The 115,343-nt window shown below is 36.2% G+C and carries 108 protein-coding genes and 2 riboswitches; of the genes, 72 read left to right on the top strand and 36 right to left on the bottom strand.

Going from position 1 to position 115,343, the window contains the following annotated elements:
- Nucleotides 1-214: 214 nt before the first annotated feature.
- A complete protein-coding gene (locus NYE67_RS18125) occupies nt 215-844 on the bottom strand; it encodes a nitroreductase family protein (protein ID WP_340726275.1) in 630 nt (209 codons plus the stop codon).
- A gap of 196 nt (nt 845-1,040) precedes the next feature.
- On the opposite strand from NYE67_RS18125, the gene NYE67_RS18120 reads away from it, so the two are divergent.
- Complete coding sequence (locus NYE67_RS18120; RefSeq protein ID WP_340726274.1) at nt 1,041-1,598, top strand: CotY/CotZ family spore coat protein; 558 nt, start codon at nt 1,041-1,043, stop codon at nt 1,596-1,598.
- A 54-nt stretch (nt 1,599-1,652) separates the two neighbouring features.
- Here NYE67_RS18120 and NYE67_RS18115 read toward each other — a convergent pair whose 3' ends face one another.
- Both NYE67_RS18115 and NYE67_RS18110 read right to left on the bottom strand, forming a co-directional pair.
- Complete coding sequence (locus NYE67_RS18115; protein ID WP_340726273.1) at nt 1,653-2,018, bottom strand: dehydrogenase; 366 nt, start codon at nt 2,016-2,018, stop codon at nt 1,653-1,655.
- 11 nt (nt 2,019-2,029) lie between these two features.
- The gene (locus tag NYE67_RS18110) at nt 2,030-3,217 is read right to left on the bottom strand and encodes a ParM/StbA family protein (RefSeq protein ID WP_340727291.1); all 1,188 of its coding nucleotides are present in this window, start codon (nt 3,215-3,217) and stop codon (nt 2,030-2,032) included.
- A 155-nt stretch (nt 3,218-3,372) separates the two neighbouring features.
- Between NYE67_RS18110 and NYE67_RS18105 the strand changes: the two genes are divergently transcribed.
- The 4 genes from NYE67_RS18105 to NYE67_RS18090 all read left to right on the top strand — a co-directional run bounded on the left by NYE67_RS18105 (nt 3,373) and on the right by NYE67_RS18090 (nt 8,824).
- Nucleotides 3,373-4,131, top strand: a complete 759-nt coding sequence (locus tag NYE67_RS18105) for a CsxC family protein (protein WP_340726272.1) — start codon at nt 3,373-3,375, stop codon at nt 4,129-4,131.
- Between the two features lie 125 nt (nt 4,132-4,256).
- A complete protein-coding gene (locus tag NYE67_RS18100) occupies nt 4,257-5,978 on the top strand; it encodes a hypothetical protein (RefSeq protein ID WP_340726271.1) in 1,722 nt (573 codons plus the stop codon).
- Nucleotides 5,979-6,317: 339 nt separating this feature from the next.
- Nucleotides 6,318-7,103: a CsxC family protein gene (locus NYE67_RS18095; protein WP_340727290.1), complete on the top strand. Its 786-nt coding sequence runs from the start codon at nt 6,318-6,320 to the stop codon at nt 7,101-7,103.
- A 152-nt stretch (nt 7,104-7,255) separates the two neighbouring features.
- Nucleotides 7,256-8,824: an alkaline phosphatase family protein gene (locus tag NYE67_RS18090; RefSeq protein WP_340726270.1), complete on the top strand. Its 1,569-nt coding sequence runs from the start codon at nt 7,256-7,258 to the stop codon at nt 8,822-8,824.
- A 117-nt stretch (nt 8,825-8,941) separates the two neighbouring features.
- Here the strand turns inward: NYE67_RS18090 and NYE67_RS18085 are convergent, their stop codons facing one another.
- On the bottom strand, nt 8,942-9,664 hold the full coding sequence (locus NYE67_RS18085) for a DUF421 domain-containing protein (protein ID WP_340726269.1): 723 nt from the start codon (nt 9,662-9,664) through the stop codon (nt 8,942-8,944).
- A gap of 230 nt (nt 9,665-9,894) precedes the next feature.
- Between NYE67_RS18085 and NYE67_RS18080 the strand changes: the two genes are divergently transcribed.
- From NYE67_RS18080 to NYE67_RS18045, 8 genes are all read left to right on the top strand, one after another.
- Entirely contained in the window at nt 9,895-10,218 is a 324-nt protein-coding gene (locus NYE67_RS18080) for an alpha/beta-type small acid-soluble spore protein (protein WP_340730744.1), read from the top strand.
- 140 nt (nt 10,219-10,358) lie between these two features.
- Nucleotides 10,359-11,102 (top strand): SDR family NAD(P)-dependent oxidoreductase, encoded by a 744-nt coding sequence (locus NYE67_RS18075; RefSeq protein WP_340730743.1) that lies wholly within the window; start codon nt 10,359-10,361, stop codon nt 11,100-11,102.
- Nucleotides 11,103-11,251: 149 nt separating this feature from the next.
- Nucleotides 11,252-11,728, top strand: coding sequence for a VanZ family protein (locus NYE67_RS18070; protein ID WP_340730742.1), 477 nt, complete (start codon nt 11,252-11,254; stop codon nt 11,726-11,728).
- A gap of 37 nt (nt 11,729-11,765) precedes the next feature.
- Nucleotides 11,766-12,434: a response regulator transcription factor gene (locus NYE67_RS18065; protein WP_340726265.1), complete on the top strand. Its 669-nt coding sequence runs from the start codon at nt 11,766-11,768 to the stop codon at nt 12,432-12,434.
- The gene (locus NYE67_RS18060) at nt 12,431-13,444 is read left to right on the top strand and encodes a sensor histidine kinase (RefSeq protein WP_340730741.1); all 1,014 of its coding nucleotides are present in this window, start codon (nt 12,431-12,433) and stop codon (nt 13,442-13,444) included. The genes NYE67_RS18065 and NYE67_RS18060 overlap by 4 nt, the downstream gene beginning before the upstream one ends.
- Before the next feature lie 155 nt (nt 13,445-13,599).
- On the top strand, nt 13,600-14,019 hold the full coding sequence (locus NYE67_RS18055; RefSeq protein ID WP_340726263.1) for a hypothetical protein: 420 nt from the start codon (nt 13,600-13,602) through the stop codon (nt 14,017-14,019).
- Nucleotides 14,020-14,054: 35 nt separating this feature from the next.
- On the top strand, nt 14,055-14,822 hold the full coding sequence (locus NYE67_RS18050) for an ABC transporter ATP-binding protein (protein WP_340726262.1): 768 nt from the start codon (nt 14,055-14,057) through the stop codon (nt 14,820-14,822).
- Nucleotides 14,812-16,839 (top strand): FtsX-like permease family protein, encoded by a 2,028-nt coding sequence (locus NYE67_RS18045; RefSeq protein WP_340730740.1) that lies wholly within the window; start codon nt 14,812-14,814, stop codon nt 16,837-16,839. The genes NYE67_RS18050 and NYE67_RS18045 overlap by 11 nt, the downstream gene beginning before the upstream one ends.
- A gap of 155 nt (nt 16,840-16,994) precedes the next feature.
- Here the strand turns inward: NYE67_RS18045 and NYE67_RS18040 are convergent, their stop codons facing one another.
- A complete protein-coding gene (locus NYE67_RS18040; protein WP_340726260.1) occupies nt 16,995-17,255 on the bottom strand; it encodes a hypothetical protein in 261 nt (86 codons plus the stop codon).
- Between the two features lie 184 nt (nt 17,256-17,439).
- On the bottom strand, nt 17,440-19,482 hold the full coding sequence (locus NYE67_RS18035; protein ID WP_340730739.1) for a S9 family peptidase: 2,043 nt from the start codon (nt 19,480-19,482) through the stop codon (nt 17,440-17,442).
- 366 nt (nt 19,483-19,848) lie between these two features.
- Between NYE67_RS18035 and NYE67_RS18030 the strand changes: the two genes are divergently transcribed.
- The 3 genes from NYE67_RS18030 (at nt 19,849) to NYE67_RS18020 (ending at nt 24,434) form a co-directional block, all read left to right on the top strand.
- Nucleotides 19,849-21,411, top strand: coding sequence for a stalk domain-containing protein (locus NYE67_RS18030; RefSeq protein ID WP_340730738.1), 1,563 nt, complete (start codon nt 19,849-19,851; stop codon nt 21,409-21,411).
- 14 nt (nt 21,412-21,425) lie between these two features.
- Nucleotides 21,426-23,228 (top strand): FecR family protein, encoded by a 1,803-nt coding sequence (locus NYE67_RS18025; protein ID WP_340730737.1) that lies wholly within the window; start codon nt 21,426-21,428, stop codon nt 23,226-23,228.
- A 300-nt stretch (nt 23,229-23,528) separates the two neighbouring features.
- Entirely contained in the window at nt 23,529-24,434 is a 906-nt protein-coding gene (locus tag NYE67_RS18020) for an NAD(P)/FAD-dependent oxidoreductase (protein WP_340726256.1), read from the top strand.
- A gap of 64 nt (nt 24,435-24,498) precedes the next feature.
- Here NYE67_RS18020 and NYE67_RS18015 read toward each other — a convergent pair whose 3' ends face one another.
- From NYE67_RS18015 to NYE67_RS18000, 4 genes are all read right to left on the bottom strand, one after another.
- A complete protein-coding gene (locus tag NYE67_RS18015; RefSeq protein WP_191700947.1) occupies nt 24,499-25,215 on the bottom strand; it encodes a 3-ketoacyl-ACP reductase in 717 nt (238 codons plus the stop codon).
- A 321-nt stretch (nt 25,216-25,536) separates the two neighbouring features.
- On the bottom strand, nt 25,537-26,880 hold the full coding sequence (locus NYE67_RS18010) for a Ger(x)C family spore germination protein (protein WP_340730736.1): 1,344 nt from the start codon (nt 26,878-26,880) through the stop codon (nt 25,537-25,539).
- Nucleotides 26,867-27,976, bottom strand: coding sequence for a GerAB/ArcD/ProY family transporter (locus NYE67_RS18005; protein WP_340730735.1), 1,110 nt, complete (start codon nt 27,974-27,976; stop codon nt 26,867-26,869). The genes NYE67_RS18010 and NYE67_RS18005 overlap by 14 nt, the downstream gene beginning before the upstream one ends.
- A complete protein-coding gene (locus NYE67_RS18000; RefSeq protein WP_340726253.1) occupies nt 27,976-29,484 on the bottom strand; it encodes a spore germination protein in 1,509 nt (502 codons plus the stop codon). The genes NYE67_RS18005 and NYE67_RS18000 overlap by 1 nt, the downstream gene beginning before the upstream one ends.
- Nucleotides 29,485-29,666: 182 nt before the next feature.
- A riboswitch (TPP riboswitch) is annotated at nt 29,667-29,766 on the top strand.
- 143 nt (nt 29,767-29,909) lie between these two features.
- On the opposite strand from NYE67_RS18000, the gene thiM reads away from it, so the two are divergent.
- From thiM to NYE67_RS17970, 6 genes are all read left to right on the top strand, one after another.
- Nucleotides 29,910-30,752 carry a hydroxyethylthiazole kinase gene (gene thiM / locus NYE67_RS17995; protein WP_340726252.1) on the top strand — a complete coding sequence of 281 codons (843 nt, stop codon included), beginning with the start codon at nt 29,910-29,912 and terminating at the stop codon, nt 30,750-30,752.
- Nucleotides 30,749-31,048, top strand: coding sequence for an MTH1187 family thiamine-binding protein (locus tag NYE67_RS17990; protein ID WP_340730734.1), 300 nt, complete (start codon nt 30,749-30,751; stop codon nt 31,046-31,048). Before thiM ends, NYE67_RS17990 begins: the two co-directional genes overlap by 4 nt.
- 1 nt (nt 31,049) lies before the next feature.
- The gene (locus NYE67_RS17985) at nt 31,050-31,757 is read left to right on the top strand and encodes a thiamine phosphate synthase (protein WP_340726250.1); all 708 of its coding nucleotides are present in this window, start codon (nt 31,050-31,052) and stop codon (nt 31,755-31,757) included.
- A 217-nt stretch (nt 31,758-31,974) separates the two neighbouring features.
- On the top strand, nt 31,975-32,784 hold the full coding sequence (locus tag NYE67_RS17980; RefSeq protein ID WP_340726249.1) for a VanW family protein: 810 nt from the start codon (nt 31,975-31,977) through the stop codon (nt 32,782-32,784).
- Between the two features lie 232 nt (nt 32,785-33,016).
- Entirely contained in the window at nt 33,017-33,664 is a 648-nt protein-coding gene (locus tag NYE67_RS17975) for a DUF6944 family repetitive protein (protein WP_340726248.1), read from the top strand.
- 156 nt (nt 33,665-33,820) lie between these two features.
- Nucleotides 33,821-34,672: a DegV family protein gene (locus tag NYE67_RS17970; RefSeq protein WP_340726247.1), complete on the top strand. Its 852-nt coding sequence runs from the start codon at nt 33,821-33,823 to the stop codon at nt 34,670-34,672.
- A gap of 81 nt (nt 34,673-34,753) precedes the next feature.
- On the opposite strand, the gene NYE67_RS17965 is transcribed toward NYE67_RS17970, so the two are convergent.
- Nucleotides 34,754-35,506, bottom strand: coding sequence for a YqcI/YcgG family protein (locus tag NYE67_RS17965; RefSeq protein ID WP_340726246.1), 753 nt, complete (start codon nt 35,504-35,506; stop codon nt 34,754-34,756).
- Between the two features lie 179 nt (nt 35,507-35,685).
- Between NYE67_RS17965 and NYE67_RS17960 the strand changes: the two genes are divergently transcribed.
- Together NYE67_RS17960 and NYE67_RS17955 are read left to right on the top strand one after the other, a co-directional pair.
- On the top strand, nt 35,686-36,540 hold the full coding sequence (locus NYE67_RS17960; RefSeq protein ID WP_340730733.1) for a dimethylarginine dimethylaminohydrolase family protein: 855 nt from the start codon (nt 35,686-35,688) through the stop codon (nt 36,538-36,540).
- 161 nt (nt 36,541-36,701) lie between these two features.
- Nucleotides 36,702-37,286, top strand: a complete 585-nt coding sequence (locus NYE67_RS17955; protein WP_340730732.1) for an AAA family ATPase — start codon at nt 36,702-36,704, stop codon at nt 37,284-37,286.
- A 43-nt stretch (nt 37,287-37,329) separates the two neighbouring features.
- Here NYE67_RS17955 and splB read toward each other — a convergent pair whose 3' ends face one another.
- From splB to NYE67_RS17940, 3 genes are all read right to left on the bottom strand, one after another.
- Complete coding sequence (splB, locus tag NYE67_RS17950) at nt 37,330-38,358, bottom strand: spore photoproduct lyase (protein WP_340726243.1); 1,029 nt, start codon at nt 38,356-38,358, stop codon at nt 37,330-37,332.
- Between the two features lie 167 nt (nt 38,359-38,525).
- Nucleotides 38,526-39,977 carry a 4-hydroxyphenylacetate 3-monooxygenase, oxygenase component gene (gene hpaB, locus NYE67_RS17945; protein WP_340726242.1) on the bottom strand — a complete coding sequence of 484 codons (1,452 nt, stop codon included), beginning with the start codon at nt 39,975-39,977 and terminating at the stop codon, nt 38,526-38,528.
- 211 nt (nt 39,978-40,188) lie between these two features.
- Nucleotides 40,189-42,234 (bottom strand): methyl-accepting chemotaxis protein, encoded by a 2,046-nt coding sequence (locus NYE67_RS17940; RefSeq protein ID WP_340730731.1) that lies wholly within the window; start codon nt 42,232-42,234, stop codon nt 40,189-40,191.
- A gap of 598 nt (nt 42,235-42,832) precedes the next feature.
- On the opposite strand from NYE67_RS17940, the gene NYE67_RS17935 reads away from it, so the two are divergent.
- A complete protein-coding gene (locus NYE67_RS17935) occupies nt 42,833-43,687 on the top strand; it encodes a malate synthase (protein ID WP_340730730.1) in 855 nt (284 codons plus the stop codon).
- Between the two features lie 92 nt (nt 43,688-43,779).
- On the opposite strand, the gene NYE67_RS17930 is transcribed toward NYE67_RS17935, so the two are convergent.
- Nucleotides 43,780-44,220 (bottom strand): YtoQ family protein, encoded by a 441-nt coding sequence (locus NYE67_RS17930; RefSeq protein ID WP_339214206.1) that lies wholly within the window; start codon nt 44,218-44,220, stop codon nt 43,780-43,782.
- A gap of 146 nt (nt 44,221-44,366) precedes the next feature.
- On the opposite strand from NYE67_RS17930, the gene nadX reads away from it, so the two are divergent.
- The 5 genes from nadX (at nt 44,367) to NYE67_RS17905 (ending at nt 49,792) form a co-directional block, all read left to right on the top strand.
- Entirely contained in the window at nt 44,367-45,146 is a 780-nt protein-coding gene (nadX, locus tag NYE67_RS17925) for an aspartate dehydrogenase (protein WP_340726239.1), read from the top strand.
- Between the two features lie 203 nt (nt 45,147-45,349).
- Nucleotides 45,350-46,321 (top strand): tRNA dihydrouridine synthase, encoded by a 972-nt coding sequence (locus NYE67_RS17920; protein WP_340726238.1) that lies wholly within the window; start codon nt 45,350-45,352, stop codon nt 46,319-46,321.
- A gap of 156 nt (nt 46,322-46,477) precedes the next feature.
- A complete protein-coding gene (locus NYE67_RS17915; protein WP_340726237.1) occupies nt 46,478-46,831 on the top strand; it encodes a PadR family transcriptional regulator in 354 nt (117 codons plus the stop codon).
- On the top strand, nt 46,812-47,816 hold the full coding sequence (locus tag NYE67_RS17910; protein WP_340726236.1) for an HAAS signaling domain-containing protein: 1,005 nt from the start codon (nt 46,812-46,814) through the stop codon (nt 47,814-47,816). The genes NYE67_RS17915 and NYE67_RS17910 overlap by 20 nt, the downstream gene beginning before the upstream one ends.
- 305 nt (nt 47,817-48,121) lie before the next feature.
- Nucleotides 48,122-49,792, top strand: a complete 1,671-nt coding sequence (locus tag NYE67_RS17905) for an SLC13 family permease (protein ID WP_340726235.1) — start codon at nt 48,122-48,124, stop codon at nt 49,790-49,792.
- Nucleotides 49,793-49,849: 57 nt separating this feature from the next.
- Here the strand turns inward: NYE67_RS17905 and NYE67_RS17900 are convergent, their stop codons facing one another.
- Together NYE67_RS17900 and NYE67_RS17895 are read right to left on the bottom strand one after the other, a co-directional pair.
- A complete protein-coding gene (locus NYE67_RS17900; protein ID WP_340726234.1) occupies nt 49,850-50,734 on the bottom strand; it encodes a patatin-like phospholipase family protein in 885 nt (294 codons plus the stop codon).
- Between the two features lie 189 nt (nt 50,735-50,923).
- Nucleotides 50,924-51,169, bottom strand: a complete 246-nt coding sequence (locus NYE67_RS17895; protein ID WP_340726233.1) for a hypothetical protein — start codon at nt 51,167-51,169, stop codon at nt 50,924-50,926.
- A gap of 215 nt (nt 51,170-51,384) precedes the next feature.
- Here NYE67_RS17895 and NYE67_RS17890 point away from each other — a divergent pair, with 215 nt between their 5' ends.
- Both NYE67_RS17890 and NYE67_RS17885 read left to right on the top strand, forming a co-directional pair.
- Nucleotides 51,385-52,776, top strand: coding sequence for a hypothetical protein (locus NYE67_RS17890; RefSeq protein ID WP_340726232.1), 1,392 nt, complete (start codon nt 51,385-51,387; stop codon nt 52,774-52,776).
- A gap of 93 nt (nt 52,777-52,869) precedes the next feature.
- Nucleotides 52,870-54,489, top strand: coding sequence for a multicopper oxidase family protein (locus NYE67_RS17885; protein ID WP_340730729.1), 1,620 nt, complete (start codon nt 52,870-52,872; stop codon nt 54,487-54,489).
- Nucleotides 54,490-54,677: 188 nt separating this feature from the next.
- On the opposite strand, the gene NYE67_RS17880 is transcribed toward NYE67_RS17885, so the two are convergent.
- Together NYE67_RS17880 and NYE67_RS17875 are read right to left on the bottom strand one after the other, a co-directional pair.
- Entirely contained in the window at nt 54,678-55,319 is a 642-nt protein-coding gene (locus NYE67_RS17880; RefSeq protein ID WP_340726230.1) for a cupin domain-containing protein, read from the bottom strand.
- Between the two features lie 143 nt (nt 55,320-55,462).
- A complete protein-coding gene (locus NYE67_RS17875) occupies nt 55,463-55,969 on the bottom strand; it encodes a DUF3298 and DUF4163 domain-containing protein (RefSeq protein ID WP_340726229.1) in 507 nt (168 codons plus the stop codon).
- A 305-nt stretch (nt 55,970-56,274) separates the two neighbouring features.
- On the opposite strand from NYE67_RS17875, the gene NYE67_RS17870 reads away from it, so the two are divergent.
- Together NYE67_RS17870 and NYE67_RS17865 are read left to right on the top strand one after the other, a co-directional pair.
- On the top strand, nt 56,275-57,522 hold the full coding sequence (locus NYE67_RS17870; RefSeq protein WP_340727289.1) for an MFS transporter: 1,248 nt from the start codon (nt 56,275-56,277) through the stop codon (nt 57,520-57,522).
- Nucleotides 57,523-57,599: 77 nt separating this feature from the next.
- Nucleotides 57,600-57,830 carry a hypothetical protein gene (locus NYE67_RS17865; protein WP_340730931.1) on the top strand — a complete coding sequence of 77 codons (231 nt, stop codon included), beginning with the start codon at nt 57,600-57,602 and terminating at the stop codon, nt 57,828-57,830.
- A 43-nt stretch (nt 57,831-57,873) separates the two neighbouring features.
- On the opposite strand, the gene NYE67_RS17860 is transcribed toward NYE67_RS17865, so the two are convergent.
- A complete protein-coding gene (locus NYE67_RS17860; protein WP_340726228.1) occupies nt 57,874-58,101 on the bottom strand; it encodes a DUF1540 domain-containing protein in 228 nt (75 codons plus the stop codon).
- 221 nt (nt 58,102-58,322) lie between these two features.
- On the opposite strand from NYE67_RS17860, the gene NYE67_RS17855 reads away from it, so the two are divergent.
- The 4 genes from NYE67_RS17855 (at nt 58,323) to NYE67_RS17840 (ending at nt 63,435) form a co-directional block, all read left to right on the top strand.
- Nucleotides 58,323-59,810 (top strand): class I adenylate-forming enzyme family protein, encoded by a 1,488-nt coding sequence (locus tag NYE67_RS17855; RefSeq protein WP_340726227.1) that lies wholly within the window; start codon nt 58,323-58,325, stop codon nt 59,808-59,810.
- 163 nt (nt 59,811-59,973) lie between these two features.
- Nucleotides 59,974-60,471, top strand: a complete 498-nt coding sequence (locus tag NYE67_RS17850; protein WP_191700976.1) for a YehS family protein — start codon at nt 59,974-59,976, stop codon at nt 60,469-60,471.
- A gap of 210 nt (nt 60,472-60,681) precedes the next feature.
- Nucleotides 60,682-61,578, top strand: coding sequence for a radical SAM/SPASM domain-containing protein (locus NYE67_RS17845; RefSeq protein ID WP_340726226.1), 897 nt, complete (start codon nt 60,682-60,684; stop codon nt 61,576-61,578).
- Nucleotides 61,579-61,683: 105 nt separating this feature from the next.
- The gene (locus tag NYE67_RS17840; protein ID WP_340730728.1) at nt 61,684-63,435 is read left to right on the top strand and encodes a methyl-accepting chemotaxis protein; all 1,752 of its coding nucleotides are present in this window, start codon (nt 61,684-61,686) and stop codon (nt 63,433-63,435) included.
- Nucleotides 63,436-63,503: 68 nt separating this feature from the next.
- Here the strand turns inward: NYE67_RS17840 and NYE67_RS17835 are convergent, their stop codons facing one another.
- Nucleotides 63,504-64,079: a metallophosphoesterase family protein gene (locus NYE67_RS17835; RefSeq protein WP_340726224.1), complete on the bottom strand. Its 576-nt coding sequence runs from the start codon at nt 64,077-64,079 to the stop codon at nt 63,504-63,506.
- Between the two features lie 212 nt (nt 64,080-64,291).
- Here NYE67_RS17835 and NYE67_RS17830 point away from each other — a divergent pair, with 212 nt between their 5' ends.
- From NYE67_RS17830 to NYE67_RS17775, 12 genes are all read left to right on the top strand, one after another.
- Nucleotides 64,292-65,137, top strand: coding sequence for a MurR/RpiR family transcriptional regulator (locus tag NYE67_RS17830; protein ID WP_340726223.1), 846 nt, complete (start codon nt 64,292-64,294; stop codon nt 65,135-65,137).
- A 58-nt stretch (nt 65,138-65,195) separates the two neighbouring features.
- On the top strand, nt 65,196-66,599 hold the full coding sequence (locus NYE67_RS17825) for an extracellular solute-binding protein (protein WP_340726222.1): 1,404 nt from the start codon (nt 65,196-65,198) through the stop codon (nt 66,597-66,599).
- A gap of 97 nt (nt 66,600-66,696) precedes the next feature.
- On the top strand, nt 66,697-67,590 hold the full coding sequence (locus NYE67_RS17820; RefSeq protein WP_340726221.1) for a carbohydrate ABC transporter permease: 894 nt from the start codon (nt 66,697-66,699) through the stop codon (nt 67,588-67,590).
- Between the two features lie 13 nt (nt 67,591-67,603).
- On the top strand, nt 67,604-68,428 hold the full coding sequence (locus tag NYE67_RS17815) for a carbohydrate ABC transporter permease (protein WP_340726220.1): 825 nt from the start codon (nt 67,604-67,606) through the stop codon (nt 68,426-68,428).
- Between the two features lie 10 nt (nt 68,429-68,438).
- Nucleotides 68,439-69,470, top strand: a complete 1,032-nt coding sequence (locus NYE67_RS17810) for a serine hydrolase domain-containing protein (RefSeq protein ID WP_340730727.1) — start codon at nt 68,439-68,441, stop codon at nt 69,468-69,470.
- Between the two features lie 13 nt (nt 69,471-69,483).
- Nucleotides 69,484-70,458, top strand: coding sequence for an N-acetylglucosamine kinase (locus NYE67_RS17805; protein WP_340726218.1), 975 nt, complete (start codon nt 69,484-69,486; stop codon nt 70,456-70,458).
- Nucleotides 70,455-71,360, top strand: coding sequence for an N-acetylmuramic acid 6-phosphate etherase (gene murQ, locus NYE67_RS17800; RefSeq protein ID WP_340726217.1), 906 nt, complete (start codon nt 70,455-70,457; stop codon nt 71,358-71,360). The genes NYE67_RS17805 and murQ overlap by 4 nt, the downstream gene beginning before the upstream one ends.
- Nucleotides 71,361-71,520: 160 nt before the next feature.
- Nucleotides 71,521-72,663, top strand: a complete 1,143-nt coding sequence (locus NYE67_RS17795) for an acyl-CoA dehydrogenase family protein (RefSeq protein WP_340730726.1) — start codon at nt 71,521-71,523, stop codon at nt 72,661-72,663.
- 21 nt (nt 72,664-72,684) lie between these two features.
- The gene (locus NYE67_RS17790; RefSeq protein ID WP_340730725.1) at nt 72,685-73,866 is read left to right on the top strand and encodes an acetyl-CoA C-acetyltransferase; all 1,182 of its coding nucleotides are present in this window, start codon (nt 72,685-72,687) and stop codon (nt 73,864-73,866) included.
- A 442-nt stretch (nt 73,867-74,308) separates the two neighbouring features.
- Nucleotides 74,309-75,541, top strand: a complete 1,233-nt coding sequence (locus tag NYE67_RS17785; RefSeq protein ID WP_340730724.1) for a DEAD/DEAH box helicase — start codon at nt 74,309-74,311, stop codon at nt 75,539-75,541.
- Between the two features lie 6 nt (nt 75,542-75,547).
- Nucleotides 75,548-76,777 (top strand): aminopeptidase, encoded by a 1,230-nt coding sequence (locus NYE67_RS17780; RefSeq protein ID WP_340730925.1) that lies wholly within the window; start codon nt 75,548-75,550, stop codon nt 76,775-76,777.
- A gap of 21 nt (nt 76,778-76,798) precedes the next feature.
- Nucleotides 76,799-77,665 (top strand): SGNH/GDSL hydrolase family protein, encoded by an 867-nt coding sequence (locus tag NYE67_RS17775; RefSeq protein ID WP_340730723.1) that lies wholly within the window; start codon nt 76,799-76,801, stop codon nt 77,663-77,665.
- A gap of 52 nt (nt 77,666-77,717) precedes the next feature.
- On the opposite strand, the gene NYE67_RS17770 is transcribed toward NYE67_RS17775, so the two are convergent.
- Nucleotides 77,718-79,358 (bottom strand): glutathione ABC transporter substrate-binding protein, encoded by a 1,641-nt coding sequence (locus NYE67_RS17770; RefSeq protein ID WP_191700984.1) that lies wholly within the window; start codon nt 79,356-79,358, stop codon nt 77,718-77,720.
- A 436-nt stretch (nt 79,359-79,794) separates the two neighbouring features.
- Between NYE67_RS17770 and nikC the strand changes: the two genes are divergently transcribed.
- The 6 genes from nikC (at nt 79,795) to NYE67_RS17740 (ending at nt 87,990) form a co-directional block, all read left to right on the top strand.
- Nucleotides 79,795-80,655 carry a nickel transporter permease gene (gene nikC / locus NYE67_RS17765; RefSeq protein WP_340727286.1) on the top strand — a complete coding sequence of 287 codons (861 nt, stop codon included), beginning with the start codon at nt 79,795-79,797 and terminating at the stop codon, nt 80,653-80,655.
- 15 nt (nt 80,656-80,670) lie between these two features.
- Nucleotides 80,671-81,624, top strand: coding sequence for an ABC transporter permease (locus NYE67_RS17760; protein WP_191700985.1), 954 nt, complete (start codon nt 80,671-80,673; stop codon nt 81,622-81,624).
- Nucleotides 81,625-81,646: 22 nt separating this feature from the next.
- The gene (locus NYE67_RS17755) at nt 81,647-82,684 is read left to right on the top strand and encodes an ABC transporter ATP-binding protein (protein WP_339214173.1); all 1,038 of its coding nucleotides are present in this window, start codon (nt 81,647-81,649) and stop codon (nt 82,682-82,684) included.
- Entirely contained in the window at nt 82,656-83,669 is a 1,014-nt protein-coding gene (locus NYE67_RS17750; RefSeq protein ID WP_191700986.1) for an ABC transporter ATP-binding protein, read from the top strand. Before NYE67_RS17755 ends, NYE67_RS17750 begins: the two co-directional genes overlap by 29 nt.
- A gap of 101 nt (nt 83,670-83,770) precedes the next feature.
- Nucleotides 83,771-84,934 carry an exonuclease SbcCD subunit D gene (locus tag NYE67_RS17745; protein WP_340726211.1) on the top strand — a complete coding sequence of 388 codons (1,164 nt, stop codon included), beginning with the start codon at nt 83,771-83,773 and terminating at the stop codon, nt 84,932-84,934.
- Between the two features lie 2 nt (nt 84,935-84,936).
- The gene (locus tag NYE67_RS17740) at nt 84,937-87,990 is read left to right on the top strand and encodes an SMC family ATPase (RefSeq protein WP_340730722.1); all 3,054 of its coding nucleotides are present in this window, start codon (nt 84,937-84,939) and stop codon (nt 87,988-87,990) included.
- Nucleotides 87,991-88,045: 55 nt separating this feature from the next.
- Here NYE67_RS17740 and NYE67_RS17735 read toward each other — a convergent pair whose 3' ends face one another.
- Both NYE67_RS17735 and NYE67_RS17730 read right to left on the bottom strand, forming a co-directional pair.
- Entirely contained in the window at nt 88,046-88,177 is a 132-nt protein-coding gene (locus NYE67_RS17735; RefSeq protein WP_340730721.1) for a hypothetical protein, read from the bottom strand.
- A 69-nt stretch (nt 88,178-88,246) separates the two neighbouring features.
- The gene (locus NYE67_RS17730; RefSeq protein ID WP_340726208.1) at nt 88,247-88,573 is read right to left on the bottom strand and encodes a DUF4870 domain-containing protein; all 327 of its coding nucleotides are present in this window, start codon (nt 88,571-88,573) and stop codon (nt 88,247-88,249) included.
- 118 nt (nt 88,574-88,691) lie between these two features.
- Nucleotides 88,692-88,800: riboswitch (TPP riboswitch) on the top strand.
- Between the two features lie 111 nt (nt 88,801-88,911).
- Between NYE67_RS17730 and thiT the strand changes: the two genes are divergently transcribed.
- The 4 genes from thiT to NYE67_RS17710 all read left to right on the top strand — a co-directional run bounded on the left by thiT (nt 88,912) and on the right by NYE67_RS17710 (nt 92,075).
- Entirely contained in the window at nt 88,912-89,472 is a 561-nt protein-coding gene (gene thiT, locus NYE67_RS17725; protein ID WP_340726207.1) for an energy-coupled thiamine transporter ThiT, read from the top strand.
- A gap of 216 nt (nt 89,473-89,688) precedes the next feature.
- Complete coding sequence (gene map, locus NYE67_RS17720; RefSeq protein WP_340730720.1) at nt 89,689-90,441, top strand: type I methionyl aminopeptidase; 753 nt, start codon at nt 89,689-89,691, stop codon at nt 90,439-90,441.
- A gap of 172 nt (nt 90,442-90,613) precedes the next feature.
- Nucleotides 90,614-91,450, top strand: a complete 837-nt coding sequence (locus NYE67_RS17715; protein WP_340726205.1) for a polyphosphate kinase 2 family protein — start codon at nt 90,614-90,616, stop codon at nt 91,448-91,450.
- A gap of 70 nt (nt 91,451-91,520) precedes the next feature.
- Nucleotides 91,521-92,075: a GNAT family N-acetyltransferase gene (locus NYE67_RS17710; protein ID WP_340726204.1), complete on the top strand. Its 555-nt coding sequence runs from the start codon at nt 91,521-91,523 to the stop codon at nt 92,073-92,075.
- Between the two features lie 76 nt (nt 92,076-92,151).
- Here NYE67_RS17710 and NYE67_RS17705 read toward each other — a convergent pair whose 3' ends face one another.
- From NYE67_RS17705 to NYE67_RS17695, 3 genes are all read right to left on the bottom strand, one after another.
- Complete coding sequence (locus tag NYE67_RS17705; protein WP_340726203.1) at nt 92,152-92,721, bottom strand: beta-class carbonic anhydrase; 570 nt, start codon at nt 92,719-92,721, stop codon at nt 92,152-92,154.
- Nucleotides 92,722-92,882: 161 nt separating this feature from the next.
- The gene (locus NYE67_RS17700; protein WP_225231322.1) at nt 92,883-93,086 is read right to left on the bottom strand and encodes a hypothetical protein; all 204 of its coding nucleotides are present in this window, start codon (nt 93,084-93,086) and stop codon (nt 92,883-92,885) included.
- Between the two features lie 125 nt (nt 93,087-93,211).
- Complete coding sequence (locus NYE67_RS17695; RefSeq protein ID WP_340726202.1) at nt 93,212-94,447, bottom strand: aminopeptidase; 1,236 nt, start codon at nt 94,445-94,447, stop codon at nt 93,212-93,214.
- 195 nt (nt 94,448-94,642) lie between these two features.
- Here NYE67_RS17695 and motA point away from each other — a divergent pair, with 195 nt between their 5' ends.
- From motA to NYE67_RS17675, 4 genes are all read left to right on the top strand, one after another.
- Entirely contained in the window at nt 94,643-95,443 is an 801-nt protein-coding gene (motA, locus tag NYE67_RS17690) for a flagellar motor stator protein MotA (protein WP_340726201.1), read from the top strand.
- Nucleotides 95,427-96,191: a flagellar motor protein MotB gene (motB, locus tag NYE67_RS17685; protein WP_340726200.1), complete on the top strand. Its 765-nt coding sequence runs from the start codon at nt 95,427-95,429 to the stop codon at nt 96,189-96,191. Before motA ends, motB begins: the two co-directional genes overlap by 17 nt.
- 107 nt (nt 96,192-96,298) lie before the next feature.
- Entirely contained in the window at nt 96,299-97,387 is a 1,089-nt protein-coding gene (locus tag NYE67_RS17680; protein WP_340726199.1) for a PfkB family carbohydrate kinase, read from the top strand.
- A complete protein-coding gene (locus tag NYE67_RS17675) occupies nt 97,387-98,295 on the top strand; it encodes a pseudouridine-5'-phosphate glycosidase (RefSeq protein WP_340726198.1) in 909 nt (302 codons plus the stop codon). The genes NYE67_RS17680 and NYE67_RS17675 overlap by 1 nt, the downstream gene beginning before the upstream one ends.
- Nucleotides 98,296-98,375: 80 nt before the next feature.
- On the opposite strand, the gene NYE67_RS17670 is transcribed toward NYE67_RS17675, so the two are convergent.
- A complete protein-coding gene (locus NYE67_RS17670) occupies nt 98,376-98,597 on the bottom strand; it encodes a DUF1128 domain-containing protein (protein ID WP_339214149.1) in 222 nt (73 codons plus the stop codon).
- A 181-nt stretch (nt 98,598-98,778) separates the two neighbouring features.
- Here NYE67_RS17670 and NYE67_RS17665 point away from each other — a divergent pair, with 181 nt between their 5' ends.
- Nucleotides 98,779-99,108, top strand: coding sequence for a YtxH domain-containing protein (locus NYE67_RS17665; protein ID WP_191701001.1), 330 nt, complete (start codon nt 98,779-98,781; stop codon nt 99,106-99,108).
- Between the two features lie 139 nt (nt 99,109-99,247).
- Nucleotides 99,248-100,183: a YihY/virulence factor BrkB family protein gene (locus tag NYE67_RS17660; protein ID WP_339214148.1), complete on the top strand. Its 936-nt coding sequence runs from the start codon at nt 99,248-99,250 to the stop codon at nt 100,181-100,183.
- Nucleotides 100,184-100,279: 96 nt separating this feature from the next.
- On the opposite strand, the gene NYE67_RS17655 is transcribed toward NYE67_RS17660, so the two are convergent.
- A complete protein-coding gene (locus NYE67_RS17655) occupies nt 100,280-102,184 on the bottom strand; it encodes a heavy metal translocating P-type ATPase (RefSeq protein ID WP_340726197.1) in 1,905 nt (634 codons plus the stop codon).
- Nucleotides 102,185-102,398: 214 nt separating this feature from the next.
- On the opposite strand from NYE67_RS17655, the gene NYE67_RS17650 reads away from it, so the two are divergent.
- A complete protein-coding gene (locus NYE67_RS17650; RefSeq protein ID WP_191701004.1) occupies nt 102,399-103,781 on the top strand; it encodes an L-cystine transporter in 1,383 nt (460 codons plus the stop codon).
- 419 nt (nt 103,782-104,200) lie between these two features.
- Here NYE67_RS17650 and NYE67_RS17645 read toward each other — a convergent pair whose 3' ends face one another.
- Entirely contained in the window at nt 104,201-105,739 is a 1,539-nt protein-coding gene (locus NYE67_RS17645) for a fumarate hydratase (RefSeq protein ID WP_340730719.1), read from the bottom strand.
- Between the two features lie 358 nt (nt 105,740-106,097).
- A complete protein-coding gene (locus tag NYE67_RS17640) occupies nt 106,098-106,283 on the bottom strand; it encodes an SE1561 family protein (RefSeq protein ID WP_191701006.1) in 186 nt (61 codons plus the stop codon).
- Nucleotides 106,284-106,758: 475 nt separating this feature from the next.
- Here NYE67_RS17640 and NYE67_RS17635 point away from each other — a divergent pair, with 475 nt between their 5' ends.
- A complete protein-coding gene (locus NYE67_RS17635; RefSeq protein WP_340726195.1) occupies nt 106,759-107,916 on the top strand; it encodes an MFS transporter in 1,158 nt (385 codons plus the stop codon).
- 16 nt (nt 107,917-107,932) lie between these two features.
- On the opposite strand, the gene NYE67_RS17630 is transcribed toward NYE67_RS17635, so the two are convergent.
- The 4 genes from NYE67_RS17630 to NYE67_RS17615 all read right to left on the bottom strand — a co-directional run bounded on the left by NYE67_RS17630 (nt 107,933) and on the right by NYE67_RS17615 (nt 111,507).
- Nucleotides 107,933-108,169: a carboxypeptidase gene (locus NYE67_RS17630; RefSeq protein WP_340730718.1), complete on the bottom strand. Its 237-nt coding sequence runs from the start codon at nt 108,167-108,169 to the stop codon at nt 107,933-107,935.
- Between the two features lie 105 nt (nt 108,170-108,274).
- Nucleotides 108,275-109,636: a 23S rRNA (uracil(1939)-C(5))-methyltransferase RlmD gene (gene rlmD / locus NYE67_RS17625; protein ID WP_340730924.1), complete on the bottom strand. Its 1,362-nt coding sequence runs from the start codon at nt 109,634-109,636 to the stop codon at nt 108,275-108,277.
- 133 nt (nt 109,637-109,769) lie between these two features.
- Nucleotides 109,770-110,555, bottom strand: a complete 786-nt coding sequence (locus tag NYE67_RS17620; RefSeq protein WP_340726193.1) for a polysaccharide deacetylase family protein — start codon at nt 110,553-110,555, stop codon at nt 109,770-109,772.
- 52 nt (nt 110,556-110,607) lie between these two features.
- On the bottom strand, nt 110,608-111,507 hold the full coding sequence (locus tag NYE67_RS17615) for a TIGR01777 family oxidoreductase (RefSeq protein ID WP_340726192.1): 900 nt from the start codon (nt 111,505-111,507) through the stop codon (nt 110,608-110,610).
- 109 nt (nt 111,508-111,616) lie between these two features.
- On the opposite strand from NYE67_RS17615, the gene recX reads away from it, so the two are divergent.
- Genes recX through NYE67_RS17600 form a run of 3 tightly spaced genes read left to right on the top strand, consistent with a single transcriptional unit; the run spans nt 111,617 to nt 113,019 of the window.
- The gene (gene recX / locus NYE67_RS17610; protein ID WP_340726191.1) at nt 111,617-112,426 is read left to right on the top strand and encodes a recombination regulator RecX; all 810 of its coding nucleotides are present in this window, start codon (nt 111,617-111,619) and stop codon (nt 112,424-112,426) included.
- Nucleotides 112,419-112,748, top strand: coding sequence for a YfhH family protein (locus tag NYE67_RS17605; protein WP_340726190.1), 330 nt, complete (start codon nt 112,419-112,421; stop codon nt 112,746-112,748). The genes recX and NYE67_RS17605 overlap by 8 nt, the downstream gene beginning before the upstream one ends.
- 1 nt (nt 112,749) lies before the next feature.
- Nucleotides 112,750-113,019 carry a YfhJ family protein gene (locus NYE67_RS17600; RefSeq protein WP_340726189.1) on the top strand — a complete coding sequence of 90 codons (270 nt, stop codon included), beginning with the start codon at nt 112,750-112,752 and terminating at the stop codon, nt 113,017-113,019.
- A gap of 73 nt (nt 113,020-113,092) precedes the next feature.
- Here the strand turns inward: NYE67_RS17600 and NYE67_RS17595 are convergent, their stop codons facing one another.
- Nucleotides 113,093-114,082, bottom strand: coding sequence for a metal-dependent hydrolase (locus tag NYE67_RS17595; protein WP_340726188.1), 990 nt, complete (start codon nt 114,080-114,082; stop codon nt 113,093-113,095).
- Between the two features lie 151 nt (nt 114,083-114,233).
- On the opposite strand from NYE67_RS17595, the gene mutY reads away from it, so the two are divergent.
- On the top strand, nt 114,234-115,292 hold the full coding sequence (gene mutY / locus NYE67_RS17590) for an A/G-specific adenine glycosylase (RefSeq protein ID WP_340730717.1): 1,059 nt from the start codon (nt 114,234-114,236) through the stop codon (nt 115,290-115,292).
- The last annotated feature ends 51 nt before the right edge of the window (nt 115,293-115,343 follow it).

Here is a 115,343-nt window from a genome sequence, read left to right as displayed (position 1 = left end):
TTAACCAAAAACTTATGTTTGAACTCGGTCATAATTATAGAAAGAATAACTTTTAGATATCTAATTATATACGTCTCTGGACATTTCTCTGATGCCTATATGGTAGCATGTCTGTTCATTTGGATAAAGCATAATAAAAATCAAACGAAGATATGATGAATGATTTAGTGATATAGATCAATAACCTGTCATATGAAAGCTGCCTCTAATTCATTTAGCTAGAAAAATGAAGGATTTGTTCGATTGGTAATCGTGATGAATTACGAGCTGGCATAGCAGCCTTTCCGATAGCAATTAAAATCATCGGCAGCTCATTAGCAGGCAGTTCATATTTTTTAGCAAAGGCTGCTTTATCGAAGCCGCCCATTATTACTGTATCATAGCCCATATCCTTCGCTAAAAGTACTATTTGCATAGAAATTAAACCTGAATCTAAATGGGCAATATTACTGCGTTCAGCATCAGAAAAATTGCTATACGCGGCTTCAGAATTGGAAATCATTATATCGGCAATCTCACGTGGCATATAGCCCAACTCAACATTTAAATCGTTAATTTGCTTAGCGTTTTTATACATTTCAATATCGCCGATTACCGCAATAATTGCTGATGATGTTTCGATTTGCTCCTGATTAAATCCGGCAGTGCGTAATTCTTTCTTTTGCTCTGGATCATCAATAACTAGGAAGCGCCAAGGCTGTAAGTTACTCGATGATGGAGCGGATGTTGCCTGTTCTAAAATATGTTGAATTTTTTCGCGAGGAATTGTAACACCAGGCTCATATTTACGTACTGATTTACGTTCTTCCATTAATTTTTCTAAAGCTGTTTTTTGTTGTAACATATATTTCACCCTTTTTGTTAGAATTGGAATCGGATTCATTATAGTTGATTGGTCAACGATTGACAAGTCATGTGTTTGGTAGGTAATTTTGTGATAGTGTAATTTGCTCCGTTCTAATAGGCAAAGTGTTCAAGCACAATGCTTTATCATTCCATATGATAAAAAGAATAACGATAATTTATGAGGAGTGAAGAACATGTATAACCTTGAAAAAGAGAGTCATTATGATGAGGAGTATTTTCCAACTCATAAAGAAGAAGGACATTGCAAAGGTAACTGCCATAACGGAAAAAATAAAGGGGCTTGTGTCGAAGAAGTTCTTGAAGCAATTTTAAAAGCGCAAAGAAAAGTTGAGAAAGAACATGAGAAGAAGTGTTCTTCCTGTGATGAATCATTTGAAGAACTTTTAGAAGAGCCTAAAAAGTTTAATAAAAATACAATCCCATTTATTTTGTATTGTGGATGTTCGCCATTTAAAGCGGAAGGGGTAGCTGCTTGTCCGGTAGGATTGAAGGATAAGAAGTTCGTATGTATTACTAGCTTTGTTTTCAAAATTAGGGAGTTAAAAGGCAATTGCGCTGAATTGGAACTTCTAACATTTAAACCAAAAAGAGACCGATGCGGAAAGCTCCATAGCCCTTGTGATCAAATCAATCATCAGTATGTTGACGATCTAATGAAAACAGGGATTTGCATCACTGTTGATTTATCCTGCTTCTGTGCCATTTCAACATTGCCTGCTGTACGACTATAGAATCCTTTATGGTCTTATAATAGGTGAACTCCCCCTCAAGTTCACCTATATTATTTATCCTCCAAAAACCTCCAGAATATCATCAACTTCCTTTAAATCTAATTCGGTTGTTTTTGGCTGTGCACTTTTCTTTGGAATGCTTACATAGGCTTTATTTAATTGATTACCCTGCAACATTTGTTTGATTTCGGCTAATTCCATTAATATATCTTTATTTGATTCCCTTTTTTTATTTGGGTGAAAATATTCAGTAAGAGCTGATAATACTAAATGAATGAGGGTCTGATTTTCGGTATGGTATTCAATTTGATTGAAGATTTCTGTTGAAACCTCCACTGTTTCACCATTTTTAACATCAATAAAATGTGATGGAACCGTTAGTGCTGTATGATTAAAGTAATCTGTATATAATTTAGCCATTTCCATCACCTCTAACTTCTCGTGGAGAGGAGGTTTTCATTTTCTTGTTCTATTTTTATTTGCTTCATTTTTGCAAGAATCATCAAGCCTTGAACATTTAATTTTTCCATATTTTCAGGGAATGTTAATTGGATTGGTCGTCCTCTATCAGCCCAGCGAACAGCAACTTCCTGGATTTGCTTCTTTGCTAGTTTGGCTGCACCCCCGACTGCAATATATCGCGTAGCTCCTTTAATCTCGCTTGAACTGCTTCTAACACGGTCAAAGTATTCCAAGTACTTTATGGCCATGGATTTTAATTGAGGAATAATATATTTACTTATATCTTTTCTAACACCTGCGAAAGGCTCCACATACCATTCTGATTGTCCTGCAGCCAGTTTTTCTTCTAATTCCGCACGTGAATCAAATTTATATAATTCATTTTTACTTACCTTTTGAATAATATTATCGAGAAATTGATTGATGCCAAATGTTTCTCCTTCTACAGAAGCAACTGGTTTATTATTCTTAATTCCAACAAAATCAACAGAATCTCCACCTAGATCGCCAATAATAATCCCTTTCTGTGAGTCCTTCACTAGATCATCATCTTTGATTACCAGCGTTTCTTGATCTCGTGTTAATCCAAGATAAGCACAAGCACCTTCCGCACCGATAATGACATCTTCCACATACAATTTAACTGTTAATTCTTTCGGTTCTGCAATACCTGGTACCTTATGAAAAATTACTGTATGTGTTCCGATTAAGCGTTGTCTAAACTTATCTTTCATTTCCTTATATTGAGTAGTTGGCAGTGATACGGCTAGTTGATCAATGTGATAGTGTATTTCAGTTTCGTTAGGATTTGTGCAAATAGCGTGAAATGCAGCTAGACCAAATAAGAGAATATAAGTACGATCTTCGTCCACTTTTTGATTATTAAATCCGGTTAAACTTACATCGCGTTGTTTAGTGGCTGCCTTACCAATATAGTAGATTTCCCTTTTGTCGATAATGGCATGGCTCTTGAGTTCAATGATAAGATTTTCTTCAAATTTAATATCTCCTTCATCATAAGGTTTTTCATAGAACCCTTCATCATATAAAGAGATTGCATTTGGTAGCTGGTAATCCAAATAATATCCGTCATCGGATGACAAAGCTTTATACCAGCTATTCCCGCAATCAACCGCAAGAAAGTTTTTCCCGTCCATTTTCTCACTCACCTCTCTTTCAATTGTATGCAGAGCAATAGCCCATGCGTGCCTGTACTATTTAATTTCATGCTTAATATGATTTTAGGCAATAGCCCAAAGGATGGGCATTTAGCCCGCATATGATGCACTAATTGAAATTTAGGAGGGGCAAGATGTACGAAGATAAAAAAAACGATGTATGTGATTTCCCATTAAACTTAAGTGAATGTGATAATAAACCTCATAAACCCAATGTAAGTATAGGGAAAATATATACGAAAGTTCCTGTTGTATTGGCTGAACTCACTCTTCAAGTAAATTTAGATGCCTGTATTAAATTTCCTACGCATGTCTTGGAAATAAAAGATGTTAAAAAACAGATTAAATTAGTACAATGCAGATTACTTTTACCAACGAATAAATTATTCGTTAAAGGGTTTGTACGAAAAAATATTCAATACGCGAGCCCAAATTTAGAACCGGATTGTAATTTAAAAACGATTTCTTCCAGTATAAATTCGTTAACGGTGGATATTCCTTTTAGCTGTGTAACTGAAATTAAACATTATTTGAGAAAACCTGTTCAGCCTGCAGTCAACAAACGGAGTGAATTCGACTTTTTGATTTCGGATTCATTGCCAAGTGGTTTTCCGGAAAAAGATGAATTTCTATCAAGTGATCTATCTCAATTTCATCAAAACTCCACTCAATATTACAATGAATTACCATTTTGCGAGTTAGTTTCAAGTAATATTATTGAATGGGATGAGGCAATTAATCGGGCTGCCTTGCCAAAGAATGCTCCTATTGGTGAAGGTGTCTTTACTCAAGTTGAAGAAAAGATGGTCGTTGATATAACGTTAAAAGTACTTCAAAATCAGCAAATTCGGGTGTCCTCAACAACAAATGATGATTGTGATGACTATTGTTAAGCACTTACCCAGCAAGATAAATTTTTAAATTTCACTACTGTATATTTAATGGAGTAAAAGGGATTTTAGTTTTTCTAAAGGAGGGGAAAGGAGGGGATGTTTATGAGCATTCCTTCCATTAAGCGATGAATAATTTTCGAAATCCATATGTAGACCCCGACTCATTTCAAAATAAGGTTTATGATAATTATAGAAATCAAACTATCCCCCAGGACATTCAATTCTCTTTTAACTATCAGGGAGAATCCGAAGAGAAGAAAACGCAACGTAGTCGAAAAAATAAACAATCTGATAAAACAAAAAACGCCATCTATATAAATAATCAATTAGAAAACATAACGGATCCAAAACCGGTTATGTTTTCACCACCTATAGTTGACTCCATACAAAACCCTTTAAATGAAGATCCTATAGATAAGTTAATAGTTAATAATGATCAAAATAAAAAAACAGAAAATGAAAAAATGGACAAGAAAGATGTAGTTTCCGATTTATTCGAGGAATTTTCTAATATGCTTGAAGATAAGCCTTCTATACAAGAAGAATTTACAACTAATCAAGAAAATCCATTTGATAATGATACTGCACTAATTACACAGGAAAGCACATCTATGCCTGAAAATAAATTATCTGTTGATAACAATAATGCGGATACTGAAAACAGTGTTCAAACAAAAAACGAAAATTCCAGAATGCTATTTGCTGAATTTCATTCGAAGCTAGATAAACGTAACAATGATTTAATATCTGAAGAGGAGAATAATAAGTCATTCAATAATAAAGATACAATTGATGAAAAAGTGCTCCTCATGTTTTTAGAAAATGATGAGATGCAAGAAGAAGACGTGTATAGTGACAGGAATCAAGAAAATATGGATACGTTAAATGAAACTATTGATCCTATTGAAGAAAAATTCCTCACTATGCTTTCAGAAAGCGATGAATTGCAGGAAGAAAATCAGGACATCGCCATGTTTGAAGAAGATGTTAATGAATTGACTGAAACTGCCGACCTTATTGAAGATAAGTTTCTCACCATGCTTACAGAAGGCGAAGAATCACAGGGGAAAAAGAGCGATGAATTGCTTGAAAAAAAGCAAGAAAATCAAATGAATGAAGAAGATGTTAGTGTATTGACTGAAACTACTGAAACTATTGAAGATGAATATTTTACTATGCTTACAGAAAGCGATGAGCTGCAGGAAGAAAAGCAAGACAGTTTATTTCCAAGCTTGGAAGAGAAAAAATCTGATGACATAGAAGCTTTATCAAATTTTAGAGACACCGATTTTATTAATAATATTAATAAGAGGAAACCAGCAACTGTCAAGATGCAAGTATTGCTGTCTAGATTGGAAACAGAAATAGATATTGTCGAAACAGTTGAATTGTTAAGGCCAATCGAAAATATAGTGAAAGTAGAATGGTCCATACAATCGCTTGATTGTAAAGTTGTATTACCTTCAAAAACAGTCTTTCTAAAGGGTGAATTCGTCGCAGATATTGAATTTAGCAACAAAGGATTGGAAAGTAGAATACAATCAATTAAAGTCTCTATTCCGTGGTCCAAAACATCAAGTATTAACTGGTTAGTCGTCCCGGATTACCCTCATAGTAGGCAAAATGAATTTCAGTTCCAATCTCATAATGAACATACATCAAGTTTCCATTATGAATCTCACCATAAATTTTCAGAACCTATTCATAGTCATTTAAAACAAACTGATTTTGTTTGGCACCAAGAATTAAATTCAAAAGATAAGCATCTTCAAGTGAATGGTGTTGCTCAATTGTCTATTGATTTTTTGCAGGAACAATATATAGAACTAGATTGCTACTCGAAATAACATGGAGTAGCTTTTTTTATGGGGAAAAGGAGGACAGGCTTTTTCTACATAAAAATGTGTTAATTTGACACATTAAAAGCTTGGAATTTCAGTTAAGTATAATTCATTACAGACCATAAGAGCTTATTTCTAGAATCAAAATTAGAGTGAAAAAGATTGACCTTAAGTTTAATGAATTACTAAAAGTTTTCCGAAATTGAATCATCTGACTATTTGACTGGCCTACGTCCTAAAATCATCCGTTCATATGTTAGGAATGTAGAGTGAATAACTCTAACAAAATTGAAAGGGGTTTAGATAATGACAGATCAACATTATTCAAGTAATGATGGCTTTCCAATGAAGGATAGCTATCCAAAACACGGAAAAGGTCAAAGCAAAGGGGAGGATCATGGGGTCAAATCAAATCAACAAATTCCTGTAACTGATTCCGACGTAACTTTAGTTACATCTCCACTACCAACACCTACTTTTAAAGTTCCAGTAGTACTTGCAGAGCGAACTCTTCAAATTGTCGTAGAATCAGATATTTCACTTTATCCACCAGCTACGGAGATTAAAAGAGTTAAAAAACATGTATTTTTAGATCAAGTTAAATTAGTACCAGTAGAATTCGCACCAATTGGTACAACTGGCTTTTTCACAGTTACAAGAGCGAAATTATTTGTAGGAGGACATATTCGTAAAAATATTGAATATGCTTCAGCAGATTACAATGCACCACTACAAGATCGAATCGCAAATGTTCGATTCTCAGGTTTTGCAGAGTTAACAGCTGGTGATTTCATAAATCCACCTATTTTTGGTATTTCAGAAAATGCAGAATCTAATTTCGTTAATGAAAAAACTCAAATGGATGCTCGTTTGGATAAATACTTCTTCCAAAACCTTGTGAGATACAATGAGCAACCATACGGTGAGTTACTTGCTGCCAACTTCTTTGAACTTGATTTTTCACCGCACTCCACTTATCATGATGGATCTTTCCACACATTGCGTGAAAAAATTGTACTTGACCTTACTTTAAAAGTATTACAAGTTCAACAAATTAACGTGCCTGGTGGTGGCGTTGTATCAGTAGTTCCTAACCTTCTTCCTGGTATCACTCCTCCTGCAGCAGAATAAACGCTAGTATGTAAGAAGCATCCAAAGTCGTTTATACGATTTTGGGTGCTTTTTTATAGTGAAATCTATTTTACATAAAGTTTTAGATAATCTACATTGATTAACGAAATTCAAACCATACTAAACGGATAAATTGTATTGAGGGTGAGTTCATGAAACGAAAAATAGGCATTACGTTAATTATTTTTATCGTTACCTGCGCCGGTTTTTTACTAGCAGTTTCTGTATCTCCAATAAAGGAATTAGAGAATGTTTCGGTGAAATCAAGCAATAAACCCATTATGCTAATGGTCGTTGATTCATTAATGAGTAAACCATTACAAAAGGCCGTGAAAGAAGGAAAAGCACCTGCCTTCGAGTTTTTAATTAACAATGGCTATTTTAATCAGGAAATGATCAGTTCTTACCCAACAATGTCTGTCACTATCGATAGCACGTTATTAACCGGCACTTATCCGGACCAACATAAAGTCCCTGGGCTGATTTGGTATAAAGAGGATGAAAATCGAATGATTAGTTATGGAAGCGGAATTCGAGAAATATGGAGTAATGGAGTGAAAAATGTTGCTCAAGATAGTGTGATTCATCTCAATGAAAAACATTTAAGTAAAGAGGCTCAAACGATTCATGAAGAGCTTGCGAATCGAAAACTGTCATCAGCTTCGATAAATGGTCTCTTATATCGTGGAAGTTTTGAACATCAACTAAACGTCCCAAAGCTCATAGCGATGACTAATCTTTTACCAGAAGAAGTTGAAATAAATGGTCCTACGTTATTTTCACTTGGAGCGCTTTCTCAATATAATCCAGAGAATAATCGGAATAAATATGTATGGAACCGTTTGGGAGTCAATAATGAATTTACAGCTAAGGAGATAAAATACTTAATAGAACAAAAGAAGTTACCACCCTTTACACTTGCTTATTTACCAGATGCGGATGCTTCCATACACAAACATGGACCGGATGATTTAAAGGGGATAGAAAAAGCAGATCAGGCACTTCAGGAAATATTAAGTAGCTTCACGTCATGGGAGGAAGCCATTCAAAAGGTAACATGGATTGTACTGGGTGATAGTGGTCAATCTTTCGTGGGTAAAGATAAAGACAGTTCTTTAATTAATTTAAATCAATTGTTGAAGAATTATACGCTTTGGGAAGGGAAAAAGAATGATGGGCAACTTGCAATCGCAGTTAATGAACGGATGGCATACATTTATGTAAATGATCCACAGGTTCAAATATCAGAAGTTGTGAGGCATTTAAAAGGTGAAGAACGTATTGACTTTATTGCATGGAAAGATGAGCAAATAAACTATGTTGTAAAACCAGTAAGTGAAGAGGAATTAACATTTTCACCAAATGGCAAGTATGTTGATGACTATGGGCAATCGTGGCAAATTGCCGGGAATGCTTCCACCTTAAATTTGAGGCTGACTAATGAAGGGCAAATTCATTATCAAGATTACCCAGATGCTCTGGCAAGGCTTCATGGCGCGCTTCATTCACAAGAGGGACGTGTCATTATCGTCGATGCCAAGCCTACCTATGAGTTCATAGAAGAGCATAGTCACGATCATGCGGGTGGTGGTGCACATGGTTCTCTTCATAAAGTAGATTCAATCGTTCCAATGATTGTTGCAGGCACAAATGATTTTCCTCCATCCAATCGCCTTGTCGATGTGAAAAAGTGGATTCTTCAATTATTAGGTGATACTTAACAATGTTCTATTTCGATCCCTTTTAACTTTATTATTAATCCTACAAAAGAGATGAATAAAAAACGGCTTATCCATTAATAGAATAAGTCGTTTTTTATTGTATTCATCTTATGTGAATCAGTGCTTTATTGGCGGGGCTGTATTTAATTCATTTTTTAAAGAAACATGCAACTCAAGGTCACGATTTATAGAGGCGAAAAAAACAGAGCTTATATCGTTAACTCCTTGATCGGATAATTGTTGTATTAACCATGTTTCATTTACATTCACTTCTTCTAATATTTCGGAATAGATTGTTCCTTCTATAATAACTGGAAAGGCCATAGAGGATTTTGATGTTCTGATATTCATATCCTCTCTTGTCACGGAGTTTTTTTCCGGCTTTTTTAATAAACTTAAAGATCCATTCGCTTCAATAATGGCTGTTTCAACTTCATTAATATCAAATACATTTTTTTCTCTAAGCATTTGAAGGATATTATCAATAGAGTAGCGGATGTTTTTTAGATTATTATCAATAAATTTCCCGTTTTGAATAACTACGGTCGGTTCAAGCGTTAATAATCTACCTATTTTCCGATTGGAAATTTTCCATTTTGCAACAACCCTTTGAAATAGCCCGATAAATATAATTGCTACAAAAGTCGGGGCGTGTTCTATACTAGGGTCAGCAATATCAGCTCCTACTATTGCACCAAGTATAATAACGATTAAAAAATCAAATACCGGAATTTCCCCGATTGCTCGTTTTCCCATAAATAGGGTAGTAAACAACAGCAAAGGTAAAATAGTTAGTATTCTTACAAGAACAATGAGAATATCTTTCATAAATTCAAGCATCTTTACACCACTTTCCCCAAGCTCTTCATTTCAAAAAAGCTCTACTATACAATCAACTTTTCCATTTAAACTGATTAATATTACTTCTTTTTAAATTCTTTAATCCAGTTCAATACTTACGATGATTTTTACAAAGTTGCAAGTTACCAAAGTTACTCATTTATCTCATAAACTAGCTGAGGATATTATTTTAAAACCTGCTTATATTAATGGAAAAGGGAGGTGCGATAATGACCCAAATACAAAATAAACTGGAACAAATGAAACTTGAAATAGCAGCGGAGTTTGGAATTGATAACTACGATTTAATCGATAAAGGTGAACTGCCTTCTAGAGTGAACGGTAAAATTGGCGGTGAAATGACTAAAAGACTTATTGAATTAGGAAAAATGCAATTAGTTCAGATGACGCAACGAGAATTAGTACCTATAGAAATAAAAAGGGAAGATGTTATGAAAAAGCAGCTTATGCTTCCTTGGCCAGAGGAGTACCACGGAGATTTACTGCCGATCCCTGGACATTATGATTCCCCAAAGAATAACTTTTATAATTAATTGGTAAGAAAAATGGTATATGAAAAATGCTTAGATATGAACTAAGCATTTTTCTTTTTTTTGATATGGATAAAAAGAGTACATTGACAAATAATATTGTGAGACAGTAATCAAAATTTTATTATAAATTGGAGGAAAATATGGGGAAATTAGATGGTAAAGTAGCGATAATAACAGGAGCAGCACAAGGTATGGGTGCCATGCACGTTCGTAAATTTGTGGAGGAAGGTGCAAAAGTAGCAATTACTGACCTTAACTTTGACGGCGCAAAAAAACTAGCGGATGAAATAGGAGAAAATGTAATCGCCCTTAAATTAGATGTGGCAAGTGAAGAAAATTGGGTAGAAGTTGTAGCAAAAACTGAAGAAACATTCGGTCCTATAAACGTGTTAGTTAACAATGCAGGAATTGGGATTTTTAAAACATTGGAAGAACTAACTGTAAAAGATTTCGAATTAACATTTAAAGTAGATGAGCTTGGCGTATTTTTAGGAATGCAAAAAGTACTTCCTTCTATGAAACAAGCTGGCATAGGCTCTATTGTTAACATTTCATCTGTAGATGGTTTAGTAAGTGCACCTACTGCTATTGCTTATAGTGCTTCTAAACATGCAGTAACCGGTATGACGAAAGGTGCTGCTGCAGAGCTTGGCCAATATAACATTCGTGTAAACTCTGTACACCCGGGAATTATTAAAACACCTATGGCCGATCAACCAGATGTGGAAGAATATCTTAAGCAACTTGAAAAAGATATTCCTTTAAGAAGAAGAGCAGAAGTAGTAGAAGTTTCTAATTTAGTTGTATACCTTGCATCTGATGATTCCAGCTATTCGACAGGAAGTCAATTTGTAGTAGATGGTGGTATGATTTCTGATTTATAAATAAAATTTATCCGCGCAATTTCTATTACAGAAATTGTGCTTCTTTTTATGCTTTTTAAGGGAAGGAACAATATTAAGATTTTTAATAGTTTTATCTTAAGATATACAGGCTATGATAAATGAAGGAGTTTAGGAGGAATGAACAGCTTATGAAAAAAATCTTAAATATAGCATATTGGATTGTATTATTATTCTATGCGTATTTACTAATAGAAACTGTATTTTTTGCAAGGGATGCTAAAAGAAGCCTTAATTTAGTTCCTTTTGATATGATTACAGACAAAGGACTTACATTAAATGTCTGGGGGAATGTTCTTATGTTTATTCCTTTAGGTCTCTATGCTGCAAACTTTTTGAAACAATTCAACTTTTGGAAAGCACTATGGGTAGTTATTGGTGCAAGTTTTGGAATTGAAGTATTGCAATACATTTTTAAGCGCGGAGTTAGTGATATAGATGATTTGTTGTTAAATACAATGGGCGGATTAATTGGTATTGTTATTTATCTACTATTTAAAACAATGTTCAAATCGAAAGATCGGGTGCATAGTGCAATCTCAGCATTATCACTTGTGATTGGGATACCGGTATTTTTGTTAGTTGCAATTTTATTTTTGTATAACTGAAAAATGATGTATCTAAATTTACAAAGGGAGTGAACCGATGTCAAAAATTATTATTATAGAAGATACGGAAAAGATAAGAGAGGAACTTAAAACGTTCTTAGTCAGACATGGATATGAAGTAGTGGCTTTAACTAACTTCGAAAATATTCTTCAAGATACGTTAAAGGAAGAACCGAATCTAATCCTTTTAGATATAAACTTGCCTGTTACAGATGGATATTATATTTGCAGAGAAATAAGAAAGGAATCTGCTGTACCTATAATCGTAGTGACGAGTAGGGATAACGAGATGGATGAGCTAATGAGTATGAATTTAGGAGCGGATGATTTCATCACAAAACCATATAATACCCAAATCCTTCTTGCGAGAATTGAAAATATATTGAGAAGAGTTCATGGAGTTACTAATCAAGATACCATTACGTATAACGACCTGAAGTTAAACTTATTAAATGGCTCGGTTACGTATAACGACCAGACAGCAGAATTAACAAAAAATGAATTTAAAATCCTCTCCTGCTTAATTAAAAATAAAGGGAAAATTGTTTCAAGAGATGATTTAATGGATTTTATGTGGAATGCGGATATTTTTGTGGATGATAATAATCTATCCGTTAACGTTACGAGATTAAGAAAAAAACTTGAAGGATTAGGGATGAAGGAAAATATAGAAACTAGACGCGGATTAGGTTATATACTGCCATGAATTTAAAAAACTACTTAAAAGAAAGAATGCTGTTTTTACTTAATAATTTAATTCTATTTGCCATAATAGGCGGTATTATGTTACTCGTTAATAGCAACTGGAATCTAATATTACTGACTTTCTGCATTTGGTTTTTCCCTGTCCTTACTTATATGATAATCGAATTTATGAAACAGAAAGCTTTTTATAATGAGTTAACCAGCATAATGGATAATTTGGATAAAAAGTTTCTGCTTCCTGAAATTATGAATGAGCCTGAAAGCCTGGAAGGTAAGCTTTTATATGATATATTGCAACAGACAAATAAGGATATGCATGAGCATGTAAAGAGATATAGAGTCCGGGAAAATGAGTATAGAGAATATATAGAAACATGGGTACATGAGATAAAGACCCCGATTGCATCGACCCGGTTAATAATAGAAAATAATCAAAATAGCATTACCCGCAATATTAAAGAAGAATTAAAAAAGGTGGAAGAATATATAGAACAAGTTCTTTTTTATTCCAGAAGTAATAATGTCAGCAAGGATTATATCATCAAAGAGGTGTCTTTAGCTGACCTTACCAGAAAGGTGATAAAGAGGAATTCGAGAGACTTTATTAGTAAAGGTATTGCCATTGATATGGAAGCGGTAGAAGGTACGGTGTACAGTGATGCAAAGTGGCTTGAATTTATATTGAATCAACTAATCGGAAATGCCACTAAGTATATTAAGGAACGTGATGGAAAAGTAACCATCAGTACATTTAAAAATGAAAATAATATTGTACTTACCATAGAAGATAATGGTATCGGTATTATAGATAAGGATTTAAATAAAGTGTTCGAAAAGGGGTTTACAGGAGAGAATGGCCGAAAGTATGGACAGTCTACTGGGATTGGTCTTTACTTATGTAAAAAACTTTCAGAGCAGCTTGGTTTAGGACTTACCTTAACTTCTAAAACAGGTGAAGGAACAAAGGTTAGCATTGTCTTTCCAATTGGAAGTGTAAATTTACTGCATTGAATCATTTTAAAAACGGATGTCCGACTTATTAGTCAGGCATCCGTTTTTTTATTTTCAATCTTGCAAAAATGTAACTTTATTAAAAGATAAACCGATATGTAGCGCTAAGTAACCTTGTTATGATAATGACAAGAAGTGAACAGGAGGAAATTAAAATGAATAAATTGGTTATTGCAGTAGTAGCGATCATTGCTGTTTTATTGGTAGGGGCTTATAACGGGTATAATTACTATAATGGTCCAAAAATTGTAGATGGTGTTATTTCAGGAAATGTCGATGGAAAAGGTAAACCAATAGATTTTACAAACGAATTTTCAGTTGGAGATACAGTATATTTCTCTGCAGAAGTGAACCGGTTTTGGATAAAAGAAGCAAAGGTCGTATGGTATAAAGATCAAGTTAAAACATCAAATAGATTACATGTTGAAGAAAATATAGTTTTAAATGATGCAGGATATTTCACTGCTAAGCTAACGATTCCCGACGATGCCAAAGAAGGCCGTTACATGGTAACGATATTTGTAAAGGGTAGCAAAATTAGTGAAACTACCGCTGAATTTTACGTGAAAAAATAGAGTGCTTTATGAATCAGGAGCTTGGAGGGAAAGTAATGAACAGTATATTAACCGTTGATAAAATAGAAAAATATTATGGGCATAAAGGGAATGTAACAAAAGCTATCGACAATATTAGCTTTCAAGTAGATAAGGGGGAGTTTGTAGGAATTATGGGTCCGTCAGGTAGTGGTAAGACGACCCTTTTAAATTGTATTTCTACTATTGATACGATCACAACAGGCCATATTAATATCAATAATAAGGATATTACAGTTCTTAAGCGAAAAGCTTTGGAAAATTTCAGACGTGATGAGTTAGGTTTCATCTTTCAGGATTTCAACTTGCTGGATACATTGACTGCCTACGAAAATATCGCATTAGCACTTACAATACAAAATAGAGGGACTAGAGAAATTGATCGATTGATTAAAAATGTTGCTAAGAAACTTGAAATTTCTGAGCTATTAAACAACTATCCATTTCAATTGTCGGGAGGGCAAAAGCAACGAGTAGCATCGGCAAGAGCATTAGTTACAGAGCCTTCACTCATTTTGGCTGATGAACCAACAGGGGCTCTGGATTCTAAATCTGCAAGACTGCTGTTGGATACATTTGAAAAGCTTAACAAAGAATTTCAGTCTACGATTCTTATGGTTACCCACGATGCCTTTACAGCTAGTTATGCTCACCGGATTCTATTTATAAAAGATGGCCGAATCTTTAATGAACTAGTACGAGGAGAGGATACGAGAAAGGAATTCTTCAATAAGATTATTGAAGTTGTAACTTTACTTGGAGGTGATGCGGGGAATGTTTTATAAAATTGCCTTAAACAATGTAAAAAGAAGCTTAAAGGATTATTCCATCTATTTTCTAACATTAACCATTGCCGTCTGTATATTTTACAGTTTCAATTCTTTTGAAGAGCAGACTGCTATGCTTGAAATGGGCAAAAGTACTTCGGAATACATGTTAACCTTTAATAAATTAATGGCTGGAACATCTATATTTGTTTCCTTTATTCTTGGTGGATTGATTACGTATGCCAACAATTTCTTAATTAAAAAGAGAAAAAAGGAATTGGGTATATATATGACCCTGGGAATGTCCAAAGGTAAGATTTCGAGAATCTTAATTTTTGAAACTTTATTAATCGGTCTCGTATCCCTTGCTGTCGGAATTGCCCTTGGAATTATTGTCTCACAAGGCTTGTCGGTAATTACTGCCCAACTGTTGGCCGTAGAGATGAGCAAATATAAATTTATTGTTTCAATTGGAGCAGTGATTAAATCTGTTGTTTATTTTGGTATAATTTATCTTCTTGTCATGATTTTCAACCAAGTGACCATATCCAAGTACAAATTGATTGATATGCTAAATGCAGCTAAGAAAAATGAAGTAGTAAAGCTAAAGAATGCATCCGTCTCGATATTTTTCTTTTTTGTATCTTTGATTGTCCTGGGTGTTGCATATGTATTAATTCTCAAAAATGGTGTGAATTCTGAAGGGTTTTTATTGATTGCATCCCTTTTGTTGGGTGTTATTGGAACAATGTTGTTCTTTTTCAGTCTCTCTAATTTCATGATCCATATTGTACAAAAGAACAAGAAACTGTATTTGAAAGATTTGAATATCTTTATTTTAAGACAGATCAATAACAAAATTAACACGAACTTTGTCTCGATGTCTGTAATATGTCTGATGCTTTTTTTAACGATTACGCTTTTATTTACTATGTTCAGCTTTAAAAGCACCACTGATAAAATGGCGGAAGGAAATACTTCTTTTGATGCCTCATCGGTGCTCATTGCAAATCTAGAAAATCAAGAAGAAAACGTGAATGACATAGAGACATTTTTAGAAAGAATTAACTTCTCGTTTGAAGCCGATGAAAAACATACTTTTTTTAGTGAGTATAAATTGACACTTACTTTAGAAAACTTGTTATCCAATTATTTAACCCAACAGGAAGAGCTAGATTTTCAGGAGAACTTAAAGATGGGTGCTTTATCCGCTGTTAAATTATCGGATTATAATTCAATTTTACAACTTAACGGACAGAAGCCTAAGGAATTAAAGGACAATGAAGTTTTAGTTGTATCAAATTATAGTCAGATGAATCAGGCGTTGAATAAATTTATGGATAATGAAAATATCATCAACATAGAGGGCAAAGACTATAAAATTAAAAATGGTGCTCCAATTGAAGAAAATATTTTTACTACTTCATTTGATCTGTCCTTCTTTTATCTTATCGTTCCAGATGATTTTTCCGGAGAGTTAATTTTAAATAAAACAGGCTTCAATGTAATGTTTGGTAGTGATCCTAAAAAGTCAGAGGAAAAATATACAAACCTAATTAATAGTTTTTGGAATAATAGTACCGTAGATGGCACTAGTTATATAGTGCGTGGGGATACAAGAGACATGGTATATACAAGAACCCATGGTTTATCAGCTACAATTGTTTTTCTTGGTATTTATTTAGGGCTCATCTTTTTAATATCCAGTGCTGCAGTTATGGCATTGCAACAGTTATCTGATGCTAGCGACAGCTTGGAACGCTATCAATCTTTACGGAGAATTGGCGTTACAGAAAAATTAATTAACAAAGCGATTTTAATTCAAAACCTGATTTATTTTGCGATACCTTTAGGGTTAGCTATTATTCATTCCATCGTCGGAATTAGTGTGGTTAACGAAGTTTTCAAAACTTACAGCCAGAGCTTAATAGGGAGTTCTATGTTCGTCATTGTCTCTGTGCTTCTTGTAATATACGGCGGATACTTTTATGCAACGTATATTGGCTTTAAAAATATTGTGAAAAATAGAAATTAAGAATGTTGCTTGAATAAGTTATGAAGATTTGAATAAAGCGATGGTCCACCTTATCTGAAAAAGATGAGAGGGGCCTTTTTTGTAGATATGCTAAAGATAAAGACGACTAAATAATAAAAAAGCAGGGGATCTAGCCACCCTGCTCTAATTCAAAATTAAATTTCAGCTTCACTATAATAATCCGATAATTGACTGCTCAAGTGTTCCAATTGAATGATTTGTGAATGAGGAAATCCATCATATTTCGTCTTATCGGAACACATCCAGCATGAACAATGTATTTTCCCTTTTGCGAAATATCCAGTAAAGCGGGAGTGCCATCCAATTTGTTTTGCAATTTTTGTTTTACGTTGAATGACTCTGTTTCGATGATGCCGATAATAGGCTCGACTACGATTTTTTTGATGTGGTTTCATTGACCAACAACTCCTTGGGTTAAGGCTCAGCCTGTAAAAGTCCCCCAAAGACTAAAATGGACCATTACAGGCTGAGTATGTGGACAATGAAGGTATTGAAAAGATTCAAGTTAATCACCCCAGGAAAATGTATTACTTTATTATAATCAATTATAACAAATAAGATTTGCAATAGGATTCAAAGCTAAATTCCAAACTTACTCAAAATAAACGAATATCCTTCAGCAAGTTCACGTAGCTGGTTGAAACGACCAGATGCACCAAAGTGACCAGCACCCATGTTGGTTTTTAAAACAAGGGTATTGTCATCTGTTTTTAATTCACGGAGACGGGCTACCCATTTGGCCGGCTCCCAGTAACCGACGCGCGGGTCATTTAATCCTGTCGTGATATACATATGTGGGTAAGGCTTTGCTTCTACATTGTCGTATGGACTGTAAGATTTCATATAGTAATAATCATCTTCATTTTGCGGATTACCCCATTCATCCCACTCCAAAGTCGTTAATGGAATTGAATCGTCAAGCATGGTAGTGACAATATCGACAAACGGTACTTCCGGAACAATGACTTTAAAACGATCTCCTGCCATATTAGCTACAGCACCGACTAACAAACCACCAGCACTCCCGCCGCGAGCTGCAATAAGTTCAGTTGTTGTAATACCTTGATCGATTAAATAATTCGCTGCATCAATAAAGTCCGTAAAACTGTTGCGCTTCTTCTGCATTTTCCCGTCAAAATACCAAATGCGTCCAAGTTCTGAACCACCACGCACTTGCGCGGTTGCGATAATTACCCCTTTATCAAGTACAGGCAGACGATAAGCACTGAAAAATGGATCACTACTATATCCGTATGAGCCGTAAGCATTTAAAATAAGCGGTGCTGGACCGTTTTCGAGCGCAGTCTTTTTATAATGAAGAAGTATGGGAACACTTATCCCGTCAGCTGCTGTTGCCCAAACCTGTTGCTGAACGTAATGATTACGATCGTACTCGCCTGTAACGGGTGCCACTTGTAATACTTCCTTTTCCCCTGATTCGATATCAATACGAATTGTCGTTTTTGGCGTCAAAAATGATTCGTATTGAACTAAAACCTCAGAAGCTTCGTAGTCCTGGTCTGGAACTAACGAGACCGAATAGATGTCTTCCTCCCATTTTAACTGAATAAGAGAGTCACCCTCGATACGCCAAACTTGCTCTAAACCATTTTCACGACCTGTTACATAAACATGGTGTTTAAATGGATAAATATTTTCAATAAATCGCTCTTCATCGTACGGTACAACAGTTGTACGCTGGCTGAAGTTATTCAACGAACAGCGGAGTAGGGTGAAGTTCAATGCATTTTCATTCGTTAATAGTAAAAGCTCATCTTCCCAATGCTCTACATCGTATTCAATTCCTTCGCGTCGTGCCTGAAATAATTGCGGAGGCAATAAGGGGGTATCTGCATCAATAATTTGTACTTCTGATGTCGTCGTTGATTGTGAAACAATGAAAATAAAGCGTGTACTTTTTGATTTGTTAATAAATAAATTAAATGTTACGTTGGATTCTTCAAATAAAAGCACGTCAGACGTATTTTTAGTTCCTATTTCATGACGCCAAACTTGATATGGTCGCTGTAATTCGTTTAGTCTTACATAAAAAATGTATTGTCCACAGTTACTCCATTCAACGCTACTGTAGATATAGACGTTAGGGATTGTATCTTCTAACAACTTACCTGTGTGCAAATCTTTTACATATAATGTATAGCTATCTGTGCCGTCACGGTTTTCCAAATAGGCAATATAGCGATGATCTTTTGTGTAACGCTGAACAGTAATGCTTAAATAGTCATCTCCTTTAGCAAGGGCATTTTCATCGATTGTAATTTCTTCCTCGGAAAATGCTAATGCCTCCCGACTTTCAGCACGTTTACGAGCGAAAATCGGATATTGCTTTTCCTTTTCTGAACGGTAGTAATAAAAGTAAGGTCCTTTTTGAACGGGTACCTGACTTTCCGAAACCGGAATGCGTGCAATCATAGCTTCGTAAAGCTCGGTTGTTAAACCTTCCCACGGTTTCATGACCTCATCATAATACATGTTTTCCTGCTTTAAATAATCAATTACTTCTGGATTGGATTTATCCTTCATCCAATAATATTCATCATGCCGAACGTCTCCATGCAGCTCAAACGTATGAGGCATTTGCTTTGCAATTAGTTTATTCATCTATAATTCTCCCCCTTGATATAACACAATTACTTCGATAAATTTTCGAATAATCCTCTAAATAGCGCAAATTCTTTGTTTGCAGGAAGACTATAAACAGTTAAAAAGAATTTTGAGGATTTAAATACTTGATAATAATTTACTATTTCATAATGTTACATAATAAACTAAAATTTAGGTAATATTTATTTTCCTGTACATAACTTCCACGTATCGACTTCCATTAACTTCAAAAGTTTTAACTTCTTAAGAATATTCTCCAAATAACAAAATGCCAGAGAAGTAGTAATTAGAAAGGAGGCGATTATTCTCCGGGATGAATAATATTTGTTTTAAAAAAATTTAATATAAAGGAAGGATTAAAAGATGCAATTAAACCGAAGTTTATTTATTAGTTTTTTAAGTGTTGTAATATTATTTTCCTTAGCTGTACCCCGTTTTTCGGCACAAGCCTCTTTTCTATATGAATTGAGTGAGGTGAGGACCTGGTCAGGCAACGGAACAGCTGATCTTAAGAATGGAGATTTAAAAGATGCCAGATTCGATACTCCTTCGAAATTTATAAAATTGCGAAATGGCAGCATAGCAATTGCGGATACAAACAATCATGTTATTCGCCAGATAAACGATAAAAAAGTAACAACATTGGCTGGTTCTCCATTTTTGATTGATGGAGATATTGCGTTTCAAGGTAGCTTTCTTGATGGGAAAAAATTAGAAGCGGCATTTAACGAACCTGCTGGATTAGCTATTGCAAATGACGGGTCTATCTTAATTGCGGATTCAGCTAATCATTCAATTAGAAAAATAAGTAATGATGGCAAAGTAACAACAATGGCTGGTAATGGTGTATTTGGATTAGAAGACGGAAATGTAAAAAATGCACGTTTTAACACACCACTTGATATTGCTATAGATTCAAAAGGGAATATTTATGTAGCGGATGCTTTAAATCATGTGATACGTAAGATTTCAAAAGGCGGAATTGTTAGTACAGTTACTAAGCCTTCTGATCGTATTGTAGAGTACACTCAAGGATTGCCTGATTTTGGAGGGGATTTTGCTGACGGTACTATTCAGGATGCCATGTTTAATGAACCAAGTGCATTACTACTAGATCATAAAGACAATTTATATGTTGCCGATCGTGGTAATCAGCGGATACGTTATATTGATTTCAGGAAGAACACTGTAACAACTGTAGCAGGTTCAGGCGAGCTACTGACGAATGAGTATTATGTAGAGGGAGGAAATACTGATGGTCCCGCTACAAAAGCGCAATTCTCCTCACCAGAAGGGATGGCATTAATAGATGAATCAACATTACTAATTGCAGATCGAAAAAATCATACAATTAGGCAATTAAAAGATGGAGTTGTCTCAACTATTACCGGTACTGCTGAACAATTTGGAAACAAAGATGGGCTTTTACAATCGGCTTTATTTAACGAACCAGTGGATGTATTAGTGCAAGATGACGGCTCATTATTAATACTGGAGGCGGGGAATAACCAAATTCGGAAATTAGCTACTTATGATGTATTTTTATCACAAAAGTATTCAAAAAAAGCAGAAGTTTGGTTAAATGGGAAGTTGCTTGAGACAACTGTTGAATTTATTCAATCAGAACCCCTAATTCCTTTAAACACAATTGGAGAAGAATTAGATTTAGCTGTTAATTATGAAAAAAAATCCGGGAAAATTACTCTTTCAAATGAAAAGACAACATTTGTAATTTATGAAAATAAGAAGACTGCACAAAAAGAAGAATTAGGTAAGAAAGCAAGTTATCAATTAAATGTACCTGCAAAAGTAATTAATAATAAAGTTTATATTCCGGTTAGCTTTATATCAGAAAACCTAGAGCTACATGTTATTTGGGATGAATCATTAAAAAATCTCGTAATTAGAAGTTATACTTTTGATTAGAAGGAGTGATAATTTTGTATAAAGCAATAATAAGCTTTGTCGCAACTGTAATGTTTTTAACAGTCGCTTTCCTTCCAACTACAACATATGCTGCTGATACATCAAGAGGAGCGGAAATCAGCTCGTATATGGGGACAGTTGAAGTGAAAAAAGCAGGAGGAAAAAAATCAATCATCGCCTTTGAAAATATGAAATTGAATCAAGGTGATGAAATCATAACCGGTGCTGACTCCTCAGCTATTCTTCAATTCTCTAATAATGGTGAAAGCGATGATCAGTTAATATTAGAAGCCAATTCGACGATTGTGCTGTCCAAAGTATCAAATAAAGAGAGCACTGTAACGAAGGTGAAACTAAAGCGAGGCAAAGCGTGGGTAGATGTATCTTCAATTAATAATAATGAAGATGTGTTCCAACTAGAAACTCCTGAGGGAATCTTAAATGTACGGGGAACAAATTTCTTTGTCGGTATCGATTCTAATACAGGTCAGTCAGTTATAGGAATGTTTTCAGGGATAGTCAATTATAATTCCACAGAAGATAGATCCCAAGGGACAAATAATATATACCCTGCTCAAATTTATTATTTAGATCCGAAAAATGAAGAGAATGTAGGGAATATGTCTAATCAGACTTTAGAAGAGATGCTGAAAAATGCACCATCCGAAATAGTTCAAGCAATTGTGGCAAATTTAAGTAAAATAAATGAAGAAAATAAAATGTTGATAGATAAAATAAATCAGCAATCAGTGACAGGTTTAAGTCCTGACGTTTTAACAAATATAAATAGAATAGCCTTTGCATTATTAAACGAATTGTATAAAACAGGTAAGATTTCAGAAGAAGCTTATAAACTTAAATTGGAGGAAATAAGTAAGAGCAGTTCTACAGGTGGAGATATACCATCCTCATCCCTTCAAATCTCAAGTGCAGATAAAATTTTGGAATTGAACCAAAATAAACGGGAAGAAAGATTAAATGAAAGTAATAATCAATTATCAGAATTAGAAGAACTGAAAAGACAACAAGAAGAGTTAAAGAAAAAGAATGAAGAATTGAAAAAAGAGCGAGAGGCGCAAGCTTTACAAAAATATAAAGAAAGCTTATCTAAAGAAGAGCAGGAGAAATTGCTGAAACGGCAAGCTGATTTAGAGGCGGCAAGAAAAACACCGACACCAAGTCCAACACCAGATTCAACACCGACACCAAGTCCAACACCGACACCAAATCCAACACCAGATCCAGAGCCGACACCAAACCCAGATCCAACACCAGAGCCGACACCAGACCCAGAGCCGACACCAAACCCAGATCCAACACCAGAGCCAGATCCAGACCCAGATCCAACACCAGATCCAGAGCCGACACCAAATCCAGATCCAACACCAGACCCATCGCCTGACCCAAATGAGTGGTTTTATAATATTGAAAATCCACTCTATTTTAAGGTGACTGTTGATTCAGAACAATTTTATAAAGAGGATTTTATTAGTCAAGATAAAGATAATAAATTACTGTTTGAAACGACAATGGCAATTCCATTCGGTAATGGAGATCGAGTAACATTTTTTACTAATAGTGATTTATTAGAAATTAGAGGCATTATATTGGAAAGTGATTTCCCTTACGAAGCTGGGGAACCAGATTATACGATTCCAATCGAGAAAGTCGATTCAGATAATTTAACATTTATAATCACTCTAGCTGAAAAGGGGAATTCAGATCGAACTGTAGAATTGACGTTTAAAATCCTTGCTGAATTAAGAGAATATCAAAGTCCCGAAGATATTATTACCTCCTTCAAAGAAATTAAATAAGACTAGTTCCAATTATAGTGAGTATATATACTCCTAGAGGTGAATTAGTTATGAATAAAGAACGGATTCCTTAATGGGGGTTCGTTCTTTTTGTTCAAAAAAACAATTTGAAAGCCCTTTAAGTATTTTATTGATTCTCATTCTATTCTGCTTTTGTTTTATTTCAATAATTTTTAAATACCTCTGATGGATACTCTAAGGCTTTTGGTTCAAAATAAACAAGAGAGGGTATAAATGAATTTGACCTTTAATGGGAATATCCCGTTTAAAATAATAACCAGCTCAGTGGGGAGGTAAAAAATGAATGTCCTAGATTGCATCGTTATAGGCGGTGGACCTTCGGGGTTAAGTGCAAGTTTGATTTTAGGTAGAGCTAGAAGAAAAATTATGTTGTTTGATGATGATACAAATAGGAATACAATGACGCAAGAATCGCATGGATTTATTACTCGAGATGGTATAAAGCCTCAAGAGTTTAAAGAACTGGGTTTAAAAGAACTGGAGAAATATCCTTCTGTCTCGTTCGCTCATGCAACCGTTACTGAAATAATTAAGGATAAAGGTAATGAGAGATTTTTTGTCAAAGCATCCAATGGACAGGAGTATGTTACTGAAAAGATTATATTAGCTACTGGTATTCAAGAAGTATTTTCTATTCAAGGGATAAGGGAATTTTACGGGAAGAGCTTATTTAGTTGTCCGTATTGTGATGGCTGGGAGCAAAGAGATAAGCCATTGATTGTCATTGCAGAAAAAGAAAAGCATGCACTCCATCTGACTAAAGTTATATATAATTGGTCGGAGGATTTAGTTGTTTTAACGAATGGAATAACACTCTCTCCAGAAGGTACTGCAGATTTACAAAGACGCAATATCAAAATAATATCTGACCCAATAAAGAATTTAATAGGGGAAGATGGTTATTTACAGAAAATCGAGTTTGATACTGGGGAAACGATTTTAAGGTCAGGTGGATTTGTGGCACCAATTTATTATCGCACGAATCAATTCGCTGAAAAACTTGGGTGTGAGTTGGATGAAGACGGAAAAGTTAAAACAGATGGCGTTGGCAGAACAAGTGAGAAGAACATATATATTGCGGGAGAAACTGAAAGAAACAGACCTTCCTCGCTAATGATTTCAGCAGCAAAGGGTAATAAAGCTGCAGTTTCTGTAAATACGGACCTTACGATGGAACGTTTTTAAATGTTAAAAAATAAATGGCGCTATCCAAAATACATTGGATAGCGCCTTATTTTTGACGGTTCTATTATGGGTTAGTTGACCAAAGTCCAGCATGCTTTAATACAACACGTGGATGAAGCTTTAATTGTGCAACCATTAAGTCAGCTAAATCTTCTGCTTGCATAACTTTTTCTGGGTTGCCGTCTGTTAAGTTCAGCTCAACCGCCATGTCAGTTGCAACCGTACTTGGTGTTAAAGTTGTAACGCGAATATTTTTCTTACGTACTTCAAGCATTAATGACTCACTTAATCCGATTACTGCAGCCTTAGAAGCTGAGTATGCACTTGTAACCGGTGCCCCTTTTTGACCAGCTGTGGATGAGATATTGATGATATCGCCTGTATTGCGCTCAATCATTTCAGGTAATACTGCACGTGTTGTATAGTATACACCTTTTACGTTAACATCGATGATATTTGTCCATTCTTCAGGTGTTAAGTCCATGAAACCGCCGAATTTTGAAATACCAGCATTATTTACTAAAATATCGATGGCTCCAAGTTCGCTTCGAATTGACTCAACTGCTGTAGTTATAGAGTCTAAATCTGCCACATTTGCCGAAGCAATAGCTACCTTAACGTCATATTGTTTAAGTTCCTCTGCCACTTGCTGTAAATTTTCAAGTGAACGTCCGACAAGACCTACGTGAATTCCTTCTTTAGCAAAAGCGATTGCTGTTGCTTTTCCAATTCCACGCCCTGCTCCGGTGATTAATGCCACTTTTCCTGTAATTGTTTGCATTTTTTTTGCTCCTTTAAATAAGATTGATTTATTATAGCGAAATAAAGAAATCGATATCCTCAAACTGGATCGTGCTTTTTCACCAAAAATAAATCAAGTATTATTCTAAAACTAACTTTATTCTACTCATGGTTTTTCGTATTGTAAAGGATACGAGCATGCTAATTTTCTTCGTTCTTCCAAGGAGGATTTGTATGGTGGGAAAAATTGTTATATATTTTGGAAACTGTATATGGAATAAAGAATGACAGGAAGGTACAAAGCATAGTAGGTATATCAGTAAAATGTTCCATAAGACTATTCCACAAAAAAATTCCACCTTTAGTGTGATTTTATAATGTTGCCTGGCTTTTCGATAGTTGCGTTGACATCAACTTGTATATCACTCTTCATGAAATAATGCTGACCCTCTTCCCATTCCTCTTTAATGGATTTCCAAAGCGGATAATGCTTTTCATATAAATAAGTGTTTAATCCGATAACGTCTGTATATAACTGATTCTGTAAAATAGAGATGGTATGTTCCGTTATTTCTTTAATTTCTTTTTCTAAAGTATTTTTTAGCTTTTCGTAATTTTCTTCCTTCATAACATCAAGTTGGCCATACTGTTCAGCAACTCCGCTAGCAACGTCGATTTTAATATTGAATTTTAATGGCATTTTCTTATCTTTCAGGGATATTTTACTTTGGATGTTTAAGATTTCGAAGGTGACATCGTGATCATCAAGTTTTGTGTTAATCGTCCCTGTCTGATTTTTGGATTGAATAAAATTTACTCCTTTTGCTTCATCTCCAATTAAATTACCAACAACTTTATTCTTAATACCGCTGTATACCGAAACTCCATCATAATTAACTGTCGTTGAATTTACCTGACTAATAAAAGGAATAATAAAACTTCGATTCATTAACAAATAGGATTGAACATTTCCCACAGTTAAAGGTTGGGCAATATCTAAGGTCGACTTATTTTCCAAAACTTTGGATAAATATTTACTTGGTACTTTCTCGTTTTCAGGGAGAATTGATAAATAATCGCTTGATTGCTCCTCCGTAATGGCGATTTTAACGCTCCGTAACATTTCCTTTTCTCGAAGGAAAATATCCATCAGATCAGCAAATAAATACTCTTCTTTTGCAAGGGCTTCCGAAAAGAGGACAATATTTAAATGTGTCACGTTTGTCCTACTTCCAGCCTGTTTTATCATATCGCGGTTCATTTCAATAATGGTGTCTCCAGTTTGTGATAGGTTACGAAATGAAGTGGCGTTTGAATTGTTAGTGTTTTGTTGTGAGCTAAAGGTAGAAGGATTTAAAAGCTGTTGTGTTAATTTGAATTTATTATTTTCATTTTGTTCGTAATCCTCATCTTTTTCATAATTTAAAACTCTTTCATCGGTTTGTAATGAAGATTCATTTTGATTTTGTTTTATGCGTTCTTGCCCTGATGAAGGTTTATTATTTTGCTGCTGTGAGTTTTGCTTCTGTTGACCTTGTGAATCCCTAGCAGCCACACTTTCTTCTGAGGGAGCTGGTTTATTATTAGCTAGGTCTATCGCAATCCCTGTTACAAAACTACGATCTTCTACTTCAAGATTATCCCAGCAACCGGCTGTAAGTGGGAGACAGCAAATTAAAAATATTAGTTTTTTATAAGGGATCATGGGTTCTCCTACCTCTTATTAATAGCATAGTTCCTAGTAGAAATATGACGAATACCATATAAATTATCTCTAAATAAGCCATATATTTTGCAATGTTATTAATTTGAATAAAGTTTTTAGGTATCATGGCTAAAAAGAAAATGATGGGTGACAAAATAAAAATAACCGTTTGTTTGGCTAATTTAGGAATTAGCTGGTTAATGAGCATTACTGCAATATCAAATGCCATTAAGCAGGTTGTAAATACAATAATTGTCCAGATGATAAATAAAATCGAATCAAAGCGTTCGAAGAAAATTCCTGGAATCGATATTATTTTTGAAAGCTCGAATACAGGGTAATAAAGATTTTTGACCGTTGCATTCCCAAAGACGCCAACACAAATAATAAAAATAATGATATAAAAGGTAAATGGAAATAAAATGCCTAAAACAGTCATTTTAGCTGCTTTTTCAGGTTTTTTTATAAGAGAAATATAAAATATTACAATACCAAATCCTAGAAATGCGTTCAAACTGGATATTGTTCCAGACTGAAGTCCTTTAAAATCGGTTTGAAACACAGGAAGTAAATTTTCAAGCTTAATAGCCCACATCGGAGCAATAATTAATAAAATTAACCCGCCGACAACAAAAGGGAAAAAGAGAATGTTTAATTTGAAAATGGCCACCCTCGAGCCAGATACTGCATATATAACGACAAGGATAAACGCTAAACAGACAACTTCCAATGGGGTACGATCAAAAAAGTACTCCTGAGACAAGGTAGCCATTTCCCTCATTTGAAACGAAGAGATAATAATATATTGAAAAACAAAAATAAAGCATAGTATGACTGCCACTGGCTTTGATACTAAATAGGAGGCAAAAGAGAAAAAGGGTTCATTTGGGAAGGATACCGCTATTTTTGCTAAAATCCATCCTAAAAGAAGCGCGATCAACCCTCCAAATAAAATTGCTATCCAGCCATCCGATGATACAGTATGTTCGGTTATATACCGAGGCAAAAATAGAATTGTAATACTAATCGTATTCGAAGCAACAGCAAACATAATGTCTTTATCTTGAATCGATTCATTGTTTTTATAAAGTTTCATTACTTCACTGATCCTCCGTCTTTCTTTTTCCTATTCGATTTCAGGAATGGCTGAAATGAGCGTTTTGACAATACTGTAATCGGAGCCCTTACGACAATATTTTCAAGGGTCCATAAGTTGCCTGGAGAAAATGATTGTGTATATGGAATACCAATACTTTTTAAGTTGGCAAGATGAACATAAATCATAATAAACACTAAAATAATTCCGTATAGTCCTAAAATTGCGGCAGCAAATATAGTAGCGAGACGAACTATTCGCAAGCCAATCGCAAAGCTGTAATTGGGTATTGTGAATGCACAAATGGCTGTTAGAGAAATAACTATAACCATGATGGGAGTTACAATCCCCGCCATAACGGCAAGTTGACCAATAACTATACCGCCTACAATCCCAATTGTCTGACTGATTTTATAGGGGAGTCTTGTTCCAGCCTCCTGCAATACTTCATAAAAAAAGACGAGGATTAAAGCTTCAATTAAGGACGGAAATGGAATCCCTTCCCTAGCGGCAGTTATCGTAAATAATAGCTGAGCCGGAATTAATTCTGGATGGTATGAAATTAATGCAACATATAGGGCTGGTAAAAATATAGTCATGTAGAAAGAGAATAAGCGCAATAATCGTAGTAATGAACTTATTAACCAACGTTGGTTATAGTCTTCTATTGACTTTAATGAATCCCCGAAAGTGATAGGCATTAAGAGAGCAAAGGGTGACCCTTCAACAATAATGGCTATTTTACCTCTCAATATATTGAAAGCCACCCTATCCGGTCTTTCTGTATCTAAAATTTGTGGAAAGGGTGACAGAAGATTATCTTCAATCCACTGTTCAATAAATCCAGAATCCGGTGCGAAATCAATATCAATTGTTTTAACGCGACGCAAAACTTCCTGTAAAAGGTCTTCTCTTACAATCCCATCAATATAACAAATGGCAATTTTCTGGTTGGAATGTGTGCCAACTTCCATCATATCGACTCGAAGATTGGGGTCTTTGATTTCCTGGCGAATGAGCGAGAGGTTAATTTTAAAATTCTCTATAAACCCTACTCTGGACCCTCGAATAACGGATTCAGATTGCGGCTCCTCAAGGGCACGATATTCCATTCCGCTCGTTCCGATAAGTGCGGCTTCACTTACACCTTCCAGTAAGAAAACTGTATCGCCGGCTAAAAGCGTTTTAATTACCTGCTTCATTTCCTTTGATCTGTTGATCTCAGCAATGGCAATTATTTCTTCATAGACATGATCAAACAAATTCGAGTGAATATGTTTTCTGTTTAATTCAAGAATTTTTAATATATTTTTATTTAATAAATCCTCGTTTATAAGCCCTTTTATATAAATTAAAGCAAAAGGATGGTTCAACCGGCCAATTCTGCTTTTTCGGATAATAAGATCTGCAGAATTTCCAAGTATTTTTTTTATTACTGCAATATTTTCATCTAATTGGCCATCGAGATATTGGCGACTATTGTTTTTTTCATTTGAAGATTGGACCATTTTCTTAACTCCTGTTCAAATGATGTAATAAGTTTATTGTTTTATTTTTTCCAAATAATATGCAATTCATACTTTAATTCGATGTATTATTGAACCTTTATAACGTTGGTATAGAGGCACGTAAATGTATGAATTTGACATTCGACATACCTGTTGATAGTATGGAGGAACAAACAAAATAGCATATATTGCGGGGGGACTCTTTTGAGTTGAGAAGGTTAAAACCTGACTCTTTGAACCTGTCAGTTAAAACTGGCGTAGGGAAGCGATTCATTATATTTATAAGCAATAATTTGAATTGTGCTTTCCCATTTATTTAGGGAGAGCACTTTTTTGTTTTTTATGCTAAGTGAATTTCTACCTGTAAGACCCGTCTTGTGAATCTATTCGTTCATATGAAGAATGATTATAGAAAGGTGATGGAAATGGCTACTAAGCAGGAGATACAAAATGAAATTATCCAGGCTGTAGAAACAGTAAAAAAGGCGAATCCGATGGCAGGTTCCATTACAAACACTGTCACGATTAATTTCGTTGCAAATGCACAGCTTGCTGTTGGAGGTTCTGCCGCTATGGTGTATTTACCGGATGAAGCAGAATTTATGGCTAAAGCGGGGGGAGCAACCTATATAAATGTGGGTACGCTATTACCTATTTATCAAGAGACATTACCTCATGTAGCAAAGGTATTGCATGAAACAGGAAAACCATGGGTGTTGGACCCTGTCGCTGTAGGCATTGGTTCACTAAGGACAGAGCTACTACAGGAATTTAAGGCATTTAAACCGACCATTATTAGAGGAAATGCATCAGAAATTATAGCATTGGCAGGTTTATGGGCATTAGATGGAGGAGCAGAGGAATCAAGGGTACGAGGTGTGGATGCTACAGATTCTGTACACGAGGCTAAAAGAGCAGCGATTGCTCTTGCAAAGTGGACGGGTGGTGCGGTTGCTGTATCAGGAGAAACGGATTTAATAACAGACGGCTCTATTATAGCTATCTCTTATGGGGGCTCTCATTTTATGGAGAGAATTACGGGGGCAGGCTGCTCGTTAGGTGGAGTTGCCGCTGTGTATGCAACAGCAACTACTCCGTTTATTGCAGCCATTACTGCTAGTGCAGTATACAATGTAGCTGGAAAACGCGCTGAGTTAAAAGTAGATGGTCCAGGAAGTTTCCAAGCGCAGTTTTTGGATGAATTATATAAAGCAACAGCAGAAGAAATTGCAAACAACTCATTTGATTTGGAGGAGATTAATTTATGAATACATTAGTAGCAGTAGCAATTGCGCCTTTTGGTGTAGGGAATGAATTGGGACAGGAAATCGCCGAGGTTGTGAAAGTCATTCGAGATTCGGGGTTACCGAGTCGAACTACATCAATGTTTACAGAAATTGAGGGAGAATGGGATGAAGTGATGAAAGTAGTAAAAGAAGCGACTTTTATACTTGCAGAAAAAGGAATTCGAACAGAAGTGGTGTTAAAAGCTGATATCCGTCCGGGATATACGAATACGATCAATACAAAAATAGATAAAATAAATGATATTTTAGGAGGGTAATATGGGTAATATCAAAAAGCTTGATATTTCAGCCTATTTAGTTATAGGTCCTGAAAATACAAAAGGCCGTCCAGTCGCAACGATTATTAAAGAGGCAGTAAGTGCGGGCTTTACTTGCATCCAAATACGTTCCAAAGTTGCTTCTGCAAGAGAATTGATTCAATTAACACGTCAAGCAGCAGAGGTCATTGAAGAAGCTGGAAAATCCGATGAGGTTGCACTCCTAGTAAATGACCGTCTTGATGTTGTTTTAGCGGCTAGATCACAAGGGATTAAAGTAGATGGCATTCATGTAGGACAAACAGATATCCCAGTGAGCGTTTGTCGCGAATATTTAGGGGAAGACCTCATTATCGGTTTATCTGCTCGAGCTGATCAATTATTTGACTATATTAAAACAGAGGATGTCTCTCAACTTGATTATTTTGGCGTAGGACCGTTGCATGAGACCTCAACAAAACCTGATTGCGGAATTGGGGAAGACGGAAAAGTGATTACGAGAAGTATTGCTGATATTACGAAAGTTGCTGAGCTTAGTTCGATTCCCGTAGTCGTAGGCGGGGGTGTAAAACTCGCGGATATTCCTACCTTAGCAAAAACTGGTGTAGACGGTTTCTTTGTCGTTTCAGCTGTAACGGAGGCTGAAAATCCAAAGCAAGCAGCAACAAATTTAGTGAACGCCTGGAATAATTATAAGTCTGTTAATTAAAACTTTTAAATTGAAACCCCATTACCTCAAGAGTAGGTAATGGGGTTTTGCTCTTTTCCAGATATATCCTTCTGTTAGGGAGCAAGTTCTTTTTAAAAGGAATAAAAACAGTTCTGTTGAATAATTACAAAGAGAAATAAAGCGCTTCGTGTAATGAGTAAGCGTTTTAACTACATAGAATTAATAAAAATTTCTAGTTTAAAGGAGGAATAAAATATTGAGATTATCCGAACTTAATCCAATCTTCTATTATTTACGAATTGAACAGAAAAGGCTTTTTCGGTCTATCGAAAATCTAATAGAAAGAAAGCGATTTGCAACGTATAAAGAGTTGATAACTACATTCCCTTTTACATGTAAAAAACACCAATCATTGCTAAGAAGGAAATTAGGAGACAGTGATCCTAACTTACAGGAGAATAAAATAATTAATTTGAAAATTGCTACGAGTGCAATCGATGGTGTAATTATTAAGCCTGGAGAAACCTTCTCGTTTTGGCATTTAGTAGGGAAAACGACAAAAGCAAAAGGCTACATTGAAGGAATGCAGCTCTCAATGGGAGAAGTGAAGACAGGTGTTGGAGGGGGGATTTGTCAGCTTGCTAATTTACTGTATTGGATGACGCTACATACACCTCTAATTATTAAAGAAAGGCATCATCATAGTTTCGACCCATTTCCTGATTCGGGAAGAACGCTTCCATTTGGGAGTGGTGCAAGTGTTTTTTACAATTATGTAGATTTACGCATTTATAATCCGACAACTAAACCTTTTCAAATAAAAGTTTGGGTAACAGATAAACTTTTAAAAGGAGCAATTTTTGCGAATGAAGAAATGCCTTACACTTACCATATTGAGGAAAGAAACCATCAATTTTTAAAAAAAGACGGGAAAAACTATCGTCAAAATGAGATTTGGCGAAAGACAATCGACAAAGTAACGGGACAATTGATTAAAACAGAATTGCTAATGAAAAATTATTCAGAGGTAAAGTATCCTATACCCACCGATCCTGAATTGCCGTGAAATGTAATTATTATAAATGACCTGAAAATCCGAGGATGATTTCTCGGATTTTTATAATATTAATCAACGAAATAATTGGTCAATCCAGGTCCAATTATTCTATTTAAAAATACATATACTGCAATATCTAGGTTTAGTCGGTAGGAATGTACAACCTCCATATCGGCATAAAAAGTTACTATCTCGTAATTTGTTATAGCTTACCTTACTAATGAACAGTAGGTGGATAAAAATGATAAACCATAGTAATTCTAACAACCAAAACAACGCTAAAAAACAAAAGATCTCTTTGGATAAATGGGATAAATTGATGTTCCGCAACAAAAGTAGGAAGCGGAATACTTCGAAGGGCATTAGATGGAATAACAACTCCAATGAATCAAATATTACTACTATTGCAGGGAACTGGATTGAAGCTGTTGGGACAATTGTATCTGCAATCGGGAGTACGCCCTCTACTTTTTTTACTCAGCAAACACTAAATGATTTTAATATAATTGGTAATATTCTAGAAGCTGGAGGAAGCGCAATTGTTGCAGAGGCTGAAAACACCTTACTGGATAGGGTAGGTGGTCAACTATCGTCAATAGGAAACTTAGCTGTTGTGGCAGGAATATTCTCTAAGAATGAACAGTCAGGTCAACTATTAGAACAGCAAGGTAACCTGCTCCAAGTGGTTGGAGTTGGAATTACAATTAATACTGAAGGGAAATTAACTCTTTTACAAACTATAGCGAATACAGGAAATATAATTCAGCTAATTGGAAATGTAATTGAAGTCTTTGCTGATAACGATACAAGTGAAGGAGAAGTAATGAATGCAGTTGGCGCTTGGATACAGGCGGTGGGAGCTGTCATTACAGCATTGGCATCCGATTAAGCATTTAAGCAAGTACTCTATCGAGAAGAAACCTTTGAATTAGTTACTTTAATTTTCAGAACATTCACTGGATAATTCATCCTCTTAGTGTATATTTAAGTTAAATAAAAAATAAATACACATCAAAATAGGTATGTAATTTGGAAGGGGTATACAATGAAACGGATAATTTTATCGACTGAGAGTGGAGCGGATTTACCGAAAGATCTAGTTGAGAAACATCAAATTCAAGTAGTACCGATGCATGTCATTATGGAGGGGAAAGATTATTTAGATGGTCAGTTATCTGTAGAAGAAGTTTTTGATTTTCATAGTCGTACAAAAAAAATTCCTTCCACAGCAGCAACAAATATACATGAATATGAGGATTTGTTTACTAAAATTAGAACAGAATATCCTGACAGCATCATCATTCATATTGGTTATACGTCTAAAGCATCGGCATCATTTCAAAGTGCATTAATTGCAGCGGAGAATTTTGATAATCTTTTTTTAGTTGATACTTTAAATGTAACTGGTGGATTAGGTGCTATAGTTATGTATGCAGCTTCATTGCTCGAGGAGGAACCTTCCATTGACCATGTCCGTTTAATAGAGAAAATAGAATCCGTAGTTCCTAAGACAAGACTCGCTTTCCTGCCTGGAAGTTTGGATTTTCTAAAAGCGGGCGGTAGGGTAAGTAACCTAGCCTATATAGGAGGAGCTTTATTAAAAATTAAGCCATGCATCGAATTAAAGGAAGGGAAGCTTGTTTCAACAAGAAAATATCGAGGGAAAATGAATATCGTTGCCGAAAAGCTTTTACGAGACTATTTAAACGAATATGATATTGATAGAAAACAGCTATACTTGATTTATTCTATTGGGCTTGATGAAAGTATTAAAAAGCAGATGGAAGAACTCGCGAAGGAATTTGGTTTTGAACATGTAACATGGATGCAAGCTGGTGCAATGATCTCTACACATGCAGGGCCAGGAGGCTTTGGGATAGCAGGGATAGAAAAATAAAATTTAATCCGAATGGGAAAAGACATTAAAAGTTGTGCTAAAATTTTACTTTTAGCACAACTTTCTTTGTAACCGTTTTCTTTAATTGGGGCTTAGTTTTAAGGTTAGCGACTTATGTTGGAAAGGACATTTGCCTTGAATAGGTATAATATCATCACCAATAAATGATTGCTTCCACTCATTATGAGTTGGGTCACCGTAATGACCGATATCCGGATGTTTAGGTAGCTGATCCCAAACCTCTACACGTTTCCGAACCTTTTCACGAGACATGATTCCGCCTTTTTCAGTTCCTTCTAACCCTTCGAAAATTTTCCGAGGTTGAAATCCAAGAACCATTGCATTTCCTAAATGACGTGTTTTCCGCTTTTTATATGCAGGTGCATTTCCGAATACAAAAATTGGCTCTCCGGCAAAATGAAAATCCCACAAATAATGTTCAGGGTCACGAGGACTATCTACTGGCCATTCTACTTCATCTTCTTTATGCAAGTATTGTAGTATATCCCAAAATTGCTTTCGGTAATCTTCAAGAGAGCCCTCTTGCTCAAATGGTTCCACAAAGACAAACAGTCCGTGTCTTTTGTAGTTTGGTAGCTTAAATAAATCAAGGAAATGTCCGACTGCGGCAGGAAGATTGCTCCAGTCATCCTGATTAATATAGGCATAGCGAAGCTCACCTTTGAGCTCACCACTCATGCCGAAAAAACATGGAAACGTTTTATCTGTTACCGTGTTATGAAAGGTTTCGTATTCTTTATAAAGCCATTTTGGCAAGTCGGTTCTAGTTTGGAAATCTTCCTTTGTTAATAAAGTATGCCCTTTCGTAATCATACAAACCCCTCCGTTATCATTATCCAATTATTACTATATAGCCAATCATTACCCCATCCTAAAATTCTTGAAACAATGGTAACTAAATAGATTAAAAATTCAGAAATGTTTACTGAATGTAAATGAAGGAAATGAAAATAATAAGTGAGAGTTGAATCAAGAATCTGGAGGATGTCTTAATGGGTGATACAATTACAAAACGAGATCAAATAAATTGTAAAAATGAATACGGAACATTAAAAAAAGTAGTTTTATGTGAACCGCAATACATGGAGATTAGAGAAGTAATTAATAACGTCCAAAAACAATATAAGCATGAGAATATTGACCAGGAACTAGCTATTGCACAACATCGTAATTTTGAACAAACTTTAAAAACTGCGGGTGTGGAAGTGATTAAACTAAAACCTAGTAAAGATCACCCTGAGCAAGTCTTTACACGAGATATTGGCTTTACATTAGGAAATCGTTTATTTATTTCCGAAATGGCGAATCCGATTCGTCAAGGTGAAGAGAAAGTATTAGCCCACTGGATGAACAAGCATAATATTGCATATAAAAAGCTCTCAACTGATTCGATAGAAGGCGGCGATGTCATTGTCGACGGCCAACACGTCTTCATTGGAATCAGTCACCGAACGTGTAAAAGTGCAATTCAATCTTTACAGAAAGAATTGCCTGAATTTAAAATACTGCCAATTCAATTCAACCCAAAATATTTACATTTAGATTGTGTATTCAATATTCTTTCCTCAGAAGAAGCATTAATTTATCCAGATGCGTTCGACCCGAAAACTGTAGAATTTTTAGCGAATATGTACAATTTAATTGAAGTAAGTGAAAGCGAGCAGTTTACAATGGGCACAAATGTATTATCTATTGGTCAGAAGCGGGTATTAAGTTTACCAATGAATCGAGACGTTAATTATCAGATGAGACAGCATGGTTATGATGTATTGGAAGTAAATTTTTCAGAAATCATCAAGTCAGGCGGCTCATTCCGATGTTGTTCAATGCCTATTGTCCGGCTTTAAGAGGTAAATTGGCACCTCGTTTCGTAATATATGTTATTTGATCATTACTCATTCTTTATACGAACGAATCCTTGTTAAAGGGTTCGTTTTTTTCTTTTTTGCAAATAATGGTAAATTATAGTATATAAATATTTATACGTATTTAAGGAAGAGGTTTTTTAATGATCATTTGGCTAAACGGTGCCTTTGGTGCTGGAAAAACACAAACCGCATATGAATTGAAACACAGAATTCCCAACTCCATTATTTATGATCCAGAGCAAATCGGCTTTTATATAAACAAAAACATGCCGAAACATCTGACGACAGGGGACTTTCAAGTTCATGAAATTTGGAGAGAGTTTAATTTTAAAATGATAAAGTACATATCTAATCAATTTAATGGAACAATTATAATTCCAATGACAATCACTAATCCCCAATATTATGAAGAAATTATAGAGCGCTTAAAAATGGAAGGGATTGAAGTGCATCATTTTGTATTATGTGCAACAAAGGAAACACTCAAGCAAAGGCTAAAGAGCCGATTTGAAAAGAAAAATTCTTGGCCAGAGCAGCAAATCGACCGCTGTATGGAAGGATTTAAACACCCAATTTTTGATGGACTAATTGATACAAATAGCCTTGCACTTGAACAAGTGGCAGAATTGATTGCAAAAAAGCTAAATATTCGTTTGCTTAATGATAGACGGAGCAGTTTTAAAAAAAGGGTAGACCGCTTTGTAATGAGGATTATGAAGACATAATATAAAACAAAGGCAGCCGATTTTAAGACCGGCTGCTTTAGCGTTACGTGAAATACTCAAGTTTTGCATTCGGAAAGAACTTTTCCATATAACTGTATAACTGCTCTTTCATTTCATCTTCTTCGTCTTTTTGATAAATATATTTACCAATTCCATACTTACCCCATTTAACACGTCTTGTAGATTCATCCAGCTGTAATTTAGTTTTTGGATAATTTTTCTCAATAACATTTTTTGCTTTCTTAGTGAATCTGTGCTGAATAAATTCAAACGTTATATCATCACGAGCATCCTTCGGTAATTCTGCATCAAGACGCTCAAACATATGATAGTATCCTTCTTGCCATCCATCATGAAGGTAAATTGGTGCTACGATAAAACCAAGCGGATAACCAGCCCTTGCGACTTTACCGGCAGCTTCAATACGCTTTACTAGGGGAGAAGTACCAGGTTCAAAATTTTTAATGACATAGTCGGCATTTATGCTAAATCGGAATCTTGTATGCCCGTTATGTTTTGCATCAAGTAAATGATCAACATGATGAAATTTAGTCACAAACCGTAATCTGCCTAACTCTGTTTGCCCAAAATGTTCAATTGCTTTTTTTAAGGAGTGGGTTAAGTGGTCGATCCCTACAATATCAGAGGTACAAGCAGCTTCAAAACGCGTAATCTCAGGAGCGCGTTCTTCTATATAATGATCAGCGGCTTCAAATATTTCATCGACATTCACATATATTCGAATATACGGTTTACTCCCCATAGTCGTTTGCAAATAGCAGTAATGACAATGTCCCATACACCCTGTTGCAAGAGGGATGGCATATTCAGCCGATGGTTTAGACGTGTCAAACTTCAGAGTTTTACGAATGCCTACAACGAGGGTAGATTTTGCAATTCGGTATTTTTGTAAATCATTGTCTCCAGGAAGGTCTCGAATCTGATTATGTGAAGTAGTATAACGAATTTCAATACCTAACCCTTCAAATTTTTCTTTCAGCTCTTTTCCAAGAGGATAATCTAAAGCATTCGGTTCAAAATAAACAAGCTGGGGCATAAACGGTTTATTCATGATTATCCTCAGTGATGATAATCTGCATTAAGCACAATGCATCGGTAAGATTAAGCATCCTATCACCTTCTTTTCTTTTTAGGATTAGTTTGTCTAAAGGTCGACTAATTTATGAAAGGAAATATTGCAGTCCTTTTGAAAAGGGTGAAGGTAGTATTCAGATTGAGTTATGAATTTTCCTTCTGCTTAAGAAAATCAATGACTACTTCTACATATTCTTTCTTTGGATAAGTATAATATAATTCGCTCGCTGCGCGGATTGAATCGCCAAAAAAGAATCGTTCATATTGCATTTGCCTCGTACCGAATGAGCTCATTGTTAAATCCCAAGCTAAACGAAATATTTTTACACGTTCCTCTGCTGTTTTAGTAGCACCTTGAAGATATTGATCTAAATCTGCTCTTATATCAGAATGGAATGCTTTTTCGGTAGGTAACGTAATCATGCCGCTTGCACCTATGAGTTGAATTATTTCGATGTAGCGAGGGTAAAGTTTAGAAAAAATATTACCGGCAATTTTCAATGGGAAAATTGCTGGGCGTAAATAGCCCCAATCATCTTGTACTGCATTATTCTCCGATTTTTCCAAAAGGGCTTTCATCGTTTCTAACCCAACGATAATTTCTGACAGCTTTTCTTGAATATGTTGATATTCACGGACTTTAATTGTATCTACAAGAAGCTCCGCAATGCCTAGTATAAATTCTGTTTTGACAATCTGCCTTATCGTCACCTGATATTTAGCGAAGTGATGAAACGAACTTTCCATGAGGAACTTACCGGCAATTTCAAAGTTATTATAAAAAAATACTCGCTCCCACGGAACTAATACATTATCAAAAACTATAAGGGAATCGATCTCTTCGAACCGGGAGCTTAGCGGATGATCAAAGGGGGAATCCCCTCCAACAAATGTATCTCGGCAAATAAATTTAACACCTTTCGTATTGGAAGGAATGGCAAAAGCAAAAGCTTCATCTTCTGCGAATACAGCCTTACCGGCCCCAAATACTAACACTTCATCGGTCAAACCACCTTGTGTGGCCAATAATCGTGCACCCTTTATTACAAGGCCCTGTTCATTTTCTTCTACAACCTTCGCGGAAATTGGCTCATTTGTCCGTTCGAAATAACTTTGAGACCGATTTACTTGTGGTGTAATAAATGTATGCGTAAGTGATAAATCATTTTCTCTGACTAATTCAAAAAAAGCCTGAATATTTTCAGGGAAACAGTTTTCCTGTCCCTCCAATATTTTTGCTGAGGAGGCAAAGCTCATTAAAACAGAATTCAAATAGTCAGGGCTTCTTCCTAAAACACCATAAGTATGTCTAGCCCAATGTTCAATCATTTTCCTTCTTTTTAACAAATCGTCTTTTGTTTTTGGCTGTAAAAAAGAGAGCCCAAGAGGTTCACCTGATTTCGGTGAAATAAAAGTCATTTCATCTTTTATTTTAGGATCATGCTGTAGGTCATAAAGAGAAGCTTTCGTTTTAATAAGACCTTTGAAAGCGGGGTGTTCAGAAAGTAACCCTTCCACCTTTTCCCCATCAAACCAAACTTCATTATTTAACTGATTTAGTCGATTAATATAAAATTCTCCATGTATAGCACCCATGTATTCACTCCTTAAATTTCATGGAAATATAGAGCTAGGTCACTTGCTGTAAAGCAACAATTTAAAATTCTTTATATACGCAACATATGTCAATGATGTAAATGGTGTCACTATAGGACGTAAACAGCTGATATTATAAAAAATAGATGGACTAAGAAGTGCTCGCAGCTACCTCTAAGTCCATCTATTTAACGTGTATTTTTATGTGTAATTATAACTTGAATTTTGAAACAGAATCCGATAACTTTTCGACTTGTTCATTTAAATGAGTGGCATGACTTGTTACTTCGGTAGTGGCCGATGTTTGTTCTTCAATCGAACTTGCAATTTCTTGTGTTTCAGCTGTTACCTCTGTTGTCATTTCATGGACTACTAACATGGAAGATAGCACAACATTTTTTTGCTGTTGCATTGTCGATACATCTTCCATTGTTCTAGTAATGGATTCTTTCATATTTTCCAAAGTATCGGACAGCTGTTTAATTGCATTATTAACAGTATCAACAGCTACTTTTTGATTATCGCTAATTTCATTTGTTTGCTGCATTACTTGAACAAGTTGCTCTGTATCTTCCAATATACTTTTAATAATTTCCTGAATATTTGTAGTTGCTGCTTTTGAATTCTCGGCTAATTTTCTTACCTCATCAGCCACAACAGCAAACCCCTTACCGTGTTCGCCTGCTCTAGCAGCTTCAATAGATGCATTTAGTGCAAGTAAATTTGTTTGTTCTGTAATTTGAGCAATTAATTTTGTTACTTGTGAAATTGATTTTGTTTTATCATCCAGATTGCTTGCAACAACCGTTACTTCCTGGAATGCTCTTTCTAAATTTGTATATGTTTCTTCTAACTGATCAACTTTATGAATAGTTGTATTTGCTTCAATGAGCGCTTCAGCTGCATCATCTGCCACTTGTTTTGATTGTAATTCAATTGTCTCAATACCCTCTGCTAATACATGGAGAGCATTAGAACCATCTTGCATTTTTTCAGCCTGTTTACTACTACTCATAGCAATTTCTTCAATACTAGTAGAAACATTATATAATGCTTGTTCATTTTCTTGAGCGATAATTGCTAAACTATTTGATGAATTACGAATTGCATTAGTATTTTCATTTACTTGAAGGACTAAACGATGAACACCATCCAGCATTTGATTGTAATGGTTTGCCAGATCAGCAATTTCATCATTTGAATTCGTTTCAAAGCGGGAGATAAAATCACCACTTGCTGTTCTTTCAAATACTTTTTTTAAATTACTAAAAATCTGAATTAGTTTAATTGACATGAAATAAGCGAATAAACAACCAATGATTAATCCAATAATAAGTGATATCCAACCGTTAATTGTAAACTCCTTTAATTTTTCAGCAAAATTATCTTTATCTATAACAGAGACAATCTTCCAATTGTTTTTTTCTATTGTCTGTATTTCACCCGAATAATCAACACCAGCCCAATTAAATTGTTCAATTTGATTATTTGTATTTGAATCATTTAAAAGCCAGCTAAATTCCGTAGCTAATTCACGAGGATTTAATAAATCCGAAACCCCCTCAATTTTACCGGAGTTATCAGCATTAATATTTTTTCCGTCTCCATCTTCAATAAATGAAGAAACGATAAGACCATTTGGATCAACAATCATCAATTGGGAAGAGGTACCTTCTTCAATACTTTCTCGTATTGAACCAATCGTTGAGAAGTCAATATCAAAGCCGACTGCACCAACTAACTTTCCATTATTAAATATGGGAGCAATAACCGAAGTCATTAATTGATTTACGCCAGTGTCCAAATAGATATCCATCCACTGTAGGTTCGGATTACTGTTTAACTTTGCGAATGTTTGAGAGTCACGAACATCCCAATCGTATGTAATTTCCGGTGTCACGTGTAACTTGCCAGTTTTAAAGTCCATGAAATAAACCGCTAAATAATCACTATTCTGTTCTTGAAGCGTTTTTGTTATTTTGTCAATTTGGGTATAATCTTTTTCTTCATTTGTTAAGATTGCCTCTACCACCTGACTAAATTGTAGAATAGCGGATTCATAATTCAATAAGCCTAAAGATACTTGATTAACTGCATTCTTTGCATTATCAGAAGAGGTTTGATGATTTTCCTCCTCCAGAATGTTACGCACGTTCCACTGACTAAAAACTACAGTTATGCCGACTGCTAAAACGATAGCAAAAGATATATAAATCATCCACTTCGCTTTTAATGTAAGATTTTTAAAAAAATTCACTTGTTTCACGTCTTTCTTTTGACTAAATATTTACTTTTACACCGAAAAGTAGAAAGTTTATCCGAATAAAAGTATATATACGTGTAGGACTAATGTCTATAGAAATTACTGCATCGAGGGCAAAATGCATTATAATTACAATTTTCTAAATAATATTACTATTTAATGGGTATACTGTGTATGATAATTAATAAATTACTTTTTATGGCTGAAGAATTGATATTTGACGGTTGCAAATATTGTTTGAGGAAAGAAATTAGAGGTTGTCTCTTTATATAGTAATTACAGGATGAATGAAGGCTTTTAGAGCTTTGTTGTAAAAAATAAAAAGTCTTATAGAAAATAAATATTTTATTTTAACCTAACTTAAAATACGTTGTCAACAAATAAATTGTATTTTTGTTTAAGAAATGTTATAATAGACTTACAATTGTGGTATTTCGAATTCTGCTGTAAATGCAGAGAGAATTTGGAATACGTTTTTTAATAGTCTTTTTCAAAATTAAGGTAAAAATTCAAACAATTGTGTGTGGTTTATTAGAAGTTATTTAATTTAATAATAAATTTACCTGTAAAAATGTGAAGGAGGACTATAATAATGAATTTAATTAATAAGAAAGTTACCCATAAGCTGTTTGGTATGGGAAGTGTTGTTAAACATAATGATTCAAGTATTGAAATCCATTTTGAAACGGAAAAGAAAAAATTTGTTTTCCCTGATGTATTTGAAAAACACCTGAAACTTCATGATAAAGGTGATGCGAGTTCACTTGAAAAAATTATTGAAAAAAGAGAGCTAGAGCGAAGAGAGGAAGAATGGCAAAAGGAAGAAGAATTAAAACTTTTGCGAAAAAATCAAGATCTTCGCCAACAACATGAAAAACTTATGAAAAACCATAAACTTCATCCCGAATCCCAGATGGTTTTTTGGTGTGATGAAGAAGAGCAAAGTACGGCATTTACAGAGTGGAAAGTTTTCTCTGGCGTTGCTAAAAGTGGAGTTAACAAGGGGAAACCAAACAAACCAATACGATTGTTTGAAAATAGTGCAGTCTTATTAACTGCAGTAGATCCTGACTCGTCAGAAAAAGAAAGACGTATTTTAGGTGTTTACATGGTGAAGGAAGATTTTATCGGAAAGCTTAGCCAAGATGGTAATATTCCTGCCCATTCAAAGTTCAGATTAAAACTTACAGAAGAGGAAGCGAATAATATGCTCTTCTGGAATTACTATGTAAATGAAAAGTTTACTCATAAAATGACTTGGAATACAGGTAAACACCGTTACTTTAATAACCTTTGGATGGCACAAATTTTACGCGACATAGTATCGCTTAAAACTGATCCACAGGAACAAGAGCTGGCACAACAATTTTTTGATTACTTCTGCAAAATCAACAAAATATCAGCTCAAGAGTTACCAAATCCAAATGGTGCATTAAAGCGTATTTAATTTTTTGTTCCATTTTAAAAAGAGAGGTTGCAACCTGCAATCTCTCTTTTTGCGCATTCAAAACTAAATGGATGAATCCCAAATACTTTCCATCAATCAAAAATATAACGAATTACATCTATTGCTTGGTCAACAGTTTCTACGGTTACATTTGCTTTATTGGAAAGTTCCTTTAAAGGGTGAATCAATGACTCTGGTCGAATAATAATAGTTGGCTTGTTCATAGCAATAGCCGTACTTGCATCCATTGCGGTATTCCACTGTTTATACTTTTCGCCGAATAAGGCAATGACGATATCAGCTTTTTGCATTAATACTTGTGTTCTGAAATTATTAATATCCGATGCTGCATTATCTTTATGGAAGTTAGAAGGCTGCTCCCCTAAAATTTCTTCTCCAATATTATCAGAACGATCATGGTTTGTTTGTGGAGCTACGAAGCGTAGTGGGAGATTATTTTCCTTTGCCTTTTGTGCAACTTCTTCCCGCCAATTGTCATGAATCTGTCCTGCAAGATATACTGTCAGTTCCATTCCTATCCCTCCTATTATTTTCACTATAAACTAATACTACCTAAAGTAATGGAGATTTTAAAGGAAACTAATTGTAAGGATGAAGTAGGACGAAGATATGTTATGGTGGAAAGTAAGAATAATAAAAGCAAATAAGGAGATTTGAAATGAATATTGGTATAGTTGGGGCGGGTGCAATCGCTCATTTTTTATTAAATGAAATTAACCAAAAGGACCATAATGATTTACGAATTAAAAGTGTATTCGTAAAGGATAAGAGAAAGTACGAAACAGTTGCATCGCAATTCGAGGTTGAATTATTTACGGATCTCACTGATTTTCTAAGTTCGGGTATTGACGTTGTAGTAGAAGCGGCGAATATAAATGCTGTGAAAGATCTAGTACCAGACATTATAACTCAAAAAGATGTTGTGGTAATCAGCGTCGGTGCATTTGCAGATATGGAACTAGTAACCAAAGTCAGTCATCTTGCACACAAGTATAATAATGATATTCATTTACCTTCAGGAGCAATTGGGGGCTTGGACATTTTACAAAATGCACATGCCCTCGGTAAAGTTACTTATGTTTCACTCACTACTCGTAAGCCAGCAAGTTCGTTAATTACTGAGGAAATTGAGGAAGCTCAAGTCGTATTCGAAGGGAAAGCAGCAGAAGCAATCGAGCGATTTCCTAAAAATATGAATGTTTCCATTGTCCTTGCACTGGCCGGGATTGGTATGGAAAATACTAAGGTAACTTTAATTGCGGATCCACATATTGAAAAAAACATTCATCATGTTGAAATAACGGGAGAGTTTGGGGAAGCAACATTTACGATTAAAAATAATCCATTGCCGGAAAATCCAAAAACGAGCTATTTAGCTGCTATGAGTATTTTAGGAACGCTAAAGAGGTTGAATGAGAAGATTAGAATAGGTGGATAGTGTTTTAAACGTGAAATGTTGTCCTTAATCTTTAGATATATAGGCAATATTGTAGAAGGAAACGTTTGAAAAGTATAAAATAAAAAAGTGTTTTTGAGGCTTACGATAGTTTCAAAGTAACTGATGACTATTATGCTCAATTAATGAGCTTAACTTAAGGGATGAGTAAAGCAAAATCCCATTTTGAGAGGACTTGAAATAGTATGAAAGAAAATTTTTGGAACGATTTACCGAAACCGTTTTTCGTTCTTGCACCTATGGAAGACGTGACGGATACTGTTTTTCGCCATGTTGTAGCGAAAGCAGGCAGACCGGATGTATTTTTCACAGAGTTTACAAATTCGGATAGCTACTGTCATCCGGACGGAGAAAAAAGTGTAAGAGGTCGTTTACATTTTACGGAAGATGAACAGCCCCTTGTTGCACATATTTGGGGAGACAACCCCGAATTTTTCCGTCAAATGAGTATAGGTATGGCCGAAAAAGGATTTAAAGGTATAGATTTAAATATGGGATGCCCTGTACCAAACGTTGCACAAAGAGGGAAAGGAAGCGGTCTAATTCTTCGTCCCGATATCGCGGCAGAGTTGATTGAGGCAGCAAAAGCTGGTGGATTACCTGTCAGTGTTAAGACTCGTCTTGGCTATAAAGATGTTGAAGAATGGAAGGAATGGCTGACACATATTTTAAAACAGGATATCGCTAACCTATCGATTCATTTGCGTACGAGAAAAGAAATGAGTGCGGTTGATGCTCACTGGGAGCTGATTCCGGAAATAAAAAAACTAAGAGATGAAATTGCGCCACAAACATTATTGACAATCAATGGTGATATTCCAGATCGTCAAGTTGGTTTAGAACTCGCTGAAAAATACGGTATTGATGGGGTAATGATTGGGCGCGGTATTTTCAAAAATCCTTTTGCTTTTGAAAAAGAGCCGAAAGAGCATAGCCCTGAGGAATACCTTGATCTTTTAAAGCTTCAACTTGATTTACAGGATAAATATGCGGAAATGCTGCCACGTTCCATGTCAGGTTTACACCGCTTTTTCAAAATTTATGTTAAAGGCTTCCGTGGTGCAGGTGAGTTAAGAAATCAATTAATGAACACAAAGTCAACGGATGAAGTACGTGAACTGCTGAATAACTTTGAAATAAACAAAGTCGAAGAATAAGATCAAAATTAAACTCCTATGGACCTTAACCAGCCCACAGGAGTTTAATTTTGTTTAATTACCAATTTATAGTAGTGTTATTCACAATAATACTGTATGATACATAGTATATAATAATACTGTATGACATACATTATTATGGAGTGAGGTGTATTAGTGAGCAATTTATTGAATTCCTTAAAAATAGAGCTTAGAAGAGGGACTTTGACATTAGCGGTCCTTAGTCAATTAAGAACCCCACAGTATGGATATTCATTAGTTCAATCATTGGAAGGAGCCGGAATTTCCATTGATCAAAGTACTTTGTACCCTTTACTACGTAGATTGGAAAAGCAAGAACTCGTTTCAAGCAGTTGGGACACATCAGAGAGTAGACCTCGAAAATATTATGTTTTAAGTGAATTTGGTTTAGAGATCTTTTTAGAATTGAAAAAAGAGTGGATTAATAATTCTAAGGAACTGTATTCCTTATTAGGAGAGGGAGATGACGATGAAAACGAATTTAATTGAAGTTTATATTCAAGAAGTCACTAGAAGGCTGCCTGAAAAAATGCGTTCAGATATTGCACTTGAATTACGCTCAACAATTGAGGATATGCTTCCTAACCATCATACCGAGGAGGATGTTAAAGATGTGCTTAATCAGTTAGGTAATCCAGCGGTATTGGCAAACGGGTATAAGGATCAGCCGATGCATTTAATAGGTCCACGCTATTTTGATGTTTATATGTCATTATTAAAAATGATTGTACCAATAGCTGCAGTCGTTTCATTAATAACAATTATCACAAAATATTTCATTGGTTTTAGTGGTGAAGAGGCGATATTAAATAGCATTTTATCCCTTGTCGGAGAAGGTATCTGGACGTTGATTCAAGTAGGAATCCAAGTCTTTTTCTGGCTAACTATCACTTTTGCTTTATTAGAAAGATTTGATAAAGATAAGGAACAGCTGCCATTAACTTCAGGTTTAGAAAAATGGACCGCGGAAGATTTAAAAAATGTTGCATATATATCTAAGCAGAAAACGATATCGAAGTTAGAGATTTTCGGGAGTTTAATGTGGACGGCTATTTGGGTGACCCTTTACTTTTATGCTAATCAGATTATAGGAGTATATGAAGGGGATGGCGGTCGATTAGAATTTGTTATTCCAGCATTAAATCAGGATGTTTTACAACAATATGGGTTAGTCGTTCTTATTATTGCTGGTTTGGAGATTGCATTTGCTCTTTATAAGTTATTGAAGGGACAATGGACGAAAAGAATGGCTATTGGAAATACAGTACTTGAAGTAATTTCAACGATTGTTTTCATTAATATTTTAATAAAACCTAATTTTTTGAGCGAAGAATTCGTTGTTTATATAACTAATCTGTTTACGATTACGAAAGAGCAATTCAATGTGTGGCTAATAGGGGGGACAATTATTATTTTAATAATTACTGCCGCTATTAGTATTTATGATGGTTTCAAAAAAGCAAAAGTACAATAAATATTTTCAAATAGTATATTAAAAAAGAACGAATTCCCTTTTCAGAACTCGTTCTTTTTTGTTTATATAGGGTGAATTAATATTCCTTTTGCGTAGAATATTTTGCAATGTTATATAACAATGCTATTTAAAATGTAAAAATTTATATAATACGAGGTCATTTCTACAATCTTTATTATTTTTTATTTTCATATTATTTTAAATACTATTGCTTTTTTTATTTATCTAAGTAAAAATGGTAAAGGAAATAGTAATATTGAAAACAAAGTATTGTTATTTTAAAACAAAATTTAGGAGGAAATGAGATGTTTTCAACAACTTGGAATCGGTTATGGGAAATGCATGACCAAGTAAAAGATATGTTTACTTTTTTCATAAAACCAAATTCTTCTAAAATTGCTTCGGACGGAAATTACAAAAAAACAGGTAATGCAGGTTCGGGTAATGGAGGTGGAGGAGGTTATACTCCCCGCAGTTATACAACAGCGCAAATAGTAGGTCTTATATTAGGACCGTTATTGTTTATTTTAACGTTGCTGTTTTTTAATCCTGAGGGTCTTACACCAGAAGCTAAAGGAGTCTTGGCAAGTACTATTTGGATAGCAACTTGGTGGATTACTGAAGCAATCCCAATCCCCGCTACTGCATTATTACCTCTTGTATTGTTTCCTTTAACAAATAGTTTAGATATAAAGGTAACTTCATCTTCTTATGGAGATGAAACAATTTTCCTGTTTATGGGTGGATTTATAATTGCGCTTGCAATGGAAAAGTGGAACTTACATAAACGTATTGCCATCTCAATAATTTCAATGGTCGGTACAAATATGGACCGAATTGTACTTGGGTTTATGATTGCAACAGGATTTTTATCAATGTGGATTTCAAATTCCGCGACTGCAATGATGATGATTCCAATTGGACTTGCCATCATTAATCAAGTGGCAGACGGATTAAAAAATGACCCTACTGTCAATATTGATACTTCCCCTCAACGTTTTGCATTTGGTAAAGCATTGATGCTCGGGATTGCCTATTCAGCATCCCTTGGGGGAATTGCAACATTAATAGGAACGCCGCCTAATACATTGCTAGCAGGTGCAATCAATAAAATGTATGGTATTGAATTATCTTTTGCTGGATGGATGCTGTTCGGAGTACCATTTGCATGGTTTTTCATCATCTTTACATGGCTTTATCTTGTAAAAATTGCATTCCCATCTAAAATAAAAACTTTACCAGGTGGAAGAGCGGTAATTGACAAAGAAAAAAGTGATTTAGGTAAAGCATCTTTTGAAGAAAAGGCTGTCTTCGTAGTCTTTATATTGGCTGCATTTTCTTGGATTACTCGATCATTCTTCCTAAGTGATTTTATTCCCGGTCTATCTGATGGAATCATCGCAATATTTTTCGCTATCGTTTTATTCGCGATCCCTTCTGTGAATCGTAAAGGTGATCGTATAATGGATTGGCAAACAGCTGTAAAATTACCATGGGGTATTTTACTGTTATTTGGAGGCGGTCTTGCAATTGCTTCCGGGTTTGTAGGTACGGGTTTATCGGAATGGATCGGGTCACAGCTTATGGGACTTGAAGGTGTAAGTGTTATCGTGTTAATCTTCCTGGTTGCAGCACTTGTTCTTGCTTTAACTGAGATTACTTCGAATACTGCCACTGCATCTATGATGTATCCAATTATGGCATCACTTGCTGTAGCATTGGGCGTTCACCCTTATGCATTAATGATTGCAGCTGGTGTAGCGGCATCGTGTGCATTTATGCTTCCGGTAGCCACACCGCCAAATGCAGCAGTATTTGGTTCAGGATATATTAAAATTACAGATATGATGAAGGCAGGCTTTGCTCTAAATATCTTCGGTGTCATATTGATTACATTGTCCATTTACTTCTTACTCCCTATTTTGTGGGACATCGATTTAAATACAGTACCAGAAGTGTTCAAAGTAATGAAATAAATATAAAAAGGTGAAATCGCATCATTGGGTTTCACCTTTTTTACATTAAAAATGTATTTACCAAACTGGAGACCATGATTTTAAAAATTGAATAGTCCTTTCTTTTCCGATGCTAATTAATTTATTTTTTGTTTTTTCATCTAAATCAAATTGGGTCGTACTATAATCTTCAACCGGAATAAAGATAATATTTTTCTCATGTCTACGGGCGATATAACGGTTATCATGGGCATTTTGCATTGTAGTAAATAGCGCTTCAAATAATTGAATGGCATTGTTAATTTCATGTGGTGCTCTATCTTCACTTGCACTGCTTAGCTTCATCCCAAGAACCGGCCGCTTTTTGTGACCATTATCATAAATCCATAGCGGGAAATTACTCAAAACTCCTCCATCAACAATAACAGATTCACTTTTCCCGTTTTTTAAATAAACCGGTTCAAAGAAAAAAGGAAGACCGCAACTCATCCGTAATGCACGTGAAATGGGAAATGTGCTGCCATCTATATTGTAGTGATGCAGATCATCAGGTAACACAATCATCTTTCCGTTAGTTAAATCGGAAGCAACGAGTTTTAATGAATCTTTTGGTAAGTCACTAAACGTATAAATCCCTTTTGTCGCTAGTTTTTCGAGAAACCAATTTTCCAAAGCTTTTCCTTTATATAAACCGAATCTTTTATATAAGTTGAGCCACTTTAAAAACGGAAATTCTTTCGTCATTTTTGGAGGATCCAGCAACACTTTTAGATTTAGTTCATCAAAAATTTTTTCAAGTTCTTGTGCATTAAATCCTGCTGCGATAAATGTTGCTAAAATAGCACCCGCGCTCGTACCAGCTACCCTTTCAAACTTTATCCCTTTTTCTTCTAGTGCCTGAATCGCACCTACGTATGCAAATCCTTTAATACCACCACCGGAAAATACCCCGTCAACAATCATTTACTCTCCCTTTCCTGTCGAATTGATAATTATAGAACGATGCTTCAATTGATGATTTATAACACATTATATGATGATAAAACGAAAGTGGGTTTTAACAGGTAAGGAAAGTATAATTGAGTTTCAAGTTTTTATGAAAATGAAAAGGTTGTTCGAAAATCTACTTCGAACAACCTTAATTATAATGAGTTATAGCTGTTGAATAAAAATCACTTGATCATATCCGCATTCATTGCAAGTTAATAAGTGTGGACAAATTTCATTTGCTGCAGTATATGGATAGCCATCACCCATTTTAACGGTTTCTTCATCATTGTAATGTCCGTATGGATCTAAATAATCAGATACCTTTCCTTCATCATTTAATAGAATATGGCATGTTCGACAATATTTCTCCACTTCATGTAAACCATTGCATAACGGACAGACTGCCATGTGCACCCTCCTTTTTGGATCATTCCTATTTATGTAATATGGCACTTTTTAGTTCAATAATAAACATGTAGCAACTATTTATAGTTACTAACTTTTATCCATATGAAAAGAAGCTAGGCGAATGCTCAATTTATTAAAAAATATTTATTATAAATAGGCGTTCACCACCTATCTTTTCACTCCATATGCTATATAAAAAAGAAATGAGGAAGAGTATGGGAATTGAATTAACAGCTCTCCACTGGATTTATGTAGCATTTATTGCCCTTATTATCATTTTCATGGTGAAGCGGCTCGACACTTCACTAATTAGTATTTTAGGAATATTCGTTATCGCATTTGTTGCAACAGGAGACTTTATTTCTTCTATTAGTGGGGTTTTTAACAGCTTTATTTATGCGATTACAGAACTTTTATCTACTATTTTAATTATTTCTATTATCGTGGCGATGAGTCGGGTGCTTACAAAAACAGGTATTAATGAAGTAATGATCGCGCCGTTTACAAAAATTATAAAAAATCCGACACTCGGGTTTTGGACAATAGGTATATTAATGATGATCATTTCATGGTTTTTCTGGCCTTCGCCTGCTGTTGCCTTACTCGGAGCAGTACTGTTACCGGTAGCAATCCGAGCTGGACTTCCAGCACTTGGAGTGGCAATGGCAATGAACTTATTCGGGCATGGTATCGCGCTGTCTAGTGATTTCATTATTCAAGGTGCACCGAAATTAACTGCGGATGCTGCAGGGATTCCGGTAGGGGATGTAATTACGGCGAGTATACCGCTTGTTATAACAATGGGTGTCGTGACGACTGCAGTGGCGTTCTATCTTTTAAAACGGGATATGAAGCGAGGAACTATTCCATTAGTAGGAACGTATGATAACAGCACAGAACAGGAAAAACCCGATGATTTATTATCGATGACACAAAAAAAATTCTTTGCCCTTTTAATTCCAGTTGCTTTTTTACTCGATGTTGTGGCAATGTCTCTTTTTAATCTGCAAGGTGGAGATGCAACTGCTTTAGTAGGAGGGACTTCCGTATTTATCTTGCTCCTTCTTTGTGTTGTAGCTTATAGGAAGAAAGGGCTCGATCAAACGACGGACTATTTTATTAAAGGGTTTCAGTTTGGATTTAAAGTATTTGGTCCGGTAATCCCGATTGCGGCGTTTTTCTATTTAGGGGATGCAGGATTTCTTACAATTATAGGAGATCACTTACCTGAATCTTCACATGGTATTGTCAATGATTTAGGTATGGGGTTAGCGGCAATTGTCCCATTAACTACAGAAATAGCTGCTGTTACTCTGACAGGGGTAGGGGCAATTACGGGGCTAGATGGTTCAGGTTTTTCGGGGATTTCACTTGTAGGGTCAATCGGAAGTTTATTTGGTACGGCGATTGGTGAAGGAACTGCAACTTTGACGGCACTTGGACAAATTGCGGCTATTTGGGTAGGTGGCGGTACACTTGTTCCTTGGGCACTTATTCCTGCAGCCGCAATTTGTAACGTTAGCCCATTTGAGCTTGCTCGCCGAAATCTTGTACCTGTAGTAGTGGGGTTAATCGTTACGACAATTGTGGCGATGTTTATCATTTAATTTACCTGAAGTTTATGAAAACGTACCTTGGAGTAACGCCTAAATGAAGTAAAGAATAAACTATATGAAATTAGTAAAGAAGGATGGTATATTTTGAATTTTAGTGAGCAGCCTGTTAATCCAGCTGATCCAAATACAATACCTAAATTTATAGATAAATTAGTAAAACCGCCTACTGCAAGACCGAGAGCAAATAAAAATTATCCGGCAAATTCCTATTATGAAATACAAATGCTAAAGTCAAAGCATCGATTCCACAAAAACTTTCCTTTTACCGAGGTGTGGGGATATGATGGCACTGTTCCGGGGCCGACTATTGAAGCAAAAAAAGACTATACGACATACGTGAAATATTTGAATCGACTTCCGGAAAAACATTTCTTGCCGATTGACTATAGTTTGCATGGCGTAAACAACTCCGCAGAAGTACGGACCGTAGTTCATTTGCATGGAGCAAATGTTGCTTCTGCAAGTGACGGTCACCCTGAAGCATGGTATACGAAAAATTACGCTGCTACAGGTCCAGCCTTTAAACAGGAAGTACATGAATATACAAACCACCAGCCTGGTACGACATTGTGGTATCATGACCATGCAATGGGGCTTACTCGATTAAATGTCGTTGCGGGTCTTGCTGGTTTTTATTTACTTCGTGATTCATCGGAAGAACGTTTACAACTGCCAAAGGGGAATTACGAAATTCCTTTACTCATTCAAGATAAATCATTCAATGAAGATGGTTCTATTTTTTACCCTACAGAACTAGATCCACCATTTCCCCTTCCCGTTCCTGACCAGCTTCCATTGCCAAACCCGACTGTCACGTTAGGCTATGTTGGTAATACGATACTAGTTAATGGAAAGGTATGGCCAATATTAAATGTTGAGCCGAGAAAGTATCGCTTCCGCATATTGAATGGCTCAAACCGGAGAAGCTATAACTTGCGTCTCTCCAATGATGAGAAAATAAGCCAAATCGGAACAGATGGTGGGTTTTTAGCTGCCACTGTAAGTATTGATTCAGTTGAATTAACTCCAGCAGAACGGGTAGATGTCATTATAGATTTTAGCGATTTTGCCAATGAAGAGATAATTTTAATGAATGATGACGAGGAATTTGCTGATGAACATACAAATGTTATTATGAAGTTTACTGTAAACTTGCCATTAAAGGGTGAGGATACAAGTCAAATCCCGACATTATTAGAACCTGCAATGGAATTGCATGAGCACCATGCACATACGGTCCGGGATCTTCCTTTAACAAGTACGTTAGACCGTTATGGCAGACTTATGCTGTTATTGGGCGATAAAATGTATCATGATCCCGCTACTGAAAAACCATCTTTAGATAGCATTGAAGTTTGGAATTTGATTAACACTACACCAGTCCATCACCCGATTCACGTTCATCTAGTACAATTTAAAATACTTGAACGTAGACCTTTTAATGTAGATCTTTATGTAGCAGAGGGGAAATTGCAATTTACAGGCCCTCCGGAAGAACCGCATGATTATGAACGAGGCTGGAAAGATACTGTAAAAGCGGATATAGGAAAAGTAACAAAAATTATTATGCACTGGAAGGAACATACGGGGGATTATATATGGCATTGTCATTTTTTAGAGCATGAAGATCATGATATGATGCGCCCGATTCGTGTCATTAAAGATGCACATCCCGTAACACCTCCTCATAGTAACGAACATTAAAACAAAAGGATGGTATGTAGTTCATACCATCCTTTAAATATTGTTTCTAATTTTATTAGAATACTAAACTTTTTCCGCCGTCATTCTCCCAGCGATTAATATCCAATTGCTCGTCAGGACATCTCATGATATACATCATCCTTTTTAAGTATTTTCATTGCGGGAAGCTTTGTTAAAGAGTGGCGATTTCAATAGTGCCAGTTTTGATATGCATAAGGCGTTTGTTGGCTATGGAGCGCACATTGTGAGCAATGATACTGGGGATATAAATATTGAGGGGATATTTGTTGCGTCTCTTTGGAGCAATCGGAATAGGATCCAATAAAGGTATTTGGCTTCACAGGACTGATGGCTTGATTCCATTCAGTTTCATTAATGCAATATGTTTGAGATAAAATATTTGGTGGAGTTAATTTTAATAAATCAGAACCCAATATTACTTCAGGAGTCGGTGCATTAAAAATTGCTAAAAGATGCGTGTCATCAACAGTGGCTACTTCATAATGCCACCAACCTTGTGGAACATTCGCCACTTGTCCAGGTGTCAGCGGATAATGAAGAAGTTGTTTTGTGAAAGGATTTAAGATAGATACGGTAACAGCACCAGAAATACAATAAATGAGCTCTGCTGCGTTTTGATGATAATGCGGTTCAATTATATTATCGGCACTTAAATATATATCCAGTAAGGACACATTATCCAAGGTATTTAACTGTTTTACCCCTAATACGTTTATAAAATTTCGATGGTCTTTTTTAAATAATGTGCTTTTATTTATGTCAAAAGCAAATTGAGTAGATGGAGATGTGTAATCTATAGATGACGCCATTCTTTCTTCACCTCGTATATAAGTTTAAAACTGGCTTTCTAGTTATATTATGCTTATTTGCCTCTTTTGGTGTACTTAAAAAGGTGCCTAAAAAGCCATATGCCTCTCACTAGAAATGAGAGGCATACAAGTTATATTAAATTTTAATTATTAACAGCCATCCTACTTAGAGGACTTGATTCATCAATAATATCGGTTAAATCAAAAACAGAAATCGGAAACATAGGCAAGCCTACGTAATAGGGGGTAATTTCGTATAGCTGGAAATAGATTACTAGTGTTTTATCCGCTATATAAAAATCCTGGTTTGGTTGAATACCGTTAAAATCATCCAGAAGGGGAATATCCCGCTCGTGAATTTGAATATTTACAAGACTGGAAATCCGTTTGATATAGTCACTGCCAGGGATGAATAAATCTTCTAACTTACAAATCTTCTGTTTTTCTAAATCAAAGTTCAATGATTTGATATAGGTCATTCCGTGAGCAGCCTTTTGATGATACGTATAATTGGAAAGTGATAAGCTTAATATTTGTCGTTGATTATTTTTTATTTCATAAAGACCTTGCATTTCCTCCACTGTTGTCGGCATATCTCCAACTTGAACAGAAATCAACTTTTTCACTTGCTCTTTAATTGCCTCGTTCATTTTGTTTTCCCAAAAATTATTCTCAGTAAAAAATACATACGGATAATACACTACCTGGTTCTTGCCACAATCCAAACGAAGTGTACTTATAGGCAAAGGACCTACTTGTAGAATGTTTGCACTCCCTTTATGCTTTTTTTTAACCTGAAAAATCACAACCGATATATTGTTATTTATATGTAAAGGTAAATACTTTATGAAAATGTCTGCAACTAAAAAGATATTACATTAATTACAATCATAAAATGAGTCAAGAAAAGGGTTTTACGCAATTTATTAAATAAAACCATTAGGAGTAGAGGCTGCTGGATAAACAAAATAGTAAGTACAGATGGATTGTATTTGCTTCGGTATTGCTTACGTATTTGCTTATGGCAAGTCAAAGAACTGCACCAGGATTGATTACGGACCAGTTAATGAACGATTTTAATATTACCGCTACGACAATCGGATTTATTACAGGTGTACAATTTTTTGTTTATACAAGTCTACAGATTCCGATGGGGATTTTAGCGGATCGCTTTGGACCGAATTTCTTTCTTATATTGGGTGCAGTTATAACGGGTGTTGGAACGATTTTTTACAGTGTGGGAACACATGAATATGTACTGTTTCTATCACGTATTTTAACTGGACTAGGCGATGCTACGATTTGGGTAAATATGATGCTTATACTAGGGCAATGGTTTCATAAAAAAGAATTTGTTCGGTTAGTAGGCTTTGCCGGTATGACAGGTAGTTTAGGTTTTTTGTTAGCTACTGTTCCATTTTCTGCATGGATACAGCTACTTGGCTGGAGAGGGGCTTTTTTCTCGTTAGGAGCTATCGTTTGCTTATGTGGCTTGCTTCTTTATGTTGTTCTTATAAAAAATACAAAACAAACATTTATAAAACCGGTCGTTGAAAAAGAACAAATACTTCGTGAAAAAACAGGAGTAATCGTAAAAAGGGTTTTTTCAAATCGTCAGGCATGGGCTTTATTTTTCTGCCATTTTGGAGTGGTTGGCGGTTATGTTGGTTTTATTAGTTCATGGGCAGTACCTTTTGGTATGGATATGTATGGAATGACTCGTTCTGAGGCAAGTCAGCTAATTATGGTCGGTCTTGTCGGAGCAATTTTAGGCGCACCTTTAATGAGCTGGATTGCAAGCATGTTCGATACTATTAAAAAACCTTATATTACCATTCATCTAATCGTCTTATCAAGCTGGATTACTTTTTTATTATTTAAAGGATATCCATCGATTTGGTGGGTGATTATACTTTTCTTTCTAATCGGTTTTGGATACGGGGCAAGTGCATTAACGTTTGCAGCAGTTCGTCGCTCTTTCCCGCTTGAAGAATCAGGGATTGTATCGGGCTTTGCAAATACAGGCGGTTTCTTAAGCGCTGTGTTATTACCTATTTTTTTAGGGGTTATATTGGATTATGTTCAAAGTAGTTCAGGCGTATTGCAAAACGCCTATTACTATGGCTTTATTATTCCTGTTGTATTTTCTGTAATTGGTTTAGCCGGAATGTTTTTCTTTAAGGAAATGGAAGCTTCTGATTAATGTATTACTAATTGATATCCTCTCGTTTACATAAACCACATTTCCCCGCACATCCTAAAGAAGGAGGAGGTGGATTTATGCACGAGAAAAAATATACAGAAGCAGGTACCGATATAGAAGAAGTAAAGCGCTTAAATGCTGCATCCGGTCTTTCCTATAATGATACACTTGCCATACTTGCTCAGAAGAAAGATGTTCATACGGTAGACGAAGTTCCACTTAAGCCATTAAATGAAAATTTGGAAGTAGATAGTAATGCATATAAGTTAAATGAAGTACCTGGGCTAGATCGTAATAGTCCGCATTAACAATTTAAAAAGGGAAGCTGTCAATTGACAGCTTCCAAAAATCTTAGGAGTGTTTAGATGCATCCTTTTTAGAAATGAATGTTTGACAGCATGTTTCGCTTGAGCTTTTCGCTTTCTCTCTTTTATGGAGGTCAAAATCAGAAGCAAACTCGGTATTCTCATTCTTACTGGCTTTATCCATATTAATTTCTATTTTTTCAGCTCCACAAAAATTTCCCTCCGCATGGAAAAAACAGTTGGATACAGTACATTTCACCTCTAATGTTGGCATAAATATCCTCCTTATTAATTTTTTTGAAAAAGTATAAAAAGAGTATTAACTATAATATCCTTTTATATTCCTCAATATTTAATTTGTCCAATTGCACTTCTTTTATGTTCTAGTAAATAAGCTACAATTAGCCAATTCTTTTTTGTGAATGAAAAACTGTATTTAAATAGAAAAAATTGCTAAAATTAAAGAAATACATGTTTTTATGAGGAGCGATGGGGATGGCGGTTACAAAAGCATTATTTGAACAATCTCGAATAACACCGGAAGCTGAAGCTATTGTGTTTCAAGATGAATCCTGGACTTATAAAGAGCTTTATGAAAAATCATTAAAAATTGCACATTACCTTGTAAAAAAAGGCTTTGAAAAAGATGATATTGTTGCACAGTTTACGCTTAATTCCAATCTGTTTATGGCGATTTATTACGGTGTACAACTTGCAGGGCTTACGGTTATGCCTGTTAATACAAAGCTGGCTTCACCTGAAGTGGAGTATATTTTTAAACATTCAAAAGCAAAAGTACTCATTTATGATGAAAAATTACAAGGGACAATTGATTTTCCTCTGAATGGATTTGACGAAGTATTAACATTAGAAAAAATACGAGCAATTATTAACACACCTATGGAAACAGGAGAGTTACCAACATTCGATTTGGACGAGACATCTGTTGTTATGTACACATCGGGTACTACGGGAAAACCTAAAGGTGTAATGCTGAGTCACCGTAATGTATTGGAAACAGCAGAAATCTGGTCGGAGTCTATGGAAATGAATGAAAAGGATCGCATGTTTATATGCACACCTTTATTCCATTGTGCGGGTAGTCATGTTTTTGCTGTACCGACAATTTTAAAGGGTGGAACAGTTATAATTGATGAGGCATTTTCCCCTGAGAAAACTTTAAAAAAACTGGTAGAAACACAGACTACGATTTTCTTCGGTGTTCCGGCAATGTATACAATTTTATTAAATAAGCCAGAGCTTGCTGCCTATAATTTTGAGCATTTACGATTGTTCTGTTACGGAGCAGCTCCGATGCCGTATGAATTAGTGAAGCGTTTGAAGGATACATTCCCAAATGTAAAAGTACAAAACTTATACGGTCAAACCGAGAATACACCTGCAGCAAGCTCATTATTAGATGAAGCGGCACTTATTAAAATTGGATCAGTAGGTAAGCCGCTTGCACGTACACAAATTCAATTACTTGATTCGAATGGTGAAATTGTACCTATCGGTGAGGTGGGGGAAATTTGTGTGAAGGGACCCCAAGTCATGAAGGGCTACTTGTTTGCACCGGAAGAAACAGCGAACGCAATTCGAAATGGCTGGCTTCATTCAGGGGATTTAGGTCGATTTGATGAGGAAGGCTATTTATATATTGTGGATCGTAAAAAGGATATGATTATTCGCGGTGGTGAAAATATCTATCCGATTGAAGTGGAGGAAGTGCTCTATCAGATTCCAGAAATTTTAGAAGCAGCAATCGTTGGCGTTCCGCATGATGTATATGGTGAAGTACCGAAAGCATATGTCGTGATAAAGCCTGGTAAAGAATTGACTGAGCAACAAGTCCTTGAATATTGTGCTACTCAACTGGCTAAATATAAAATACCTTACGAAGTAGATTTTATAGGGGAATTACCACGGAATGCTTCTGGAAAAGTGTTAAAGCATACGTTGCGCCCGAAGCAAACGACTTAGAAGCGGTATTCTATTAAAGTGGCAGCAGGATGACTTAATTTTTAGCTTACCTACCGATTTAGCGAATGTGCGCCAGCTATTCAGGAAACGATGATCGTCCAACTAACAAACATACCTCTCTGTCTGTTATAATAATCGTTAGCAAAACATGATGGAGGCAATTATGGATAATAATGATATTTTAATCCGTGTACGTTATGCACTGGATTTGAAAAATAGAGAAATGATTGAAATATTTAAGTTAGGCGGCTTAACGATTACACCAGAAGAAATGCCGAAAATTTTAACGAAGTCTTTGGAAAAAGAGGCTGAAGTACCAGTTGATTACGATCAAATGAAGGTAAACAATAAAAATTTAGAGGCCTTTTTCAATGGTCTAATTACGTTTAAGCGCGGTCCTATGCCCAAAAAAGAAGGACAAGCAGCACCAGTACAAGAAAAGGCGGATCATGTAAACAATATGGTCTTAAAGAAACTAAAGGTAGCGTGCCAGCTTACAACCGAGGATATGCTCGATATTCTGGATGAAGGCGGCATCGCGGTTTCGAAAGGCGAACTAGGTGCAATTATGCGTAAACCAGGTCACCGAAATTATAAAGAGTGTGGGGACAACTTTGCCCGCAAGTTTTTAAAAGGTTTATCCATTCGAAATCGAGGATAAAATTATAAACTGTTTAGAAGGTGAATACTTTCTAGGCAGTTTTTCATTTGTAGAGGAAAATGGAATTATGAGATAAAACGTCAACTATCTATTTATGTTTGAAGTTTGATACAATGAAATGTATTGCTTTACTTCTGAGTGCAGACAGTCAAAAACATAAGTAAGAAGGTTAAGGCAGATATAATTAATATGAGGAATGGTGAACGAGCGTTGAAAACTTTTAAGAAAGTATATATCGAAATTACAAGTGTTTGCAATTTAGCTTGTAGCTTTTGTCCACCTACAGAGAGAGCAAAAGGGTTAATAAAGGTAGAACAATTTGCTCATATTCTTGACGAAATTAGTGGCTATACAAAATATATTTATTTGCACGTTAAAGGGGAGCCTTTATTGCATCCGCGCATTGGTCAATTACTTGATATTGCCCATGAAAAAGGCTTTAAAGTCAATATTACAACAAATGGAACTTTGATTAAAAAGAACCGCGATAAACTATTAGGTAAGCCAGCACTTAGACAAATTAATTTTTCTCTTCATAGCTTCGATGGACATGAAGGTTCTGAAAATCGAGAAAAATATTTAAGTGATATTTTGGAGTTTGTGCGAGATGTCCGAGAGCATAATGTCATTATTTCCTACCGATTATGGAATTTACAGCGCAATAATGTTTCGGAACTGGCAAACCGCAGAAACCGTGAGACACTCGAAATATTAGAAAATGAATATGGGTTAGATTTTGAGATTCAAGAGCGTGTAGAAATGGGCAAAGGTTTAAAAATAGCAAAAAATATTTATCTAAACCAAGATCATGAATTCCGCTGGCCAAGCTTGCTTGAAAAAGCGGATGAAGGAAAAGGATTCTGCCATGCCTTGCGTACACATGCAGCTATTTTAGTGGATGGCTCTGTCGTTCCTTGCTGTCTAGATGGGGAAGGTGTCATCAATTTAGGAAATGTCCATAATCAGCAATTTGGGGACATTATTAGCACTGAACGTGCACAAAATTTAGTAGATGGCTTTTCTCGTCGTGAAGCTATTGAAGAGCTATGTAAAAAATGCGGTTTCCGCCAAAAGTTTGGCATGGAGTCGGAGTTACCTGACATATAAAATACTAATTTTAAACCTTCTGACATATAAACGGATATAGTATAATTATAGTATTAAATTTACGGATTTAACAAAAAAATAGGTCGTAAGCGAGGGGATTATACTATGTTTGGTAGAAGTAAAATTGATAATTATATTTATTTTAGTCAACAATCCGATTCAGATATTAGAGCAAATGAACGACTGAAAGAGAAATTGGACTTTCTGGCACTAAGTCATGTACGCCGTAATTCAGTAACGCTATTAAAAAAAATCTATAATGAAAATCGCGATGAAATTTTGGATAATTTTTATAATAGGTTACTGGCAATACCCGAGTTTTCTAAAATAATTTTGGAGAATTCGAGTGTTGAACGGTTAAAGGTTACTTTTGATCGCCATTTTTCTAGTCTGTTTCAGGACGAACTAGATCTGGAGTACGTATTTAAACGTCGACAAATCGCTTATGTACACGCAAGAATCGGAGTTCTACCAAACTGGATGATTTCAGCCTATACATTAATTAACCAGTTGATCATCCCCTTAATTGCCAAACAATGTGGACGGGATTATCAAAAAATGCTCGATACATTGTTGGCATACGATAGTCTCGTAACATTGGACATACAAATCATAGTTGAAACTTATATCGAAATTCAAGGCGGTTCAGTTGTAAATGGTTTAGGTGAAATTATTACTTATAATACACAGCTTGACCAAATAAAAGAGCTCATTCAATTTCAGGACGTGCAGCACAATGATGTGAAATTGGTGAGTGATTTGATGTTGGAGTTGGATGCCAGTATAGAAGAAATTGCAGCTTCTGTAGGGGATATTTCTATCCATACGCAGGCATCTTTGACGGAATTGAATAGTGATTTAGCAGCTTTACAACAAGTATCTGCGATTTTGCAAAATACAGACGAAGGGCAACAGGCAGTTCGTCAAAATGTTGCTGATTTAGTTGATCGCGTAAATAGTGTTTCAAAAGTTATGTCCCTCATTCAAGGCATCGCTGATCAGACAAATCTATTGGCACTTAATGCCTCTATTGAAGCCGCACGTGCAGGAGAAGCAGGAAAAGGATTTGCTGTAGTAGCAGAGGAAGTACGTAAATTAGCAGATGATACAAAACGTTCTGTTCAATCGATTGATACTGATATTAAAGCGTTATTACATATTACGGCCAATATTGATGAATTAACGAAACGCTCCACAGATGAATTACACGTCGGTGTATCGGATGTTATTCACATTACGAAAACGTTATCGGAGTTAAACTCAACTTTGCAAACACAAGGGCTACGTTTTGAGGAAATTTCCTCTACAACACGCCATCAAGCAAAATCTGCCTCAGAAATTGCCGATCGCAACCGTAACATTACGGAAAGTACCGTTCAAAGTAAAAAAATTGCTTTTGATACAGGGGCTGCAATTTACACTTTAAGTAAAATGATTGATGAATATCGTTCGGAGACCATTTCTAAAAACCTTATTCTTGCCCAAGAAGACATTATTGAAATCGCCATTACAGATCATTTATTATGGCGCTGGAAAATTTATAATTTATTATTAGGTTTTGAAGAAATGAGTAACTTAAAATTAGATTCACCACGTGATTCTAATTTAGGTCAATGGTATTACGGTAAAGGGAAAGAACTGTTAGGTGAAGAAAAAGTCTTCCTTGAATTGGAAGAACCCTTCTTAAAAGTTTATGATATTGCTAAAAAAGCAGTAAAGGCATACACAGTTGGTGACAAACAAGCGGCTGAAATCCTTTTGGAGGAGTTAACGGTAACATCCAATATTGTAATCGGGAAACTAAATCACTTACAGCAAATTCTAATCGAAGCAAAAGCTCCTTATGTAAGATCATAATATGTATTTACGACGGGTTGTTCAAAGTTAAATTTGAACAACCCGTTTTCTTTGCATTTTACGTTGCTCTATTGTGCCTGCATAAATGTAACAGTCATCTCTTGACTGTCGTATAAGCACCATTCCTTATTTTCAACTACTGGACCGACATTAATCTGATAACGCTTATGTCTAACTGATAATGGAATATTATACGGTACGGGTTGCCTCTTTCCATTGTTGTATATAGCAGCCTCATGACTATGCCCAAAAAATAGTAGCGGCGTTTCAATATGGGGGAATGTTGGACTAAATGTATTATCCCATTCTATTTGGTGTCCATGAATTAGCGTTGCATGTTCAATTTCAAGGGCATTTTTATATTGCAGAAAACGTTGATCCCCCGTTACAAGTGCAATACGTTCTTCCTGGTTACCGATGATTGAAGGAAATGTTAACAAGCTCATAAACTTATCATCTATAATCGCCGCATCCTTTAGCTTTGCATGACGAACCATTTTAGCCTTTTTCTTGCCGATTTTACACTCAAATAAATCACCTAAGCCAATAATCTCTGCATTGGGTGCTACTTGGTGAATGTGTTTTAACACCTTTTTTGTATTTTTATAATGCGAATGTAAGTCGCTCAAAATTGCATATTTCATAAAGAATCACCACCGTATAATTAAATTTCTACAATATTATAGCAATAGTCAATTTATCGATAAAATAAAACATTTATTTCCTATTATTTTCAGAAAATTTAAATAAAATATTGACGACTAGGACATAAAGGTTTTATTATGAAGTTAAATTTCATATATTTTACATTATAGAAGAAGTTTTACAACATTTTGTTTGAGGGTAGGTCGTAAACTTGGAAAATAGTATTGAAAGAATACGTTCGGGAATGGAATTGCTGAAACCTGCTGAAAGAAATGTAGCTTTATATATTTTAAGTCACTTAGATGATGTTATTAGAATGCCGATTGCAGTGCTGGCAGAAAAGGCTAAAACAAGTGAAGCAACAATAGTGAGAATGTGCAGGGCATTAAACTTTTCCGGATTCAAAGATTTAAAACTAAGTATTGCTACAGCACCTACTTTGGAAATTTCACGCAATCACAACTTTGAATTAGAAAAAGAGTCATCGATACTCCAAATGATACAGACGATTGAAATGCATAATATCGATGCAATCCAAAGAACGCTAATGATTAATGGTGAAAGGGAATTGGAAAAAATTATTCATCAAATAAATAACGCAAGAAAGATTGTTTTTATTGGAATTGGAGCTTCAGCGATTGTTGCGCAAGATTTCGAGCATAAGCTGAAGCGGATAAATAAAAACTGTGAAACGATTTTCGATAGTCATGGGCAGCTTATTGCTGCAACACATGCAACGAACGAGGATGTTATATTCGCAATCTCGTACTCAGGTGAAACGAAGGAAATTATTAACGCCGTAACAGTTGCAAAAGAGAATCAAGCAACGATTATTACAATGACACATAACAAGCGGAACACAATACAAAGCTTTGCAGATTATGCACTTTACGTTGTTTCTAATGAAGCGGATATACGTAGCTCGGCAACCGCATCACGTATCGCCCAACTGACATTAATTGATATTTTATATACAGGAATTGCCACACTAAACTATGATAATTCGATTATTGCGTTAAATCGCACACTCGAGGTAATTAAAGGTTTTTCTCGTTAATATTTGGTGCTGACTATATTCATATAGTTAACATAATGAAAATGAAGGGGTGTAATGTATGTTTGTTATCAAAAAGAGAAAGCAGACTTGGTTTTTAGTAACATTAATGAGTTTAATGTTATTGCTCGTTGCGTGTTCGAATGACGAGGAATCAAACAGCGACACTGAAGGAAACAGCAATACTGAACAATCTACGACTCCATCTGATAGTACTTCTACAGAAAGTACAGGGGATGGTTTGTCAGGCACACTGGAAATTCAATATTTTGTCGGAGGATATGGTGATGGATGGTGGAAGCAAGTTATAGGGGATTTCCAAAAACAGCACCCGGATTTAGAAATTGTTGAACATGCAGGTCCAAATATTAATACAGAGATGAACACACGCTGGATTTCGGAAACACCACCTGATGTTGTATACATCGATGGTGCAGGAGCTAGTGAAACACAAATGATCGCTGAAGGTCAGTTAATGGATATTAGTGAATTTGCAAAAGGTATTAAACTTGAAAATGGTACAGCGCTATTAGATAGCTTTATCTCGCCGGCAGAAGAAGTAGATGGCGGGAAAATCTATAGTTTACCATTAGTATTCGATACTTGGGGAACTTGGTATGACACGAAGTGGTTTGAAGAAAACGGATGGGAAGTACCAACGGACTTTGACAGCTGGATCAGCTCTATGGAAAAAATTAAAGCCGATACAAAAATTGCACCATTTGTAACGACAGGTCAGCATACACAATACTTCCACCGTGGCGTATTGAATCCTGCTTTTGCTGCAGCAGGCGGTGAAGAGTTATTAAACGATCTAAACAATGGTGTTATAGAGGCTTGGAAAAAACCTGAAACGCTTGAAGTTTTGAAGAAGGTTGAAAAAATTGCAAAAGCGGGCGTAATCGATAGCGGTTTTGCGGCTTACAATCATACGCAATCACAAATGAACTTCTTAATGCATAAAAATGCTTATATTCCAGTAGGTTTCTGGTTGCCAAATGAAATGAAAAATGATACGCCGGACAGTTTTGAATTTGGCTTCACACCAACACCGATGAATGACCCTGGTAAGCCATTAGCACTTGTACCGGATATCCGTACAATTGCCATTGCTGAAAAATCGCAAAATCCGGAAGCTGCAAAGGCATTTTTAGAATTCATCTTTACGGAAGAATATGCGCAGGCATTTGCTGAATCAACGGGTGCGATTATGAACATGAAAGACGTTGACTTGTCTTCGAATACAAATGTTCAGGATTTCTTGAAAAATATTAATGAAATGATCAATAATCCAGGTGCTGTTCATACGTATAAACGTTACACACCAGATGCTGAACTGCAAAAAATTGCAGTTGAAATTACAAATGAAATTAAATTATTAATTATTGATATTTTACTCGGAGATATTACTGCAGAAGAATTCGTTGACAAGATGGTTAAAAAAGCAGAGGAACTAAGAAAATAAGGATCGATGCATATTTTAAATAAGTAATTACAGGAAATAAGGTTGCTAAAAACTTTTTAGCAACCTTATTTAATCAATAGAGGAAGGAGTAACGACAATGACCTTTTCTTCCAAAAGCAAATATTTGTTTTTAGCATTTTGTTTACTGCCGACTTTTCTGCTCTTTTTAATTTTTACTGTTTATCCTATGTTAGGTGGTTTGTATTATTCATTTTTTGATTGGTCCGGAACAAGTGCAAATAAAACATTTATCGGCTTAGATAATTATATTCGTCTATGGAACGACTCCATTATTAAAAAGGCGATAATAAATGACTTTTTCTTCGTATTTGTAAAAGTCATTGGGATCATGACACTTGCTCTATTTTTTGCGGTGGCATTAACACAGTTAAAAATAAAAGAAGCGCCATTTTACCGGATTGTATTTTTCTTTCCTAATATTATGTCTGTAGTAGTTATCGGGATTTTATGGCAGTTTATTTATGATCCAAACATGGGAATTGTAAACAGCTTATTAAATCAAGTCGGATTGACAGAATGGGCCCGCCCTTGGTTAGGAGATAAAACGTGGGTACTTCCTAGTATTGCTATTCCTGCAATTTGGGCAGGGATTGGATTATTTATGCTACTTATTATGGGAGGTATTTCAAATGTGCCGAAAAGTTTATATGAAGCGGCAGATATTGATGGTGCATCCGAATGGCAACAATTTTGGCATATTACGGTCCCACTCGTTTGGCCACAAATAAAAACATCCATCCTTTATATCATTATTACATCTCTTAACGGTTCGTTTGTCCTTGTGCAAGTAATGACAGGTGGTGGCCCGGGAAGCGCTTCAGAAGTAATGGGTTCATATTTATACCAGCGTGCTTTTGAAGATTTCCAATTTGGCTATGGTGCAGCGATTGGTGTTCTAATCTTGGTCGTGTCGCTCATTACCGTTCTCGTGTCTCAATTTATTTTGAAAAAAGAAAAAGTCGAATATTAACGGGGGAATTTAGATGAAAGTAGTTTCACAAATTTTAGTACGTATCCCGTTAATCCTATGGGCGTTTATTGTGATATTCCCATTAATATGGATGTTTATGGGTGCGTTTAAATCGAATGCAGAAATATTCACGTCACCTTGGTCAATACCGACTGATTTTAGTTTTACAAATTTTGAGCGTGCATGGAACGACTATAATATTGGCCGTGCATTTTTAAACAGTTTTTTTGTAACAGTGCTTGGCTCGTTTTTAACACTCATTTTATCCATCCCTACGGCTTATGCGCTAGAACGTATTCGTTCAAAATTTGGTGAAGTGCTGATTAATGTTTATTTAGCTTCAATGATGATTCCATCCGTTTTAGGTTGGATCCCTCTATTTTTCTTATTAATGAAGTTTAATTTACTAGATAATTTGTGGGCGTTATCTCTTGTTTATGCCATTTCACATGTTCCGTTTACGATCTTCATTCTCGTTGGATTCATAGGAAATATTCCTAAAGAGCTGGAAGAAGCAGCAGTCGTTGATGGTATGAGTCCATATGGAATTCTATTTAAAATTGTGACACCGCTTATAAAGTCTGGAATCATGACAGTTACAATCTTGAATGCCATTTCATATTGGAATGAATTTTTCATGGCGTTAATTTTACTGCAAACAGAAAGTAAAAATACGTTAGGTGTTGCGATGAACTTACTGAAAATAGACGCGCAATACGATAGTGCATGGGGTGTGTTATTTGCAGGTCTATGTATTGCTGTTATTCCGGTAATCATTTTCTATTCGATTTTCCAACGCCATATCGTAAAAGGTATGACAGAAGGTGCAATCAAATAGGAGGGGAATCATGTCTTTTTCACGAGTAGAAGAGTTTATTGAAACAGCAATCCATAACAAAGAACTGCCTGGTGCGGTATTGGCTATGGCAAATGCAAAAGATGTCCTTTACTGTAAAGCATTTGGTATGGCACATACGGAACCCCAAATTTCAATGACGGAACAGACGATTTTTGATTGTGCTTCATTAACAAAAGTAACAGCAACGGCAAGCTCGATTTTATTATTGCTTGAGCAGGGTTTTATTGATTTAGATGATTCCATTAGCTACTACTTTCCGGGGCTTAAATTGATGCATGAAGAAGTTAAGATTCGTCATTTATTAACACATACTAGTGGATTTCAGGCTGAAATTAAGTTTTATAAAGAAGGGATAGCTTATGCTGATGTCATTGAACGGATAGCGCAGGAAACAGGACGGAAAAAAGTTGAACAACAGGTGATTTATAGTGATGTAAACTATATTTTATTAGGAAAACTAATAGAACAGGTTACCGGAATTTCATTAGCAGAATATGCCGATAAAAATATTTTTCAGCCGCTTCGTATGCACAATACCGTATTTAATCCGTCTGTCCAGTTAAAGGGGAAAATTGCTGCTACTGAATATCGTACCTATTTAAAGAAACATCAGTGGGGTGAAGTGCATGATGAAAATGCACTGTATTTTGGCGGAGTAAGTGGGCACGCTGGGTTATTTTCAACTGCAGAAGACTTGGCAAAGTTTGCTCAATCGTTTATGGAAAGTACCCATTCAGTTTTTCACGAGCATACCAAACAATTAGCAAAGCAAAATTTCACTAATAAGCTTGAAGAACAGCGTGGATTAGGGTGGCAATTGTATTCTTCACCTTCATTTTCCGGCCAATATTTAAGAGAAGGTTTTGGGCATACAGGTTTTACGGGCACTTCGCTTTGGATATCGGATGAGAAGCAAATAGCAATTATTTTGTTAACAAATCGCGTTCATTTTGGACGTAGTTGTGAAATACAACGGTTTCGACGGATCGTGCATAACTTAGTTGCACTTGAAAATGAATAGATAAGGTGAGCATATGTCAGAAAAATTATGGATTGGTATAGATGGTGGCGGCACGAAAACAACCGCTGTAATTGGTGACGAAAGTGGACATTTACTTGCAGTTGTCAAAGGAAGTTCCGGCAATTTAACAGCGATTTCAACAGAGCAGTTGTACACACTGATAAATGAATTAATCAATCAGTTGTTAATAAAGACGGGGGCCGCATTTACAGATGTAGAAATGGTATATGCTGCAATGGCAGGAGCAGATCGACAAGCTGAACAACAGAAAATATATGATGCTTTTAAGCAATCAACAGTTCTGGAAAAGCTTAAAATCCAGAGTGATATCCATGCCGCCTTAGCAGCGGGAACTTGGGGCAGAGAAGGTACTTTACTTATTGCCGGGACCGGAGCTATTATATTCGGTTATGAGCAGCAAAAAACTTTTCGTGTTGGTGGCTGGGGCTATTTATTGGGTGACGAAGGAAGTGGCTATCATTTAGGGAAGCTTGCCATTCGTTCCGTATTAAAAGCGCATGATGACAAAGTGCCTTTGAAACCTTTTCAAGAAAAGATATTGACCCATTTTAATGTACTGTCTCCTGACCAGCTCATTACAAAAATTTATGGCAGCTCGAATCCCATAACAGCTATTTCTTCTGTGAGCATGATTGTGCTAGATGCTTTTGAAGAAGAGTTATCAAAATTTATCGTTAGTGCCGTACAAGAAGCTTTACTGGAACTTATTGAAAGTGCCTATTCACGAATTGATCGGACAAAGCCGGTTGTATTTCACGGCGGATTATTTTCGAATAATACATTTTATGAAGCGTTTACCTTACGTTTTTCATCGCGATTCCCGGATTTGATTGCTTTAAAGCCAACAATTTCGGGGACAGTAGGAGCTTACTTATTAGCATTACATGAAAGTAAAGTTGAAGTAAGTGATCCAGTTAAACAAACGATTCAACAAACATGGCGTCTATTGGAAGGTGAGATAACATGAATTACGATCAATTAACGACTGAAAAACGAAATAATGAAACAATGAATTTGGATGTAATGCCTATCTCGAACCTACTTCAAATCATGAATAAAGAAGATATGCAGGTTGTGAAAAGTGTCGAACAAGTTTTACCTACCATAGAGAAAGTAATTAAAAGAGTGGTTGAAAACATAAATAATGGAGGTCGCCTTTTTTATATCGGAGCGGGAACTAGTGGTCGTTTAGGAATGCTTGATGCATCTGAATGTCCTCCTACTTTTATGACCGATCCGGAGCTAGTACAAACGATAATGGCAGGCGGAAAGGATGCATTTTTTCAGGCAGTTGAAAATGCTGAAGATAGTTTGGAAGATGGAAGACACAGATTAAAGGAAAAAAACGTAACGCAGTTCGATTCTATTATAGGTATTACAGCAAGTGGTACGACACCATTTGTAATTGGTGCTTTAAAGTATGCGCAATCTGCTGGTGCCTACACGGTAAGTTTGACGAGCAATATTAATTCTGAAGTAAGCCGCTATGCGGAAGAAGCGATTGAAGTCGTCGTAGGGCCAGAAATATTAACAGGGTCAACACGATTAAAAGCAGCTACATCACATAAAATGATTTTAAATATGATCAGTACGGCATCGATGGTTCAATTAGGCAAAGTGTACGAAAACTTAATGGTCGATGTACATGCAAGCAATAATAAATTAATAGAGCGGGCTAAAAGAATTGTCATCGATGCAACGGACTGCAAATATAAGGAAGCAGAAGAGGTACTTGTAAAAACAAAATTTGCTGTTAAGCCGGCAATTGTCATGCTAAAAACAAATGAAAATTATGAACGAGTAAAACATGCGTTAGAACAAGTAAATGGCCATACAAGGAAAGCTATTTTACTTTTAAACAATAGTTAATATCGAGAGTTGTCATGAATAATTCTGGCAACTCTTTTTGTTTTTTACTAGAATTTCTGTATAGTGCAATAATATTTCTTATAAAACCATTGTTTCCATTTTTTGTGCCTGTTAAAATTGAAGTGTACTAATATTCAGAAAAAACAAAGGGGGCGGGGAAATGGGCATTTATACAGAAGAGCATGAGATGTTTAGAAAAGCTTTACGCAAAATGCTGGATAAAGAGGCGTATCCTTATTTTGAACAATGGGAAAAGGATCGGGATATTCCACGTGAGTTTTGGCTGAAGCTTGGGGAGAATGGCTTTTTATGTCCAATGATCAGTGAAGAGTATGGGGGGCTTGCACTGGATTTTGGCTATTCTGCTATATTAACGGAGGAACTTGAGCGTGTTGGCGCAGGGTTAGCAAGCGGGATTTCGCTTCATTCCGATATTGTGACACCTTATATTGAGGCATACGGGACAACAGCACAAAAGGAAAAATGGCTTCCTAAAAGCGTTACAGGGGAGTACATTTCAGCTATTGCTATGACGGAACCGGGTGCAGGTTCTGATCTTGCAGGCATTCAAACGACAGCGAAAAAAGATGGCGAGTTTTATATTTTAAATGGTGAAAAAACGTTTATTACAAATGGGATTCATGCAGATTATGTTGTTGTCGTTTGTAAAACAGATTCGCAGGCAAGTCCGGCATATAAAGGGGTTAGTCTGCTTATTGTAGAGAATGGTACACCTGGTTTCAAGCGTGGAAAAAAACTTGATAAAATCGGGATGCACAGTGCAGATACGGGAGAGCTAATTTTTGAAGACGTACATGTACCGGTAGAAAACTTATTAGGGGAAGAAAACCGGGGCTTCTATTATTTAATGGAAAAACTGCAGCAGGAACGATTAATTGTAGCTATTGAAACTCAAATCGAAGCTGAATGTTGTTTACAGCTAACTGTAGATTATGTAAAAGAACGTAAAGCATTCGGGAGTCGTATTGCAGATTTCCAAAACACACAATTTAAATTAGCGGAAATGGCGACGGAAATTGAGCTTGGACGTACATATGTCGATAGTTTAATCGAAAAACATATTGCTGGTAAAGATATTGTGAAGGAAGTATCCATGGCAAAGTGGTGGATTAGTGAAATGGCTAAACGCGTCGTAGCTGATTGCCTACAGTTACATGGAGGATATGGCTATATGGAAGAATATGAAATTGCGAGACGTTACCGAGATATTCCCGTAGCGGCGATTTATGCTGGTACGACGGAAATTATGAAAGGGATTATCGCAAAGCAAATATTAAAATAGATAGACTAAGGGGATGGAATAATGAAAAACGTATATATCGTAGACGGTGCACGTACAGCATTTACAGCATTCGGAGGTTCATTTGCAACAACAGATGCAGTACAGCTTGGTACAAAAACTGCAGTGGAGGCGTTAAAGCGGGCAAACGTACAGCCTGAGCAAGTCGATCATGTCATTTACGGTGGTGTAATTACAACAGGTGCCAACTCGGCATATTTAGCCCGTCATATCGGTCTTTATGCAGGTGTCCCAAAGGAAGTGCCGGCATTAACATTAAACCGTCTTTGCGGTTCGGGTATGCAATCGGTTGTATCAGCGGCTCAGATGATTCAGCTAGGTGAAGGGAATGTAGTACTTGCAGGGGGAGCAGAAAACATGTCCCAATCACCGTATTCGAATTTTGAACAACGCTTTAGCGGTTCGAAACTAGGCAACCTTGAGTTTACAGATATGCTTCAAGCAACATTAACTGACCAGTATACTGGTTCAGGGATGGGCATGACGGCAGAAAAGCTTGCTGAACAATATACAATTTCTCGCGAGGAGCAAGATGCATTCGCACTTCTTTCAAATGAACGTGCCGCAAAAGCACGCAAAGAAGGCATTTTTGCAAAAGAGATCGTGCCAGTTGCTGTAGCTACGAGAAAAGGCGAGATTTTAATAGATCAGGATGAACATATTAAAGAAGGCGGCACGTTGGAAAGCTTGGCTAAATTACGCCCGGCATTCAAAAAGGACGGGTCCGTAACTGCTGCTAACGCTTCCGGTATTAATGACGGGGCAGCAACATTAGTTGTCGCAAGTGAAGATTTTGTAAATGAACAAGGATTAAAACCGTTAGCCCGCATTGTATCATGGGGAATAGCGGGTGTTGACCCGACGATTATGGGAATCGGCCCAGCTCCGGCAATTCGTCAAGCATTGGAGCGTGCGAATTTAACAATTGAAGACATAGATTTAGTTGAAATTAATGAAGCATTTGCAGCCCAATATATCGCAGTGGAAAAGGAACTTGGACTTGACCGTGAGAAAACGAATGTAAATGGTGGTGCAATTGCACTCGGCCACCCAGTTGGTGCAAGTGGAACAAGAATCATCTTATCCGCTGCATACGAACTGCAACGACGCAATGGGAAGTATGCTGTTGCCAGTCTTTGTATCGGTGGCGGACAAGGAATTGCTTTAATTATCGAAAGAGTATAGAAACTAGGCATGCTAGGAGGAAGTTTCTGGCATGCTTTTTGTTGTGGGCATTTTTATTAGAACAACAATTTCACATATTAGAAAAAGTATGGGTGGTATTAGAATATCAAAAAATGATTTTAGAACAAGGCAAACCTTTTTTAGCACAATGAAAGGATATATTAGAAAGTCGTAACTTTATTAGAACAGATAAAAATATATTAGACGATATCAAATTATATTAGAAATCCTTGCAACTTTTTCGCCTCAACTTTCTAAAGGAAAGCATACTCAAATAGATTTTTTCATTTGCACTCTACTGCGAAAAATTCAAAACGATTTTAATTTGACACAAACCTTCCTTTTTTTGTTGTAAACTACCGAATCACACCTCGCCAAATTTTACGCATTAATTGCGGAATATGTTACACTAAAGCCAACGAATAAAAGGTGGTAAAACAATATGTCAGCAATCAGTTTATTAAACGAAGATCTTCAAAATAAATGGTCTTTTGAAACGACAATGAAAATACAGGATGAAATGATTCCAGCGATGGTTGAAGGGAAAGATATCGTAGCAGAATCCCCGACCGGCTCAGGAAAAACATTAGCCTACACATTACCAATTCTAAATAAAGTAGACGGTAAAAAGAAACAAACCCAAGCATTAATCGTAGCACCGTCACAAGAGCTTGCAATGCAAATTGTTGAAGTGATCCGTGATTGGACAGCTGGAACGGATATTACTGTTCAGCAACTAATCGGTGGTGCGAACTCGGCGCGTCAAATCGAAAAATTAAAGAAAAAGCCAACGATTGTTGTCGGGACACCAGGTCGCTTAAATGAATTGGCTCGCCAAGGGAAACTAAAGCTTAGAGAAATAGAAACAATTGTTTTGGATGAATGTGATCAGTTACTAAGTCGCGAATACCGAGTAGTTGTAAAATCATTTATTGAAAATGCCGCATTCGGTCGTCAAGTTGTTGTAGTATCTGCAACGATTACAGAAGAAATAAAGCTTGTAGCAGAACGTTTAATGTTCGAGCCAATCAGTATTGAGATTAAGCCAGAAGATATGGTGAAGTTCGGTAAAGTTGTTCACTCCTTTGTAAAAGTAGAGGAACGAGATAAAACAGAGATGCTTCGTCGACTTGCTAATATTGAAGGATTGCGCGGTTTGGCATTCGTCAATAATATTGACCAAGTACTTATGAAACAAAACAAGTTGGAATACCGCGATGCACCAATCGTAGCACTTCATTCAGATATGAAAAAAGACGAGCGTAAAAAAGCGTTGGATGCTTTCAGAAAAGGTGAAGCACGTATTTTAATTGCGACAGATATTGCAGCACGAGGTTTAGATATTTCGGGTTTAACACATGTTATTCATGTCGATGTTCCTCGTACAATTGAGCAGTATACGCATCGTTCTGGCCGTACAGGTCGTGCAGGTGCAGACGGAGAAGTATTAACATTATTATCTTATAAAGATGAAAAGACTTTCAAAAAATGGTTGCGTGATCTTTCATTAAAAGGTGTTCAAAAAGTTTGGACTCAAGGACAGCTTATGGAGGGAAATGCTAAAACAGTTTCGTCAAAAACGGCGCCTGCAGTAAAGAAAGCAACAGAGAAAAAGCCTTATCAACCAAAGACAAATAAAAAAGGCATGACTTTCAGTAAGAAAAAGGAGAAATAATAATTGATGACATTCCAAGAGAAGTTAGAGCAATATGCAGATTTAGCTGTTCGTATCGGAGTAAATGTTCAAAAAGGGCAATACTTATTAATTAATACATCAACAGATACGTTGGATTTCACACGAATTGTAGTGAAAAAAGCATATGAGGCAGGCGCAAGTCGTGTTCATGTAAATTTAACTGATGCAAGCTTTGAACGTGCCTATTATGAAAATGTTACTGTAGAAGAAACAGCCAATTTTCCAAAATGGGTCGTTGCACAACGCGAAGAATTAATCGAGCGTAAAGGCGCACTTCTTTGGATTGATGCGGAAGATCCTGATTTACTGGCGGGCATTGATTCCGAGAAAATAGGTGCTCAGCAGAAGGCAGCAGGTGCAGCGCTTGTAAATTATCGTAAAGCGGTAATGAATGATGATATCGCATGGTCAATTATTGCAGTCCCTTCTCCAAAATGGGCGGCTAAAGTCTTCCCTGATTTAGCTGAGCAAGAACAAGTACCGGCATTATGGGATGCAATTTTTAAAACTGTGCGTATCGGTGAAGGTGATGCGGTTGAAAACTGGAAAAATCATATTGAAACTTTACATGCACGTGCAGCTCAGCTTAATGCTAAGAAATATGCAAAATTACACTACGTGGCACCAGGTACAGACTTAACAATTGAATTACCTGAAAAGCATTTATGGAAAAGCGGTAGTAGTCAATCTCCGAGCGGTACAACATTTATTGCGAATATGCCGACAGAAGAAGTATTTACATTACCTGCAAAGTATGGTGTAGATGGATACGTATCAAATACAAAACCACTTGTATATAAAGGAAATATTATTGATGAATTTAAGCTTACTTTTGAAAAAGGAAAAATTGTGAGTGCTGAGGCAAAAGTGGGTGAGAAATTACTGCAGCAGCTTATCGCTTCAGATGAGGGTTCTACTTATTTAGGGGAAGTCGCATTAGTACCGCATGAATCACCAATTTCAGCATCTAATATTTTATATTACAACACATTATTTGATGAAAATGCATCTAATCATTTAGCGATTGGTGAAGCATATCCAACTTGTTACGAAGGTGGCAAGGAGCTAGAAAAAGGCCAGCTAGAATCGTTAGGCATTAATACATCGATTACACATGAAGATTTTATGATCGGAAGCGCTGAAATGGACATAGACGGTATTTTAGCGGATGGCTCAAAAGAACCGATCTTCAGAAAAGGAAACTGGGCATTCTAATTATAGAAGTGGGGTGAGTAAATGCGGAAAATAATACTTAGCATTATTTTTTGTGTCGTCTTATTTCCAACTGCAACATTAGCCGATGAACGGGAAGTGTATATAGCGCTTGGAGATTCATTAGCAGCAGGACAAACGCCATATAATGAGATTGATGCGGGCTATACGGATTTTATTGCTTTACAGCTCATGCGCAATGGAAAACTTGCTCATTTTTCAAAAGAGCTTACTTTTCCGGGTTATCGTGTTCAAAATGTCATTGAAACAGTTCAATCTGATAAAGCAAAACAGTTACTAAGTGAGGCAACTTTGATTACTATTTCTGCGGGGGCCAATAATTTACTCCCTCTTATAGAGCATAATCCGGAACAAGGGACAATTGCCTTTTCCCAGCTCAGTGCGGACTTTGCATTAAATGAAGTGCGGATTCAAATGAAGGAACTCCTTTCTTTAACTAAAGAAAAAGCACCGAATGCAGAAATTTATGTATTAGGTTATTATTTTCCTTATGTGAGCCTTCATGAGGAGCAAAAACATGGTGCAGAAAAAGCAGTAAAGTTATTAAATAAAATATTAAAGCAGGAGACCGAGCAGGCGGGGCATGTTTTTGTTGATGTGTTTGATGATTTTAATTTAGGGCAAGCGGATTATTTACCAAGCATTCAAGATATTCATCCGAACCAGCTTGGCTATCGTATTATGGCTAATGAAATGCTAAAGAAATATAGTGGAAATAATATTCTTTCGTTACCTATAGACGCATTGCCTGCGCCAAATCCAAAAACATTTGAAGAAATGTTGCAGATGCAGGAAAATGAATTAGCTGTACAGGAAGAGCAATTTATTGCCCAGCATCATCCGGATAAACCAAAACCTATATATGTATAAATAAAAAGCATTCCAACAAGAAAATCTTGTAAGAATGCTTTTTTAGTATCAATTACTCGCTAATTTTAACTTCACGTAATTGATAGATACTGTCTGTACCTACGTTGAAGCCAGAAACTTTATCCGATACACCTGTTAAAGTATATGGGTGTAATACGAATGCCATTGGCGATTCGTCAGAAATTAATTGTAATGCTTCTTTATAAATTGCTTCACGTGCAGCTGGGTCTGCTTCGCGACGACCTTTTTCTAATAACTCATCCACTTTATCGCTTGAGTAGAATGAACGGTTACCTGGGTCACCATGTTGTGAAGAGTGGAATAATGCATATAGACCGTAATCCGCATCACCAGTAGGGTTAGACCAGCCTAAAATGAACATGTCATGCTCACCAGCAGCTGTTTTTTCCAAGTATGAACCGAATTCCATTACTTCGATTTCAGCTTGAATGTTTAATTGCTTCAAGTTTTCTTGTAAAACAATTGCAACTTGTTGACGAGCAGGGTTATCATTCGTCCAAATTGTCGTTTTAAAGCCGTCCGCATAGCCTGCTTCTTCAAGTAATGCTTTAGCTTCGTCCATGTTATAAGCCATAGAAGTCACATCTTCTGTGTATCCGAAAATACCAGGAGCTAAAGGTGAAATCGCAGGAATACCATAGCCTTCATAAATACCTTCAATTAAAGTCGGGCGATCAATTGCTTTAGAAATTGCTTGACGTACTTTTGGATCGTTGAAAGGTTCTTTTTCAGTATTGAAACCAAGGTATGTTAAAGATGAAGAAGCTGTTTCCAATACAGAAGCGCCATCAAAACTATTAACATTTGCTACTTGACCAGGCTCAACTGCACCAATAATGTGTGCATAACCTGATTGTATTTCCGCAACACGAGTAGCACTTTCTGGTACTACTTTAAATGTTACAGAATCAATGTGTACTGGAGTGCCAGCGTATTCTGCGAACTTAACTAATTTAATTTCAGTACCAGGAGTCCAGCTCTCAAATTTGAATGGACCAGTACCAACCGGGTTTGTTCCGATTACAGAACCAGCTTTAACTGATGAATCAGCTTCCATTGCAGCGTAATCTTCTTCAATCGATTTAGGTGAAATAATACTACCACCATTATGCGTTAAGTGGGCAAGTAATGGTGAGAATGGGTATTCAGTTATAAATTGAACAGTAGATTCATCTACTACTTTTACTTCTGTTACCATTTCGAATAAGAAAGCACGTGGAGATCCAACTTCAGGATCTAATAAACGATCGAATGAAGCTTTTACAGCTTCTGCGTTAAATGCTTCACCGTCATGGAAAGTAACACCTTGCTTAAGCTTAAATTCCCAAGTTAAATCGTCAACTTGATTCCAAGAATCTGCTAAACCAGGAACTAATTCCCCGTTTGCGTCACGATTTACTAAAGTTTCGTAAAGGTTTGATTGTACGTTAGATGATGGTACGTCATTTGAACCATGTGGATCTAATGAACTCGCATCTGATAACTCAGCGATAATTAAGTCACCGCCAGCCGCAGCTTCATCTGTAGTACCAGAGTCTGTATTTGTTTCAGTTCCAGTGTCCTCGCTTTTTGATGTATCTTCTGAATCATCTCCACCAGCACATGCAGCTAACACAAGAGCAAGTGTAAATGTAAGAAGTAGCATCCAAAGCGACTTTTTAGAAAATGACATGTTGGAAGTCCCCCCATTTAATGTTATTTTAGAATATTACAAAAATGTAATTTCTTTAAATAGAATAGCACATATGAGTACAAAGCATCAATATCCAAAAAAGATAAAAAATAGTTAAAGTAGAAAATCAGGACATGATATAGTATTTTATAATAATTATTAATTATTCGGTAAATTGTTATAGTGCTTATGGCTGTAAGAGTAAGTCATAATTTGCATTAAAATAGTATACTATGTTAGTATAATCAAATTATTAAAAAATATAAAAATAATAAAATATTCAGAATTTTAATAAAACATTATTATGTTGAAATGTATACTTTTTACTCTATATACTATTATTTATACTAACTATTTAGAATTTATAGAAGGAATTAAAAATTTGAAAGGATGATTTATATTGAGTACGGTACAAACAGAGAAAAATCCTTCTACAATGAAAAAAAGTAATCCACGTTCGGAAGCTTTTAAAACGTTTATGAAGCGTTTATTAAAAAACAAAGCAGCTGTTGTTGGTGGAATAGTAATTCTTTTTATCATTTTAGTAGGGATATTCGGTCCATTTTTAGTTAAGACCGATCCGAATGCACAAAATATTTTAAACAAACTTCAGCCACCTTCAAAGGAACATTGGTTTGGTACAGATAACTTCGGTCGTGATATTTTCTCACGTATTGTTAATGGAACAAAGCTAACATTAACAGTTGGATTTTTATCAGTATTTATTGGAGGTGTAATTGGGGTAGTATTAGGGATTGTATCCGGATATTATGGCGGTGCAATTGATACGATAACTATGCGTCTTATGGATATCCTGTTGGCGTTTCCTGGTATATTACTAGCTTTAGCAATCGTTTCTGTATTAGGCGGTAGCTTAATAAACGTTATTATTGCGGTCGGTATATTCTCCATACCCGCATTCGCACGTATCGTACGTGGTTCAACGTTACAAGTAAAAAACCTCGAATATATTGATGCAGTAAGAGCACTCGGGGCATCGGATATACGAATTATCTTTAGACATATTTTACCGAATATTATGTCACCAATTATCGTTCAAGCAACTATGCGTATTGCAACGGCAATTTTAACAGCCTCCGGTTTAGCATTTTTAGGTTTAGGCGCTCAGCCGCCAGCAGCGGAATGGGGAGCGATGTTGAGTGATGGCCGTACGTATATGCATAATGCAGGACATATGGTTTTAATTCCTGGCATGATGATTGTTGTCGTAGTATTGGCATTTAATATTTTTGGTGACGGGTTACGTGATGCACTTGATCCAAAGATGAAACAATAGGAGGTGGAACAGTAAATGACTAAATATATTATCCGTCGTTTATTACAAACGATTCCCGTATTGTTAGGGGTTTCTATTTTAGTATTCTCATTGATGTTCCTAATTCCTGGTGATCCTGCTCAAGTAATGGCAGGGGAAGGTGCATCTGAACAAACGGTAGAAAATATACGTGAAAAATTAGGGTTAAATGACCCTGCATATGTACAGTATGGTCGATTTTTAGGGAATGCACTGCAAGGCGATTTAGGTAATTCAATTCGTAGTGGTCGCCCTGTAATGGATGAAATACAGGCGAGATTTTGGATTACGGTGGAAGTAGCTGTTTATGCAACAATAGTCGCTGTGTTTTTAGGTTTAATTGCAGGTATTATTTCTGCTGTACGTCACTATACATTAACTGACGTTTCAATTATGCTTATTGCGTTATTTGGTTTATCAATGCCAAATTTCTGGTTAGGGTTATTGTTAATTCAATGGTTTGCATTGGGTAATTTACCATTTGGATGGGATTTACCGGAAATTCTGAAAATGAGACCATCCGGATGGGGTGACTCATGGCGACAAATTATTCTACCGGTTATTACACTCGGTACAGGTGGCGCCGCAATTATTGCACGTATGACTCGTTCATCAATGCTTGAAGTTATTGGACAAGATTATATTCGTACTGCTCGTGCAAAAGGGGTATCCGAACGAATCGTGATTTACCGTCATGCACTTAAAAATGCACTTATTCCAGTCGTAACAATTATTGGATTAGAGTTTGGTGGATTCCTAGGTGGAGCAGTGTTAACAGAAACAATTTTCGCTATTAATGGTATGGGCCGTTTAACAATAGATGCAATTAGGCAAAGGGATTTCCCAATCGTTCAAGGGACTGTACTCGTAATTTCACTTTTATTCGTAATTGTAAACCTGCTAGTAGATATTTCATATAAATTCTTGAACAAACGAATTGACTTAAACTAATAAACGAAAAGAGGTGTGGCATATGAATGAAATGGAAAGTATTTTAGTTGTAAATAATCTACAAACATCATTTGGTACGGACGCTGGAGAAGTCCGTGCAGTTGATGGTGTAAGCTTTACTGTTCCAAAAGGGAAAACTATTGGGATTGTAGGGGAATCCGGTTCCGGGAAAAGTATTACATCTCTTTCGATTTTACGATTACTAGCATCAAATGGTAAAACAAAGGGCGGTGAAGTACTTTTCAAAGGTAAAGACTTACTGAAACTGTCGGAAAAAGAAATGCGTGAAATTCGAGGAAATCAGATTTCGATGATTTTCCAAGAGCCTATGACATCGTTAAATCCGGTTTATACAGTGGGACAACAAATTAGTGAAACAATCAAAATCCATAAAAAGCTAGGTAATAAAGAAGCGATGGCCCAGTCGGTGGAAATGTTGAAACTGGTTGGTATACCATCACCTGAAAAGCGTGTAAAGCAATATCCACACGAACTATCAGGCGGGATGCGTCAGCGTGTAATGATTGCGATGGCATTAGCATGCGATCCGGAAATTTTAATTGCGGATGAGCCAACTACAGCGCTCGATGTAACAATTCAAGCGCAAATTTTAGAGCTAATTAAAGATTTACAAAATCGCTTAGGAATGTCTGTAATTATGATTACCCATGATTTAGGGGTAGTGGCCGAGACATGTGATTATGTTGCGGTAATGTACGCTGGGCAAGTAGTGGAATATTCAGATGTTCGCACACTATTTAAAAATCCTAAGCATCCATATACATTAGGTTTACTAAATTCATTACCACGTCATGATGTGGACCAGGAAAAACTAATTCCGATAAAAGGAATGGTACCGAGCCCACATGAAATGCCGGTCGGTTGTCGTTTTGCTCCTCGTTGTCCAGCGGCGACAGAGCTTTGCCATAAAAAACAGCCGGAGTTGTTGAGCACCGGGGCAGACAATTCGGAGCAAATCCGTTGCTGGATATACTCAGAAGAGTGGGATGGAGAATCGGAGGTGACGCTATATGGCGAAAAAAGAACTGTTAAAGGTTGAGGGATTAAAGCAATATTTCCCAATTAAAGGTGGTTTTTTAGGCCGTACCGTCAACCACGTAAAGGCAGTAGACGATATTTCATTTACGATTTATGAAGGGGAAACTGTAAGTATCGTAGGGGAATCTGGTTGCGGTAAATCTACAACAGGTAGAGCAATTTTACGTTTGGAAGAGCCGACAGATGGGTCTGTTGTATTCCAAGGGACAGATATAACAAAAATCCCTAAAGGTGAAATGCGTAAATTCCGTAAGGATTTACAAATCATTTTCCAAGATCCATACGCTTCAATTAATCCACGTCAAACGGTTGCAAGCGTCTTAAATGAAGCGATGCATATTCAGAATGTATTACCGCCGGACCAGCGCCGTGCACGGATTGAACAACTTCTTGAAACGGTTGGATTACGTCCATATCAAGCAGACCGATATCCCCACGAATTCTCTGGGGGGCAACGTCAGCGTATCGGTATTGCCCGTGCATTATCAGTTGACCCAAAGCTTATTATTTGTGATGAAGCGGTATCTGCACTTGACGTTTCAATTCAAGCACAAGTATTGAACTTATTAGAGGAATTACAGGATGAATATGGATTAACATACTTATTCATCTCTCATGACTTAGGGGTAGTACGTCATATTTCTGACCGTATTATCGTAATGTACTTAGGGAAAATTGTTGAGATTGCAGATAAAAACAGTTTGTTTGAAAATCCTCAACATCCATATACGAAAGCGCTTTTATCGGCAATTCCTGTACCAGATCCGGATGCAGTGAAAAGTCGAATCGTATTGAAAGGTGATGTACCGTCACCAATTGATCCGCCACAAGGTTGCCGCTTCCATACACGCTGTCCATTTGCGACAGATAAATGCCGTACGGAAGAGCCAGTTTTACGTACATCTGCCATTATGAAAGATACACATGAAGCTGCGTGTCACTATATGGAAGAAATTTCAGCTGGAAAAATGACAGCAAATTATTAATAATAAGTATAACCACACTGTACGAATATTCGTTCGTATAGTGTGGTTTTTTTAATTTTAGTCATGTACACTTATAGTAAATAAAATAGGAGGCGTTATTCATGAAGATATTTCATACAGCAGATTGGCATTTAGGAAAGCTCGTACAAGGTGTATCAATGACGGAAGATCAGCAATATGTAATCGAACAGTTCATCGAGGAAATAAGAACAGAAAAGCCAGACGTAGTCATTATAGCGGGAGATTTATATGACCGATCAGTACCACCTACTGATGCAATTCAGCTTTTAAATAAAACTTTTAAACAAATATTAATCGATGAAAAAACACCGATTGTCGCAATTGCTGGAAATCATGATAGCGCTACACGTTTAAACTTTGGTAGTGATTTAATGAAGGCAAGTGGATTGCATATTGTCGGTCATCTTGAAAATTACTTTGAACCGGTTATTATGCATGATGAGTATGGGGAAGTGCATTTTTATTTAGTTCCCTTTGCAGAGCCTTCAATTGTACGAAATATTTTTGGTGATGAATCGATTACGACCCATGAAGGGGCAATGGCACGGATTATTGAAGAAATTAAGTTAACAGTTGATCCGGAAAAACGCAATATTATTGTTGGACATGCCTTTGTTACAAAAGATGGGATGCCCGAACAAAATACAAGCGATTCAGAACGTAAATTGACGATAGGTGGTACAGAGTGCATTGACTCAGCATTGTTTGAACCATTTTGCTATACAGCGCTGGGACATTTACATCAGGCGCATTTTGTGGCAAATGAAAAAATACAGTATGCAGGATCACCACTAAAATACTCCGAATCTGAAGTAACACATAAAAAAGGTTTTTTAATAGTTGACCTGAAAGAAGATGGCTCCGTAGCTGTGGAAAAAAAGTTGCTGACGCCGATTCGGGATATGCGCATTGTTTCAGGACTACTTGATGATATTTTACAACATGATAAAAATGATGATTACGTTTTCGTAAAGTTGCAGGATGAAAGTTTTGTTAAAGGGGCCGCTGAACTTGTTCGTACTGTTTATCCGAATGCTTTGCATATTGAAAGAACGGTCGTTTATGAAAAGCTTGAGCAGCAGGCGGATACTTTAAACCGTGTACAAATGAATGATTCGGAATTGTTTGAGCTGTTTTACACAGAAATGACTGGTAAGCATCTAAGTGAGGAAACTAAAGCAATTTATACAGACATTCTTCAGCAACTGATCGATAATGAACGAGAATTACAGGAGGTGCTGTAACGATGAAGCCTATTAAATTATCGATGACAGCATTTGGACCATATCAAACAAAGGAAGTTATCGACTTTACGAAACTTCATGAGCATGGAATATTTGTCGTTTCAGGGGCTACTGGTGCGGGAAAAACGACTATTTTTGATGCGATAACATTTGCCCTTTATGATTCAGGCAGTGGGGAAGACCGTGAAAAGTCTCTTTTTTTACGTAGTGATTTTGCCGATGAGACGATTGATACTGAAGTTGAGCTTGAATTTGAAGTGCGCGGACGTTTATATCGGATTTGGCGAAAATTTGGTCATAATGGGACGAGTGCGAAACGGGAGTTTTTTGAAATTACGGGTGGCGTAGAAGTTCCGGCTGTAGAAAAGTTTCAAGTAAAGCTAATTCAAGCGAAAATAGAAGAGCTGATTGGCTTAACCCAATCTCAATTCAATCAGATTGTGATGCTCCCACAAGGAGAATTTCAGAAACTATTGACATCCGAATCGAAACATAAAGAAGAAATCTTCCGTAAAATATTCAAAACAGAACGATTTACAAAAATGGTTGAGCTTTTGCGTGAGAAAAAAAAGTCTGCCGAAAAGCTATATGATCAATCAATTATGCAGCAAGACAATACCATTCATGAAATTCTATCGCGCCTACCTAATAGAGAATCAGAGCTATTTTCAGCGGTAAATCAAGATGTGATAAATCTATATCAAGTAAAGCAAGCCTTATTATTGGAACAGCAATATTATGAAGAACATTGCAGAACATTAAAAACGGAATATGAGAAATCCAAATTACAATTACAGCAATTAAATGAAACGTATAGTGAACAAAAGCTATTAAATGAGCGTATTGAAAAATACTTATTAAGAAAAACAAAACTTGCAGAGCTCCTGCAGCAGGAACAAACTATGGAAAACGAGAAACAGCGTCTTGAGCTTGCAAAGAAAGCAACACATATTGAACCTATAGAGCGTGAACATGAGAAAGTGAAGTTTCAGCTTGAAAAAGCAGAAGTAGCATTACAACGTGCAAAAAAGGATTTTGAACAGGTAAAGTTGCAGCTTCAAAATGCATTGAAATATTATGAAGAACAAAAGCAACATGAACCTTTATTGGATGAGTATTCAAAAACTATTTCACAGTTAGAACAGCTATTACCGATTTATCAATCGATAGATGACCAGCGGAAATCCGTTTTAAAAATAGAGGAAAATCAAAATAACGCAAAACAATTGTTTGAAAAGCTTCTAAAAGAAGATAGTGCATTAAAAGAACAGCATCAGGAGCAGCGTACAATTATAAATGACCTGGAACAAAAAGTGGCTTCGTACCAGGAAACGTTTGAAGCACATGCAATGATGACTAAGAAAATTGAGCTTGCGAAAGAAACTTTAAAGCTCCAATCTAACGTAGTGGCATTAACGAAAACACTGGCTGAAAAACAACAAATTGCAAATCATTCCCAGGATAAATTAAAGAAGTTGGAACAACAGATACGCAGTAATCATGCTGCATTTCTCGCTACATCTCTTCAACATGGGGAAGCGTGTCCTGTATGCGGAAGCACAGAGCATCCAGCGATCCATAGCAGTGAAGCAATGGATGTCGACGATAATGAATTGACCGTATTACGCCGTGAAAGTGACAATGCACTGCAGAACTTTTATCAAATAAGTTCGAAATTGGAGGTAGAACAAGCGGCATTAAATGAAAAACAGATGATACTTCAACAGCTGAAAATTGACCCTTCATCTCTTGACGAATACGAGCAGCAACTATCTATATTGACGAATCAATTATCGATGCAAAAACAGCAACAAGCGCAACTAGTAAAAGAAAAGAAAAAGTTGGAACAGCTATTGGAAAACAAAGAAGTGCTTCAAGGTCGGATTGAAAAAGGGCAGCAATATGTATCGGAAATTGATCAACAATATGCACAAGAGAAGGGAAAGCTTGAGCAAAGTGAAAAGTCTTTACTGCCGCAATTTTCTACGGTTCAACAAGTTACAGAAGCATTGACAAGCCTTCAGCAAAAGTATCATCATTTGAAAAATACAATACAAAAAGCGTTGGAAGCATTGCAAAATATCCAATTAGAAGAAAAGTCTTGTGAAGTTAATTATCAACATGCAATGAATAATTTAACAGACAAACAACAGGAAAATAAAATAGCGCAAGCTTCATTTGAGTCTATACTCATACAAGAAGGCTTCCATTTAGAAGCATATAAGCAAGCACTGCTTCCATTGCATGTTCAACAGCAAATTCAGGAAACTTTAGATAACTATAAGCAAAGTTTTCATACTTTAACAGTGCAAATTGCAGAAGAACATCAAATGCTAGAAGGAAAAGAATTGGTGGACTTAAAAGCTTTTGAGCAACAAATTACGCTTCTTACAGAGCAAGTAGAAGCACAATATTCAGAAATGAAGTTAGTTCATTCTTACACATTGCAGTGTGGGGAAACTTTAGAAAAGCTTGAAAAGTCAGCTCGACAAATAGAAGATTATAAAGAAAAATTAATGCAAGTTGAACATGTTTATGATTTAATTCGTGGACAGAATGAAGCGAAAATTTCTTTTGAGCGATTCGCGCAAATAGGTTATTTAGAAAAAGTAACACATGCTGCAAACGAGAGACTTCGAGTTTTATCAAATGGTCAATACTTTTTAAAGTCAACGGGTCGCAAGGAAGGAAATGCTCAAAGCGGGTTAAGTATTGATGTATATGATAGTAATACAGGGCAAACACGCGATGTAAAAACATTGTCCGGCGGTGAGAAGTTCAATGCATCACTTTCATTAGCTTTAGGAATGGCAGATGTTATCCAAAGTGTTCAAGGCAGTGTGCATATTGATACGATGTTCATCGATGAAGGCTTCGGTACATTGGATGAAGAGGCGTTGCGCCGGGCTATAGATATATTAATCGACCTACAGCAGACAGGACGACTAATTGGGGTAATTTCACATGTTGCCGAACTTAAAGCAGCTATGCCGGCTATTTTACAAGTACAAAAGCTAAAAGAAGGCTATAGTAAAACGGAAATTATTATTAAATAAATGTTATCAAAAAAAGACATTTCACTCGAATGACAGGGTGAAATGTCTTTTTACGTTAGCGTTTTGTTGCTCGGCGTGTAGCAGTTGCGGGTTGTGGAGTAGATTTTTTATCCATCATTTTCTTTATAATTGGATAAAGTATTGGACCATACTTAATTGCTGTTTTAACAAGTTTGTTAATTTTCATAAGTGTTCACTCCTTAACGAATATCATTTCGTATAAGAAATATACCCAATTATGAAGCTTTCATAAACATTAACGTAGAACTTTAATAGCTTTCACTAAATTCCAAATCCCTACTATTGAAACCATAATAACTAAAACTACAATGGCAATAAAATGTGAACTGACAAAGAAATCTTGCATAGTCAACGTTTCATGCGTTAAAAAAAGTGAAACGAAAAAGTAAATAATATACAAAATACCAAAAGCAATCGGGATAAACTGTGTAATAAAAGCCTTTTTGGAGTGCGCCCTTACAAAATCATCTTTTGAAACTATATATATAATAAACGGCAAGATAGACGGTGCAAAATAAAAGCTTAAATAGCTTAAAGCACTCAAACCTTTTGATTGATTCATTTCATTCACTCCTTTGTTTGTATACGCATCTGTCTGGAATTTAGTTTCAAAAAAATCGGCTGTTGAAAGTTGGAAAATTATTCGATACAATAAGTTTGTTCAAACAATAATTATTTAGATGTACCACAAGGGGAGCCGAGTAAGTCGGCTGAGATTGTGCACGTAACTGCACTGACTCTTTGAACCTGTAAGTTAGCACTTGCGTAGGGATGTGGATAGAAACCGACTGTTCAAACGATAGTCAGGCTTTTGTCCTGATTATCGTTTTTTATTTTTGCAGATGAATTTCTATTCCTTCTTCACTTCTGTTACATCGGAAAAAAGAAAGGAGCATTGTTATGGACAAAAAAAGATTACTTATGATGGTGGAAATAGCGATTTTCGCTGCCGTCGGACTGGTGTTGGATCAAATATCATTTAAAATGTGGGCACAAGGTGGATCGATCAGCTTTGTAATGGTTCCTATTATTTTAATGGCAATTCGTTGGGGGCTAACAGCAGGTCTTGCAACTGGCCTACTAATTGGAATAATGCAAATGATGTTTGGAGCGTATATCGTCCACTGGCTTCAGGCAATTCTGGATTATGGTCTTGCTTTTACTGTAGTAGGTTTAGCCGCAGTTATAAGAAAGCCTTTATTGCAAGCAACACAGTCACTCCATAAAACAAAGATGGCACTCTATATTATAATAGGTACGTTATTAGGTGGAGCTTTACGATTCGTTTGCCACTTACTTGCCGGAGTTGTCTTCTTTAAGGAATTTGCAGGCGACGATAATGTATGGACATATTCAATTCTCTACAACGGTTCCTACATGCTGCCAGCAACAATTATTACAGCTATTATTGCCGTTCTGTTATTCACTTCTGCACCACGTTTATTGCAAAAAGTACAATAAATTAAATTATTATAATAGAACTAGGTTTGCAGTGCGGATTTCCACACTTCAAATCTAGTTTGTTTTTTATTATAAATGTACATTAATCTATATATCATTTTTGCACATAATTCCTGTATTTAAACACATCATTTAAAAAAACAATGAACACTTACAACCGATTTTAAGTATGTTATAGTTAAGGGTAGACATTGTTTAAGAGGAAGGAAGTTACACATGATTGTTACAACTCAAGAAGAAATCCAAGCGTTTAAAAAAATAGGACGTATTTGTGCTGAAATTCGTGAAGCGATGAAAGCTGCGACAGTACCTGGCGTGACGACAAAAGAATTGGATGAAATTGCAGGACGTATGTTTGCTGATGCTGGCGCTATTTCAGGCCCAAAAGGTGAATATGACTTCCCAGGCTATACTTGCATTTCGGTGAATCATGAAGTGGCACATGGTATTCCAGGTAATAAAGTGATTCAAGAAGGAGATATCGTCAATATCGACGTATCAGGTTCTTTAAATGGATATTTTGCAGATACAGGAATTTCCTTTGTTGTTGGAAAAGGCTATGAAGATAAGGAAAAACTTTGTGCTGTAGCAAAATCTGCATTTGAACGTGCAATGACAAAAATTAAAGCAGGTTCAAAATTAAATCAAATTGGTAAGGCAGTTGAGCGTGAAGCGCGTGATCACGGCCTAACGGTAATTATGAACTTAACAGGTCATGGTTTAGGTAAATCATTGCATGAAGAGCCTAACCACGTATTAAACTATTATGATGCTTGGGATACAACAATTATGAAAGAAGGGATGGTTTTAGCAGTAGAGCCGTTCATTTCTGCAAAGGCAGAGCATATTGTTGAATCCGGAGATGGTTGGACATTTATTACTCCGGATAAATCATTAGTTGCACAAATAGAACATTCGATTATTGTAACGAAAGATAAACCAATTATTTTAACAACATTAGAAGACTAATTAAAAAACGTGGAAGCATATAATGCGGCCACGTTTTTTACTTTTGTTCTATAGGGAGATTAGATTAACATAAAATAATCAAACGATTCAAATAAATTACAGCAACAATTACCATTTCTAAACACTTTCAAGTAAAATATATATAATGATTCGCAATAGAGGGGGCCGTTGAATGCAAAACCTAAACGATCTGGATCTGACATTAAAATTGGATAAGAAGCTCTACAAAAAGCAATTGAAAGAGTTGCAGTATGAAATGCTTAATATACAGCAATTTTTATACAACAATAAAATCGGTCTCATCTTCGTATTTGAAGGCATGGATGCAGCAGGCAAAGGGGGCGCAATAAAGCGATTAACAGAACACATTGATCCACGTGGTTTAATCGTTTCACCAATTTCCGCGCCACAGCCACACGAAAAGCGTTATCACTATATGCACCGTTTTTGGCGGAAGCTGCCTCAGCATGGCCAGATTGCCATCTTTGACCGTTCTTGGTATGGTCGTGTATTAGTGGAACGCATTGAAGGCTTTGCAAAAGAACATGAATGGAAGCGTGCTTATAACGAAATAAATGACTTTGAAAAGCAATTAACGGATGAAGATTATATTATAGTTAAGTTCTGGGTTCATATTGATGCGGATGAGCAATTGAAGCGCTTTATGGAAAGAGCGGCAGACCCATATAAATCATGGAAACTCACAGATGAAGATTGGCGAAATCGTGAAAAGTTCCATTTATATATGGAAGCGGCAGATGAAATGTTTGCTAAAACAAATACAGAAAATGCCCCTTGGTGTTTAATCCCTGGCAACGATAAATTTTATGCTCGAGTACAAGTGCTAAAAGAAGCGGTTGCTCAAATCGAAACACAAATTACTAAACGAGGTCTTCAGCTTACCAATGTTTTTGAAAAACATAAGGTACTTGCGGCAGATAGTGAAAAACCTGAATTTATAGAAATACAGCCAAAGCCAAAAAAGAAAAAATCAAAAACAGATAAGTAAGTTTGGCTGTGAAATGTAGGTGAGTTAAATGAAAAGCTTAATCAAGCTATTTCGAAAGAAGGAGGGTCCAATGGTTCAACTTATTGGGCAACAATGTTCATTGCGTACATTTACACTGTCTGATGCAAGAGCATTGACTAAGCTATTAGTGGATAATAAATTTTATTGGTCAACATACGAGCCGTTACATCGGGATGAATTTTATACAGAAGAGACACAGTACAAGAAAATAATGGAAAGCATGCATCTTTTGCAAACAAATAGAGAGTTTTCGTTTGGGATCTTCCATAATGAAACAGGTAGACTGATTGGTCATATTTCGCTCTATTCAATAAAACGATTGCCATACTCCAGCGGTTTTATCGGATATTCTATGGATGAAAAATTTATAGGAAGAGGCATTGTAACCGAAGCGGTACGTTTAGTAATGGAGTTCGCATTTTCAACTTTAAATATTCATCGTATTGAAGCATATGTCGCTCCTCAAAATGTGGGATCTATACGCGTTTTAGAGAAGTCAGGATTTACGAGAGAGGGTTTACTCCGAGAATTATTATTTATTAATGGTAAATGGGTTGACCATTATATGTACGCAATATTACAGCGAGAATATATAAATAGGTGATTTTATACAGTTGTATGATTATAAAAAAAGCTATAGCACTTACCCAAAAAAGTCCTGTGGGTAAGGCTATAGCTTATTATTTTACTTCTTCAGATCCATCAGTTACTAAATCTAATTTACCAGTTGCAGGATCAATAATAAGACCGTGTACAGGAACACCAGCAGGCATTAATGGATGTTTTCTTACTAAGTCAACGCTTTTTAAAACACTCGTTTTAATATCGCCGAAACCACGTAACCATTCTTTTAAATCTACGCGTGCATAATTAATAACATCTATCGTTTCTTGTTTTACTCCACGTTCAAGCATATGACCGATCATAACATTTGAATCAACGGCACTCATACCGCAATCATAATGACCAATAACATATACTTCATCAGCCTGTAATTCATACACGGCTACTAATATACTGCGCATAATGCCACCAAATGGGTGATTTACGATTGCGCCAGCACTTTTAACAACTTTTACATCCCCGTTGCGCAAGTTCATTGCTTTTGGTAATAATTCTACTAAACGCGTATCCATACAAGATAAAACAACAATCTTTTTATCAGGGAATTTCGTTGTTGCGTATTCTTCATATTGCTTTTCAGCAACAAACTTTTCATTAAACTCTAGAATATTTTGTAATGCAGACATTTATTCGTACCCCTTTCGTTTCTGTATTCATTTTAAAATATTATTTAGATAATTCAAATAAATGCGCACAATTATAGTTAAAAATCCAATAAATAAAGAGAACTAAAGCAGTAATTCAGCAATAAAAAACAACCGCTCAAATAGAACGGTTGTGAAAAATATTAATGATGGTGGTGACCATCTAGTGATTTTTCGTTTGGCGCGAATGCATTAGCCTTTGAATCTACTATAACAGAGTCATGAGATTGTAATCCGATTCGTAAGTACATAATAAACATTACTAAAAGAACGAGAATAACTGCTGAGAAACCTAAAACTAACGTATAATAATCAGACAAAAACGGATGACGGTGATCAAACATCATAAAAACTCCTCTCTATTTAATAATAAGAATCATTAACCAATTATAACCTAATAAATTGGAACATTGTAGGGGAATTTATGCATTTACTACAGAATAAATTGTAAATATGGCGACATCTTGAAGATTTAGAATGCCCAGTTTCCATCACGGAAAACAGCTTCTGCCTGACCATCTTCAGTAATGCCATCGATATTCATTTGCGCAGAACCAATCATAAAATCAACATGCGTAATACTGTTATTTAATCCGTGTTTTTCTAATTCTTCCTGTGACATCGTTTTCCCGCCTTCTAAACAAAATGCATAAGCACTGCCAATGGCTAAGTGGTTTGATGCATTTTCATCGAATAGTGTATTGTAAAATAAAATATTCGATTCAGAGATAGGTGAATGGAAAGGTACAAGTGCCACTTCCCCTAAATAATGAGAGCCTTCATCTGTTGCTACAAGGTTTTTCAAAACTTCTTCGCCTTGTTCAGCTTCAACTTTTATAATACGCCCTTTTTCAAATGTAATTTTAAAATTATCAATTATATTGCCACCGTAGCTAAGTGGTTTTGTACTAGATACATACCCGTTTACACCATTTTTATGCGGTACTGTAAAAACTTCTTCAGTTGGCATATTAGCCATGAATTCTTCGCCTTTTTCATTGACACTGCCTGCACCGCACCATAAATGACCTTTAGGAAGCTCTATCGTTAAATCCGTTCCAGGCGCTGTATAATGCAGCTTTGCATAGTTTTTATTATTTAAGTAATCTACTTTTTCATGTAAGTTATCATTATGCTCTGCCCATGCTTGAACAGGGTTGTCTAAGTCAGCTCGTGTCGCTTTAAAAATAGCCTCCCATAATGCTTCCACTTGTTCATTTTCAGGTAAATCTGAAAATACTTTTTTAGCCCATTGTTTAGAAGGAGCTGCAATGACAGTCCAGCTGATTTTATCTGACTGTACGTACTGGCGGTATTTATTTAACGCGATTCCGGCTGCTTTTTGGAAAGTAGCAATACGTTTTGAATCGATACCAGCTAGTAGATCAGGACTTTGCGAAACGATGCTCATAAATGCTGCACCTTGTTCAGCCAGCCACTCACGCTCCTGGACTTTCCATGGAGGGAAGAAATCAAAAGAATCATCCGGTGCTAACTCGTAACGAGTACGCGTAATTTGGTCATCTGTATAATCTACAAATACTTGCTTTGCTCCAGCCTCATAGGCGATTTTAGTCACGACCTGTACAAAAGGTGCTGATTCAATAGAAGCTGCGATATACAAATATTGATTTGGTTGAATATTTACACCGATTTTTACAGCTAATTCCGCATACTTTGTTAACTTACTTTCGAACATTGAATTCATTTAAACATTCCCCCAGTAATTGTTATAAAATGTGTTATTTTTAAATACACCCTTATCAAAACAATGAAGATTGTGATAAAAATAATAAATGTATCGAAAAATATAAAAATTGTTCTAATACTAGTGTAAAGGAAGTTAATAAAAAGATAAATATACCGAAATAAGAAAAGACATAGTAATTTGGAGGTACTACATATGGATATATCATCGGTTGTTGGGATTATACTTGCCTTTTTCGCTCTTTTACTAGGGATGTTTATGAAAGGCGTAACACCTGACGCATTATTAAATCCTGCCGCTATTTTAATTATTATCTTTGGTACGATTGCAGCGGTAACAATCGCGTTCCCAATGAAGGAATTAAAACGAATTCCAAAACTTTTTAAAATTTTATTTACAGAAACAAAATTAGCTAGTGATATTGATTTAATCAAAATGTTTTCACAGTGGGCAGATTTAGCTCGCCGTGAAGGGTTATTGGCTCTGGAAAGCAAGGCATCTGAAATTGAAGATCCCTTTCTGAAAAACGGCTTAACACTAGCAATAGATGGTCAAAATGCAGACTATATTCGCGATGTGCTGTCAGAGGAAGTAGAAGCAATGGAAGACCGTCATGGAAGTGGTGCCGCGATTTTTACGCAAGCAGGTACATATGCACCAACTCTAGGTGTATTAGGGGCCGTAGTAGGCCTTATCGCAGCGCTAAAAGATATGGGGGATATCGATAAATTAGGTGTAGCAATTTCTGCTGCCTTTGTTGCTACCTTATTGGGTATCTTTACAGGGTATGTGTTATGGCATCCATTTGCCAATAAGTTAAAACGTAAATCTTCTGTAGAAGTTAAGCAAAAGCAGATGATGATTGAAGGTATTTTGTCTGTACTTGAAGGTGAAGCTCCTCGAGTAATCGAGCAAAAGCTTGCTTCATATTTAACAATGGAAGAACGTAAGCAAATTACCGAAAGCGGGGCGGGTGGCCTTGGCAAAGAAGCGTAAAAGACATAAAAAGCATGAGGAACATGTTGATGAGTCCTGGTTAGTTCCCTATGCAGATATTTTAACATTATTATTAGCATTATTTATTGTACTATTTGCATCAAGTTCAGTAGATGAAAAAAAACTACAGCAAATGTCTGCTGTATTTAATGAAATTTTCACTAGTGGTACTGGAGTTATGGACAACCCTTCAGTAGTTCAAACGCCTAATGGTTCGACTTCCAATATTCAATCAGGTGCTTCTAAATATATGGAAGACCAAGAGCGGCTATTAGAAACACAAAATCGTGTGGACGAATTCATTGCAATTAATGAATTAGAAAATCAGTTTGAAACGAAATTGACAGAAGAAGGTTTACTAATTACGATTCGAGATAGTATTTTATTTGATATGGGGCGTGCCGAAGTAAAGGGCGAGTATGCGACTATTGCCGATGAAATTGCACAACTGTTAATGTTTGACCCACCACGTAATATCGTTATTACTGGTCATACAGATAATGTTCCGATTAATAATTCAGAATTTGAATCTAATTGGGATTTATCAGTTATGCGTGCAGTGAATTTTATGAAGGAAATTGTTACGAGTAACGAAAATCTTGACCCCAAATACTTCAGTGTAAAAGGCTTCGGGGAATTCCAGCCAATCGCCTCCAATGATACTGAAGATGGTAAAGCAAAAAACCGCCGTGTTGAGGTTCTTGTTCAACCACGTATAGCTGAAAATGGAGATTTAATAGTAGAGTAGTAAAATGCTGTTTAGAGAGAGTTCTTTCTAAACGGCATTTTTTATTTTGACATCCACTAAACAAAAGTTTATAATCATAAACAAATGTTTCTTTCGAGGTGAAGTAGTTGAATGAAAAAGAAAAGCTAATCTTCCAATTGATAAAGAAAAATCCTTATCTGTCTCAACAGGAGATGGCAGAGCAATTAGGGATGTCGAGGCCAGCACTTGCAAATATCATCTCCTCACTGATTAAGCGCGGAGAAATTCTAGGACGAGCGTATGTCTTGCCAGAAAAAAAACATATTATCGCAATTGGCGGTGCCAACGTCGACCGTAAATTTACAATTGAGCAAGATGTTCAGTTAGGTACGTCCAATCCTGCTTCTGTAACTGAAACGGTTGGTGGAGTAGCTCGTAACATTGCTGAAAATATAGGACGATTAGGTAACCATGTTTCATTAATTACCGTGATGGGTGATGATCATGATGCCACATATATTGAACAGAATTGTAATGCTACGATGAATCTTGATTTAGTTGAAAAATTAAAGGATTATAAGACGGGATCTTACACAGCTGTATTGGCGCATTCTGGGGAACTAGTAATATCCATGGCGAATATGGAAATATATGATCAACTCTCACCAACTGTTCTAAAGAAGTATGAATCCATAATGCAAAATGCGAGCTGTTTAATAATTGATTTAAACTGCCCGTTGGAAACAGTGGAATATGTAAAGGAGTTTGCCCATGAGCGCAAAATTCCATTCGCTATTATTCCTGTTTCATCCCCTAAGATGAAAAACATGCCAGAAGATTTACAAGGGGTTCATTACGTTATCTGCAATCGTGATGAAGCAGAAATGTATTTGCATATGAATTTGGAAACATATGGTCATTATGAAAAGGCAGTAAAAGCTATGTTACAAAAAGGGGCAGAATATGTTGTCCTTACATTAGGAGAACATGGAGTAATGGCTGGTCATGATAACAAAGTGACGCATTATAAAGCCATTGCAACAAAAAAAATTGTAGATGTTACGGGTGCGGGAGATGCTTTTGTAAGCGCATTTTTACATGGAGTATTAAACAATGAGGACTTTAAAGAAGCAATACAACTTGGTTTAACGAATGCATCAAAAACATTACAATCAGACAAAACAGTACGCGAAGATTTAACAAAGGAAAAATTAATTGAGTGGAGGAATTTATAATGGAACAATATTTATCATATTCACAAGAGGTATTAGAAGCAAAAGAGAAAGGTTTACCAATTGTAGCTCTTGAATCAACAATCATTTCTCATGGTATGCCATATCCTCAAAACGTACAAACAGCTCGTGAAGTAGAACAAATTATTCGTGATGGTGGTGCAGTACCCGCAACAATCGCATTAATCGACGGGAAAATTAAAATTGGTTTATCCGATGAAGAGTTGGAAATGTTCGGTAATGCACAAGGTGTAGCAAAAACAAGCCGTCGCGATATTGGCTATTTACTTGCAACAAAAAAAATTGGAGCAACAACTGTAGCAGCAACAATGATCTGCGCAGAGTTAGCTGGTATTGAATTATTCGTAACAGGCGGTATTGGCGGAGTTCACCGTGGCGCCGAAACAACGATGGATATTTCTGCAGACTTGGAAGAATTAGCAATGACAAATGTAGCTGTTGTATGTGCAGGTGCAAAATCCATTTTAGATATCGGCTTAACATTAGAATATTTAGAAACAAAAGGTGTACCAGTAATCGGATACGGCACTGACAAATTACCGGCGTTCTATGCACGTGAGAGTGAATTTGATGTAAACATTCGTGTTGATTCAGCAGAAGAAACTGCAGCTATTCTACGCGCAAAATGGGATTTAGGCTTACGTGGTGGGGCATTAATCGCCAACCCAATTCCAGTTGAGGATGCTATGGAATCAAGCGTAATGGATACTATTATCGACAATGCACTAAGAGAAGCAAAAGAACAAGGTATTGCAGGTAAAAATGTAACACCATTCCTACTGGGCAAAGTGAAGGAACTGACTGAAGGTAAGTCACTTGATGCAAATATTGCATTAGTAAAACACAATGCACGTGTAGGCGCAAAAATTGCTGTCGAACTTAATAAGTAATCGTATTTCCTGGGGAATAGTTATGAAATAAAAGGAAGCTCGTCGAAAAATATCGATGAGCTTCCTTTTGTTGCTTCCTTTTATTTACGAAGGGAGCCTAATTCTGCAACAATAGCATTCATTTCGCTAGGGCTGAACGAGTCTCGTTTCATAACCATTTCATATAGATATTGTAGATCCTCGTATTTATCTTCATCGAATGCCTCTGATTGCATAGCGTCAACGTTTACCATACGTAGTTTTTCTTTGATTTGTTCTATCATATAATTGACATTTTCTTGTGATGGGTTGGATAAGTCCATTTTTTTGCCCTACCTTTCAATGTTTACAAAAATATCATTTCATGCAAGGCACTTCTTGTCAACCCGTAAAAATTTTGAGAATACTTTTAAAAATAGCGAACATTCGCTAAAATGAGTGTAGATAAGTTTTATAGGAAATTTTTATGGGAATATGAAAGCATACACAGGAGGAGAGTAAACAATGAAAAGTAAACTATTACCGTTTATAGCAATTGGAGCAGTAACTGGTGCAGCAATCAGTATGTTAGATAAACAAACAAGGGAGCATACTGTAAAGACAGCTAAAAATGCAAAAGATACGGTTGTTTATTATGCTGAAAACCGTGACGAACTATTAGCGTTAGTTGAATCGAAAATTGAGCAAGCTCAAACAGTTTACGGAACAGTAAATGATAGTATTCAATCTATTATGCAAAATGGCAATGATATTAAAGAATTGCCAACTACGATTCAAAGCATGGTTTCCGAAACGATTGATGCATTTTCAAAAAAGGATGAACAAGCTGGCTAATTAAATTCGCCTTAGTGTAAATATGTACAGATTTTTTCTTGGAGTTATTTCGATATCTGGGACATCTGTTAGGGCGTTATCCGGATAGAAAGGTATTCAGTATATCTTTTTTCTGGGTAATTCAAAAGGTGGTGGCTGTATGGAAGAGAAAGAAGAATTTAAAGAAAAGATTTCACTTATTAAATCATATGTTTCACCTGACCCTAGTCAAATAAATGTTTTAACGACAAAAGGTTTTTTTCAGGATTTAATATACCGTATTCAAAAAGTTGATATGTCGGGGATGGGTGCACTACTTGCTTATTTCTTTTTACTATCATTTTTCCCGATGCTTATTTTTATGGTAACACTCTTACCATATTTAAATTTAGAACAAGGGCAAGTATTCGATTTCTTGAGTGATATAATGCCTGAGGAAGTTTATGTTCTTATTGAAGGGACACTTTCGGAAGTACTAACCAACCAAAATGGCGGTTTACTTTCAGTTGGTATTATCGGTACAATTTGGTCTGCCTCGCGTGCTGTAGACGCACTGATGAAAACATTAAATCGTGCCTATGATGTTGAAGCTAGAGCAGGTTTTATAAATCGTATTTGGTCTCTTTTATTTACTATTTCGTTAGTAATTATTATTTTAATTGCTCTTGTCTTGCCGGTTTTTGGACAGCAAATTGAAAATGTAGTGTTCGGCTATTTTGGTATAGAAGAATCACTGGCAGGTCTTTGGAATACGCTTCGTTGGATTATGCCGCCTACCCTTATTTTTCTTTTATTAACGGTTATGTATTGGATTGTTCCTAATACTGATCCTCGATTAACAATTGTTAGTGTTGTACCAGGTTCGATATTGGCAACACTAGGCTGGCTTACATTAACTTATGGTTTTTCATTTTATATTAACAATTTCGGCAATTTTAGTGCTACTTACGGCAGTATTGGCGGGGTCATTATACTAATGCTTTGGCTGTACTTTACAGGAATGATTTTAATATTGGGTGGAATATTAAATGCCACATTCCAAAAAAGACAGATTGCCAAGAAAAATAAAAAGAATGCAAAGACACCTGTTTTCTAAATTGTTTTGTCACATAAAAAGCACGACGCCATAAATATTTAGGCGTCGTGCTTTATTTATGGTTATTGCCAGTTGGTTATTTTAAGTAGCAAGCCATTAAACATTTTTGCTCAACATACGCAGGCCATTTAAAATAACTAAAATCGTGCTTCCTTCATGACCAATAACCCCAAGAGGGAGGCTAATCGCCTGGAAAAAGTTCGAGATGATGAGAATTGCGATGACTGTTAACGAGAAAATTATATTTTGCTTAACGATTCGTTGCATTTTCCGCGAAAGCTTAACAGCGTAAGCAATTTTAGAAAGGTCATTTTTCATCAATACAACATCGGCTGTTTCGAGTGCCACGTCCGTACCGCCACCCATGGCAATCCCAACAGAAGCAGTTGCTAGCGCTGGGGCATCGTTAATCCCATCACCTACCATACCAACATTGCCGTACGATTGCTTATACTGCTTTATATGTTCGACTTTTGTTTCAGGTAAACATTCTGCAACATAGTTTGTCACACCAGCTTCATTTGCAATTGTTTTTGCTGTCGCTTCATTGTCACCGGTAAGCATCATAACGTCAATACCAAGTTCCTTTAGTGCAGCAACTGCTTTTTTCGCTTCATCTCGTACTATATCTTTTAGGGCAATCAATGCTGCAATTCCGTTTTGGTCTTTTAAAAACACAACTGTCTTTCCTTCATTCCCTAATTGCTGCAATGCTCTGTCCGAAAAAGAAACGGCCAAATCTTTACCGACAAAATCGGGCTTTCCAATTGTATAATGTAGTTCTTTATATTGTGCCTTTATCCCATAACCCGGGATATCTTCAATCGTTATATTTTGTGGGACAATGACATTTTGTTGTTTAGCGAATGAAGTAATCGCTTGTGCAAGAGGGTGGTTTGATTGTCCTTCAATGCCCGCGATTAATGCCAATGTCTCATCTTTATTTAAATCCTCACGAACGATAAAATCTGTTACGGCTGGTGTGCCTTGTGTAAGTGTTCCGGTTTTATCGACAGCTAAGACACGTAATGTATTCAAATGTTCTAAATGTAAGCCACCTTTAACTAAAATACCGTTTCTGGCACCATTTGAGATGGAAGATAGGGTAGCTGGCATAATGGATGCTACAAGGGCACAAGGAGATGCCACTACCAACAGTACCATTGCGCGGTATAAAGTTGTCGTCCAATCCCAGCCTAATAAATAGTGGGGCAAAAACATCATGATTCCGACTGATATTAATACTCCTTTTACATAAATACCTTCAAAGCGTTCAATAAATTGCTGTGATGGGGACTTTTCACTTTGCGCAGATTGTACAAGCGTAATAATTTTTTGGAATAAGGTTTCTCCGCTTTGCTTCGTTACACTAATAGTTAAAACTCCATTTAAGTTCACTGTTCCTGCATACACTTCATCGTCAATATTTTTCGTGATCGGCATTGATTCACCTGTAATAGCTGCTTCATCGACAGTTGATATCCCTTTATATACTTTTCCGTCTGCAGGAATTCGTTCTCCAGGCTTTACTAAAATATGGTCATTTACTTTTAAATCTTTTACAGATATTTTAATAGGTTCAAATCCACCTCGTACAAGCCATGCTTCTTCAGGCTGTAATTCCATTAAAGAGGAAATTTCACGATGGCTTTTGTTCATCGCATATGTTTCAAGGGCGCCACTTAAGGCAAATATAAAGATTAATATGGCACCTTCCATCCAGTATCCAATAATGGCTGATCCGATGGCAGCCAAAATCATTAACATTTCAACATTTAAAGATTTGTTTTCAATTGTATCTTCAATGCCTTCTTTTGCTTTGGCATAACCGCCAATTACAAAAGCTGTTAAATATGCAATGACAGCTGCGGTTGTTTGATCGGTGGATTCCATCCTCCATGCCAGCAAAATAATAAAGCCGGAAACTAAGGCAGCGATCAATTCTTTATGTTCTATAATTTTCTCATTTAATGATAACTTTTCTCGATTAGAATTTTTCATATATACCTCCTTGATAATGAGTATCATTGTTAAATCAACTGATAATGAATTTCAATTATATTATAAGTATTTTCTTATTTAATAATAATTATAATATAAGCATCATATTTTGTAAATAACATACAATAAATAAGAATAATAAATACCAACTTGACTTATAAGGATTATAGAGTAATATAGTTAAGTACATTTTATTAAATAGGAGGAGTTAAAGTTGAATTTATTCGTTTTACTTAATATTGCCTTGTTGATCATTGTTATTACATTTTTATACTTCCTTAAAACAAAGCATGTTAAATTTTCTAATCGTGTATTTATCGCATTAGGATTAGGGATTTTACTCGGAATAGGGCTACAATTTGCATACGGCGTGGAGTCCGATGCAATTACAGAGACTATGCCTTGGTATAACATCGTTGGGAATGGTTATGTACGATTATTACAAATGATTGCAATGCCTTTAGTCTTCATTTCAATATTAGCAGCATTTACTAAAGTAACATTCGGGAAGAATTTAGGGAAAACAGCAGCGGTTATTTTATCTGTACTAATAGGTACTACAGCAATAGCAGCTGGTTTAGGTATTGCATCTACAGTTGCATTTGATCTAGATGCCACACAAATTATGCAAGGGGAAGCAGAAATTGCACGTGGGGAATCATTAGTGGAACGTTCGGCGGAGGTTACGTCGTTACCCGAACAAATTTTAACAATGTTCCCGGCAAATCCATTTGCAGATCTAACGGGATCTCGCGCAACATCAACAATTGGAGTTGTTATTTTTGCTGCGTTTTTAGGCTTTAGTTATTTAACGCTTCGTCGTAAAGAAGAAGAAACAGCAGCGAACGTGAAAAAAGGTGTAGACGCTATATATGGTTTAATAATGGGAGTAGTACGCATTATCTTACGCTTAACTCCATATGGTGTAGCTGCAATTATGGCACGTACAGTTGCAACGAGTGATTTAGGGGCGATTATGGATTTAGGTAAATTCATTTTGGCATCATATGTTGCATTAATTGCTATGTTCTTATTGCATCTAGTTATAGTAGCATTAACAGGATTAAGTCCGTTAACATATGTAAAAAAATCAGCAGAAGTATTACTGTTTGCCTTCACTTCACGTTCAAGTGCAGGTGCATTACCATTAAATATTCAAACACAAACAAAGCGTCTTGGTGTTCCGGATGGGGTTGCAAACTTTGCGGGTTCCTTTGGTTTATCGATTGGGCAAAATGGTTGTGCTGGAGTATATCCAGCGATGTTGGCGGTTATGATTGCCCCAACAGTAGGTATAAATCCATTATCGCCAGGGTTTATTGCAACATTAATATTAATTGTAGCAATTAGCTCATTCGGTGTAGCAGGTGTTGGCGGTGGTGCAACATTTGCTGCAATCATCGTTCTTTCTGCAATGGATTTACCGATAGCGTTAGCAGGTATTTTAATATCGGTAGAGCCGTTAATCGACATGGGTCGTACAGCGCTTAATGTAAGTGGCTCTATGGTTTCGGGAGTTGTATCTAGCCGGGTAACAAATGAACTAGATACAGATATTTATAACGAGCCGGCAGATAAAGCACAATTAGTTCAGTAAAATAAAAATAAAAAGTCGTACAGAATCATTTAGATTCTGTACGATTTTTATATGAATCAAATAAGTGAGTGCGCTGAAAATATGAGGCGGAAAAAAGTAACCATAACATTATAAGAAGAAATATATATATAAAGCCGTATGTGACATGAGGAAAAATAATGTAGACATATGTTGTATAAAGAATAGCGACCAGTAAACTGCGCTTGTATTGATAAGTTGTACTAAATTGTATTTGGGTTGCTATAAATAATGCGTTAACAAATACTTTGGTAAAAAACATTTAAACACTCCTTGTTCCATTTATTACAAAATAATATAACATAAATGATATATCAATAAACAGAATATTTTAAAAGTGGAACATAAAAAAACAACTCACCCCAAAATGATTTGAAGTGAGTTGTTAAAATTATATAAACTTAAAATACACGTTCTGCATGCAGCGCTAACTTATCTAGTGAAGATTTTTCTACATCTGCATGCAATGAGTTCCCGTGAGAGTCCATTGTTACTACAGCTGTGAAGCCTTCTACAGATAGGTGCCACATTGCTTCTGGAATACCGAATTCCATTAAGTCTACTCCATCAACTGACTTAATGCAGTCTGCGTAGTACTGTGCAGCACCGCCGATAGCATTTAAGTAAACACCACCGTGCTCGTTAAGTGCTTTTAATGTTTTTGGTCCCATACCGCCTTTACCCATAACAGCACGTATACCGAATTTTTTCATGATATCGCCTTGGTATGGCTCTTCACGAATTGAAGTTGTTGGACCAGCAGCTTTAACGACCCAGTTTCCTGATTCGTCTTTTGCCATTACTGGACCACAGTGATAAATAATTTGACCGTCTAAATCTACTGGTGCTTCGACACCTTCACCGATTAAGTGATGGTGGATTGCGTCACGACCTGTGTACATACGGCCAGAAATTTTTACTACGTCCCCAACTTTAAGTGAACGGATTTTTTCTTCTGTAATTGGTGCAATAAGTTCAACTACTTTATTGTCCGAGTTGTCTTGTTTTACTTCGTCACGGAAAGTAATTTTTTCCCCATCTTGGTAGTGCCAGTTCGTGATTTCACCAGTCGCTGGATCGATATCGATTGCCATACGACGGTAAGCCCAACAGTTGTAAGCTACAGATACGAAGAATGATGCTGGTAAACGGTCCATTACACCGATTTTACAACCAAGTAATGTAGCTTCACCACCGAAGCCCATTGTACCAACGCCAAATGTATTTGATTTTTCTACGATGTACTTTTCTAATTTTGCTAAGTCTTCAATTGGATTCACATCATCTACATGACGGAATAACTGCTCTTTCGCTAAATCATATCCAGAAGAGCGGTCACCACCGATACCGACACCGATGAAACCAGCCGAACAGCCTTGCCCTTGTGCTTGCCATACAGAGTGTAAAATACATTTACGGATACCGTCTAAGTCACGACCAGCGCGCCCTAAACCTTCTAATTCTGTAGGTAATGAATATTGGATATTTTTGTTTTCACAGCCGCCACCTTTTAAGATAAGCTTCACTGTAATATAGTCATTTTCCCATTGTTCAAACTTGATAACTGGTAGACCTGCTCCGATGTTTGTACCAGAGTTCTTACCAGTTAATGAATCAACTGAGTTAGGACGTAATTTAGCATCCCCTGTAGCTGCCGCGATAGCAGTTTGGATAGCTTTTTTAATTTCGATTTGGTTTACACCAACTGGAGTATATACTTTAAATGTTGGTAGACCAGTATCTTGACAAATTGGAGACACATTGTCTTCAGCCATTACAATATTTGTAGTAATCGTGTCTAATGACATTGCTGCACGAGTTCCCGCGTTTTCTGCTTCTTTGGCAGCTTTAATAGCGCGGCGAACGTCTTTTGGTAAGTTTGTAGATGTTTCAGTTACTAAAGAATAAAGACTTTTTTCTAAAGTTTCTAAGTATGCCATCTTATTTTTCCCCCCAGAAAAATATGTTTATTTTTGTCGTTAAATGAATCGTCGACATAGGTCAGAACATAATCTTTCACGGTATAGTGAAAATTATACTCTTTCTAATAATCCATCTTACATTATAACTCTTTTAAAATAGAAAAAAAAGAGCGCTTACACGAATGAATGTCAAAATACATAAAATTAAGGCGGATAATAGCGGATGTAGTCAAAAGAATGAAAAAAGAGGGTATCGGGAAGTTAGTTAATGACATATAGCTTGTGTCGAGAACGAGAATCAAAGGAGCGCGGAAATTTATAGCGAAGAAAGGCTGTGTAAAAGTAAAGTACACTTTTACACAGCCTTTTAAGATTTTTATTTTTCTTCGCGTGATTGGAATTGGTCCATTTTATCTTCTAAATCATCCATCATTTGAATTAAGCGATCGATATCTTCTAGTTCAGTTGTTTCAGGGTCAATAGCATCCAACACTTCAAGGAAAATTTCTAAACGTTCCTTTAGATACGTTACTTGCTGCTCTTTATTCGTAATTGGCTTCATAGTTAGTAATGCTCCTTTTGTGTTTACATACGAACATTATACTACGTTCTACTGGAAAAGTTAATTGACAACTTGCGCTAGAGAGAATTTATATACCTTATCTATTAAATTAGCTTAAAAAATTAGGAAATTATATAGTACTTGTTAATTATTTTAAGATTCTATGTATTTTGAATATTTACAATATTGAAGTCTTGTGATAAAGTAAACTCATACTTAAAGAAGAGGAGATGGTCGGAAAAAAATTGTATAGACAAACTCAAAAAAAGGAGGACGTTTAAACATTTTCGGCAATTAGTCGAGACGACTGTTTACGCAAGAATAAAATGGAATTAAGTGATATTTAAAACCCTAGTTAACTTTTAGAGATAAAGTTGGCTAGGGTTTTATATTTTTCTGAACTGTTTATTGAGTTCTCCCCATTTATAAATGGCTATGATACGATAGAATGTATGAATCAAGGGAGAATAATGAAATGAGTTATAATCAGCGAAGATTTATTATTTTAGTTATTATCGTATCAATTTCAGGCTTTTCGCAAGGTATGCTATTGCCGCTTATTTCAGTCATATTTGAAGGGGATGGCGTGTCATCTACACTTAATGGCTTGAATGCAACAGGGTTATACATAGGGACTTTATTAATTTCCCCATTTATTGAGCAGCCTTTACGCAAATACGGGTACAAACCCATTATTGTATTTGGCGGGGCGTTAGTTTTTATATCATTAATGTTATTTCCATTTTGGAAAAGTGTTATGTTCTGGTTTATTTTGCGATTATTAATCGGAATCGGTGATCATGCATTACATTTTGCAACCCAAACATGGATTACAACGTCGACAGCTTCTCATAAACTTGGAAAAGCCATGTCTATATATGGATTATCTTTTGGGATAGGGTTTGCGGTTGGTCCGTTATTTGTACCGCTGATTAAAATATCCGAAAGCTTTCCGTTTATTGTGTCATCGGGATTATGCCTATTAGCATGGTCTTTAGTATTTCTTGTTAAAAATGAGAAGCCGGAAACGTTGGCAGGAGATGCAAATCAAAATAGTTTTTCACGTTATAAGTTGGCAGTGAAATATGGATGGATTGCATTTTTGCCCCCATTTGTATACGGTTTTTTGGAGTCCTCTCTAAATGCTTTATTCCCGGTTTACGCGTTACGAAAAGACTTTAATATAGCATATGTTTCTATCATTTTAGCGAGTTTTTCAATTGGAGCTATCTTAATGCAATTTCCACTAGGTGCATTGGGTGATAAAATTGGACGCCGTAAAGTCATCGTTTCAGGATTAATGGTAGGCAGCACCTTTTTCTTTATCGGCAACTTTTGGGAGAATTCCGAAATATTTGTTGCGGCTACCTTTTTATTAGCCGGGATGAGTGTTGGTTCAATGTTCTCGCTAGGCATAACCTACATGACAGATTTGACGCCTAAAGAATTATTGCCAACGGGTAATTTACTTTGCGGTATTTTCTTTAGTCTGGGAAGTTTATCGGGACCATTATTAGGGGGATTGTATTTGGAAGTTTTTCCAGACAGCGGATTTTTATTTGTTATTTCTGTAATGCTGTTAGCTGTTGCGATTGTAATATTATTTGGTAAAACAAAAAAACTTTCTATATAGTAAAAAGCAGACGTCCTTAATTGGAACGTCTGCTTTTTACTGAAAAGAATATGATCGTTGTTAAAATCATTGCTAAAATTATGTAGATAAATACATTTAAATAATTTACACCACCGAATGTAACAGCGGCCTGCAATGAGCTGGCTGAAGTTGCGGAATTTTCATCATTACTAGGAAAGATAAAGCCTCCGAGTGATGAAATACCCCAATAAGAGAGAATGAATGTAATAATTACAAATATAATATTTTTCATTTAAATACCTCCTAGCAAATTCTATTTTACATGAAAAATGAGAGAATTTGGGGACAGATACGAAAAACACCTTCATCAAAATTATTTTGATGAAGGTGTTAGCTATTATTTCTTTAACGTTAATTTTACAACACATTCAACTTGTGCTGTTTGGGGGAACATATCAACTGGCTGAATGTACTCCACTTTATACGCTTTTGATAAGTCTTTCAAATCACGTGCCAGCGTAGACGGGTTACACGATGTATACACGAAACGCTTAGGTTTTATTTTTAATACTGTTCTAATAAAGCCTGGCTCCAATCCTGTACGAGGAGGATCTACACAAATTACATCTGGACGATAATCTTCTTTTGACCAACGGAATAGCCATTTATCGGCCGAGCCTGGGAAGAAACGTACATGTTGTAAATTATCATTTGTGCGGGCATTATATTTTGCATCAGCAATTGCTTCATCGACATTATCCATACCGCGTACTTCACGAGCACCTTCTGCAAGCCACATACCAATTGTGCCAACACCACAGTAAGCATCAACTACATTTTCTTTTCCAGTAAGTGCAGCAGCTTTTTTTATTTCATTATATAAATGAACTGTTTGCTCTGGGTTTAGCTGGAAAAATGCACGAGTTGATAAATCAAATGCAAATTCGCCTAATTTTTCATGAATGGCATCTTTACCATCTAATACATACGTATCACTACCAAAGATAAGAGATGTTTTTTCACGATTTACGTTTTGTGTAATTGATACGATAGAGGGATCAATTTTTTTGATGCGTTCAATTAACTCCTCTTTATGCGGTAATTCATGACGAGTTGTCACAAGACAGACTTGTGTTTCACCAGAACGCATACCTGTACGCACTACAATAGTACGTACTAACCCATTTAATGATTTCCCATCATAAATAGGGATATTTAATTTTTGTAAAATTTTACGTGTAGCTACTGTAATTTTTGATGTTACAGGATGTTGCACGAGGCAATCGTTAATATTTAAAAGTTGATTCGTTCCTTCTGCAAAAAGTCCAGCATAGACACGCTTACCTTCTTTACGCACTTGGAATTGAGATTTATTACGGTAGTGCCAAGGGTTATCCATACCGATAGTTGGACGGATTTCGGCTGTTTCTGCAATATCCTTTGCATATTTTTCAAATGCTTGAATAACGACATCACGCTTGTTAACTAGTTGAGCATCATACGTCATATGCTGTAATTGGCAGCCTCCACATTCTGAATAAACAGGGCATGGTGCTTCTTGACGGAATTCGCTCTCTTTACGAATGTTCAATATTTCGGCTTCGGAAAACTTTGGAGATACTTTTGTTAACCTAACTGTTACTTCTTCTCCAGGAATAGCCCCTTTTACAAATACTACATTACGTTTATAAAACCCTACACCTTCACCATTAATACCTAGGCGCTTTATTGTTAACGGGAACTTTTGCCCGACTTCCATTTTTAATTCACTCAAGTTTTTACACGTCCTTTAAATAGAGTGACTCGCACCAAAAATTAGTGCGAGCCACTTCCTTCTTTTCATCATTTCAGTATAACGGAAATTGTAATGGAAAGAAAGGAACGCAACTTTCCTAATATGGAGATATTTTTTCGTGCTCAAGTACTAAGTCATCCAGAGAGCCGAATGTGTAACCTTGGGCTTTTGCATCTTTTATAAATTGCGGTATTGCTTCGGCATTATCCTGTGCGACAGTATGCATCAGAATTATTGCACCTGGATGAAGCTGTCCCATTAGTGCATCATAAGCATATTGGGCACCACGTCGCTCATCCTTTAACCAGTCTTTGAAGGCGATCGACCAGAACATATGGCGATAACCAGCTTCATTACCAACTTTTAATACTTCTTCATTAAAAATTCCTTCTGGTGGTCGGGCATAGTACGTACGTTTTACACCAGTTAGTTCATTTAACTTATCATCAAATTTTTTCCATTCAGTTTTCATTTCAGCAGCAGATAGCCGAGCCATGTTAGGATGACCGTAAGAGTGGTTCCCGATAATATGTCCATCTTTGACCATTGTTTTTACTAAATCGGTCGCACTCGTCAAATAGTGACCAGTCAAAAAGAATGTAGCCGGTGCATTTTCTTCCCTTAGCGTATTTAAAATGCTTTCGGTATAGCCATTTTCGTAGCCATTATCGAATGTTAAATAAACAATTTTCTTCTCTGGGCTACCTTTATAAATAGCACCGTATTTGTTCATTAATGTTTCTAAAGGTTCTCCAATTTCCACTGGCTCGCCATTTTTGCTCGGTTTAAAGCCCCAGTGAAATTCCTCAGCCTCGGCTACTGAAATAAATGATACTAATGCAACGAGTAAAACGAAGCTAATTCCTAAAATGTGTCGTTTCATTAAAAAAGCAACCTCCTTTTACAAGTAGGTTGCGTGAAATGCCACGTTTTATTCATTTATATAAATTACGAATGGCATCTTCGACAGATACGAACTGAAATTCAAAATTAGCATTTAATAATTTTTCCGGAAATACGTGCTGCCCTTCAAGAACAAGAATACTTTTTTCACCAAGTGCAAGCTTTAAAACTGTGCTTGGAACAGGAAGCCAATGAGGGCGATTTAGTGCTAAGCCAATTGATTTCCCGAATTCTTTCATTCTTTTCACATTCGGTGTTGTAAAATTAATTGGTCCGGATAAGCTTTCGTCTGAAATTAGGAACAGCATAGCTCTCACTACATCTTCTATATGAATCCAACTTAGCCACTGATTACCCGATCCGATAGTTCCGCCGATGCCAAGTTGATAAGGAAGCACCATCATAGGCAATGCGCCTTCACCGTTTTGTAAAATGACACCAAACCGAGTTAAACAAGTACGAATACCGAGTTGCTCAGCTTGTAGTGCTTTTTCTTCCCAGTGTGCAACAACTTGCCCTAAAAAATCATTTGCTTTTTCATTAGACTGCTCTGTGTAGACAGCAGTTTCTGATACCGGATAAATCCCGACTGCGCTCGCATTAATTAAAATCTGAGGTTTATATTGTAAGCGTTGCAATATACGGATTACTTCATCTGTTGCATTCATTCGACTGTTATAAATCTTTTCCTTTTGTTCTTCTGTCCATCGACCATCGTTTAAAGATACACCAGCCAAATTTATAAAAACATCAGTGTTTTCAACATAAAGCTCAGGGGTCGCGTCGTCATTTAACCATTGAACGTACTGAATACCGTTTTTAAACTGTTGCTCGCCACGTGTCAATATTATTACGTCATGTCCGTTTTCAATTAGCCGCTCACTTAATTTACGACCAACCATTCCTGTCCCGCCTGCAATAGCAACTCTCACAAATAACACCCTCCTTTAATTAGTCTAGTTAGTTAAGTATACCGTTTCATGAAAGAGAAAGTAAAAACATGTATACTAGAATGAACAAGGTTATTGTGAGGTGTGCATAGTGCAAGTAATAACAAAAATCGGACGGCAAAAAAACAATCAACAACGTTATAATATATATTTAAACGAAAAATATTCGTTTGCGGTCGATGAAGGTACACTTATTAAATTTGGTCTGCAAAAAGGCAAAGTACTTGAGCAGATGGAAATAGATGAAATACAATATGAAGATGAGATTGCAAAGGCATTTAATAAGGCGCTGAATTTTTTAAGCTTTCAAATGCGCAGTAAACATGAAGTGAAAACAAAGCTGTTACAATTAGGTTATGGGGAAGCTGTCATTCAGGAAGCTATTCATAAACTAACAGGCTTAGGTTTTTTGAATGATGAAAGTTACTCAAAAGCACTTCTTGAAACGAGAAAGCGTACTGCCAAAAAAGGCCCCGCAGCTATCCGACAAGACTTCATAAAAAAAGGCATTGATAAAGAATTGCAGCAACAAGTATTGGGAACATTTAGTCATGATGAGCAACTGAAGATTGCAATGGAATTAGCAGAAAAAGCAATTAGGTCCAATGAAAACAAAACACCGACTCAAGTGAAACAAAAAATCCAGGATGTACTCCTCCGCAAAGGCTATTCTTATTCCATAGTGACTGAAATACTTGAACAAATAAAACTTGAACGCCATGATGAAGATTGGGAGCTATTAATCGAAAATCAGGGCGATAAACTTTGGCGCAAATATGCATCGAAGCTAACTGGATTTGAGTTGCATCAAAAAGTAAAGCAAGCTCTGTATCAAAAGGGCTTTCCGATAGATAAAATAAAAGAATATATTGATCAAAAGGAGCAACACCAAAATGAATGAATTAACTTATAGTAGAATGTCGGATCAAGAATTACGCCAAGAAGTTGCCAATTTACGTGAAAGAGCACGAAAAGCTGAGCAATTAGGGATAGTAAATGAATATGCGGTTTTTGAGCGCAAAGCACTGATGGCTGAAGCCTATTTAGTCGATCTTTCAACAATTATTCCCGGGGAGTTATACCGTTTAAATGGTTCACCCGGTGAATTTTTTCAAGTAGATTATTTAAAAGGGCGTTTCGCATGGGGACACCGATTAGGTTCTGAACGTTTTGAAGAGGCATTACCCGTATCAATGTTACGTCCGGTAAAGGAAGGGAAGTAAAATGGAAGAGATTTATCAAAAACTGACAAAGCAACTTTTGGACAAAAATCCAAACTTGCCAACAGGTCGTGCCCGTACATGGGTGGAACTATTATGCAGTGATTTTGAATCAACCTCGGCAAAGGCCGGTGCAAGTTATCGCGGCACGGAATATACAGGACAATTAGTCAGTCAGTTAATTGAAAGTTATGGAGATAAGCTTCACCTATTCGCAGCGAAAAATCCAAAATATGCTCATTTATTGAATGATAGTGAAGATACATTGAACTAAAAAACCACCAGTTTATGCTGGTGGTTTTCCCCGTTTAATAACCAAAATGAGTTGGTTTTAGAGGGTTTGTCATTTATTCATTTCCAGCGCCTATTTGTAAACGCTTTTGTAACTTTTCTTCCGTAAATATCCAACCTGTATAAGAATTTACGATGTTAAGTTCTTTATCTAAATGTGCGACGGCAACGAATGGGTAGCGGTCGTTACTGCGATAGCGCAAATCAATTAATCGAAGTTCCGTTATTCCATTTTCAAGCTCGGAAATCTCCCATCTATAGAGTGGGGAAAATGATAAAAACGCATCAAGATTCGGATCTTTAATCGCTTTTTCAACGAGCTCTGTTTTTGGAATAGGCTCAATTTTGAACTTGTCATAGATGTTGACAGTTCTTCGATAAGCACGGCCTACGTAAAAATGCGTTTTTGACTTTGCAGCTATTTTCCAATGGAAGAAACGCATTGTCGGAGCCACAATGACAAATTCCTCATCTTGCAATTCGTGATGAACGGCAGACTTAATTGCCTTTTGAATGGCAAAGCGTAAAATATAGTAAACAAAAATAATTAGATACATTATAGTAAATGTTAAAACGGGTTCTGTACCGAATAGCCAAAGTAGAATACCTATACAATGAATCCCAAATATAAATGGATCGAATGTATTGATAACACCGAGTGCTACCCATTTTTTTGAGAATGGGCGTAAAGCTTGGGTACCGTATGCATTAAAAATGTCGACAAAGACATGTAAAAATACTGCAATCTGAGTCCATAACCATACATTAAACAAATGAGCGTCAGGTAGAATAATGGCGAGTGCACCTGTTATTAATAAAGGCCATAATAAAACAGCAGGGATCGAGTGTGTAATTCCCCGATGATGTCGTATATAGATTGCGTTATTGCGAAATTTCAAAACCGTATCAATATCAGGTGCCTGCTGACCAATAATCGTTCCGGCCATAACAGCGGTAAATGTTATTGAATGGCTAGCAACAGTGGGGTCAACAAGTGCTAGGCCACCAATAGCAATACCCATTACAAAATGTGTGCCTGAATCCAAAGTTATCATCCCCTCGATCATCAAACCGTTCCAGAACGGAAATATATAGCTTATTTCAATGTATAAACATTAAAGAAGGTAAGCCTCAACGTAATTTATTTAATAATATACCCTTTTTTAAGGAAATAAAATCGAATTTTTGGAGGACATTTTGAACTATCCATATATAAAACAATTTCGCCAAGCATTAGTTACATGGTATTTAGAGGAACAACGAGATTTGCCGTGGCGTCATACGAAAGAGCCCTATCAAATTTGGGTTTCTGAAGTGATGCTTCAACAAACAAGGGTGGACACAGTAATCCCATACTACAATCGATTTATAGAAAAATATCCGACAGCGGAAAGTTTAGCATATACGCCGGAAGAAGAGCTTCTTAAGATGTGGGAAGGTCTTGGCTATTATTCCCGTGTGCGCAATTTACAGGCTGGTGTTAGAGAAGTTGTCGAAGTTTACGGCGGTAAAGTACCGGATAATCGGGTAGATATTTCAAAGTTAAAAGGTGTTGGGCCATATACAGCAGGCGCAATTTTAAGTATTGCTTATGGTAAGCCGGAGCATGCTGTTGATGGGAATGTTATGCGCGTATTGAGTCGCGTGTTAAATATTGATGCAGATATTGCATTACCAAAAACGAAGAAAATTTTTGAAGAGGCAGTAACAAAGTTAATTGATGTAGAAAATCCCTCCGCCTTTAACCAAGGATTAATGGAATTAGGAGCATTAATCTGTACTCCGACGTCCCCAAAATGCCTACTATGTCCAGTACGTGATTATTGCACTGCCTTTCATGAAGGTAACCCGGCAAGTCTACCGGTAAAATCCAAAAAGCTAAAGACGAAAGACATACATTATGATGTCTACGTAATTCGCGATAAAGATGGAAATTACCTCATGGAGAAAAGGATGGAAGAAGGGCTGCTTGCAAATATGTGGCAGTTTATAATGGTTGAGCATGATGAACTTGAAAATAGTTTAACCAAAGTTGAAAAACAATATAACGTGATCCTTAATAGGGAATTAGTCGAGCCAATAATTAGTTTTAAACATGTATTTTCCCATTTGAAATGGCATATTAGCAGTTATTTAGTTGATGCAATTGATACTGGTGAATTGAGCCAGTTAAATACAGCCTTTTTGACGAAAGAGCAAATTGAAAGTATCCCGATGCCTGTGCCGATGTTAAAAATTTTAGGAAAGTTAACATGAAAAAAATAGTGCATAATTCATTCTACCTCCGACCACAATAATGGTCATGGA

The sequence above is a fragment of the Solibacillus sp. FSL W8-0474 genome, from assembly GCF_038004065.1.
Classification (GTDB): Bacteria; Bacillota; Bacilli; order Bacillales_A; family Planococcaceae; genus Solibacillus; species Solibacillus faecavium.
This window is presented reverse-complemented; position numbering and strand designations above follow the sequence as displayed.

Bases quoted from the DNA above. Each gene is read 5' to 3' on its own strand.
- NYE67_RS18125 (WP_340726275.1), bottom strand. From the start codon at position 844: ATGTTACAACAAAAAACAGCTTTAGAAAAATTAATGGAAGAACGTAAA.
- NYE67_RS18120 (WP_340726274.1), top strand. From the start codon at position 1,041: ATGTATAACCTTGAAAAAGAGAGTCATTATGATGAGGAGTATTTTCCA.
- NYE67_RS18115 (WP_340726273.1), bottom strand. From the start codon at position 2,018: ATGGCTAAATTATATACAGATTACTTTAATCATACAGCACTAACGGTT.
- NYE67_RS18110 (WP_340727291.1), bottom strand. From the start codon at position 3,217: ATGGACGGGAAAAACTTTCTTGCGGTTGATTGCGGGAATAGCTGGTAT.
- NYE67_RS18105 (WP_340726272.1), top strand. From the start codon at position 3,373: ATGTACGAAGATAAAAAAAACGATGTATGTGATTTCCCATTAAACTTA.
- NYE67_RS18100 (WP_340726271.1), top strand. From the start codon at position 4,257: ATGAATAATTTTCGAAATCCATATGTAGACCCCGACTCATTTCAAAAT.
- NYE67_RS18095 (WP_340727290.1), top strand. From the start codon at position 6,318: ATGAAGGATAGCTATCCAAAACACGGAAAAGGTCAAAGCAAAGGGGAG.
- NYE67_RS18090 (WP_340726270.1), top strand. From the start codon at position 7,256: ATGAAACGAAAAATAGGCATTACGTTAATTATTTTTATCGTTACCTGC.
- NYE67_RS18085 (WP_340726269.1), bottom strand. From the start codon at position 9,664: ATGCTTGAATTTATGAAAGATATTCTCATTGTTCTTGTAAGAATACTA.
- NYE67_RS18080 (WP_340730744.1), top strand. From the start codon at position 9,895: ATGACCCAAATACAAAATAAACTGGAACAAATGAAACTTGAAATAGCA.
- NYE67_RS18075 (WP_340730743.1), top strand. From the start codon at position 10,359: ATGGGGAAATTAGATGGTAAAGTAGCGATAATAACAGGAGCAGCACAA.
- NYE67_RS18070 (WP_340730742.1), top strand. From the start codon at position 11,252: ATGAAAAAAATCTTAAATATAGCATATTGGATTGTATTATTATTCTAT.
- NYE67_RS18065 (WP_340726265.1), top strand. From the start codon at position 11,766: ATGTCAAAAATTATTATTATAGAAGATACGGAAAAGATAAGAGAGGAA.
- NYE67_RS18060 (WP_340730741.1), top strand. From the start codon at position 12,431: ATGAATTTAAAAAACTACTTAAAAGAAAGAATGCTGTTTTTACTTAAT.
- NYE67_RS18055 (WP_340726263.1), top strand. From the start codon at position 13,600: ATGAATAAATTGGTTATTGCAGTAGTAGCGATCATTGCTGTTTTATTG.
- NYE67_RS18050 (WP_340726262.1), top strand. From the start codon at position 14,055: ATGAACAGTATATTAACCGTTGATAAAATAGAAAAATATTATGGGCAT.
- NYE67_RS18045 (WP_340730740.1), top strand. From the start codon at position 14,812: ATGTTTTATAAAATTGCCTTAAACAATGTAAAAAGAAGCTTAAAGGAT.
- NYE67_RS18040 (WP_340726260.1), bottom strand. From the start codon at position 17,255: ATGAAACCACATCAAAAAAATCGTAGTCGAGCCTATTATCGGCATCAT.
- NYE67_RS18035 (WP_340730739.1), bottom strand. From the start codon at position 19,482: ATGAATAAACTAATTGCAAAGCAAATGCCTCATACGTTTGAGCTGCAT.
- NYE67_RS18030 (WP_340730738.1), top strand. From the start codon at position 19,849: ATGCAATTAAACCGAAGTTTATTTATTAGTTTTTTAAGTGTTGTAATA.
- NYE67_RS18020 (WP_340726256.1), top strand. From the start codon at position 23,529: ATGAATGTCCTAGATTGCATCGTTATAGGCGGTGGACCTTCGGGGTTA.
- NYE67_RS18015 (WP_191700947.1), bottom strand. From the start codon at position 25,215: ATGCAAACAATTACAGGAAAAGTGGCATTAATCACCGGAGCAGGGCGT.
- NYE67_RS18010 (WP_340730736.1), bottom strand. From the start codon at position 26,880: ATGATCCCTTATAAAAAACTAATATTTTTAATTTGCTGTCTCCCACTT.
- NYE67_RS18005 (WP_340730735.1), bottom strand. From the start codon at position 27,976: ATGAAACTTTATAAAAACAATGAATCGATTCAAGATAAAGACATTATG.
- NYE67_RS18000 (WP_340726253.1), bottom strand. From the start codon at position 29,484: ATGGTCCAATCTTCAAATGAAAAAAACAATAGTCGCCAATATCTCGAT.
- thiM (WP_340726252.1), top strand. From the start codon at position 29,910: ATGGCTACTAAGCAGGAGATACAAAATGAAATTATCCAGGCTGTAGAA.
- NYE67_RS17990 (WP_340730734.1), top strand. From the start codon at position 30,749: ATGAATACATTAGTAGCAGTAGCAATTGCGCCTTTTGGTGTAGGGAAT.
- NYE67_RS17985 (WP_340726250.1), top strand. From the start codon at position 31,050: ATGGGTAATATCAAAAAGCTTGATATTTCAGCCTATTTAGTTATAGGT.
- NYE67_RS17975 (WP_340726248.1), top strand. From the start codon at position 33,017: ATGATAAACCATAGTAATTCTAACAACCAAAACAACGCTAAAAAACAA.
- NYE67_RS17970 (WP_340726247.1), top strand. From the start codon at position 33,821: ATGAAACGGATAATTTTATCGACTGAGAGTGGAGCGGATTTACCGAAA.
- NYE67_RS17965 (WP_340726246.1), bottom strand. From the start codon at position 35,506: ATGATTACGAAAGGGCATACTTTATTAACAAAGGAAGATTTCCAAACT.
- NYE67_RS17960 (WP_340730733.1), top strand. From the start codon at position 35,686: ATGGGTGATACAATTACAAAACGAGATCAAATAAATTGTAAAAATGAA.
- NYE67_RS17955 (WP_340730732.1), top strand. From the start codon at position 36,702: ATGATCATTTGGCTAAACGGTGCCTTTGGTGCTGGAAAAACACAAACC.
- splB (WP_340726243.1), bottom strand. From the start codon at position 38,358: ATGAATAAACCGTTTATGCCCCAGCTTGTTTATTTTGAACCGAATGCT.
- hpaB (WP_340726242.1), bottom strand. From the start codon at position 39,977: ATGGGTGCTATACATGGAGAATTTTATATTAATCGACTAAATCAGTTA.
- NYE67_RS17935 (WP_340730730.1), top strand. From the start codon at position 42,833: ATGAATTTAATTAATAAGAAAGTTACCCATAAGCTGTTTGGTATGGGA.
- NYE67_RS17930 (WP_339214206.1), bottom strand. From the start codon at position 44,220: ATGGAACTGACAGTATATCTTGCAGGACAGATTCATGACAATTGGCGG.
- nadX (WP_340726239.1), top strand. From the start codon at position 44,367: ATGAATATTGGTATAGTTGGGGCGGGTGCAATCGCTCATTTTTTATTA.
- NYE67_RS17920 (WP_340726238.1), top strand. From the start codon at position 45,350: ATGAAAGAAAATTTTTGGAACGATTTACCGAAACCGTTTTTCGTTCTT.
- NYE67_RS17910 (WP_340726236.1), top strand. From the start codon at position 46,812: ATGAAAACGAATTTAATTGAAGTTTATATTCAAGAAGTCACTAGAAGG.
- NYE67_RS17905 (WP_340726235.1), top strand. From the start codon at position 48,122: ATGTTTTCAACAACTTGGAATCGGTTATGGGAAATGCATGACCAAGTA.
- NYE67_RS17900 (WP_340726234.1), bottom strand. From the start codon at position 50,734: ATGATTGTTGACGGGGTATTTTCCGGTGGTGGTATTAAAGGATTTGCA.
- NYE67_RS17895 (WP_340726233.1), bottom strand. From the start codon at position 51,169: ATGGCAGTCTGTCCGTTATGCAATGGTTTACATGAAGTGGAGAAATAT.
- NYE67_RS17890 (WP_340726232.1), top strand. From the start codon at position 51,385: ATGGGAATTGAATTAACAGCTCTCCACTGGATTTATGTAGCATTTATT.
- NYE67_RS17880 (WP_340726230.1), bottom strand. From the start codon at position 55,319: ATGGCGTCATCTATAGATTACACATCTCCATCTACTCAATTTGCTTTT.
- NYE67_RS17875 (WP_340726229.1), bottom strand. From the start codon at position 55,969: ATGAACGAGGCAATTAAAGAGCAAGTGAAAAAGTTGATTTCTGTTCAA.
- NYE67_RS17865 (WP_340730931.1), top strand. From the start codon at position 57,600: ATGCACGAGAAAAAATATACAGAAGCAGGTACCGATATAGAAGAAGTA.
- NYE67_RS17860 (WP_340726228.1), bottom strand. From the start codon at position 58,101: ATGCCAACATTAGAGGTGAAATGTACTGTATCCAACTGTTTTTTCCAT.
- NYE67_RS17855 (WP_340726227.1), top strand. From the start codon at position 58,323: ATGGCGGTTACAAAAGCATTATTTGAACAATCTCGAATAACACCGGAA.
- NYE67_RS17850 (WP_191700976.1), top strand. From the start codon at position 59,974: ATGGATAATAATGATATTTTAATCCGTGTACGTTATGCACTGGATTTG.
- NYE67_RS17840 (WP_340730728.1), top strand. From the start codon at position 61,684: ATGTTTGGTAGAAGTAAAATTGATAATTATATTTATTTTAGTCAACAA.
- NYE67_RS17835 (WP_340726224.1), bottom strand. From the start codon at position 64,079: ATGAAATATGCAATTTTGAGCGACTTACATTCGCATTATAAAAATACA.
- NYE67_RS17825 (WP_340726222.1), top strand. From the start codon at position 65,196: ATGTTTGTTATCAAAAAGAGAAAGCAGACTTGGTTTTTAGTAACATTA.
- NYE67_RS17820 (WP_340726221.1), top strand. From the start codon at position 66,697: ATGACCTTTTCTTCCAAAAGCAAATATTTGTTTTTAGCATTTTGTTTA.
- NYE67_RS17815 (WP_340726220.1), top strand. From the start codon at position 67,604: ATGAAAGTAGTTTCACAAATTTTAGTACGTATCCCGTTAATCCTATGG.
- NYE67_RS17810 (WP_340730727.1), top strand. From the start codon at position 68,439: ATGTCTTTTTCACGAGTAGAAGAGTTTATTGAAACAGCAATCCATAAC.
- NYE67_RS17805 (WP_340726218.1), top strand. From the start codon at position 69,484: ATGTCAGAAAAATTATGGATTGGTATAGATGGTGGCGGCACGAAAACA.
- murQ (WP_340726217.1), top strand. From the start codon at position 70,455: ATGAATTACGATCAATTAACGACTGAAAAACGAAATAATGAAACAATG.
- NYE67_RS17795 (WP_340730726.1), top strand. From the start codon at position 71,521: ATGGGCATTTATACAGAAGAGCATGAGATGTTTAGAAAAGCTTTACGC.
- NYE67_RS17790 (WP_340730725.1), top strand. From the start codon at position 72,685: ATGAAAAACGTATATATCGTAGACGGTGCACGTACAGCATTTACAGCA.
- NYE67_RS17785 (WP_340730724.1), top strand. From the start codon at position 74,309: ATGTCAGCAATCAGTTTATTAAACGAAGATCTTCAAAATAAATGGTCT.
- NYE67_RS17780 (WP_340730925.1), top strand. From the start codon at position 75,548: ATGACATTCCAAGAGAAGTTAGAGCAATATGCAGATTTAGCTGTTCGT.
- NYE67_RS17775 (WP_340730723.1), top strand. From the start codon at position 76,799: ATGCGGAAAATAATACTTAGCATTATTTTTTGTGTCGTCTTATTTCCA.
- NYE67_RS17770 (WP_191700984.1), bottom strand. From the start codon at position 79,358: ATGTCATTTTCTAAAAAGTCGCTTTGGATGCTACTTCTTACATTTACA.
- nikC (WP_340727286.1), top strand. From the start codon at position 79,795: ATGAAAAAAAGTAATCCACGTTCGGAAGCTTTTAAAACGTTTATGAAG.
- NYE67_RS17760 (WP_191700985.1), top strand. From the start codon at position 80,671: ATGACTAAATATATTATCCGTCGTTTATTACAAACGATTCCCGTATTG.
- NYE67_RS17755 (WP_339214173.1), top strand. From the start codon at position 81,647: ATGAATGAAATGGAAAGTATTTTAGTTGTAAATAATCTACAAACATCA.
- NYE67_RS17750 (WP_191700986.1), top strand. From the start codon at position 82,656: ATGGCGAAAAAAGAACTGTTAAAGGTTGAGGGATTAAAGCAATATTTC.
- NYE67_RS17745 (WP_340726211.1), top strand. From the start codon at position 83,771: ATGAAGATATTTCATACAGCAGATTGGCATTTAGGAAAGCTCGTACAA.
- NYE67_RS17740 (WP_340730722.1), top strand. From the start codon at position 84,937: ATGAAGCCTATTAAATTATCGATGACAGCATTTGGACCATATCAAACA.
- NYE67_RS17735 (WP_340730721.1), bottom strand. From the start codon at position 88,177: ATGAAAATTAACAAACTTGTTAAAACAGCAATTAAGTATGGTCCAATA.
- NYE67_RS17730 (WP_340726208.1), bottom strand. From the start codon at position 88,573: ATGAATCAATCAAAAGGTTTGAGTGCTTTAAGCTATTTAAGCTTTTAT.
- thiT (WP_340726207.1), top strand. From the start codon at position 88,912: ATGGACAAAAAAAGATTACTTATGATGGTGGAAATAGCGATTTTCGCT.
- map (WP_340730720.1), top strand. From the start codon at position 89,689: ATGATTGTTACAACTCAAGAAGAAATCCAAGCGTTTAAAAAAATAGGA.
- NYE67_RS17715 (WP_340726205.1), top strand. From the start codon at position 90,614: ATGCAAAACCTAAACGATCTGGATCTGACATTAAAATTGGATAAGAAG.
- NYE67_RS17710 (WP_340726204.1), top strand. From the start codon at position 91,521: ATGGTTCAACTTATTGGGCAACAATGTTCATTGCGTACATTTACACTG.
- NYE67_RS17705 (WP_340726203.1), bottom strand. From the start codon at position 92,721: ATGTCTGCATTACAAAATATTCTAGAGTTTAATGAAAAGTTTGTTGCT.
- NYE67_RS17700 (WP_225231322.1), bottom strand. From the start codon at position 93,086: ATGATGTTTGATCACCGTCATCCGTTTTTGTCTGATTATTATACGTTA.
- NYE67_RS17695 (WP_340726202.1), bottom strand. From the start codon at position 94,447: ATGAATTCAATGTTCGAAAGTAAGTTAACAAAGTATGCGGAATTAGCT.
- motA (WP_340726201.1), top strand. From the start codon at position 94,643: ATGGATATATCATCGGTTGTTGGGATTATACTTGCCTTTTTCGCTCTT.
- NYE67_RS17675 (WP_340726198.1), top strand. From the start codon at position 97,387: ATGGAACAATATTTATCATATTCACAAGAGGTATTAGAAGCAAAAGAG.
- NYE67_RS17670 (WP_339214149.1), bottom strand. From the start codon at position 98,597: ATGGACTTATCCAACCCATCACAAGAAAATGTCAATTATATGATAGAA.
- NYE67_RS17665 (WP_191701001.1), top strand. From the start codon at position 98,779: ATGAAAAGTAAACTATTACCGTTTATAGCAATTGGAGCAGTAACTGGT.
- NYE67_RS17660 (WP_339214148.1), top strand. From the start codon at position 99,248: ATGGAAGAGAAAGAAGAATTTAAAGAAAAGATTTCACTTATTAAATCA.
- NYE67_RS17655 (WP_340726197.1), bottom strand. From the start codon at position 102,184: ATGAAAAATTCTAATCGAGAAAAGTTATCATTAAATGAGAAAATTATA.
- NYE67_RS17645 (WP_340730719.1), bottom strand. From the start codon at position 105,739: ATGGCATACTTAGAAACTTTAGAAAAAAGTCTTTATTCTTTAGTAACT.
- NYE67_RS17640 (WP_191701006.1), bottom strand. From the start codon at position 106,283: ATGAAGCCAATTACGAATAAAGAGCAGCAAGTAACGTATCTAAAGGAA.
- NYE67_RS17635 (WP_340726195.1), top strand. From the start codon at position 106,759: ATGAGTTATAATCAGCGAAGATTTATTATTTTAGTTATTATCGTATCA.
- NYE67_RS17630 (WP_340730718.1), bottom strand. From the start codon at position 108,169: ATGAAAAATATTATATTTGTAATTATTACATTCATTCTCTCTTATTGG.
- rlmD (WP_340730924.1), bottom strand. From the start codon at position 109,636: ATGGAAGTCGGGCAAAAGTTCCCGTTAACAATAAAGCGCCTAGGTATT.
- NYE67_RS17620 (WP_340726193.1), bottom strand. From the start codon at position 110,555: ATGAAACGACACATTTTAGGAATTAGCTTCGTTTTACTCGTTGCATTA.
- NYE67_RS17605 (WP_340726190.1), top strand. From the start codon at position 112,419: ATGAATGAATTAACTTATAGTAGAATGTCGGATCAAGAATTACGCCAA.
- NYE67_RS17600 (WP_340726189.1), top strand. From the start codon at position 112,750: ATGGAAGAGATTTATCAAAAACTGACAAAGCAACTTTTGGACAAAAAT.